The organism is gamma proteobacterium symbiont of Lampromicra miyakona (assembly GCF_059730895.1).
This window is the reverse complement of record NZ_AP035933.1, coordinates 514,565-625,183: the sequence shown is the minus strand read 5'-3', so window position 1 is coordinate 625,183 and position 110,619 is coordinate 514,565. Positions and strand designations below refer to the sequence as shown.

Genomic DNA, 110,619 nt, shown 5'->3' with positions numbered 1-110,619 from the left:
GGCGGCGGTGAGTAACAGCAGCAGCAGGAAAAACCCGGAACGACGCAGGGCAGAATCAGCAGATAAAGCGATATGGGACATGTTTGCGCACCATAGAAATGAGGCAGAAAGTCTCTGCATATGGTGCGTTGATTGACGTTAACGCGTACGCAGCAGCCTGGACCGCTGAACCGCTGGCTATACTAACCAGCTGTTAAATCGATGTAAAGCAGACCCACCCGGCCGCCATGCAGGATAATCTCCTTGCCGCTTAGCTTGTCTGACGGTGACAGCACGCGTCTGTGACCTGGCTGGTATTTACGCTGCCGGTGCGTTTTTTTGCCGGAGACTTGCGCCTTTCGCTATCCACGTCCACCTTTATACTCTCACTCTTCGCAAATGGACCAATGATGCTCTGGTTATGGAATGCGCTTATCCTGCTGGCTACCGTGATACTGATGGAGATCGTCGCGGCGCTGTCGCATAAATACATTATGCATGGCTGGGGATGGGGCTGGCATTTGTCGCATCATGAACCGCATGAGAGCAAATTTGAGCTCAACGACCTGTATGCCGTGGTGTTTGCACTGCTGTCGATTGGCCTGATATGGCTGGGTGTCAACGGTGCCTGGCCGCTGCAATGGATTGGCGCTGGCATGACGACTTATGGCGCGCTCTATTTTATGGTGCATGACGGCCTGGTCCATCAGCGCTGGCCGTTCCGCTACATTCCGCGCAAAGGCTATCTGAAGCGGTTGTATATGGCGCACCGCATGCATCATGCGGTGCGGGGACGGGAAGGCTGCGTTTCCTTTGGCTTTCTTTACGCCCCGCCGCTGCACAAACTGCAGGCGACGCTGCGCCAGCGCCATGGGCGTCGTGTCAACGCGGACGCTGCCACAGACCGGCAGGACGCGCCTGGGGATGAGCAAGGCGCGAAGTAAGCGCGACGCCGGCACCTTTCACCAGCAGCGCCAGCTTTTCGCCTTTACTGGTGCGCTGGCGCGCATCCCACGCCCGGGCACCGGCATGCTGCACTTTTACGCCAATTTCCCGGTAAACGCCGCGCGCGGTGGCGATCGCCCACGCCGAACGGAGCGGCAATCCGGGCAGCCCGCTGCGCGCTGACTGATAGTACGGCTCGGCCTCTTGCACCAGACGCGCTGCCAGCGGGGCCAGCGCTGCGCGATGTTGCGGATCGGCAAGCTGGGCGGCGCTCAGTCCGGCCTCATCCAGCCAGCTTTGTGGCAGATAGCAACGGCCATTCTCCGCGTCCTCAACGATATCCCGTGCGATATTGGTCAGCTGAAACGCCAGACCCAAATCACAGGCGTGATCGAGTACGCGCTCATCACGCACGCCCATCACGCGCGCCATCATTAACCCCACCACGCCGGCCACGTGATAGCAGTAACGCAGCGTGTCCCCGAAACACGCGTAACGTTCTTCACGCGCATCCATCGCAAACCCTTCCAGATGATCAAACGCCAGCTGCTGGGGAAGCTGATGTGTCAGCGCCACTTCCTGAAAGGCACGAAACGCCGGTTCATCCATGTGGGCACCGCTATAGGCGCGGCGGGTTTCGATTTGCAGGTGGCGCATCCGTGCCTGAGCATCCGCCACCGCGTGCTGCGTGCCGCCTTCGCCCAGCGTCTGACCATCTATCACGTCGTCACAGTGACGACACCAGGCGTACAGCATCAGCGTACTGCGGCGCGTTGGAGGATCAAACAGCCGGGTAGCGCTGGCGAAACTTTTGGAGCCCTGCGCCATGGTTTGCGTGACCTGCTCAATCAGCGGCGGTTGGTTCATCCGATCAGATCCTCCACCATCAGCTGGGCGGTCGCTTTCGCGGAGCCGATCACGCCTGGTACACCGGCACCGGGATGCGTGCCAGCCCCCACCAGATAAAGGTTACTAATGTCGGCATCGCGGTTATGCGGCCGGAACCAGGCGCTTTGCGTCAAAATGGGTTCGAGCGAAAACGCTGAGCCCTGATGCGCGTGCAGCGTGTCGCGAAAATCAAACGGCGTAAACATACGGTGTGTCACTAACTGCTGTCGCAGACCCGGCATATAGTGCTCCTCCAGATAAGCAAAAATGCGATCGCGCAAGCGCGGCCCTTCCTGTTGCCAGTCAATTGCGGCGGTACCGAGATGCGGCACCGGCGCCAGCACGTAAAAACTGCCGCAGCCCGCCGGTGCCAGCGACGGATCGCTGGAGCAGGGCGCGTGCAGATACAGCGAGAAATCTTCCGCCAGCTGGCTGCTATTGAAGATCTCATCGATCAATTCACGATAGCGCGGACCAAAGCACACCGTGTGGTGCGCCAGCTGCGGGTGGGCATGATTAAGACCAAAATAGAGTACAAACAGCGAGTTGCTCATCCGCTTGCGCTTCAGCGTTGCCGCGCGTTTACGCGCCGCAGGATGCTGGCTTAACAGGCGATCGTAGGTATGCACCACGTCAGCATTTGACGCAACGGCGGCGGCGGCAAAACGGCGCCCATCCTTCAGCTGGACACCGCTGATGCGGTTACCCTCGGTCTCCAGCTGGCTGACTTCGGCGTTGAGCAGCAGTTCACCGCCCAAATCGCGAAACAGCCGCGCCATGCCATCAACCAGCGCACCGGTACCGCCGCGCGGAAACCACACGCCCCATTCGCGCTCCAGTGCGTGAATTAAGGTATAGATCGAAGACGTTGCAAAAGGATTACCGCCGACCAGCAACGAGTGAAAGGAAAAAGCCTGGCGCAGATGATCGTCCTGAATAAATTTCGCCACCATGCTGTAGACACTGCGCCAGGCCTGCAGCCGACCCAGCTGTGGCCCGGCACGCAGCATGTCGCGGAAATGCAGAAAAGGTACGGTGCCCAGTTTCAGATAGCCCTCACGAAACACATCCTGTGAATAGGCCAGAAACTGGCGGTAACCGGCGACATCCTGGGGATTAAAAGTGGCAATCTGCTGCTCCAGCTGCGCCTGATTGTTGTCGTAGTCCAGCTGCCTGCCGTCTTCCCAGCACAGGCGATAAAACGGCGTCACCGGCATCAGGTCGACATAATCACTGAGTTGCTTGCCTGCCAGCGTAAACAGCGCCTCGATAGCGCTGGGATCGGTAATCACCGTCGGACCGGCATCAAAGGTAAAACCCTGATCCTGATAAACATAGGCGCGCCCGCCAGGTTTATCGCGCTGCTCCAGCAGCGTGACCGGCACGCCGGCCGCTTGCAGACGAATCGCCAGCGCCAGGCCACCGAAGCCTGCGCCAATCACATAGGTGCGTTTCATTATTTCTTCCCTGGTAACGGAGAGGTCATCATCAATGCGCGCAGCGCTTCGCCGAGAGGGACCGGCGGTTTGCCGCACAGAATGCGTGCTTTATCGCTGAGGCGAAGTTGCCCGGCGTAAAAGCGGCTAATCAATCCGGCGTCAAGCCGGTAAAAACGCTGCATCACGCGCCAGCGCTGTTCAGGCCGTCCGGCAAGAAACAACATGCGATTCAACAGACGGAAAAAGCGCTGCTCGCGCCAGTGCTGACGGGCAAAGGATTCGATGCAGTGGCTCAGCGTATGGGCATCGGCGGGCAGCGTGCTGGCAATCTTCTCCGCCAGCGCCACCGCGGCGGGCAGCGAGTAACCGGTGGTGGCGTGAAACAGTCCGGCGCGCAGCCCGCTGCACGGTTGTCCGTGCTGCTGTTGCCAGAACTGATCGATATCGCCGCTGAGCGTGATCGGCAGCGAGCCGTGCTCCTCGCGCAGCAGCTGGCTCAGATTCCAGCCGCGCTGGTGGGCATAGTCCGCAATGTGCCGGCGCGCCTGTGCGGCATCGAGCGTGGCATGGTTGATGTAGTGGGTATCTTCAATCAGTAAACGGCTGGCACTGAGCGGCAGGGTGTAAACAAAGCGATAACCCTGCTGTTGATCGACGCTGGCGTCCATCAATATTGGCTGCTGCAGGCCATGCGGCGCGGCCAGCTGCCACTCCTGACCGACAAATGCCTGATAGCCGAGCTGCAGATGCGGTGTCGGCTGCAGTCCGCGTCCGTCAATCACCGCCTGCGCCTGTAACATCCCGCCATCCGCCAGTCTGACCCCGGTGGGCGAGACCTCGCTGACCGGCGCTGCGGTGCGTAGCGCGGCACCGAGCACCTGCTGTAAGTGCCGGGCAAAAGCCTCCGAGGCAATCGAGCAATATTCTCCATCCAGCTGGCGACGCAGGGTGGGGAAGCGTACCTGATAACCGGGCCAGCGCGCCGAAAGCAGCGGCTCGAGCCAGCGGAACTGCGCTTCGCTGACGTCTTCGCGATGGAACGACCAGGTATGATTGCCGGCCGGCTGCGCCTGACTCTCCAGCAGCAAAACCTTAAGTGCGGGCTGCAGCTGGCGTAAACGCAGCGCAATCAGCCCGTTGGCCAGGCCGGCACCGACCAGAATGACATCGTAAGGTGCGCGCATCAGGTGGCCTCCGCCAGCACGATTTGCTGCTGACACAGCGCCTGCTCGACAATATCCGCCGCGCGCGTACAGCCACCGGCCCGCTGCAGCTGCGCCTGAATGGCTGACATGCGCAGACGATAGCGATCGTCACTCAGCAACTGTTGCAGGTGGTGCTCCAGCTGCGCGACGCGGCTGAAACGTGAGGCGCGCCGGCCGACGCCGTGCCACTCAATACGTGCCGCCACGCCGGGCTGATCGAAGGCGATCGGCAGCGCCAGCATCGGCGTGCCACACTCCAGCGCTTCCAGCGCACTGTTCAGACCGGCGTGAGTGATAAACAGTTGCGCATGCTGCAGCGCCGCCCGCTGATCCACAAAATCGGTCACCCACGCAGCACCGGCCAGTCTGAGCTGATTTGCCTGGCTGGCGGTCAACCCGCCACAGTGCGCCACCACCAGCGACAGCTGCTGATTGCGGCAGGCCTGGGCCAGGTGCAGAAACAGGCGAAAACGATGCCCCTGTAGCGTGCCTAGCGAGGCATACACCACCGGCTGGCGCAGCGCTGGCCAGGGAGCGGCGAGCGCGCCGCTAGCGACTGGAGTTCGCAGCGGACCCACGCTGTGATAGCAGGCTGGCAGTTGCTGACGCGGAAAATCAAAAGCGGGCACCAGCTGACTGATTTGCGCCAGCGGCGACAGACACTGATGTAAGCCATGGCGCTCGGGCAGGCCGAAGGCGCGCGCATGACGAGCGATGACAGCGCCATGACGACGCATGATGCGGTCGTAGATGTCACTGCTGGCCTGATAGCGCTGCAGCGCTTTCTCATCCTGAGCAAAGCGAAAGGGCATTACCGCCAGCGGAATGGCCGCTTCGCGATTGACCGGCAGCGCGCAGGCCACCGACACGAACGGCAGCTGTAACGCCTCTGCCACCAGACCGCCAGCCGCTTCCATTTGGTCGGCAATCACGCCATCGACCTGCAGCCGTTTCAGCACCGCGGGCAGTTCGCGGCACAGCATATCGGTGGTGCTGGCCAGATCGTGAATCACGCGAAAAAGCGACAGCCCGCCCGGTGCCGCCAGCCGCCTGAGTTCGCTGGAGAGCGATCCGGCAGGATGCGTGCGCTCGCCGACGGCCACAAAGGCAATGCGCTCGTCGCTCAGCAAGGTGCGTGCATCGCAATGCTGGATAAAGGTGATGCGGTGTCCGCGCGCCAGCAGCGTTTGCGCCAGCGCCTGCAATGCGTGAAAGTGGCTGTAGAGCGGTGGCGCAATAACGGCAAAATGCCCCATAGGTATGACCGGCTTCAGTTAAACATCGCCAGCTGTTGATTAAACAGGGCGTGCATATATTGACGGGTGGCGACACCGCGATGGCAGGCGCAGGCAAGGTGTGCATCGGCGCTGCTTAGATGGTCGCGCAGACGACGTTCAGCCCCTTCCGGGCCCAGCATCTGCACCAGAGTGGATTTGCCCTGATCCTGATGACAGTCCTTGCCGGTGTGCTTAGAGCCATCCGCCAGGTCGTCCAGTAACTGGAAAGCCTGACCTAAATCCTGCGCAAAATAGCTTAAACGCTGACGTACCTGCACTGACGCATCGGCCGCAATCGCCGCCATCTGCAGCGTGGCGCGAAACAGGACGCTGGTTTTCAGTTCATTGGTCAGGGTGATGGCTTCCGGACTGCGGCTGTGTGCGCCGTCATGCAGATCCTGGAACTGACCCTGAACCAGTCCCTGCAGGCCCACGGCAGAGGAGAGCTCGGCAATGGCTTCGGCTTTGTGCGTTGCCGGCAGACCCGGCGCGAGGGCAATCACCTCAAAGGCGCGGCTGAGTAGCGCGACCGCCGCCAGGATCGCCACGTTTTCCCCATATTCACAGTGGATTGCCGGGCGTCCACGTCGCATCCGGGCGTTATCCATTGATGGAATGTCGTCAAGGATCAGTGAGGCGGCGTGCACCATTTCGACCGCACAGGCAAGATCAAGGATGCCCTGCTGCGCCACGTCACAGCCCATATCGCGTGCTGCCAGCAGCAGCAAGAGCGGACGAATACGTTTACCCGGTGCCAGCGTGCCGGCACGCATCGCAGCCCGAACGCGATCGGCCTGCTGCCCGGCAGGCAATAAATGTTCAAGATGAGCCTGCAATGCGTGATGCAACTGAAGGAGATCGCTTTCCTGGCTTGCTGTGGTATCGACATGGGCGGTCATAGCGGCTTTCCATGGTTAGTTAAATTCTTGTGCTTTTTCAATTAACCGTAGACCCGGTAAGGGGAGTGCGCCAGCGAGCGAAGCGACTTTAACGCACCGTCACGCTTTTTTTATTTATTGAATAATCTGAGAAGTAATTCCTATGACCCTCAAGCCAGTTTTCACTGCGGTGACTGTTATGATGACGGGCAATCAGAGGAGACAGCTATGACGACGCAAAAAGTGGCGGTAATCGGTGCGGGTGTGATCGGCCTTGCCGTGGCGTGGGCGCTGGCGCGGCAGGGGGCGCAGGTGACCCTCTTTGACCGGCAACACATGGGCGCGGGCACCAGCAGCACCACATTTGCCTGGGTGAACTCCAACGGCAAACAGCCTGCCAGCTATCACCGCCTCAATGCGCTGGCGATGGAGGAGCATATCCGGCTGCAGCTGACGCAGACCAATGGCGTGCGCTGGCTGGAACCTTGTGGCACCTGGGAGTGGGCCGGCGCGGGTGAAGCCGAACAGCAACTGCAGCAGCGTGCCACCGCCTTGCAGGCCGCTGGCTATGCGGCACGGCAAAGGACGCTGGCCGAGCTGCAGCAGGAAATTCCTGAACTGCGCGCGTCTGCGGTACACGGCAGCATCTGGCATTTTCCAACGGAATCGGTGCTCTATCCAGCGCTGTATCTGGCACGGCTTTGGTCAGAGGCGCAGGCGCACGGCGTGGTACTGCATCAGCATCAGGCGATTCAGCACATTAGTGAAAATGCGGAAGGCGTGACGGTGCAGCTGGAGCAGGGTGAGCAGTGGCAGGGCGACCGGCTGGTGCTGGCGACCGGACGCTGGGCCAATCAGCTGCTGCATACGCTTGGTCTGGAACTGGCGCTGATTGACACCAGCAAGCCTGATGCGGTGGCCTGCAGCTTTCTGGCGCGCACTGCACCGCAGCCGTTATCGCTTGGCACCAACCTGATTTCTCCGCAGCTGAACGTGCGGCCGGACGGCGGCGGGCGGTTACTGTTACAGGCGCTGGATCTCGATCATCTGGCCGATCCGGGCGCGCCGCCGTCGACTCATGGTGCCATTGCCGATCAGTTTCGTGAGCGCTACCGTGCGCTGTTTGCCACGGCTGGTGCGTTGCAGATCGAGCAGATTGTCGTCGGGCAGCGGGCGCGTCCGGCTGATGGCTTGCCGGCACTGGGCTTTGTCACCCCGCATCAGCGCGTGTATGTCGCGGTGACGCACAGTGGCATCACGCTGTCACCGTTGATTGGCCGGCTGGTGGCGCAAGAGCTGATCGGCGATAGTCCCAGCGACCTGCTGAAAGAGTTCCGGCCACAACGGCTGATCGGCAAAACCGCCAGCGCGTTTGCACCGATTCAGCGAAACTTTCCGGCGGCACAGTGAGCGAAGCGATGGCGCAGACCACAGGGTAGCGGGTTGATTAATTTTTAACCTGAATTAAGGCGTAGGCTGATCGCGATCAAAAAAACATCTGCCGGGCTGCTCAACCATGAAAGGCGAAACATAAGCCAAATGGAGGTGAGTATGCGTACCACTCTGATGACGCTGCCGCAGATGGCGCATTACCTTGATATCCCCTGTACCACGCTGGCGCGTGCTATGTGTAATCGTGGCACGCTGGAAAAATTGCCGCTGCCGGCGGCGGTTGATGACAGCCTGCCGCTCTCCTCTCGCTGCTGGTCACGCGAAGAGGTCAGGCAGTTTCGCCATCGGCTACAGCGCCGCCGCCATCAGCGCTAAGCGAATCCAGCCGGTCGTCCTGACCGGCTGAATATCAGGCAGCGACACCATTTGGCCGTGCAGCGACATGACCGGCCCACAGACTGGCAACCCACTTCACGCCTTTCGCGGTGAATCGTGCCTGCGAAAAAGCATGCTGGTTTTCACCCATTCCGCTGCGCAGTGCAAAATAGCCAGCCTGCAGATGGTGCTGCTGTGGCGTCAGCGCACCTTTGTCACGGTACATAATGTTGCGCTCAAGCAGAAACTGCCGAAACTCCGGCTCTTTCACCTTGAGCATTTTGCACAGCTGGCGAAAACCCAGCGACTCATGCACATCAACAAAGCGATCAAAGAATTCTGCCTTTGGGGCCGTCAGCGCCAGTTGCTGTTCCGCCGCACGGCGTTGCTCAAACTGTTCTGCCCAGGCACGGGCCGCTTCCGCCGGATTGGTGAAGTCGGGCAGATGGGTGAATTTTTCCCGCTCCTGCCAGCGGTCCAGCAGTTCGGCGGTAAAGCCGGGGGAAAGACGAGCAACCGCCAGCAGCGAGTCACGTTTATTCAGCTGAAACTCCTGACGTGTCTCACCTTCATGCTCGTAATGATTCACCGTGACAGGCTGGGAAAGGCGCTGCGCGGTTTCCAGGCTTTTAATCAGGCGCTTCACTTCGCCATGCGTGATGCCGGTTATTCTGGCAATTTCACGGCTGCTCATCAGCAGAGTTGCGTTGAGAGCAGCAAGACTTTCCGTTGAGATCATCATCAGTATCACCTCTTACAAACGTGGAACAGTCCATCAGACTGCTGGATAAGTATACAATGTACTGTTTGCATATCCAGTATTATTTTTAGCCGTTGCTGTAAGAAATGCCTCTCTGCGAGATATCGCACAAAGCGCAACTGCGCCGGACCCCGCTCTGCACCCGATACCGATACGCTTGCCTATTCGACTATTACTACCAGGCTTAAGCGATTCAGGTTAAATAAAGACAACCTTTCGTTACGCTTATTTATGAGGAGCTGATTATGAAAGCGTTAACTTATCATGGCCCACATCGGGTGCGCGTTGAAACTGTTCCTGACCCGATTTTAGAGCAGCCGGACGACATTATTTTACGCGTCACCGCGACGGCAATTTGCGGCTCCGACTTACATCTTTATCGCGGGAAAATTCCCGGTACCGATCACGGTGATATATTTGGTCACGAATTTATGGGTGAAGTGGTCGAAGCGGGAAGTGAGGTTACCAACGTAAAAATTGGCGATCGCGTTGTGGTGCCCTTTGTTATTGCCTGTGGCGACTGTTTCTTTTGTCATCTGCATCAGTATGCGGCCTGTGAAAATACCAATAGCGGGCGCGGTGCTATTTTAAACAAGAAAAATATTACCCCGCCTGCAGCGTTATTTGGCTACAGCAAACTGTACGGCGGCGTGCCGGGCGGCCAGGCGGAATATGTACGGGTGCCAAAAGCCAATGTCGGGCCGTTTAAAGTGCCGCTGGCGCTACCGGATGAGAAAGTGCTGTTTCTCTCCGATATCCTGCCCACCGCCTGGCAGGCAGTGCAAAATGCCGGACTGGATAAAGGCTCCAGCGTCGCCATTTTTGGCGCCGGCCCGGTCGGGTTACTGAGCGCCGCCTGCGCGCGCCTGGTTGGGGCGGAAGAGATCTTTATGATTGACCACAACGCTTATCGACTGGAGTTTGCCCGCCAGCGTTATGGGGTTACGCCGATCAATTTTGACGAAATCGACGATCCTGCTGGCTGGATCATTGATCATACCCAGGGCCACCGGGGCGTTGATGCGGTAATCGATGCGGTAGGTTTTGAAGCCAAGGGCAGCCTGACGGAAACGGTGATGAGTAATCTGAAGCTGGAGGGCAGCAGCGGGAAGGCGCTGCGGCAGTGCATTGCGGCGGTGCGCCGTGGAGGTGTGGTCAGCGTGCCGGGCGTGTATGCCGGCTTTATCCACGGCTTCCTGTTTGGCGATGCATTCGATAAAGGACTGACGTTTAAAATGGGCCAGACGCATGTGCAGGCTTATTTACCGCGCCTGCTGTCGCTGATTGAGCAAGGGCTGCTGACGCCGGAAGAGATTGTGACGCACCATATGCCGCTGGAAGAGGCCGCGCGCGGCTATGAAATCTTTGAAAAACGCAAAGAGGATTGCCGCAAAGTGATTCTGGTGCCCGGTATGGCCAGTACCACACCGGCGGCCTGAGTGCTGACAGGCTGCCTGACGGCAGCCTGCTTCTGTGGCTTAACGCACGATATCTTCATCGCGGTCGTTGAGCTCGGGTAGTGCAATTTGCCGTGAGGGCGCGTTATCCAGCCGATCGCCATAATCAGCACTGACATCGGGCAGGCTGGTAAACTGGCCATCGACGAACAAAAAGCTCAGGTGTTTTTCCACCTCGGCCAGTAATTCGTCCACTTCCTGCTCCGTTTCTCCCCCGGCATCTTTACCATCCAGCTGCCAGCGATAACGATCGCCCACTCTTTCCGCACCGCCAATATCAACGATATGGCCGTCGATATTTTCCACCAGTAAACGCTGACGGGAAAAATAGAGTAAATAGGGCATCCGATCGCGATTGTTTTCTGACATAACATAACTCCTTCATGACGTTACCACGGTTAGCGCAGAAAATAATAGCGAAACGCAAATACTGCCCAATATACCGCGTTCAGACCTAAATAAGCCCAGCACCCCCAATAAGCCACAGGCTCGCGACGGGTGCGCAGTTTAGGTAAGAAAGCCAGTAAATAACCGGCTGCAGCAATAAGCGAAACGAAATAAAGTAGTTTCATGCGCTCTCCTGAATTTATTATCGTCTGATAAGCATAGTCAGGATAAATAAGGTTGGGGATAGCGCAGGACATTCTTATCGGTGGCGATGGCAAAGATAACGGACGTCAGCCAATCAGCGCTTTAGCTTTAGCGCGAATCTCACTCAGTTCCTCGGCGGTCACATGGCTTTTTTTCACCACTTTTCTGGCGCGCCAGTCGATGGAGGTGACCTGATCGGCCAGCGCCACACTATCACGGCTACCGACAAGGGAAACTTCGAAAGGATAGCCTTTGACCTGGGTGGTACACGGGACGCACAACAACATGCCGACCTTGTTGTTATAGGCAAAGGGACTCAGCACAACCGCAGGACGATGGCCGCCCTGTTCATGGCCAAGGGTGGGATCAAAATCCAGCCAGATGAGATCGCCTGCATCGGGAACAAAACGTGACACCATCAGATTCTTTCCTTGCCCACTGAAGGTCCAAAATCAATTTTATCATGGACGTTATCGTCGGTGATCTCGTCCAGCAGAGCGTCCAGTGAATACACCTTTTCCCTGAGCGGCACAAGGATCAGCTTGCCATCTTCAACGCTGAGTTCCAGTTTATCGTCCACGCTGAGCGACGCGGATTGCATCACGCTGGATGGGATGCGAATCGAGGGACTGTTGCCCCATTTCTTTAAGGTGACGGTCGTCATAACAGGCCTCCGAAGGATGTGTATACATTGTATAGCCGTGATGATGTCGATACAACGTATAAACACCTTCAGCCTGACATGCTAAGAAAGCGGCAGGATTCAGCGCGCCGTTAACTGCTGCAGCGCCGCTGCGCTGGCGGCATCATCCGGCACATACACCAGCAGGCGGTCGCCGTTGCGTGACGCCGACCACCAGTTGTTCTGGCGCAGGGTCATTTCGCCCACTTCGGCACGGTAAAAGCGTTTCACGCGGTTTTCTACCTTGCCCAGTTCGTAGCGCTGCCAGGTGTGCGCGAACTCATCGGAACTGTTCAGCAATCGCGCCAGGAAGCTCTCCCAGTGCGGATCGCCCAGATGCTCGCCCATCTGACCGCGAAACATCGCCACCATCTGTGGCATTACTTCGTCCCAGTCGGTCATCACGTTGCGCCAGCCGGCATGGTTGAACGCCAGCCAGATACAGTTGCGATCTTCCGGCGCGATCTGGGCTAAATCGACGCCCATCAGTGCACACCACGCCTGGTTATAGCCGAGGATATCGAAGCGCGGCGTTTCGATGATCGCCGGCAGCTGAATGGCATCCAGCATTTGCTGATTATGTCCGGCGAGTTTGCAGCAGGCAGCGGCGACGCGCGTCGATGGCAGGGTGTGTCCGGCCAGCGAGAAAAGATGCTGCGTCTCAACATCATTGCATTGCAGGGCGCTGGCGATGGCCGTCAGCGTTTTGGTGGAGGCTTTGATATCGCGCCCCTGTTCCAGCCAGGTGTACCAGGTGACGCCGACATCCGCCAGCTGCGCCACCTCTTCACGGCGTAAACCCGGCGTGCGGCGCTGACGCATACGCGGTAAACCGAGGCGGTTAGGATCAAGGCTCTCACGGCGCGTACGTAAAAAGGTACCGAGTAATTTACGGTTGTTCAGCTCAGCGGGGGTAAGGGTTTGCGCGGTGCTCATCAGCAGCTCTCCAGACGAGACGGGTAGAATTTATACCATGATAATCAAGAACTGGTACCCGTTTAATGGTTAGGTGATGCTATGCCGTAGTGAAACTAAAAACAAGGTTAACGCTATGCAGACATCGCAACTTCAACGTGCAGGACTGGTGGTCCTGCTGGCCGGGCAGCTATTGCCGATGATCGACTTTTCCATAGTCAACGTCGCGCTGGATGCGATGGCGCAATCGCTGCGTGCCTCGCCGATCGCGCTGGCGCTGATCGTGGCGGTGTACGGTATCGCTTTTGCTATTTGTCTGGCGATGGGCGGACGCCTGGGCGATAACTTTGGCCGCCGTCGCGTGTTTCTGGCTGGCGTCTGGATCTTTGGCATTGCGTCATTATTGTGCGGCATCGCTAACAGCGTCGGCATGCTGATGTTTGCGCGCGCGCTGCAGGGCGTCGGTGCCGCTTTTATGGTGCCGCAGATTCTCGCCACGCTGCACGTTACGCTGCAGGGCAGGGCACATGCGCGGGCGATTGGCCTGTACGGCGGTATCGGCGGGCTGGCTTTTATTATTGGCCAGGTGCTGGGCGGTTTTTTGATCAAAGCCGATATTGGCGGCTACGGCTGGCGCAGCGTGTTTCTCATCAACCTGCCGATCTGCCTGTTCGTCCTGCTAACCGCGCGCCGCTTCGTGCCGGAAACGCATAACCTCAAGCGCGTGCCGGTGGATGTGAGCGGTACGCTGCTGCTGGCTGGCGCGATTGGCTGTCTGATGCTGGCCCTGGCACTGGGGCCGCTGCTGCACTGGTCGTGGCCGTGCCTGTTACTGCTGGCGCTGTTTCCGTTGTTTCTGCATCGACTGCGCCACAGCGCGCTGCGACTGGAAGCCGCTGGCGGATCGCCGCTGCTGCCGCCCTCGCTGCTGCGTCTCTCCAGCGTGCGTTTTGGTCTGACGCTGGCGGTGCTGTTTTTCTCCTGCTGGAGCGGCTTTATGTTCGCGGTGGCGCTGACGCTGCAATCCGGCATCGGCATGACCGCTTTCCAGTCCGGCAACGCGTTTATTGCCCTGGGCGCGGCCTATTTTATCGGCTCAATGCGTACTACCCGCATGGTTGAGCGCTATGGTAAACGTGCCACGTTACTGTCTGGCTGTGCGATTCAGATGGTCGGCCTGGTGGCGCTGATCGCGACGCTGCAGCTGAAGTGGCCGCAGGTGGGCATTGCTACGTTGATTCCGGCCACCGCGCTGATTGGCTTTGGCCAGTCGTTTATTGTCAGCACCTTCTACCGGATTGGCATGAGTGGGGTGCCGCATCATCAGGCCGGCGCAGGCAGTGCGGTGCTGTCCACCGTGCAGCAATCGGCGCTGGGACTGGGACCGATGCTGCTCGGCGGCGTGTTCACCCAGATCAATCAGCATGGTAATCATCTGGCAGCCATCAGCGGTACGCTGGCGGTGGAGTTGCTGATGATGGCACTGCTGGTGGTGCTGACCAGCGTCAACCGTCGGACGTTCCAGCCGGTGACGGCTGAAGGTTGACGCCGGGGAAAAAGTCAGCCCGTCTGGTCACCGTAAACGCTGACCCTGCAAGGTAATAACAGGTCTTTGAGCCGGGTGCGCATTGATGCGCCCCGGCACCTGAAAACCGCACCGCGCTTACTTTTCCGCCAGGCGTAAACCACTTTCGGCATCGAACAGATGGATTTTTTGCGGATTGAAACCGATGCGCAGCGTCGCACCACTGCTGGCCGCATGCCGTCCGGCCATCTGCATGTGCAGCGCATGACCGTGCCAGTCAAGGTGCAGCAGGGTTGATTCCCCGGTAATCTCCACCACGTTCACCCTCGCAGGCGCGCCGTCCTGCACTTCGCACAGATCGTACGGGCGCACCCCCAGCGTCACGGCAGCGCCTTCACGTTCCCGTGCCACCGCCTGCCACTGCGCGGGCAGCGGCTGCCACCAGTCCTGACACTGCACGCCCGGCACGCCGTCATGCGTCAGCAATTGTGCCGGTAACAGGTTCATAGGCGGCGAACCAATAAAACGCGCCACAAAGGTATCTGCCGGACGATCGTAGATCGCCAGCGGTGCGCCCTGTTGCACGATGCGTCCCTCTTTCATCACCACAATCTGGTCGGCCAGCGTCATCGCTTCTACCTGATCGTGCGTGACATACACCATGGTGGTTTTGAAACGCTGATGCAGCGACTTGATCTCGGCGCGCAGCTCCATGCGCAGCTGGGCATCAAGGTTAGAGAGCGGTTCGTCAAACAGAAACACCTGCGGATTACGCACCATGGCGCGGCCCATCGCCACGCGCTGACGCTGCCCACCCGAGAGCGCGCGCGGGTAGCGCTGCAGCAGCTTATCTATGCCAAGAATCGCGGCGATGCGCGCGATTTTCTGCTGTTGCTCATCGCGACGTACCTTTTTCACCTGCATATGAAACGCCAGGTTTTCGGCCACCGTCAGATGCGGATAAAGCGCATAACTCTGAAACACCATCGCAATGTCGCGATCGGCGGGATCGCGATCGTTAATCTGCACTTTATCCATCAGAATCGCGCCGTCGGAGAGACTCTCCAGTCCGGCGAGCAGGCGCAGCAGCGTCGACTTGCCGCAGCCGGACGGGCCAACCAGCACGGTAAAGCTGCCGTCGGGAATGGTCAGGTCGAGCGGATGCAGCACCGACTGTTTACCGTAGCGCTTGGCCACTTTAACGAGTTCAACTCCGGCCATAATTTAAAACTCCTGTGCGCATAGTTGCAGTTGTTGCCAGTCGGGATAGCGACGTGGCTGCGTGCTGATTGCCAGTGAGGCCACCGCAATGCCCCATTGCAGCGCGGTGGCAAGATCCTGCTGATGCAGCAGCGCGGTGAGAAAGCCGGCGTTAAAGCTGTCGCCGGCACCGATGGTGTCGACCACCGCGACCGCGCGACCAGTCTGTTGCAGGCTGTGCTGACGTTGCCAGCAGCCCGCGCCCTGCGCACCGCATTTCACCACGCAGCCGCCGCGCCCGCTGAGCCGTTGCGCCAGCTGGTGCGCACCGGTGTGCAGATCATCTGCGCCACTCAGCCCGAGCGTTTCGACTTCATTGAGCAGCAGCCAGTCGCACTGCGGCAGCCAGCGGGCGATCTGCACGCGTACCTCATCGCTCCAGCCCTGCGGCGGCCAGCCGGTATCGACGGCGGTGATAAACCCGCGCTGATGCAGTTCGGCCAGCAACTGCGGATAGTCGTCATACAGTTGCAGGCAGAGAAACGTGCCGCACAACAGCACGATATCGCCGCTGCTGGCTTGCGCCGGGAGCTGGCTCAACACGTCCTGCGCGCTGAGCCGCACAATGTGACCGAGATTGCTGAGGAACGATCGCTCGTGATCGGAGTGCGTGACGCCAACGGTGAGCGAGGTTTCGCAGGGGTAGCGCGTCCAGTGCGCCGCGCTGTGCGGAAAATGGCTCGCCAGCCATGCGCTGAGGCCGTCATCACCCTGATTAGCGACGGCGCGATGGCGCACCTGCATCGCTTCCAGCGCCAGCGCGCAGTTGCCCGCCGAACCGCCAGGACGCAGCTCACTGTGCTGCAGCATCACTTCGGTGCCGCGCTGCGGCCAGCTGTCCAGCGTACCCATGATGACATCGACATTGATATTGCCCACCACGTAGAGCGTGGCGCGGGCTTCCTTGTTGCTCATCATCCTTTGCTCCCGCCACTGGCAAGGCCGCTGACCAGCGTTTTTTGCAGCCAGATAGCGATAAAGAGAGGAGGAACCGACGCCAGAATACCGACGGCGGCAATCAGCCCATCGTCGGTGGCGCGGCCTGCGGTAAAGCCGGCAATGGTGACCGGCAGGGTTTGCGCGGCGATGTTACTGGTGAACAGCAGGGCGTAGAAAAATTCATCCCACGCCAGCAGCCAGCCAAACAGCGCCGCCGCGCCCAGCACCGGTTTCGCCAGCGGCAGCGTAATGCGCAGCAGCACTTGCCAGACGCGCAGACCATCAAGACGCGCGGCCTGTTCGATATCCTGCGGCAGGGCATCAAACTGGTTTTTCAGCATCCAGGTGAGAAACGGCAAAATCAGCGAGCAGTACACGATGATCAAACCGGGTCGGGTGTTAAGCAAATCGAACTGCTGCAGCAGAAAGTAGAGCGGCAGCACAAACGCCACCGGCGGCACCATATAGATGGCCAGAGACGCGAACAGCCAGCCGTCACGGCCGCGATAGCGCGAGAAGCTGAACGCCGCCGGGATCGCCAGCAGCAGGCACACCAGCGTTGCGCCGGTTGCCACCAGCAGGCTATTACCCAGCGCATGCAGGAACAGCGCGCCGGGCTGGCCGGGTTCCAGCGAGATCAGCCTGCCGTAGCGGCTGAAATCCCACTGGCGCGGCAGCCACTCCAGCGGCACGCGTGTCAGATCGCTGGTGGCGCTGACGCTCATCAGAAACAGCCAGCCCATCGGAGCCACGACGGAGAGCGCCACCAGCAGCGCCGCCGCGTATTTAGCGCAGGTACGCAGTTTAACCTTCATAGGCACTTCCCCGACGGCGCTGCCGCCACAGTAATAGCATGTAAAGGGTGATCAGCACTGCGCACAGCAGCGTCATTAACATGGCATAAGCCGCACCGCTGCCGGCGCGCAGGTAGCTGAATGATTCCTGATAGACGTAAAAGCTCAGCGTTTTGGTGCTGTCGACCGGACCGCCGCGCGTCATTACATAGATGATGTCGAAGATCTTAAAGGCGTCGATGGTGCGTAACACCAGCGCCACGCTGAGCGAGCCAACAATCGCCGGAAAGGTGATGGCACGAAAACGCCGCCATGCCGATGCGCCATCCAGCCGCGCCGCTTCGTAGAGATCCTCCGGCACCGACTGCAGCGCCGCCAGCACCAGCAATGTCACCAGCGGATAGTTTTTCCAGATGTCGGCAAACATTACCGCGTTGAGCGCGGAAGCCGGCGACCCCAGCCAGCTGCGGTAGCCATCGATGATACCGAGTTGTGTCAGCAGGGCGTTGATACTGCCGTAGTCCGGATTGAAATTGAGGCGCCACATCATGGCGTTCACAATGGTTGGTAGCGCCCACGGCAGAATCACCAGCACGCGCAACACGTTACGTCCGGCGAATTTCTGGTTGAGCAGCAGCGCAACCAGCACGCCGATGACGCCTTCAATCGCTACTGACACCACGGTGAAGTAGAGCGTGCGCCACAGCGAGGTTTGAAAATCCGCATCGGTAATGGCATAGAGATAGTTTTCCAGGCCAATCCATTGCGGCGCTTCACCGCCGCTGCCAATCAGCGCGGCATCGGTAAAACTCAGCCAGATAGTGCGCAGCAGCGGCCAGGCGGTGAGCAACAGCATCACCAGTAGCATGGGTGCCAGCAGCACCCATGCCTGCCGTTGTTCGCGTTGACGCAAACTCAGCATACTGACCCCTTAACGCAGACGCGCCGCACTTTTGTCTACCGCCTGCATGGCCGCTTCCGGTGTCGCGCTGCCGACCAGAACCTGTTGCAGCTGCTGCTGCAGGGTGTTGGAGAGACGTGAGTAATCAGCGGTTTCCGGACGCGACAGCATGACATTCAGCGATTTGTCGGCAGCAGCGATCAGGCTCTCCTGATTCTTACTGACCGCGGGATCCTGATAGGAGCTTTTCCAGATCGGCAGACTGAGCGTGGCGTATTTATTCTGTACCGGCTGCGAAGTCATGTAACTGATGTACTGCCACGCTTGCTCCGGATGGCTGCTGCCTTTGGCAATGCCCAGACCCATCGAACCGTTGACCGCGCCGAAACGATTGGGCGCATCGCCGGGTGCGGGCATGATGCCAACCTGGCCGGCGACTTTACTCTGTTTGGCATCGTTGGCCATGTTGTACATGTAGGTCCAGTTGAGCGCGAAAGCCGCATCGCCGTTGGAAAAGGCTTTGCGCACGTCCTCTTCCAGATATTCGCGCGAAGCCGGGTTGGTCAGGCCCTCATCGAGCGAGTTTTTCATCAGCTTCACCGCCTGCAGCGAGGCTGGCGTAGAGAAATCGAGCTTGCCGTTGTTATAGAATTTGCCGCCGAAGCCGGAGACCAGCGTGGTGTAGTCACACACCAGCGCTTCCGCCTGTGACCAGCTCCATACCAGCGGATATTTAACGATATTTTTCTGCTTAATGATGCGCGCATCATCCATCACCTGCTGCCAGGTTTGCGGCAGATCTTTGATGCCGGCTTTTTCCAGCATCGCTTTGTTGTAGTAGAGATATTTGGTGTCGAGGATCCACGGCATGCCTAGTGTTTTGCCTTTGAACACCACGGTGTTCATTGCGCCGGGGAAGATTTTCTCTTTTTCATCTGCGCTGATACGGCTGCTGACATCCTGCAACAGGTCGAACTTGCTGAATTCCGCCGGCCAGATGGCATCAAACAGCACCACATCGTAACCATTGCCGCCCGCGCCGCGTGCCGCGACGATCTTATCGTGCAGCGCTTCGTAAGGAACAAACTCGAGATTGACCTGCACGTCCGGGTGCGCTGTCTGAAACGCCTGCGTCATGGCGCGGATATCGTTTTCACTGTAGGCCGCCTGCGTCATAAACAGGGCGTTGAGCGTAGTGGTAGCCGCTGCCGCGCTGCCCGCGCAGGCGAACAGTACGGCGGCAAAACAACCTTTCATCTGATTTTTCATTGCGTTCTCGCCTTCATGCAGTAGAGGGTGTTTAATTAAATCAATTTGATTGATTTAATATCGCGCACAGATTGCCAGCGCGCAGTGGCTGACAGCAGTGAGCTAAAGCAAGGGACGTGCCAGGGCAGAAAACAACGCTGCCATCCGACACTACTTTGCACAGATTTTTGCCGCTGTCAGGTAAACAGGTTGTAAAATGTGTGTCCGATCATAGATATTGAGGCGGCGGTCCGCAGCGGTGGTTAAAAGAGGGAAGCGAGCAGGATGAAAACGTCGGGAACCAATCTGGAACATGCGCGCGCGCACAATCGTCGGGTGATTATCGAAGCGATACGCCTGCACGGTGAGCTGACCCGTGCCGAGCTGGCGCGGCTGACGGCGCTGACACCGCAAACCGTCTCGAATATCGTCGCTGAACTGGAGCAGGCGGAACTGCTCACCAGCCGTCAGCCGCGCAAGCAGGGCCGCGGTCAGCCGGCGATTCCGGTGACGCTGAATCCAGCCAGTGCGTTTTCCATCGGCATCCATCTCGACCATCAGACGCTACTGATTGTGCTGGTGGACCTCACCGGTGAAATCCATTTTCGCCGCCTTATTATGGTGCAAAAACCGCAGCCGGATGCCACATTAGCGCGCATTGCCGGGGTGCTGGCGGAGATCAAACAGCAGACCGGGCCGCGCTGGCAAAAAGTGCTGGGTATTGGCGTGGTGATGCCGGGGCCGTTTGGTGTGGAGGGTATCTCGTCAATGGGGCCGACCACGCTGCACGGCTGGGAGGATGTTGATATCGCTGCGCGTCTTGCTGAGATGAGTGGACTGCCGGTGACGCTGGAGAATGATGCCACCGTCGCGGCGATTGGCGAACGCTTTCACGGCGTGGCGCGTCATCTTAATTCCTTTATTTATCTGTATATTGGTACGGGCCTGGGCGCGGGCATCATCATGGATGGCCATGTGTACAGCGGCCATGCGCACAACGCCGGTGAAGTGGGGCATGTGGTGGTGGAACCCGGTGGACGTGAGTGTTACTGCGGCAATCATGGCTGCCTGGAGCGTTATGTTTCGCTGCAGGCCGCTTACGAATTCTGCGGGCTCGACCCGATGAGCGCGCTGCCGGAAGATTTACTGCAGGTTGATCCGGCGCTGTTTGATCGCTGGATTGATACTGTGCTTACGCCGCTGCGCCAGGGTATAAACATGCTGGAATGTATCTTTGATGCCGAGAGCGTGATTATCGGCGGCATGATGCCAGCAGTGTTGCTGGATAAAATTATCCAGCGCCTGCCGCCGCTCTACCAATCGGTGCGCGGCCGCTATCTGACCGGCACGCGACTCAAGACCGGCATGACCGGCAGCGACACCGCCGCTCTCGGCGCAGCGGCTCTGCCAATTTTTGATGAGTTTAATCCGCAGTTCCAGGTGCTGATGAAGTGAAAAACGCGGCCAGCGTCCGCCGCTGGCACCCGTTATCATCCATATTGTCTGGTGCCAGCCAGGCTGTAAGTGCCTGCTGAACAACAGGCCATTCACCATCAATCATTGAGAGCCAGTCGGTATCGCGATTGCGCTGTTTACGCGTCATGGCCTGGCGAAAGCGTCCTTCAAAGGTGAAACCAATGCGCTCGGCAGCCCGGCGTGAAGCCAGGTTTAACGAATCACAGCGCCATGCAACGCGACGATAGCCCAGCGCAAATGCCTGGCGCAGCAACAGGAACAAGGCTTCCGTACCCATGACGTTACGCTGCATCAGCGGTGACCAGGTGACGTGACCGATTTCTATCGCGCCGTTCTGCATATCAATACTGGCAAAACAAACCACACCCACGGCACGCTGATGTCTGTCCATGACGGCATAACACACCAGCTGGCGATCGCTGATTTTATGCTCAATCCAGCTCTCCATCTCAATCAATGACTGTGGCCGGCTGGCGCCCAGCCAGGTCCAGTCGCGATCGTCTGGGGCGAGTGAAAATGCCGTAAACAGCGCCTGGCTGTGGCTCAACTGCAATGGCGCAAGCTGACAAAAGCGCCCTGACAGATTTTCTGCTGGCGGATAGCTGGCGGGTTGCCAGTCCGGTAAGGCAAAACCGATGGGCTGACCATAATGGTTATGACGTGTCACGTTGATTTCCTTCGCCGTGGCGTCTGGCCTGATGTCCGGTAAATGAAACCAGAATATCATCGGCACTTATACCAGCATTTTACCGCATCACCCAGTGTCCGGCGCTCACTTCCTGATAATGCCGTGTTTCCGGCACAAATCCATTGGCACGCACCGGGCTCTTCAGCTCGCTGACGTCCACGTGCCGTTTTAAATGGCGGCGCGCCGGATCGGGCACTGGCACCGACGCGAGCAGTTTTTGTGTGTAAGGGTGCTGCGGATTCTCAAAAATAGCCGCGCGCGGTCCAATCTCAACAATCTCTCCCAGCAGCATCACCGCCACACGATGGCTGATACGCTCTACTACCGCCATATCGTGTGAGATAAACAGATACGACAGATTCAGGCTGTGTTGCAGATCGAGCAGCAGATTGATGATCTGCGCTTTCACGGTGACATCAAGGGCGGACACCGACTCGTCGGCAATGATCATTTTCGGATCGAGCATCAGCGCACGGGCAATGCAGATGCGCTGACGCTGGCCGCCGGAAAATTCGTGTGGATAGCGTTTCAGCATGGTTGCGGGCAGGCCAACGCGCGTCATCAGTTCGGCCGCTTTGTTCTGTGCGGCGGCCTTACTGCCCAGCCGATGCTGTAAAAAAGGTTCGGTGAGGGCTTCAAGGACCGACATGCGCGGGTTAAGGCTGGCAAACGGATCCTGAAAAATCATCTGCATGGCGCAACGCAGCTTGCGCAGTTCTTGCCGGGAGAGGGTCAGCACGTCGCTGCCATCAAAAGCAATCTGCCCGGAGGTCGGCTGCACCAGCCGCGTCAGCGAACGGCCGGTGGTGGATTTACCACAGCCGGATTCGCCGACCAGCGACAATGTTTCACCCGGCAGCAAATCAAACGAGATATTCTCCACGGCGTGCACCGCACCGGTTTTACGGCTGAACAGCCCTTCATGAATGCTGAAGCGCGTGCTGAGGTTCTTCACCGACAGCAGCGGCGTTTGCCCTTGCGGCGCCTGCCGCGCCTGCGCCACCGGCGCTTCGCCGTTGTGCGCAAACTTACGCGGTCCATCGATGCCGCGCATGGCACCCAGCTGCGGCACGGTCGCAATCAGCGTGCGGGTATACTCTGCCGCCGGGGCTGAAAAAATCGCGGCGGTGCTGCCGGTTTCCACCATCGCGCCCTGATACATCACCAGCGTGCGATCGGCGACTTCTGCCACCACGCCCATATCGTGGGTGATGAACAGCACGGCGGTGCCTTCCTCCTCCTGCAGGGTCTTGATCAGGTCAAGGATTTGACCCTGAATCGTGACGTCGAGCGCCGTGGTCGGCTCGTCAGCAATTAGCAGTTTTGGACGCAGCGCCAGCGCCATGGCGATCATCACACGCTGACGCATGCCGCCGGAAAAGTGGTGCGGGTAGTCACTGAAGCGTTTGGCCGCGTTGGGAATACGCACTTTCTCCAGCAGCCGGATAGTCTCTTCGCGGGCTGCGCGTGCGCTGATTTTGCGGTGTGCGATCAGCGCCTCAGCAATCTGATGACCAATAGTGAACGACGGATTAAGGCTGGTCATCGGCTCCTGGAATATCATCGCGATGGCATTGCCGCGGATGTCGCGCATTGCACGTTCGCTCAGCGTGAGCAAGTCCACGCCGTTCAGCAGCACTTTGCCGCTGATACGTGCGTGACGGCTATTCACCAGGCGCATGATCGCCATCGAGGTAACGCTTTTGCCTGAGCCCGACTCACCGACGATCGCCAGCGTTTCACCGGCCCCGAGGGTAAAAGAGACGTTTTTCACCACCTCACGCCAGCGGTCATCGCTGCGAAACGCGACGGTGAGATTTTCGATGCTCAGCACCGGCGGGTTAGCGCGATTCATTGTGCCGCCACAAAGCGCGCCGAGCGGGTGCTGACCGGCACAAAGGTAAAATCGGTATCGAACGGATAAGCCGGCTGCAGCTTGCGCTTGCGCACCAGCCGTTCAACATACTGATCGACCACCCCTTCCGACAGCGCCATCAGGTTGGGATTGGCAATCGGCGCCAGCTCGGGCGACAGGTAACCGGATTTTACCACCACAATTTTTGCCTGGCGCGGATCGAGTCCGAGCAGGGCGAAATCCGCCAGGTTGTGATAAGGACGACGCCGATCGGCAACCACCACGGTAATGCCTGCAATCTTCAGCAGCGCCTGACGGGCAACCGAACGGGCATCATCACTCAGCAACAACACGTCAAACTCGCCGCTGACTTTGCCGCCGGCAGGATCCAGCGTGGCACCGATAGTCAGGGAGAGCCGGGCCCCGACGCCCGCGGCGAAGGCCGCCTCCGTGGCCGGTTTATCGGTAATGCCAGCAACGATGACATCCTGCGCATTTTGCCGCAGCAGCTCGGCCAGTACATCGGCCCGATCGCCCACGCCGCCGCCGGTCGGGTTATCACCGGAGTCGGCGAGAATCACCGGTCCTCCAGGGCTGGAAATCGCCATGCGTACGCACTCTTCAGTACTGCCGGTCACGCAGCCAAACACAAATTGCTCACGCGCCTGCCAGTAAGCCAGCGCCAGTTTGGCCGCCTGCTCAGACAGCACATCGGCATCGGTACCGGTCATGATGGCTGCCGCCGTGGCGCGTGGCTCATCCGCCCAGACATAGCCAACCATCAGCGAAGCATCCCAGATATGTTCAAGTGCGTTAATCCCGGGCAGGCTGGCGTAAAGGCTTTTGGCCGGTTCATCTTCCGTGCTGGTGCGCTCGCCTGGCAGCACCACGGGGATCGGTGCCCACACCACACCCGGTCGGATGCCGCTTTGCAGGCTATTGACCAGCATTGAGACGGAGCGGCGCATGGTCTCTTCCACATCGATATGCGGTGCCGTGCGGTAGGTTGAAAACATATCGATCGCGTCGATGATGCGCTGCGAGACATTGCCGTGCAGATCGTAGCTGACGCTAATCGGACAATCGGGCCCGACCAGCTCGCGCGTCGCGCTAATCCAGTCGCCTTCCGCGTCTTCCATCCCTTCGACATAAACCGCGCCGTGCATCGCCAGGTAAACGCCATCCACGGGCAAATACGCCTCGAGCCGACGGAGAAACTCCTGCTTGAAGGCATCATAGGTCACACGTGCCACCGGTCCACCGGCAATGGCGCGGGCGTGAAATGTCGGCAGAAATTCGGCCGCGTAATCCTGCAGAAAGGCGAAATAGGGATTGGTCGTCATCGCTTCACCCCGCACGATGCGGAAGTCGTCGGCGTAATTGAGCACCGGATTCCAGGTACTGCATTCAGTATGAATTCCACCATAGGCAATGCGCATAACAGACTCCGCTAGTCGGGTAAGTGAACGATAAAACGGTAAGCCGCCACACTGGCTGCGGCGCGGGCCCAGCTGAACTGATCAATCGCCATGCTGGCGATGGGCGTCTTGCCCATGATTGAAGGCAACACGTGACTATCTACCGCCTGCATCACCACGGTTCTGAGCAGGCCGTCGAACGCATCCGGCTGATGGGCGATGACAATCATCTCCGGATCGTTCATCTGAATGATATTGGCGATGGCGAGGCCAAGTGCGTCACCTGCCTGGTGCAGAATTGCGATCGCGGCGCTATTGCCTTTTACCGCCAGCGCTTCCAGTTCGGCAACGCTGGTGCAGGGCAGCTGTTTGTCACGCATGCTTTCACGCATCGCAGTGAGCGATGCCAGCGTATCAAGGCAGCCGCGTTTGCCGCAGCGGCACGGACGCCCGCCGGGCTCTACGGTACAGTGAGCAATTTCACCGGCCCCACCGTGCGCGCCGCGGTGCAGCTGCCCCTGAAAGAAGTGCGCGGAGCCAATGCCGTCGCCGTGGGAAATCAGGGTGAAATTCCGTGCCTTTTTCGCCACGCCGAAAATCTTTTCGCTGACCGCCAGAGCTTTGGCATCGTTTTCCAGTGACACCTCCAGACCGGTTTGCGCGTTAAGCAGTGCCGCCAGCGGGACGTTTTTCCAGCCCAGCAGGGCAGACTGAACGCACACCGCCTGGTTTTCATCCACAAAGCCGGAAAGCGTGACGCCCAGCCCGATAAGCTGGTCGGCGGAGATGCCTTTTTGTGCAAGCAGACCGGGGATGGCGGCGGCCAGCGCACCAGCCAGCAGCGCAGGATCGGGATTCAGCGGCATGTGGGTGCTGGCCAGGATGCGACCGTGCATATCCGTCAGCACCAGATACACATCGTCACCGAGCAATGACGCACCGAGAAAATAGGCGCTGTCGGCACGCATTTTTAATAATACCGAAGGACGACCCTGACCGTTACTTTCCGGAATGCTCTCTTCCAGTAATCCTGCACTGAGCATCTCTTTGATTAATGTGCTGATTGCGGCTTTACTCAGCTTCATTTTTTCCGCAATTGCCGTGCGGCTCATGCCATGCGAAGCAATTAATAAACGCAGAATTTGTTGCTGATGAGCATTAAGCATCAGAGTTCTCACGGCACAGGCTGTATTTGGCCGACAATAATCAGCCGTGAAAACAAATTCAAGCGTATTTAGTTTATTTTCTGAATGCAGATCGAATTATAAGTAAAATATATGAACTGACATCTTGGCTTTTGTTTGCAGAGTGTGCCTTATATAGCGTCGAGCCCGTTCTTCTGCTGCCGTTAACATGACCAAAGCGTATGGCAGGCGATGGCGTGCATTGACGGTCAGCTGCCTGCCGGGCAATGACTCTTCACTCTTTGTCACTGATTCACTGAGGCCTTCATGCAAAGCACACTCAAGCATTTCAGGGTACTGACACTTGCCGCGGGTATTCTGGCGTCGTTTTCCAGCGCATCGGTTTTGGCTGCTCAGCTGGTCATTATGCAAAACGAACCGCCGCGCAGCATGGACCCGGGCAATCAGACCGCGACCTTTACCGGCACGGTGCTGGACCCGATGTATGAAGGCCTGACGCGGCTCGGTGACGATGGCAAAATCATGCCGGCCCTGGCGCTCTCCTGGCATGCCGACGACAGCGGACTGCACTGGGAATTTACGCTGCGTCCCAACGTTAAATTCCACGATGGCACGCCATTTAATGCCGATGCGGTCGTTGAAAACTTTCAGCGTCATCTGGATACGAAGCGCGGTCTTGCCGGAAGTGGGAAAATTCGCACCTTTATTCAGGACGTGCAGAAAAAAGATGACTTAACCGTCACCTTTACACTGAAGAAAATTAATCCGGCGTTTTTAACTGTGCTGGCCTCCGGTCCGGGATTAATAGTGAGTCCACAAGCTGACAAAGCCGGCACTATCAATAATAAAGCCGACGGTACCGGACCCTATAAACTGGCGCAGTATAAATCCGGTGAATTTGTCCTGGAGCAGAAGAATCCGGACTATTGGGGCAAGTCTGCCGGGCCGGACGAAATAAAATGGACCTGGAGCAGTGAGCCGTCAGTCATGAATATGGCGCTGCAATCCGGTCAGGTCGATATTATTAACCCGGTGCCGCCGCAATTTGCCGGCATGTTAAAAAATAATCCCGGCGTGCAGTTAAAACAGTCGCCGGGCGCGGCGGTATTCTGGATCGATCTCAATACACAGAGTAAAGCCCTCAGCGATGTCAGAGTCCGCCAGGCGCTGAACTTCGCGACCGACCAGCAGGCGCTGGTAAAAGCGGTGATGTTTGGTTATGCGCAGCCGGCCAATTCCCCGCTGGCGCCGGTCGATGCCAACTACGACAAAGCGTTGCATGACTATCCGTACGATGTGCAGAAAGCCAAAGACCTGCTTAAGGCAGCGGGCTATGCCGACGGCTTCGCCATGTCGATTGCCGTGCAGGCACCCGACGCACGCACTGCGCAGGTTCTGCAGGGTATGTGGAGCAAAATTGGCGTCAAACTCAGCGTGCGCCAGATGGAGAGCGGCGTATGGGCCAAAGCGGCGTTTGCCGATGCCAAAGAGAAAGCCGCGCAGGGGACGGACGCGGTGCTGGCGTCCTGGTCCTCGGGGCTGTACGGCTCGGATCTGCAGTTGCGTCCGCTGTATCACAGCAGCAGCTTTGCGCCCGGCGGGGCTAACCTCGGCTTCTTCAGCGACAAACGTACCGATGAGCTAATCGATAGCGCCGCCTCCACGCTCGACGATGCCCAGCGCAAAGCGCTCTATTTCCAGGCACAGCAGCGGATCAGCGGACTCGCCCCGCAGGTGCTGCTCTACTATCAGGACGACCTGTATGCGACGCGCAAAAATATCAGTGGCGTGACAATGCAACCGGGCGGCCAGATTGTGGTCCGTGATGCCGTGAAGAAATAGTGCTGATGGCTGATTGATATGAAAGCGTATGTCGCAAAAAAGGTGCTCTCGCTGCCGTTAATTATTTTCGGTGTGTCGATCATCGTGTTTATCGCCATCCGCGCGCTGCCGGGCGATCCGGCACGCCTGATGGCCGGCCCGGAAGCGCCGCAGGAAGCGGTGGACAGTATGCGCGTGCGGCTCGGTCTGGATCAGCCTTTGCCGCTGCAATACGTCAGGTTTGCCGGTGAAGCGCTGCATGGCAATCTCGGGCTGTCGCTGCAGTCGCAGCGTCCGGTGATGACCGAAATCAGCGAACGCCTGCCGTACACGCTGTCGCTGGCTGCGCTGGCGTACCTGCTGGCAATTGCCATCGGCGTGCCGGCGGGCATGACCGGGGCCATTTACCGACAGCGCATTCCCGATCAGATCGTCATGGTACTGACCATTGCCGGTGCCTCGATTGCGAACTTCTGGCTGGCGTTGCTGGCGATGAACTACTTTGCGGTTCAGCTCGGCTGGCTGCCGCTACTCGGCGCTGATTCGTGGCGCAACTATGTGATGCCGACCGTGACGCTGGCGATTCTCCCGATGGCGATGATCGCGCGGATGACGCGCTCCAGCATGCTGGATGTGCTCAGTCAGGACTATATCCGTACCGCCAGAGCCAAAGGATTATCGTCGGCCAGCGTTAACTGGAAACACGCGCTGCGCAATGCGCTGATACCGATTGTCACCATCGTCGCCCTGAATTTTGGCAGCCTGATCGGAGGTGCAGTGGTGACAGAGTTGGTGTTTAACTGGCCGGGTATTGGCCGCCTGCTGGTGGATTCGGTGAAATACCGCGATTATCCGGTGATTCAGGGCGTAACGTTAGTGGCAGTAACCGGCGTGGTGTTGATGAATCTGGTCGGTGAGATAGTGATTGGCCTGCTCAACCCGAAAATAAGGTTCGACTGATGAACAGTTTCGACACGTCTCTCCAGCCGCCGCCCGCGCGCCGCCGCCAGATCGTGAGGTTTTTGCTTGGCAACCCTTCCATCACGACCGGAGGCGGGCTGGTACTGCTGGTGGTGCTGGCTGCCCTTTTCGCACCGCTGATTACTCACTGGGACCCCATCGAGCAGGATCTGTTGAACACGTTGCAGGCGCCTTCCGCTGCCCACTGGTTCGGCACCGATGATTACGGCCGCGATATTTTTGCCCGCGTCATCTATGGCGCGCGCATCACGCTGTTTGAAGTCAGCCTCAGCGTAGCCATCTCGATGGCGATCGGCATTCCTCTCGGCATCATCTCGGGGCTGGCCGGACGCAAAATTGATGCGCTGATCATGTGGCTGATGGATATTATTTTCGCCTTCCCCGGCATCGTACTGGCGATTCTGATTGTCAGCGTGCTCGGCGAGGGGCTGACAAACATGCTGATCGCCATTTCGTTGTTCTCGATCCCGGTGTATGCACGTCTGAGTCGCAACCTGACGCTGGGACTGAAAAATATGGAGTATATCGAAGCGGCGCATATGCTTGGCGTGCGTTACCCGCGCATTATCACGCACTATATTCTGCGCAACGCCATTGGCCCGCTGATTGTGCAGTCGACGCTAACGGCTGGCGCGGTGGTGCTTTCTGCCGCCAGTCTGTCGTTTCTCGGGCTCGGCGTGCAGCCGCCGATGCCGGAGTGGGGCACCATGATGAGCGATGGCCGCAACTTTCTCGGGCTAAATATTTACGTCTCCCTATTTCCCGGACTGGCGATTTTGATTACCGTGCTCGGTTTTAATGTGCTGGGCGACGGCCTGCGCGATGTAATGGATAAACGTTTATGACTCACCCGCACTCAACCGTGATCTGCCTCGATTTGGGCGGCTCCTTTATCAAGCTTGGCGTGATGGATGCACAGGATCGGCTAACGCTGCTCGATCAGCAAAAAATCCCGGCGACGGACTGGCAGGCATTTTGCGCCAGAGTCAGCGAGATGATCGCCGGGCAGCATAACCATTTCAGCAGCCAGGCGGCTGTCGCCATCTCCACGGCGGGCATTGTGGCACCGCAAACCGGCGAAATGTTTGCCAGCAACATCCCGGCTTTTCACCGGCGTAATCTGGCACGGGAACTGGGTGAGGTGCTGCAGCGGCCGGTGATCGCGCATAATGACGCCGACTGCTTTGCCCTCGCCGAGGCGCTGGCCGGCAGCGGCAAAGGGCACAAAGTGGTGTTTGGCGCGATTCTCGGTTCCGGTGTGGGCGGAGGTCTGGTGGCGGATGGGCGTATTATCACCGGACAAAACGGGCTGACCGGCGAATGGGGCCACGGGCCGATTACCCTCACGGAAGTGACGCTGGCGCATCGTCGCGTGCGCGTGCGGCGCCAGGCGTGTCCGTGCGGCCAGACAGGGTGTCTGGACACCTACGGCGGCGCGCGCGGACTGGAAACGCTGCATCAGGTGCTGCACGCTGAAAGCGCCAGCAGCGTGGAAATCATTGCCCGCTGGCAGCAGGCAGAAGCGCGGGCGCAGCAGACGATAGAAGCCTGGCTGCAACTGGTGAGTGAGCCGCTCGCCTACACCATTAACATTACCGGCGCGTCGCGGGTGGCGGTAGGCGGCGGACTGGCTTCGGTCACCCCGCTGATTACTGCGCTTAATGATGCGGTGCAGCGCTGCGTGTTGCGCAGCACAGCGCATGCGCTGGTGGTGCCGGGTGAGTTTGCCCACCAGGGCGGCATGGTGGGCGCGGCGCTGCTGGCGCGGCAGGCACTCAGCGCGTCCTGAGCTTTTGCCCTTTCGCCCGTTGCTGGTGCTTTTCGGTTACCGTGTTGCGCTCAAGACTTCGTTGAACCCGATTCAACCTTAAATGCGCTAAGCTTGACGCGCTAAAACCCGCAGCAAAGAGGCTGGTGAACAGACACTGTCGCCAGCCTCTTTGCTGTTTTTTTCACCTGCGGTACGGAAAAAAACATGTCATCAGTACAACCTCAACTCTCTCAGCTCCCGGACGAGGCCTCGCTGCCGCGTCACAGCGTGCCAAAAGCGCTGTTCGCGCTGGGCACCGGTGGATTTGCCATCGGCACCGGTGAATTTGTCATCATGGGCCTGCTGCCCGATGCGGCGAAAGGCCTGAACGTCACCATTCCTGAGGCCGGCCATCTCATCAGCATTTATGCCCTCGGCGTAGTGATTGGCGCGCCGCTGCTGGCTATTCTCGGCGCGCGGGCTTCACGGCGTAATTTCCTGATGACACTGATGGGCCTGTTTGCGCTGGGTAATCTGCTGAGCGCTGTCGTGCCGGGCTACCCTGCGATGCTGGTGGCCCGTTTTCTGGCGGGCTTTCCGCACGGCACCTTCTTTGGCGTTGCGGCGCTGGTAGCGGCAGGACTGGTGGAGCGTGCGCGGCGCGCGCAGGCGGTGTCGATGGTGTTGCTGGGATTAACCATCGCCAATCTGATTGGCGTACCTGCCGTTACCGCCATCGGCCAGTGGTTTGGCTGGCGTGATGCGTTTGCCATCGTCGGCGGACTGGCGCTGCTGACGCTGTTACTGGTGTGGCTTTGGGTTCCCAATGTGGCCGGTGACAAGCAGGCCAGTCCACTGCGCGAGCTCTCGGCGCTGACGCGCAAGCAGGTTTTGCTGACGCTGGCGATTGGCGCGATTGGCAGCGGCGGCATGTTCTCGGTATTCAGTTACGTTAAACCCACCATGATGGAACTGGCCCACCTGCCGGAGAATCTGGTACCGGCGATACTGGCGCTGTTTGGTCTTGGCATGATTATCGGCAACCTTGTCGGGGGACGTCTGGCCGATCGCGGGCTGGAGAAAACCATCCGCATTGTGCTGGTGTGGTCGCTGCTGGTATTGAGCGCGTTTGTCTTTGCCGCGCATTATGCGCTGGCGGGCGCGCTTAACGTGATGCTGGTCGGCACCATGGTGGCGCTGGGAAGCGTGCTACAGATCCGGCTGATGGACGTGGCCGGTGATGCACAAACCCTGGCGGCCGCACTTAATCATTCAGCGTTTAACATTGCCAATGCGCTGGGGGCGTGGCTCGGCGGCATCACCATTTCCGCCGGGCTGGGCTGGCAGTCCACCGGCTGGGTTGGGGCCATTCTGTCCGTGCTGGGGCTGATGATTCATGCCATTGCGGTGCGCGATGCGCGCCGGACGCCGGCGCTCGCCATAAAATAATTTTTACCGCGCGGGAATAAACGCCGCGCTGGTTCGTCTTATGCCCACTTTCCCTTACTGAGTTGGCTAAGATGAACTTTAAACCTACGGTCAGACATCTGCCGTTGTTACTGCTGGTGGTCATTATTCCCGGATTACTGCTGGTGCTGTTTCTTGCAGCAGGCGGCTGGCTGACGCCGCAGCGCCTCAGTGCGCAAAGTCTGGTGCAGTCGCTGCAGCAAAACAGCGGTGTGCATCCGGGATACCGGCGCAATCATGCCAAGGGCGTGTGCGTTACCGGCGATTTTACCTCCAGCGGCGACGCGGCGTTTCTGTCACGCGCCAGCGTTTTCCAGCCGGGTACGGTGCCGGTGATTGGCCGCTTTGCCATTGCCGGTGGTAATCCGCACGCGCCGGATTATGGCGTGCCGGTGCGCAGCCTGGCGCTGGAATTTCAGCTGGCGCACGGCGAGCAGTGGCGTACCGGCATGAACGCGCTGCCGTTTTTCCCGGTCAGTACGCCGCAGGCTTTTTACGATCAGCAGCAGGCCAGTCGACCGCTGCCGCAGACCGGCAAACCTGATGCGCAAAAGCTGATGGCGTTTACCGTTGCCCATCCCGAAGTTAAACCGTTCTTTGCCTGGGTAAAAACCCACGTACTGGCCGCCAGCTGGGCACAGGAGCAGTACAACAGTCTGAATGCCTTCCGCTTTACCAATGCGCAGGGGGAAACGCGCTTTGTGCGCTGGAGTCTGGTACCGCGTACGCCATGGCAGCCGATCAGCGCCGTTCAGCAGCAGCAGCCGGATTATCTGCAGAGCGACCTGCACGACCGGCTGGCGACCGCACCGCTGAAGTGGGATCTGGTGATCAGCGTGGCCCAGCCCGGCGATGCGGTGAACGATGCCAGCAAGGTGTGGCCAGCCGATCGGCAGCAGGTTGTCGCCGGTACGCTGACGCTGCGTGACAGCAGCCCGCAACAGGGCGGCAGCTGCAATGACATCAATTACGATCCGCTGATTCTGCCGCAGGGCATCAGCGGTTCGGACGATCCGCTGCTCAACGCGCGCTCCGCCGCTTACGCAAAATCTTTCAATCTGCGCACGGCTGAACTGGCGCGCCAGCAGGAGAAAAAATCATGAGTCATCAGACAACCCTGTTTCATCCGCTGCTGCGCATCGTACACTGGTTGATGGCGCTGGCCGTGCTGACCATGCTATTTATCGGCGTGGCGATGGTGGCAGATATCTCGGCTGCCCATTCACTGTTGCTGGCGATACATAAACCGCTCGGCGTGGTGATCGCGTTGCTGGTGGTCGTGCGTATCGGGCTGCGGCGTTACTATGGTGTGCCCGCCATGCCTGCGTCGGTGCCGGGCTGGCAGCAAACGGTGGCACATTTGACCCATCTGGCGCTCTATTTTCTGATGCTGGCGCAACCGCTGGTAGGCTGGGCAATGCTGTCGGCAGGCGGGTTTCCGGTGACAATTGGCGAGGGGCTGGTGCTGCCGCCGCTGCTGCCGGTTAGCGTGGAAAGTTATGCCGTGCTGCGCCCGTTACACTCGCTGCTGGCGTTTAGTCTGTTCGCGCTGATCCTGGCCCATCTGGCTGCCGCGCTGCTGCATGGTCTGATTTTACGTGATGGCGTGCTGAGTAGCATGACCGGCCTGCACCGGGTGCGAGAGCAAAAATAATGTCTGCATTGAGCGATGACGAAATCCGCGCATTACTGCCGCATTTGCAGCGTTTTGCGCTGGGGCTGACGCGTGAGCGCATGGCCGCTGAGGATCTGGTACAAAACACGCTGGTCAAAGCACTGGACGCGGCGCGCGATGACACGCGCAGTCTGCGTGCCTGGCTGTTTTCCATTCTCTGGCATCAGTTCATTGATGGCGAACGCCGCCGCAAGCGCTGGCAGGCGATTATGACGCTGTTCAGCCGCGCCGAGCCCTTTGCCGAGTCGGCTGAGCATCACGCCATCGCCGATGAGATGCTGGCGCTGTTCGCCCGTCTGCCGGCTGACAGTCGCGCATTGCTACTCCTGGTTAACGTTGAAGGCATGCGTTATCAGGAAGCGGCTGACACGCTGGACATTCCGCTGGGCACCGTGATGTCACGGTTGTCGCGGGCGCGAAAACAGTTGCAGCACATGACCGAAGGCCTGCCGGCCCCGGTGACGTTGAGGAGATTAAAATGAATATCCCGCCCGATGAGAACCAGCTGCACGCCTGGCTGGATGGTGAACTGGATAGTGCCAGCCATCAGGCCGTCAGCGACTGGCTGGCGCAGCATCCTGACATCGCCGCCCAGGTTGAGGGCTGGCGTCAGGACAAGCTGCGCTTGCAACAAAGCCTGCAGCGCAATATGGCGCGAACCACCTTTACGCCACTGCAGCCGGCACAGCTGCGCCAGCGGCGTGCGCGGCAGCGTTATCAGCGGCTGGCGCTGGCCTGCTCGCTGGTGCTGGCGTTGGGGATCGGCAGCCTGTCCGGCTGGCAGATGACTGAACGCTTACAGAATCACCCGTTACCGATGGAGGATGCGGTACAGGCTTACCGGTTATTCGGCGATGGCGCGCAGCAGGCGACGATGGACATTAACACCCATCAGACAACACAGCTGGCCAGCTGGCTGGGCCGCTATTTTATCAACGGTACGCTGCCGCCCAATCTGGAACGCTTTGGCTATCAGCTCATCGGCGCGCGCCTGATGGCGAATGAGCATGGCGCCTCGGCGCTGGTGCTGTATCAGACCGCCAGCGGTACGCGCGTTGGCTGGTACATCCGCCCGCAAACCGTGCGGCTGGAAAAGGGGTCGCGCCAGGCGGACAATCTGGTGGCGCAATACTGGAGCGATCGCCACTATAACTATGCGCTGGTGAGCCCGATGAGCGGTGAAGCCGCACCGGCACTGCGTGCTGCGATAGGCAGCGAAGTGGGCTGATTCATTTGCCTGCCAGCTTTGCCTGCAGGAACGTCATGAATACCCGATTGATCTCGCTGCGCTGGCGATGCTGCGGATAAAGCGCATTCAGGTGCAGCGAGGCCGGATGCCAGTCATCCAGTACCGTCACAAGCTCACCACGCGCCAGCGCCGGAGCCACGATAAACTCCGGCAGCAGGATCAGCCCCAGCCCGGCGACGGCCGCATCACGCAGCATTTCTCCGTTGTTGCTGACCATCGGTCCCTGGACCGCCAGTACTTTGCGCGTGTCGCCCTGAAACAGCTCCCAGCCGGTCTGGCTTTCACGTCCATAGCGCAGACAGAGATGCTGCAGCAGATCCTCCGGCTCACGCGGTGCGCCGGCGCCCTGCAGGTAGGCCGGGCTGGCGCAGATCACGCGGCGGAATTCCCCCAGCCGTTTGGCGATCAGGCTGGAGTCCGGCAGCGTGCCAATGCGGATCGCCATATCAAAACCTTCACCCACCATATCCACATGCCGATCGGCCAGTTCCACCTGGAACTGGATACCGGGATGCTGACTCAGGAACTCGGCGATATAAGGGGAAAGATGGCTGATGCCGAACGACATCGGCACGCTGAGACGGAAACTGCCGCGCAGCACCTGACGACGACCGGACACCGCCAGTTCGGCTTCCTGCACATCATCCAGAATGCGCTGCGCATGCTGGGCAAACAGCTGGCCGTTGTCGGTAACGGACAGTTTGCGCGTGTTGCGATTCAGCAAACGCGTACCGAGCGACTCTTCCAGCGCGGCGATGCGCCGGCTGACGTACTGCTTGGAGAGCATCAGCTGTTCAGCCGCAGCGGTAAAGTTGCCCGCTTTGATTACGGCGACGTAAATCCGGAGATCTTCAATCTGCATATTGTCCACTTATCTGTGACAGTCATTGTCATCCAGGCGCATTGTTGGGCAAATCAGTTTACGTATACTGGTCAGCAACGGGAAGGGCCTTCGCCCTCCAGCTAAAAAAATTTAAGGAGCAGACCATGATTGAACAACGACTGTCCGAACAACGTGGCTTAGGCGATCACGGCTGGCTGCATTCACGCCATACCTTTTCGTTTGCCAGCTACTGGGACCCACAACAGACCGGTTTCTCCGATCTGCTGGTGATTAACGATGATCAGGTAGCACCGGGTCGCGGTTTCGGTGCGCATCCGCACAACAACATGGAGATTATCTCCTACGTGCTGGAAGGCGCGCTGGAGCATAAAGATTCCATGGGTACCGGTTCGGTTATCGTGCCTGGTGACGTGCAGCTGATGAGCGCCGGCAGCGGCGTGACGCACAGCGAGTTTAACCACTCGAAACAGGATAATGTGCACTTCCTGCAGATCTGGATTGTGCCGGCAGAACGCGGTACCGAGCCAGGTTACCAGCAGGTGTCAGTGGCAGAGGCCGACAAACGCGGTCAGCTGCGCCTGATTGTTTCGCCACAAGGCGACAACGGCTCGCTGCGCGTACGTCAGGATATGCGTATTTACGCGGGACTGTTTGACGGTGCCGAGCAGCAGACGCTGGAACTGGCTAACGATCGCTATGCTTACATTCATGTGGCGCGCGGCAGCATTGAAGTGAATGGCGTGAGCTTTAAAGCCGGCGATGGCGCGCGCGTACGCAATGAGACGGCGCTGCAGTTCGCTAACGGTAACAACGCTGAAGTGCTGGTGTTTGATTTACGACCAGTAGAAGTTAATCATCCGCAGCGTTAATTCATTACGCGGTAAGTCAGCGAGGCATGGCGTGAACCTTCACGCCATGCCTTTTTATTTGGCTTAAGGTACGAATAATAACCAGCACCTGACAGGTCCGGCATAAAATAGGAATTTTTACCTTCCACAAAAATGCAAAGCCCCTTAAATTTGCCTCCAGGATAAGCACGCTACGCCAGGTATTTGGCGGCTAAACAATAAACAAAGTTAACACTATTACATTCCATTAGAATTAATGGTAATGAGGATTTTGATGGTTTTAAAACGCAGCTTTAATATCGCAGTGGTATTGGTTCTAGCCTTTTCTGTAACGGCTTGTGGCATGTCTCATCGTGGCCGCAACACCGCCATTGGCGCCGGTGTGGGTGCGGTGGGCGGCGCTGTTCTGACCGGTGGCAGCACCTTCGGTACCCTCGGCGGCGCGGCTATCGGCGGCCTGATTGGTCACGAAGTCAGCCGTTAATTTTACCGGTACTCAGGATTTCGCCAGCGGGAATGCTGGCGAAATCATTTCACTTCATAACCCGCCGTCAATAGCCCCGCGTTGAAATATTCATCGGCCAGAAATTTCTTTATTTAATCCGGCCATCAATTATTACCGCTACCGCTTAAAAAATATTAATCGATCTGTAGCTGATGAATCATCAGAGCGGCGCGTGCGGCTTCTTTGCCTTTTTTAATAAAATGTTCGGTATAAAACGCTTCAATCGCGTCGACCGGCTGAAAATTGTGCGGAGTGAGTGATACCGAAAACACCGGAACATTGGTGGCGAGCTGCACATTCATCAGGCCATCGACGACGGCCTGAGCGACAAAGTCATGGCGATAGATGCCACCGTCGACCACCAGCGCGGCGCAGACAATCGCATCAAATTTGCCGGTTTCGGCCAGGCGTTTGGCCAGCAGCGGCATTTCAAACGCGCCGGGTACGTCATAGCTTTTTAATGTATTCTCGACGCCTTGTTCTGCCAGTTCCTGCTCAAATCCCACCAGCGCGTTGTTCACGATCGCCTGATGCCATCCTGCTTTAATAAAAGCCACACGAAACTTATTCATAATGCTTCCATGATTAGCTGAAAAATTTATAAGTGAATAATAAAAAAGTCTTTTTTATCATCTGCCCGCTATCCGTCTGGTATACCATATGTTGCAATTTTGATCCACAACGCGGGCAGCGCGGTTAACGTGCTGCTTGACGCCAGCCAGCGCCTGCAATACAAATAGACGCGTCGGGGGAGTCTCGCCAGAGAGACTGAGAGGCTAATAGCGCACTGCGCGGCTTAGCGACCCTTTGAACCTGACCCAGTTGATACTGGCGTAGGAAGACTGACGGCTCATGTGCAAAGCCGTCTGGCGCAAAGGCGAGCCCGATCGCTGGCGTCGATTCCCTTCACCTGTATCTGCGGGTCTCAGTTATCACTGAGAGGCCGATGTGAATTTCCCAGATTATTTACCGGAACGTTGTTCATGAGCCGCTGGAGCGTGCTCGGTAGCGGCGTGTCCGGGCTTTGTGTTGCCACGCTGCTGGCTGAGCGCGGAGAAACCGTCGAGGTCATTGACGATGAAGCGCGTCAGCCTGCCTCGTGGTTTGCTGGTGGCATGCTGGCGCCGTGGTGTGAAGCTGAAAGCGCGCCAGCCGACGTAATTACCCTCGGCCAGCATGCTGCGGCATGGTGGCAAACGCGCGTCAGTAGCGTGGTGCAGCAGGGCACGTTAGTGCTGGCACCGCCGCGTGATAACCCGGAGTTAAACCGCTTCGCGCGCATGACGACGGCGCATCAATGGGTTGATCCTGCGTCGCTTGAACCGGCGCTGGAAAACCGGTTTGCGCGCGGACTGTTTTTCCCGCGCGAGGCACATCTCGATCCGCGCCGCGCGCTGTCTGAGCTGCGTGACAAACTGCTGCAGCGTGGCGTCCGCTTTGATGCGCGCCAGCCCTCGGGCCGGATCATTGACTGTCGCGGTATCCATGCCAGAGCGCAACTCTCCGGCCTGCGCGCGGTGCGCGGGGAAATGCTGATCCTGCAGAGTCATGAGGTGTCATTTTCCCGGCCGATTCGTCTGCTCCATCCGCGTTTTCCCTGTTATCTGGTGCCGCGTCGCGACGGCCACTTCATGCTCGGCGCCACCATGATCGAAAGCGACGATGCCAGCGCTATCAGCGCGCGCGCCATAATGGAACTGCTCAGCGCGGCCTACACCCTGCACCCGGCGCTGGCGGAAGCGCGCGTCATCGAAAGCGGCAGCGGTCTGCGTCCGGCATGGCCGGCTAATCTGCCGGAAATCCACTATCACAACGGTATTTTTTATCTTAACGGCATGTATCGTCACGGTTTTCTGCTGGCACCAATGATGGCAGAACAGCTGATGCAGCGCCTGTCCGGGGAGGTTAGCCATGAATATTCAGCTTAACGGCCGCACCATCAGCACTGAGGCCACCAGCCTCAGCGAATTGCTGATCGAACAGCAAATCGATGCGGTCTGTGTTGCCACCGCCTGCAATGGCGATTTTGTGCCGAAAAGTCAGTATGCCAGCCTGCAGTTGCAGGAAGGCTGGCAGCTGGAAGTCCTGTCACCGATGCAGGGAGGCTGAGCGATGTTTTACGATTTTACACCGCAGTCACGCTTGCTGCTCGGCACCGCAGGCTACCCTTCACCGGCGATTTTGCAGCAGGCGATCGCCGCATCCGGCAGTGAAATTATCACTGTCAGCCTGCGCCGCGAAGGCACGGCGGGCGCGGCTTTTCGCGAGCTGCTGACGGGCCTGAATGTGCGCGTGCTGCCCAATACCGCTGGCTGCCACACGGTCAAAGAGGCCGTCACCACCGCGCACATGGCGCGCGAGTTGTTTAACACGCCGTGGATCAAGCTGGAAGTGATTGGTCATGCCGACACGCTGCAGCCCGATCCGTTCGCGCTGGTCGAAGCGGCACGCATTCTGTGCGCCGACGGCTTCCAGGTGTTTCCCTACACCACGGAGGATCTGATTGTCGGTGAAAAACTGCTGGCCGCCGGCTGTGAACTGCTGATGCCGTGGGGCGCGCCCATCGGCTCCGGCCAGGGACTGCGAAATATTGACGGGCTGCGGGCGATGCGAGCCTGGTTCAGCGATATTCCACTGATCATTGATGCCGGCATCGGCGCACCGTCACAGGCAGCGCAGGCTATGGAGATGGGCTTCGATGCCATCCTGCTCAATACCGCCGTGGCGAAAGCGGGCGATCCGGTGGCGATGGCGCGCGCGTTCAGCCAGGCGATCGCCGCCGGGCAGGGCGCGCGCGATGCCGGGCTGATGGAGAAGCGTGATATGGCCGTGGCCTCAACGCCGATCTTCGGCCTCGCTAACCTGAACTAAGGAGCGCGCAATGGAACGCTACCAACGCCAGATGATGCTGCCGGAAATTGGCGTCGTCGGGCAGCAGAAACTGGCTCGCGCCCGCGTGCTGGTAGCCGGTGCCGGTGGGCTGGCCGCCACGCTGCTGCCTCAGCTGACGGGCGCGGGCGTCGGTCAGCTGTGTCTGTACGATGATGATCAGGTCGCGCTGCATAACCTGCATCGCCAGACGCTGTTCACCCTGCAGGATGTGGGTCGCAGCAAAGCTGTGGCGGCGCAGCAGGCTTTGCAGCAGCGCAATCCTGAGGTGCAAATCGAAGCGGTGCCCGAGGCGCTGAGCGCCAGCAATATCGCGCAGGCGCTGACGGGGTGCGATCTGGTGATTGATGCCGCCGATAACTTCGCGGTGACTTACCAACTGTCTGATGCCTGTTTCCAGGCAGGCATACCGCTGATCAGCGCCTCGGTGCTGGGTCGTCAGGGCTATGCTGGCGGTTTTTGCGGCGGCGCGCCGAGCTATCGTGCGCTGTTTCCGCAGCTGCCTGCTTCCGCGGCTAACTGTAACACCGCTGGCGTGATGGGCCCGGCCGTGGCGGCGCTGGGGGCGATGCAGGCGCAGATGGCGCTCAGCGTACTGCTCGGCCTGCAACCCTCACCGCTCGGCTGCATGGTTAACTGTGACTTCGTTAACTGGCATTTTCGTTCATTCCGCTTTGATGCGGCACAGGAACCGGCCAAGCCCGGCGTGCCGTTTATCGATGCTCACCTGTTACAGCCCGAAGATTGCATTGTGGAACTGCGCAGCTGTGAAGAGGCGCCCGCCAGCGTGGCCGATCGGGTTGAGCGCGTGCTGCCGCACGAACTGGACGCCTGGCAGCCACCGGCGGATCGCCGCATCGTACTGGTCTGCGCCAGCGGCATCCGGGCAGCGCAGGCGGCCAGCGCGCTGGCGCAGCGCGGCTTTAATCAGCTGGCGATTCTGGCGGCGCGGCGGCCATGACGCAGGACATCCGCTTTGACCAGGTGAGCTTTGCCTGGGGCGAAAAACAGCTGTGCGATCGGCTCAATCTGCAACTGCGTGGCGGTAAAACTACGGTGCTGCTGGGCTGCAGCGGCATTGGTAAAAGTACGCTGCTGCGTCTGGTGGCCGGCTTAGTGCAGCCGCAGCAGGGCAGCCTGAGCGGTATTGCGCAGCACGTGGCATGGATGGGGCAGCAGGATCTGCTCTATCCGTGGCTGACGGTGCTGGAGAATGTGATGCTGACGGCGCGTCTCAGCGGTGCGAAGCCGGACCGCGTGCGGGCGCACCATTTGCTGGCACAGGTGGGACTGGAAGACGAGGCGCAAGCCGCGCCCTCACAGCTCTCGGGTGGCATGCGGCAGCGGGTGGCGCTGGCGCGCACGCTGTATGCGCAGCGCGAGCTGGTGCTGATGGATGAGCCATTCGCCACGCTGGATGTCATGACCAAACACCAGTTGCAAACGCTGACCGCGACGCTGCTGCGTGGCAAAACGGTGCTGCTGGTGACCCACGATCCGCTGGAAGCCTGCCGTATGGCCGATGACATTCTGCTGTTGCACGGCCAGCCGCTGCAGGTGACGCACTGGCCTGTGCCGGCAGGTACGGTGCCGCGCGCGCTCAATGATGCCGGACTGCTGCAGGCGCAGGCCGAACTCTTTTCCCGACTGAATTCCTATGAAAAAGCTGAGTAGTGGTATCTACCTGATCGCGGTGGTGCTGGGCGTGTGGCTGCTGGCGCGCCACAACGGCGTACCGGCATTTCTGCTGCCGGCACCGCAGGCGGTGCTGGAGGCTCTGTGGCAAAAGCGGCAGCTGCTCGCGCATCACGCAATGTTCACGCTGGCGGAAATTGTGCTGGCGCTGCTGCTGGGCGTCGGCGGTGGCGTGGTGCTGGCGGTGCTGATGGCTTCCAGCCCGCTACTGCGTCGGGTGCTGTTTCCGCTGGTGACGGCCAGCCAGACCATCCCGGTATTTGCGCTGGCCCCGCTGCTGGTGCTGTGGCTGGGTTTTGGCATCGCGTCAAAAGTCGTGGTGGCGGCGCTGATTTTGTTTTTCCCGCTGTGCCTGTCGCTGTTCGACGGTTTATGCCGTACGCCTGCCGGCTGGCTGGAGCTGGCGCAAACGCTGTATCCCTCGCGCTGGCGAATTTTCTGGCGCGTGCGCTGGCCGGCTGCGCTGCCGCAGTTTTTCGCCGGCCTGCAAATGGCGGTGGTGCTGGCACCCATTGGGGTGGTGATCGGCGAGTGGGTCGGTGCCAGCGAAGGGTTGGGCTACCTGATGATGCAATCCAACGCGCGGCTGGAAACGGCCACCAGTTTTGCCGCACTGCTGCTGTTAATGAGCCTGGCGCTGCTGCTCTCAGCGGCCGTGGCGCTGGTGCGTAAAAAATTTCTCTGGCAATCATACTAAGGAACTTGAGTGAACAGACTTCTTCGTGCCATCGCTTCGTTACTGCTGCTGGCCACCATCAACGCGCAGGCAGCCGAAAAGGTGCGGCTGCTGCTCGACTGGTTCATTAACCCAAACCACGCGGCGATCTTTGCCGCTCAGTACAGCGGGGCGTTTAAACAGCAGGGGCTGGATGTCGAGATGATCGCACCGGCGGATTCCGCATCAGTGCCGCTGTTACTGGCGGCAGGCAAAGCGGATCTGGCGATTAGCTATCAGCCTCAACTCTATACGCTGGTGGACAAGCAAGTGCCGGTGATCCGGGTTGGTACCCTGATTAACCAGCCGCTGAACACCCTGACAGCCGTATCGGGCGATATCCACAGTATTAAAGACTTCGCCGGTAAATCGATTGGCTATGCGATTCCCGGCGCGGAAGATGTGGCTATCCGCAACATGCTGAAATCGCAGGGCGTCGACGTTAACAGCGTGAAACTGGTAAATCTGAATATGGACGCCGTCTCCGCGCTGCTGACGCATAAAATTGACGGCGCGCTGACCATCTTCCGTAACTACGAGCTGCTGGATTTGCAGGACAAAGGCGCAAAGCCGGTGTCGTTTAAACCGGAAGATTACGGCGTGCCGGCCTACGATGAGTTGATCATTCTGGCCAACAGCAACACAGCGGCAAACGATCCTCGCATCCCGGCATTTCTGCGTGGGCTGGATGCGGGCATCGCCTGGCTGCGCGCTCACCCGCAACAGGCGTGGCAGGCGTTCATTAAGCGTTACCCTGAACTGGATACGCCGCTCAATCATCAGGCCTGGCAGGCGACGCTGCCTTATTTTGCAACGCACAGTGCGGAATTTAATCAGGCGCGTTATCAGGCATTTGGTGAATATATGAAAGCCAACGGGCTAATCACCACCGTGGCGCCGCTGGCGCGCTATTCACTGTAATCCGTCCGCTTGCGCCGTTTTCCCAGGCCGGGAGAACGGCGCGCGTTGACATTGCGTGCGGCCGGGGGACAAACGGAGACCCGCATCCCCGGTTTTCGGAAAATACTGGATTTCTGTGACTGTTATCACTGCGCGGGTAACGCTAAAATAAATACTTCTCATTTAGCAGAAGGTTTTTCGTCACGATGTTTTCGCGTTTCACACTGGCCACGTTAACGGCCACACTCCTGCTCACCGGCTGCGCGCGTCATGCTGCCAGCGACAGCAGCGCTGATGCTGCCGCCGCAGAAGCCCCGGCTACCGCTTCCGCTCCGGTCGAAAACAACGACAGCGCTTCGCCGTTTGCCAGCGGACCGACCGTCATCAATGTCTCCCATCTGGTGACGCGCACCGACGATGGCTCATCCGTGTACGTGACGGTGGATGGGCAGGAAGCCGGACTGCTGCAAAAGGGCGAGAGTAAAGAGCTCCGCGTCCCGGCCGGTAAACACCAGATCGGCGGCTACGTGCAAACACTGTTTGGTTTTGGCAAAGTGACCATTCCTGCGGTCGATGTCACCACAGACACCAATGGCCCGAAAAACGTGGTCTATTCCGTTACGCGGCAAAAACCGCAGTTCAGCGAAAGCGCTGCCACGCCAAACAACTCCTGATTGACTGTGGTGTGGGCCAGATGTCGGCACCGTTGACCTCAGACTGGGGCAGGGCGTAATGCGCTCTGCCTGAACGGTCAGATAATTAAGTCGACATGCTGGCCACCCGGCATCTTTACACCCAGCGTCAGCTCTCCACCCAGCGCCTCAATGTAGCGCTTCAGCGTGGAAATTTTTAACTCTGCACCACGCGCTTCCATCGCCGCCACAGATGACTGGGCAATGTGCATGGCCTGCGCTTGCTGACGCTGAGTCCGCTGCATCTGCTCACGTAATTGATAAAGCTGGTATTCCAGACGCATCTGGCTGACGCGTTCATCGGCCTGATGCTGCTGTTCGGGCGTCAGCGCCGCCAGCATCTCATCCAAGGTTTTCATTATGAGTTTCCCCGATTGCGTTCAGATGATGATGGTATTCGGTTTCGGCAATGTGAAGCATCTGCTGATAGAAACGCTTCTGATTTTTACCCTGTTTGTTGCCGGCACACAGCACAATCGCATGGCGGCGCGGATCGAAAACAAAAAAGCTGCGGATGGGACGACCTTTACTTTGCACGCGAAGCACTTTCATATTGGGCACCCGCGATAACATCAGGGTATCAACGAAAGGGCGGCCAAGATGCGGACCGTCCTGCGCCAGAAGCTTCAGGGCGGCAAGCACGTCGAGACGCAACGCTTCATCCTGAGCCTGCAACCATTTCCAAAACCGATCTGTTGCTTCAACCTGCCACACGATGCCATCCTTGATAGTCTGTAGTCTATTTTATCGTCTGCAGTCTATCAAGGCTCGCGGATTAAAAAATCCGTGACGGGGAATTTATCTCATCTTTCGAGTCTGGCTCGCAAAAAACAGCGGTAAAGCGCAGCGCAATAAGCCATCAGTGCATCAACGCATACACGACATCAATCGCGTTGATGACCAGGAAGAACAGGATAATGTGGGTGAGGGCATTAACGGACATCGCTTTGGGTTGAGACATCATCAGTCCTGAATAATTAACGTGAATACAGTGAAGTAACATTAAATATTACCTGTTAAGAATAAGATTACTATGCTGTGCCACGGTTATCAGAGGTGCCGGACGGCTGCGTTTTCATGCGCGGGTTCAGAAGGCACAGCATTTCATTTGCTTGCGGCCGCGCGTCCTTAATTTTAAAGATAAATCGCAGAGGCATTCGCCTGATGGCTGGCCCGGATTGTATGGCTAATGGCGTCGAGGCGCAGCGGTGAGATTAAATCGCCGGTAAGATTTGCGCCGTCAGAGTGCGTAAATGTTCACGCAGTAATTGATGTAAAGCGCGAATCGCCGGCGAGAATTGTTTGCGATGCGGGCAGATTAAATGCAGCGGCGTGCTTTCGCCTGGCAGCTGCGGCAGCACCCGTTCCAGCCGGCCGTGTCTGATATCGTCGCAGACATCAAGCCAGGATTTATAAGCAATCCCCATCCCGGCAATCGCCCAGCGGCGCGCCACTTCAGCGTCGTCACACAGCAGCCGGCTTTTCACCGTGATTTGCCGCCGCATCCCTTCCTGCGGAAAGGTCCATTTATCATACACGTGGCCGCCCATGACAAACGGCAGACAGTGATGCTGTGCCAGATCCTCCAGTGTTTCCGGACGGCCATGTCGATCGAGATAATCGGGTGCGGCGACCATTACGCGGCGGTTCTCTTCCGCCAGCGGTAGCGCGACATAGCTGCTGTCCTCCAGCTTACCGTAGCGAATGGCGATATCCACCGGATCGCGGAACACGTCACTCACCTGATCGGAAAACGAGAGACGCAGCCCGAGCGCCGGATGCGCCCGGCAAAAGTCTGTCAGCAGCGGCAGAATAATATGGCGGCCGATGTCAGATGGCAGAGCGATTTTCAGCTCGCCGCTCAGGGCATCGTCGTGGCTTTGCAGGCTTTCCGCACCGGCGTGCATTAGCGCCAGCATCTCCTGCGCGAACGGCAGATACTTTTCGCCTTCCGCCGTTAAGCGCAGGCTGCGCGTCGATCGCGCAAACAGGCGGCGATCGAGATCGCGCTCCAGCCGCTGAATGGCGGCGCTGACCTGACCGGGCAGCAGGTTGGCTTCGCGCGCTGCGCGGGAAAAGCTGCCCAGCGCGGCAGAGCGCACAAACAGGGTGACATCTTCTAAACGAATCATCGACGTTCTCGCCATTATCGGGATTTTCACTCTACGAGTGAAAGTGTTGTCCTGCAACAGGCATTTTTCCCGGCGCGATGTCTGGCTATGCTGCTGTCAACACCCTGAAAATATTCACTCACCTGGAGCCTGTTGCATGAAAGCGATTGTTTATAGCCAAAACGGTTTACCGATTTCAGATGAAAATGCGTTGTATGAACTGGACGTGGCAAAACCGCACCCAGGCGCACGCGATCTGCTGGTAAAAATCAGCGCGATTGCGGTCAACCCGGTTGATACCAAAGTGCGTGCTGGCGCCCCGACAGACACGCCGCGCATTCTCGGCTGGGATGCGGTGGGCGTGGTCGAGGCGGTGGGCAGCGATGTCACGCTGTTTCAGCCCGGCGATGAAGTTTACTACGCTGGCGACATCACACGCGCTGGCAGCTATGCCGAGTACGGACTGGTGGATGAACGCATCGCCGGACTCAAGCCGCGCACGCTGAGCGACGCCGATGCCGCCGCGCTGCCGCTGACGTCTCTTACCGCGTGGGAACTGCTGTTTGATCGCCTGGAAATTGATGCTGCCGACGAAGGCACATTGCTGATCATCGGCGCGGGCGGCGGCGTGGGTTCGATGCTGACGCAGCTGGCGCGCAAACTGACCCGACTGACGGTCATTGGTACCGCCTCTCGCCCGGAAACTGCCGACTGGGTGCGCTCGCTGGGTGCCCATCATGTTATCGATCATCAGCGTCCGCTGGGTGAGCAGCTGGCAGCGATTGGCCATAAAGAGGTGCGCTACGTGGCCTCACTGACCCATACCGACAGCTACTATCCGCAGTTGATCGATGTGCTGGCTCCGCAGGGCAAACTGGCGCTGATTGACGATCCGGAAACCCTGGATGCGGTGCCGCTGAAGCGCAAAGCCATCTCGCTGCACTGGGAACTGATGTTTACCCGCTCGCTGTTCCATACCGCCGATATGCAGCGCCAGCATCAGATTCTGCAGCAGGTGAGTCAGCTGATTGACGATCAAACCCTGCAGACCACCGCTGGCGAGCATCACGGCAGCATCAGCGCGGCCAACCTGCGTAAAGCGCATGCGTTGATTGAGAGCGGTCGCGCACGCGGCAAGATTGTCCTCAGCGGCTTTTAAGTCATTAAAACACGTAAGGTTAACCGTCCGTCAGCCCGGGCGGTTATGGTAGCGACTTTGCTATTTATCTGCGCTCCGGCGCAATCTTCAATCAGGAGACTCTCATGACCCTTAATGATGCGGTTGCCCGCCGTCACACCGTAAAAGCTTTCTCTGCGGGCAAAACGCTGCCGCAGCAGGAGATCGACACGCTGCTTAACCTGCTGCGCAACAGCCCGTCATCGGTTAACTCGCAGCCGTGGCACTTTGTTGTCGCGTCGACTGCGGAAGGGCGGGAAAAGATGGCGCAATCCACCAGTGGCGCGTTCATTTACAACAATCCTAAAGTGCTGAACGCCTCACACGTGATTGCGCTGTGCATGCGCACCGATCTGGATGAAGCGCACCTGCAAAACGTGCTGGCGCAGGAAGAGAAAGACGGGCGTTTTGCCAAACCCGAAGCCAAAGCCGGGCAGGATAAGAGCCGCCGCAGCTACGTGGATATGCACCGTTATGAGCTGCGCGACGTGCCGCAGTGGATGGAGAAACAGGTCTATCTGGCGCTGGGCGGACTGTTACTGGGCGCCGCGATGCTCGGCATTGATGCCACCCCGATGGAAGGCTTTGATGCGCGCGCACTTGACCAGGCGCTGGGCCTGCGTGAACAGGGCTTTACCAGCGTGGTGCTGGTTTCGCTTGGCTATCGCAGTGAGGAAGATTTCAACGCCACGCTGCCGAAATCGCGACTGCCGCAGGACGAAATTTTCACCTTTATCTAAAGAGCTTAACCAGGTGCGTGTCTGCGCACCTGCGCTTAACGTGGGAACCGCAGGCAGAAGCGGGTAATGCCGTGTTCGCTGCTCACCGTGCAACTGCCCTGATGCAGTTGCATGATCCCGCGCACGATTGACAGACCCAGTCCGCTGCCGCCCTGCTGGCGTGACGCATCGGCGCGCCAGAAGCGGTCAAACAGGCGTGCCTGCTGCGCCTGACTTAGCGTCGGTCCCTGATTCTCCACCACCAAAAGCACGGCGTCTGGCTGCGGAATGCTGGAGACGTGAATGGTGCCGTCGCGCGTGCCGTAATGCAGCGCGTTAGCGATCAGATTCGCCAGCGCGCGCTGTAACAACTGTGGATCGGCGTGCAACTCGCCGTGAAGCGAGATGACAAGCTGCATGCCATGCTCTTCTGCCATACCCTCAAAATAGTCACTCAACCGCTCACCCAGCGGTGTCAGATCGATGCGTTGCCTGTCCAGCGCCTGGCTGGCGTCTGCGGCTTTGGCGAGAAACAGCATGTTATCAATCATCTTCGCCAGCCGCTCCAGCTCCGCATAATTGGAACCCAGCAGCGTTTGATACTCGCTGACGCTGCGCGGCTGGTTCAGTGCCACTTCCGTCTGACCAAGCAGCGTGCCAATCGGCGTGCGCAGATCATGTGCCATGTCCGCTGAGACCTGGCTAAGTTGCTGATAACCCTGCTCCAGCCGGCTCAGCATCTGATTGAGCGCCGCCAGCAGCGGTTGCAGCTCGCCTGGCGCGCTGGTCAGTTCAATGCGATGCGACAGCCGCCGCACGTCGATCACCCCGGCTTCCGCTGCCAGCCGGCGCAGCGGCGTCAGGCCGCGGCGCACCAGCAGCACACTGATCGCGGCGACCAGCAACGCCGCCAGCGCGGTGCACAGGATAATCTGGTGGCGATAGCCGGTGAGGGTTTGCGTGCGGTCGCTCATCAGGCGACCGGTGATGATTTCGATCTGGCCACTGCCATCGCGCGTTGGCGTTAACGCGGCGGCGGCAATAAACGGCGTGCCGTCCGCCGCCTGCTGATGGTGGACCGATTGCAGGGTTAACGGCTGATCGGCGGCGACCGGCGTAATGGCTGGCACCGGACGCCCGCCGGGATTGATCACGATCAGCGGCGGCTGGCCGGGAAAGCGCAGCACCAGCAACGATTCGGTATTGCCCAGCATGTTGGCGAACAGCCGCGGCTTTTGCTGAATCAGCGTCAGCGCATCTTCATCGCGCAGCAGCGTGCGCATTTGATCGATGCGCGTCAGCAGGGCTGCGTCATCGCGCACGCCGATCTGCTTTGCCAGTGCGTGATACAGCGCCATGCCGCTGAGTGTAAAAATGACCACCACCGTAGCACTGAGCAGTAGCGAAAGGCGGACGGCGAGCGAGCGGGGTTTCATGTTTCAGCTTCGCAGCGATAACCGACACCGTGCACGGTATGAATTAGTGGTCGGGTAAAAGGGCCGTCAATTTTCTGCCGCAGCCGTTTTACCGCCACATCCACTACGTTGGTGTCGCTGTCAAAATTCATATCCCAGACGCGCGACGCAATCACCGTGCGTGTCAGTACCTCGCCGGGATGCAGCAGAAACAGATGCAGCAGATTGAACTCTTTGTTGGTCAGGTCGATGCGCTGTCCGGCGCGCTCGACCCGGCGACGGGCAATATCCAGCTGCAGATCGGCCAGCGTCAGGATGTCGGGCAGCTTTTGCTGGCTACCGCGCCGCAATTGGGTGCGCACGCGCGCCAGCAGTTCGGCGAAGGAGAAGGGTTTGACCAGATAGTCATCGGCACCCAGTTCCAGCCCTTTGATGCGATCTTCCACCGTGCCTTTGGCAGTCAGGAAAATCACCGGCGTTTGTAATTGCTTATCCAGCTGCGCCATCACCTCCCAGCCATTGATGCCGGGCATCATCACATCCAGCAGAATCAGATCGTAATGGTGCTCCTGCGCATAAAACAGGCCATCCTGACCGTTTTCCGCCACGTCGACGATAAAACCGGCCTCGGTCAATCCTTTGCGCATGTAATCACGCGCCCCGGCTTCATCTTCTATCACCAATATTTTCATGCGATCTCCCGGCAGTGGCGGCCGCTTGCTGATGGCGGGCAGTATAACGCGGGTTAGCATAGAAAACCGAGGCTGACAGCGGCATGAGCCCCTGATGACAAAATCATGACAGAGCGTTAAGTAAAACTTAATGGCGCGACAAATTTCGCTAACCCATTAACATATATAAGAATTTGCTCTGCATTTTTGCGCGCTTTCGATGGTGGCGTCAGCGGCATCGTGTTATTACAAGGTTAAAACCTGTGAGATAGCCTGCCGGAGAGCATCATGAAAAAGCGTTGGTCTTTTGCCTTACTGTTGTCACTCAGCGCCCTCAGCCAACTGGCTGCGGCGCAGCAGACGCTGCGTTTTGGCGTCGATCCCACTTTTCCACCGTTCGAATCCAAAGCCAGCGATGGCTCGCTGCAGGGTTTTGATATTGATCTGGGCAATGCCATTTGTGCGCAGGCCAAAGTGAAATGTCAGTGGGTGCAGATTGGCTTTGACGGCAGCATTCCGGCGCTGCAGGCGAAGAAATTTGACGCCATTCTGTCGGCGATGTCGATGACGGAGAAGCGCCGCGAGCAGGTGGCGTTCAGCGATATGCTATACATCACGCCCAGCGCGCTGCTGACGCCTGCCAACAGCACGCTGACGGCGGATATCAGCACGCTGCGCGGGAAGAATATCGGCGTCGCGCAGGGCACCATCCAGGAAACCTACGCCAAAACGAAGTGGGCACCGCAGGGCGTCAACGTGGTCTCGTATCCGAATCAGATGGAGATCTATCCGGATCTGGTAGCGGGTCGACTCGATGCCAGCCTGGCGAATGCGGTTTCGGCCGAGCAGGGCTTTCTCAACACGCCGGAAGGCAAGGGTTATGTCAATAAAGCCACGCTGGTGGATAAAGCATTATTGGGGAACGGCGTAGGTATCGGGCTGCGTAAAGGCGATACGGCCAATCTTACTTTAATCAACAATGCGCTGGCTGCGCTGCACAGCAACGGCACTTACGACCGGCTGGCGCAGAAGTACTTTAAAGTTAAGGTTTATCCCTAATCGCAGGGCGATTTGCCTTCATTACGCACAGAAAAATCATGTCTTTACTCCCTGATTATACCCAGCAGCGGGCGCGATTCCTGGCCGCCGTCACGCGCCAGCACGGCGCGCTGACTGCCTATCGCCATCCGCTGACCGCGCCCGACGGGGCCGCGCTGTACACCGACGTTGCGGTGATCGGCGATCCGGCGGCTCCCAAACGCATGCTGATTCTCTCCGGCACACATGGTGTGGAGGGCTATTACGGTTCAGACAGCCAGATCGCCTGGCTTGATAGCTTCGATGTCGCCGCGTTACCGCCCGACTGCGCCCTTGTGCTGGTCCATCTGCTGAATCCATGGGGCGCTGCGCATCTGCGGCGCGTCAATGAAGACAATATCGATCTCAACCGGAATTTCATCGATTTCAGCCAGCCCGCACCCGCTAATCCGCACTATGCGCTATGGCACGATCTGTACCACGGCGACCGCGCACATGCCGATCGGCTGCTGGCGGAGACACTGCAGCAGTCAGGCTGGCCGGCGCTAAAACGGGTAGTGGAAGCGGGACAATATCAGGCAGCAGATGGCCTGTTTTATGGCGGGCAGCAGCCGGCCTGGTCGCACCGCACGCTGCACTCCATCGTCGAACAGCATCTGCGTCAGGCGCAGGTCATCCTGAGTTTCGACCTGCACACCGGTGCCGGCGCGTGGGGCCATCCGATGCTGCTGGCGATTGCTGAACAGCGCTATCCGGCGCATGACTGGGGCAAGTCGTTATACGATGAGTGGCTGACGCTGCTGTTTACCGGCGCCGGGCGCGACAGCGACACCGGGGTGACTGCCACGGCAACGGGCTATGTCTCGCAGTTTCTGCTGACGTCGCTGCCTGACACGCAGCTGCTGCCATTGGTGGTGGAGTGCGGCACTTATCCGGGTGAGGAGATGCACCGCCGGGTGCGCGACGATCACTGGCTGCATCTGCAGGGCGATCCGGCAAGCCACGCCGGACGCGCGCTGAAGCAGCAGCTGGTGGAGGGGTTCTGGCCCGCCGATGAAGACTGGCGCGCCTTAACTGCGTTTCGTACCCGGCAGATTTTCCTGCGCGGCTGGCGCGCGCTGGTGGCTTACAACCGGCCGTAAAAGGTCATGCGCGCGGTTTCGGACAGCGCGATACCGGGCTGAGTGTTGTAGGCCAGCACCGCCAGCATACGCGTGACATCGCCTTCGGTGGGCGTCACGCGGTGCAGCGAATTACGCCCGCGAAACAGCACCAGGTCACCGGCATCAATCTCCAGCGCCTCGACCGGCTGGCGCTGATCGAGCACGGCGGCGACGCCGTCGTAATTCATCTCGCCGGCATCGGCATCGCGCAAATCTTTCACATACTCAAATACACCGCCGCCGCGCGGTTTTTGCACCAGCAGCGTGATGGCGAAAGAGGAGTTGTCAAAATGCCAGCCGAGTTCCTGGCCGTCAGGCGCGTAATGCAGATTGATGGACGACAGCGGGTCGGCATACGGATACAGTGCGTCTTCGTCCAGCACATCACACAGAAAGCGTTTAAACAGTTCGTCATTGTACAGCTGACGCAGCGGCGATTCCGCTGCAATCACATCGTCGGTAATGCAGCCTTTGGTGCTGATTACGTCACGATTGCGCGGATGATCGGCACGGTACGCCTCGTCCGGCTTCAGCAGATAGACGTTGTGCTTGCTGACGGTGTGGTAAGCCAGATGGCGCTGGGCCAGCCCGTCAGCCACGATCGCCTGCAGCGCCGCCGGTTGCAAAAACTGACGCAGCACCAGCGCGCCGTGTTGCTCCAGCTGCTGGCGACAGTGCCGACGCCAGTCGGCGTCGGCCAGTGGGTGCAAATCAAATCGAATCAAAGCAGACATCGCGGTGGTTCTCTGAGTTGGCAGGAGTAGAGACTGTAACGGCCTGATATGTTGATGCCTAACGATAAATATTTAACGCCTTGCTAAGGAAACCTTAATGCCTGCACCCGTGTCGCGTTTGCCGAAAATCAGCGTGATTCAGTCGTTCAAAGTGGCGGCGGAACTTGGTAGCCTGGCGAAAGCCGCCGCACAGCTGGCGCTGACGCCGGCTGCCGTCAGCCAGCAAATTCGTCAGCTGGAAGCGCAGCTGGGCAGCGCACTGTTTGTGCGTACCCAGAGCGGCGTGATGCTGACGGAAACCGGCAAAGAGTATCTGCGCTACGTTAGTGAAGCGTTCGACATTCTGCATCTGGGGCAGCAAAATTTGCGCCATGCGGCCAGCATGCCAAAGCTGACGCTCTATTCATTGCCGGCGCTGGCATCGAAATGGCTGCTGCCGAATATCACCGCCTGGCGGGCTCACTGTCCGGGCTGCGATCTCAGCCTGCACGGCACTCATGCGCCGGTGGATTTCAGCGCCACACCGGCAGATTTTGTCATCTGCTTTGGTGAGGATCGCTACCCGCAACTCGACAAGCAACGGCTGTTCTGTGACGAGGTGCTGCCGGTCGCCAGTCCGGCGCTGATACAGCGTTACCCGGGCGAATCGTTGCTCAGCCAGGCGCCGTTGATCCATCTGGACTGGGGCAATGAGGGACGCTTTCTGCCCGACTGGCGCAGCTGGTTTCAGGCCAAAGGCAGTATGGAGCCGGCGGCCCAGCCAGCATTCAGTTTTAATCTCACTTCACTGGCGATCGACGCGGCGGTAGCAGGGGCCGGTGTGCTGCTGGGGCAGCGTCGCCTGATTGCCGGCGAACTGGCGCGCGGCGCGCTACAGGTGGTGGATCCGCTCAGCCTGCCGCTGAGCAAACCCTATTTCCTCGCCTGGCCACAGCGTTCCCGCAGTCAGCCCGGCAGCGAGGCGCTGATTAAGTGGCTGACGCAGCTGGCGAGTTAACAAACTGTTAACTGCCGCAGCGTTCTGCGACAGGGATTGCCCTATGCTGATGCGCTTTGTGCGCAGTTGCGAAGAAAGGGAGTTCAGGCACGATGATTGATACCTCATTCTGGCTGACCACGCTGGTGGTCAGCATCACAATTTTGCTGTGGGCGCTGGCGCGGTTGCCGGAATATCTTACCGCGCTGCTGTTTTTTGCGGCGGCGATGCTGCTGTCGATAGCGCCAGCCAGCAGCGTGTTCAGCGGTTTTGCCTCCTCAGCCTTCTGGCTGGTGCTGAGCGGTTTTGTGCTGGGCGCGGCGATCCGCAAAGTGGGCCTTGCCCAACGCTGGGCCAACTGGCTGGTGGTGCCGTTCAGCCAGAGCTGGCCGCGGATGGTGGCGGGCACGGTGCTGCTGAGTTATCTGCTGGCGCTGGTGATGCCGTCGAACATGGGACGTATCGCGCTGCTGATGCCGGTGGTGCTGGCGCTGGGCGAGCGGGCCGGTATCCGGCCGGGCAGTCGCGGCAGCATTGGGCTGGCGCTGGCGGTGGGCTTCGGCACCTTTCAACTCTCTGCCAGTATTCTGCCCGCCAACGTACCAAACCTGGTGCTGAGCGGCGCGGCGGAAAGCGCGTACCAGCTGCATTTGCAATGGCTGCCGTGGTGGCTGCTGCACATGCCGGTGGTGGGGCTGGGCAAAGGTATTCTGCTGGTTGCCTGCATTACGATGCTGTTCCGCGCTCAGCCGCAGCCGGTGGCAACGCGGGAAGCATTGCCGGCGCTCAGCGGGCGCGAATGGCGGCTGATTGCCCTACTGGCCGTCACGTTACTGCTGTGGATGACCGACAGCCTGCACGGCTTATCCGCTGCGTGGGTCGGGCTGGCCGCGGCGTGTCTGTGTTTGTTACCGCGTGTGGGCTTTCTTTCGGGCGACGATTTTGCCAGCGGCGTCAATTTCCGCACCTGCATCTATATCGCCGGCATTCTCGGCGTCGCCACGGTGGTGGTGGACTCTGGCCTGGGGCGGCTCATCGCCAATGCACTGCTTCACCTGCTGCCGCTGCATGACTCGCCGTCATTCAGTAATTTTGCCGTGCTCAATGCGCTGGTGACGCTGCTGAATTTTGTGCTCACCGCCAACGGCGTGCCGGCGATGGTTACGCCGATGGCGCAGGAGCTGGCTGCCGCTTCAGGCTTTCCGCTACTGAGCGTGGTGATGTTGCAGGTTTTTGCCTACGCCACCCCGCTGCTGCCATATCAGGCGTCGCCCATCGTGGTGGCAATGGGGCTGGGGAATGTGCCTGCCAGAGCCGGTTTGCAGCTGTGCCTGCTGGTGTTTGTGCTGAGCGCGCTGCTGCTGTTACCGCTGGATTATCTGTGGTTCCGGCTGCTAGGCTATGCCTGATACGCCGTCAGAGGTCACGAATTCGCTATGTCAGCTACTAACGATTGGGTAGATTTCCGTCGCGATGAGGAGACGGGCATCGAAAGTGTTAACGCGCACTTCTGCGGCCACGCTTACGATCCGCATGACCACGACGAATTGCTGGTCGGCGTGACGCAGCAGGGGCTGCAGCGCTTTAACTGTCACCGCGCGCTACACACCAGCACGCCGGGCCGCGCTATTCTGATTGAGCCGGGCGCGGTACACGATGGTCACGCGCCTGATGCCGCCGGTTTCACCTATGTGATGCTTTATCTGCCGCAACCCTGGGTGGCGGAGATGATGCAGCGCCGCGGGCTGGGCGATGTGGCGAATATTCAGGGGGCATTTCGCTCCACGCTCACCGATGATGCGCAGCTGGCCTCTGCGATTCAGCAGGCATGGTTTGCGGTGCATCAGCGGGAAGGGCGGCTGGCGCGCGATCAGAGCCTGGATCATCTGCTCACGCTGCTGTCCCGGCATCTGGAAAATAAACCCGGCGTGCAGCTCAGTGACGCCCAGCGGCAGATGCATCTGCTGCGTGATTATCTGCACGATTTTATGGCGCAGGATATCGGGCTGGACGATCTGTCGCGCTTGTCCGGCATCGATCGTTTCCGCCTGACGCGCCAGTTTAAGCAGACGTTTGGCCAGTCGCCGCACGCTTATCTGGTACGGCTGCGGCTGCGTAGCGCGCGTGCGCTGCTGGCACAGGGCGTTGAGCCAGTGCAGGTCGCAGCGCAGGTGGGCTTTGCCGACCAAAGCCACCTTGGCCGCTGGTTCCAGCGCGCTTATCGTCTGACACCCGCCGCCTATCAGCGCCAGTGCACAAACGTTCTATACCGCTCTCTGCCGGCTATCCGATGATAGGATTTTTAATCCTCACCGGAGAGTTCTGACAGATGTTTGATACCAAAATTGCCCTAATCGTACGTGATGATTTAGCCACCTGGCAGCACCTGAATGTGGTGGCTTTTCTGGCGACCGGCATTGCGGCGGCCGCGCCGGAGATGATGGGTGAACCCTACGTCGACGCGCTCGGTCGTCAGTACGGCAACATGGCCGGCCAGCCGATGCTGGTGTTTGCCGCCGATTTAGCCGGCCTGCAACGGGCGCATCGCCAGGGCGTAGAGCGTGAATTAACACTGATTCCTTACGTCGAAGCGATGTTTTCCACCGGCCACGATGCCGCCAACCGTGCGGTGTTTCTGGCCGAGGATGCCGATAATCTCAACCTGGTGGGCATCGCGCTGCGCGGCCCGAAAAAGGCGGTGGATAAAGCCATCAAAGGGCTGGCGCTGCATGGTTGAACGGCGGGTGCGCCTGTTCAATCTGTTCTGCCGCCATTAACAGCACATCTTCCCGGTCGCGCAGCGCCAGAAGCTCCAGGCCGATGGGTAACCCCTTCGTACTCAGGCCGACCGGAATGCTGATTGCCGGTGCGCCGGTGACGGCTGAGATCAGCGCGTTGCTGCCAGGCTGTAACTCGCCATGCTTCACTGGTGGATGGCGGACTACCGGATAAGCGAGCAGGTCGATCTGCTGCTGCTGAAAAAACTGCGCCAGCTGCTGATACAGCCTCTGCTGGCGCAGCTGCACCTCGCGATAGCCGTTACTCTGGATGCCGGGATGCTGCGCGCGGGTTTTGAAGGTGGCCTCCAGCTGGGGATGATAGCGCCCTGAGGCGGCAATCGCCGCCAGCGTGCGCAGCGGTGCCTGCGGTTTATCCGCCAGCCAGGCGGCCAGCGCGTCGGCAAATTCATAGGCAATAATATTGGCTTCGGTCGCCAGCGTCTCCAGCTGCGGCCAGCTCAGCATGCGCGGCTGAAACGGTGCGACAGCGGCCTGCACCGCCTGGTTGATCTCCGTTTCCTCTGCGGCAAATCCTTCCTGCCAGATGCCGATGCGCAACGGCCGGTCGGGACGGGAAAAATGCTGGCCCGTGAGTATTTCACTGATCAGCCGCAAATCAGCCGCGTAGCGCACCAGCGGTCCGGGGATATCCTGGGTAGGCGACAGCGGCACGATGCCAGCGCTGCTCAGTGCACCGCGCGTCATACGTAAGCCGAACAGGCCATTAAACGCGGCCGGAATGCGCACCGAACCGGCGGTATCACTGCCTATCGCCAGCGGCACGAAGCCTGCGGCCACCGCCACGGCTGAACCGCTGCTTGAACCTCCCGGAGAACGGCCTTGCTGCCAGGCATTATGGGTGAAGCCACTCAGCGACGACGCGCCGGTGATGCCTGCTGCCAGTTCATGCATGGTGGTTTTGCCGATGAGGATTGCGCCAGCCTGACGCAGAGCCGTAACCAGCGGTGCATCCTCGCTGGCAATCACATCGCGCAGCAGCGCCGAACCGGCACTGGTCGGCCAGCCTTTGACTTCAATGTTGTCTTTAATCAGCAGCGGAATACCGGCCAGTGGGCCAACTGGCGCATTCTGCTGCCGTGCGGCATCGCTGGCAGCGGCCGCAGCCAGCGCGTCATCGGCAAACAGCCAGCTGATGGCGTTGTAGCGCGGCTGATCCACGTCAGCAATGCGCTGCAGCGCAGACATGGTGAGCTGGCGTGCGCTCACCCGGCGCTGGGCCAGCGCCTGTTGCATATCCCCCAGCGACGCGGTGAGGTAATCAGCGTATTGCATGGTTCAGGCCTCCACAGGAATCCATTGCCGCTCTGGCGAAACCCGGCCGCACGAACTGCCGGCAAAATGTGAGCTGCACCAGAGTGCCTGATGGCGGATGCACCAGTCTATCAGTAACTGACGTGACTTTACGGCGCGTGGTAAATCCTCACAAAAAACTGAGTTCCATTGCGGATGTGCAAACTGAACTGGATGATGCATCACATCACCGCTAAATACCGCATGGGCACCGGCGCTTTGCAGCACAATTGAAGCGTGATCGACGCTGTGGCCTGGCGTCGGCATATAGCGCAGCACACCGGCAAACAACGGGGAGTGCTGCACATCAATGGTTTCCAGCTGTCCGCTCGCCAGCAGCGGCGCAAGGCTGTCGTGATACAGCGCCTGCATCGACGGCGTGCTACGGCACTGTGCCAGTTCACGCGCTGAACAGATGTAACGCGCATGATGAAACATCGGTTGCCAGCGGCCAGCGCGCCAGCAGGTATTCCAGCCGACGTGATCGTTGTGGATATGCGTCATCAGCACCAGCGTCACTTCATCAGGGTCAACGCCCGCTTCGGCCAGACGTTGCGGCCACGCGGTTTGCAGCTGATGAAACAACGGCTTGTTATCGCGGTTACGGCCATTGCCCGTTGCGGTATCAATCACGATGGTGTCGCGAGCGGTGCGCACCACCCAGCTATGGATGGATAGCTCTGCCGGCTGCTGTGCCAGCGTGTCGCTCATCGTCTCGCGGTGTGCCGGAAACAGCGCAGCGAAGGGGAGTGAGCTGGTCTGCTCGATCACTTTATCAATGCTGCATTCACCTATGTGCAGGGTCATATTGCCTCCTAAAGCGTGGTGCCTGTTACTGCAGGTCACTATACTGAGGGCTGTTTCATTATTTAAATCGATTAAAATCATGAAAAGCATCAATGAAAATGATTTCAGCAAAATCGACCTTAACTTATTGATTGTGCTGCTGGTCATTTATGACGTGCGCAGCGTAACTCAGGCGGCAAACCGGCTTTATCTGGGGCAGCCGGCGGTCAGCGCGGCATTAAAAAGACTGCGGGCAATGTTTGACGATGCGCTGTTCGTGCGTTCCTCGCAAGGCATGACGCCCACGCCGCGCGCAGAGCAGCTGGTGCGCCAGATCGCACCGCTGCTGCAGAGCGTCCATCGCGTTATTTTCACTGCCGATCGCTTTGATGCCGCGCACGATAGCCGCAGTTTTACGCTCGGCATGAGCGACTGGCTTGAGCACTGGCTGATGCCCGATTTACTGCTGCAGCTGGCCGCCTCGGCCCCGAATATTGATATCCGGGTGGTGGCTGCCGATCCGTGGCAGGCGATTCCGCTGATGGAGCAGCAGCAGGCTGACGTGGTGGTGACCGTCGGAGAGGAAACCAGCCGCGATCTCACGCGGGAGCACATTGCGCGCGCCGGATTCCGCACGGTATGGCATCGCGGACAAATTGACCTTGCACCACCGCTGACGCTGGCGCAGTTCGTGCAGTATCAGCATGCGCTGGTCTCCTATCGTGGCGTGAGTGAAAGTGCGCTGGACGCCGCGTTAGCCCGCGAGGGACTGACGCGCCGCGTGCGCTATGTCACGCCGCACTTCTCGGTGTTACCGCTAATGTTGCAGCGTCTGCCGCTGTTCGCGACCGTTCCACAGGGACTGGTGCAGGCATGGCAAGAGCGCTATGCGCTGAGTACGGCGGCGGTGCCGATCGGCATGCCGGATTATGCGCTTTCGCTGCTGTGGCATAACGCCCGGGCCGAAGACCCGGCGCACCGCTGGCTGCGCGCCACGCTGCGCCAGCTGATCGAACGCAAGCTGGCGTGAAATGCTTACCACGGCACTACGCGGCCGAGGTAATCGAGATAGTGCAGGCCGCCGCGTCCGGTCTGGCTTTCCACCGTGTTGAGCAGATTCGGGATGCTCTCCTCAATGCTCAGTCGCGCCCCGGCGCCACCCATGTCGGTGCGCACCCAGCCGGGGGCCAGCAGCAGTAGCGTGCGTGCATCGTCGTGACGCGCGGCGAAGCTGCGCATAAACATATTCAGCGCCGCTTTACTGCCGCGATACACCTCGTAGTTGCCATGGGTGTTGTTGGTGAGACTGCCCTGGCCGGAGGACATCACCGCCAGCGTGCCGCGCGCGCCGACGTTGTTTCTGAAGGTTTCCAGCACGCGCAGCGGGCTCAGCGCGTTGGTTACCATTACGCGAATAAACTCTTCCGTCGACACATCGGCAAGGGTTTCGCGATCGTCATTTTTCACGCCCGCGTTGACCAGCAGCAGATCAAACTGCTGGCCGCTTAGCCGCAGATGCAGAGCGTTGACCTCTGCTGGCACGGTGATGTCCACGCTCTCCACCGTCAGCTGCTGCGGGTAGCGCTGCGCCAGCTGTTGCAGCGCGTGAAGGGAGTGCTGGCGGCCGGTCGCCACCACCTGATAGCCACGCTGCAGCATATTCTCCGCCAGCGCGAAGCCGAGGCCGCGTGAAGCACCAATCAATAAAGCACGGGAAGCCTTGTTCATGACCCTCTCCTGGTTTTGGGGTGAGTGAAAAGTCTACCCTTGCATGACAACAGGCGGAACGCGCAGCATCTGCATAGATAACCTGCAGCAAACGCCTTGCCAGATGGCGCTCAATCAATAAGGATAATGCGATGAATAGCGTCGATTTGAATTTACTCCCTGCGCTGGACGCGCTGCTCAGTGAAGGCAGCGTAGTGGGCGCTGCGCGTCGTCTGGGGCTGAGCGAGTCAGCGATGAGCCGCACGCTGGGGCGACTGCGTGTCGCCACCGGCGATGCGCTGCTGGTGCGCGCCGGGCGTGTGATGGTGCTGACGCCACACGCCGAAGCGCTGCGCGGCCAGGTGCATGCCACTTTGCAGGACACGCAGGCGCTGCTGAGTCCACCCGCGCAACGCTTTGCTGCCGCCGAGCTGCAGCGCCACTTCACGCTGCGTACCAACGAAGGTTTTGTCGAAGCGTTTGGCAGCGCGCTGATCGCCGCAGTCCGCGCACAGGCGCCCGGCGTGCAGCTGCGCTTCATGCCGAAAGCAGAGAAAAATGATCGACCGCTGCGCAGCGGCGACGTTGATCTGGAGATTGGCGTACTGGGCAATATGGGACCGGAGATTCGGCTGCAGGCGCTGTTTCGCGATCGCTTCGTCGGCGTGGTGCGCGCCGGGCATCCGTTACTCGCGGACGTGACGTTGGCGCAGCTGGCCGCATATGGTCACATCGTGGCGTCAAGGCGCGGTGAGCTGGGCGGGCCGGTGCATGAGGCGCTGCTCGCCGCCGGTTTTACCCGCCAGGTGGCGGCCGTGGTACCCGCTTTTTCCACTGCCGTCGCGCTCACGCTGCACAGCGACTGGCTGGCGCTGGTGCCGCATACGCTGTGCCTGCACCATCCGCTAATCAAAGATAATCCGGCGTTTGCGATGTTTGAATTACCGTTTGCCACGCCAGAGGTGACGGTGTCACAGCTATGGCACCCGCGGCTGGAGCAGGATGCCGCACACCGCTGGTTGCGTGACACGGTACGGCAGGTATGCCGCGCTTAGATCAGCCGCCGCGCACCGATCCGCGCCATATCACATCAGCCTGATACAGTAGCGTGTCGTGCTGCTGCTCACTCTGCGGCGTAAAACCACTCTCCGCCTGCTCGGTCTGCGTCAGCCAGGCGATGGCGTCGCGGGCAAAGCGCTCCACCGGCTGGGCGAAGGTGGTGAGATTGTAAGAGGACCAGCCAGCCTGCGCGATGTTGTCGTAGCCGATCAGGCACAAATCCTCCGGCACGCGCAGCTGGAAACGGTGGCGCGCTTCATCCATGAAACCGCAGGCCATCAGATCGGTGACGCAGAACACCGCGTCCGGGCGCTGATGGCGCGTCAGCAGGCGATGCGCCAGAATCTGACCGCTCTCATACGAGGTGGTACCGAACCGCTCCACGCTGACCGTCAGTCCGGCGCGCTCCGCCACGGCGATAAACGCCGCTTCGCGTTTGATCAGGCTCGGCGTACCGGCCAGCGAATTGGCGAACGCCAGCTGACGGCAGCCGGCGCGCTGAAACGCCATCACCGCCGTTTCGGCCGCCGCCTGCGCGTCGAGGTTGATACTGAGCGAGCCCGGCAGCGCTTCGTCGCGGTTGATCAGGATGATGCGCTGACCGTGCTGATAACACTGGCGGGTGATGGTGCGATCCGGCATGCCGGAGAGGATGATGGAGGCGTCGGCGCGAAAATTGATCGCCTGCAGCAGCGCGGCGGAAACGCTGTTGTCGGAACGATCGGTATTAATCAGCATCGCCACTTTGCCCGCTTCCTGTAAAAACTGCGTCAGCCAGCGCACCAGCGTGGCGCGGTAAGGCGTGGCGATTTCAGAGACGATCAGGCAGACGATGCCGCTGCGGTTGCGCACCAGCCCGCGCGCCAGGTGGTTAACGTGATAGCCCAGCTCCTGCGCCGCTTTCATCACCCGGGCACGCGTGGCTGCAGAAACGCTGGCACCGGGCGTAAAGGCGCGCGACACCGCCGAGCGCGACACGCCCGCCCGATCCGCCACATCCTGTGCGCTCACCCCGGCTTTGTCATTCTGCATCTTCAACTCCTCACAATTACGGCTGAAAAGCAGTCTGCCGTAAATTGCAAAGCTGTGCAATTTGTCTGCGATCACATTTGTTGCATTTTTGTGACACAGCCTGTCAATTGCAGATTGCGCTATTTGACAGGCTATTTTCTGTTCATTACAAATTTGCACACACGTGCAAATAAAAACCTCTGTTAAGCACGGAACCCTGCCAACCAAGGAGAACATCATGCGCTACACCTCACTGGCCATCGCGCTGTCCCTCAGTTGCACCGCGCTGCCGTTTGCCGCGACGGCCGCTGGCAATCTCAATATGGTCTGCTCGGCGGACGTGGTGGTGTGCGAACACATGACGCGCATTTTCAGCCAGGCACATCCGGATATTAAAGTCAGCATGGTGCGCCTGTCAGCGGGTGAAGCCTATGCCCGCCTGCGCAGCGAAGCGCGTAACCCGCGCACCGACATCTGGTGGGCCGGTACCGGCGATCCGCATATGCAGGCGGCGGAAGAGGGGCTGACGCAGCCGTATAAATCGCCGCTGCTCGACCAGCAGCAGGACTGGGCGCAGAAGCAGGCGGAAAACTCAGGTTACCGTACGGTGGGAATTTATGCCGGTGCGCTCGGCTGGGGCTACAACACCAAACTGCTGGCGGATAAAAAGCTCAAAGCGCCAGCCTGCTGGGCTGATTTGCTCGATCCGGCTTTCAAAGGCGAAATTCAGATTGCCAATCCGAACTCGTCCGGCACCGCCTATAACACCCTGGCGACGCTGGTGCAGATCATGGGCGAGGACAAAGCGTTCGATTACCTGAAAAAGCTCAACGCCAACATTTCCCAGTACACCAAATCCGGCTCGGCACCGGTGAAGGCGGCGGCGCGCGGCGAAACCACCGTTGGCATCGTGTTTATGCACGACGCGGTGGCGATGGAAGTCGACGGCTTCCCGATCAAAACCGTCGCGCCCTGTGAAGGCACTGGCTATGAGATTGGCTCAATGTCGATCGTAAAAGGGGCACGCAATCTGGCCAATGCCAAAGTGTGGTACGACTGGGCGCTTAGCGCCGAAGCGCAGTCGCACATGAAAGAGGCCAAATCCTTCCAGCTGCCGTCAAACCGCAACGCAGAGATCTCCGAATACGCGCCGCGCTTCGAGAACATCAAACTGATCGATTATGACTTCAAAACCTACGGCGATTCCGCCAAACGTAAAGCGCTGCTGAGCCGCTGGGATAAAGAGATCGGCGCCAGCGCGCAGTAATGCCGCATCGCCGGACGCTGCCGCTGACGGCGGCTTGCCGGTTCCGACAGCGCTAAGGATGGCGCGATGATCCCGCATTGAGGTAACACATGAACGCAAATAATCGCCGTCTGACAGGCGCGCTGCTGCTGGGCGCCGTCGCGCTGTTGCTGCTGCCGTGGTACAGCCTGGAAGCAGGCTTTTTCGATAGCGGCTGGCTGCTTAACCTGTGGCGTGATGAAGCCAGCGCGCCGGCACTGTGGCAGATCGGCAGCCATCCGTGGCTGGCGATCGCCGTGGCGCTGCTGGCGCTGTGCGCCGCCTGCGGTTTACTGCCCGGCAGCGCACGCAGCCGGTTGCTGCTGCTGTTCAGCGCGCTGGGTGTGATCTTCCTGATTGTGGAAGGGCACGCGATTGGCTACAGCGGCTGGAGCTGGCTGTGGCTGGAAAACCGCTTCGGCGCGCTGCCGCAGGGACAGCCAGCGATGGGCGCTGGCGCGCTCTTGCTGCTGACCGTATTTTTGCTGCTGTTCTCGTTTGCGCTGGCCGAACGCGGCGTGCTGAAAGGCGATGCCTTTGTGGTGGCGTCGCTGGTGCTGCTGACTGCGCTGGTCAGCATCTTCGTACTCTATCCGGTGCTCAGTATGTTTGTGGTGTCGGTGCAGGACGTTGACGGCAGTTTCAAACCGGATGGTTTGATCAGCAATCTGCAGGACCCGTCGATCTGGAGCCTTGCTTGTTTGAAAGGCGGCACCTGCGGCACCGCGTGGCGTACACTGTGGCTGGCGCTGATGACCGCCAGCGGTTCGACGCTGCTGGGTCTGGCCTTTGCCCTGGCGGCAACGCGCACGCCGCTGCCCTGCAAGAAAGCGCTGCGCATGCTGACCATTCTGCCAATCATCACGCCACCGTTCGTGATTGGTCTGGCGCTGATTTTGCTGTTCGGTCGCTCGGGCGTGGTGACGGAGCATCTGGCGGCGCTGTTTGGCATCGAGCCCGGCCGCTGGCTGTATGGCCTGACCGGTATCTGGATTGCTCAGGTGCTGTCGTTCACGCCGATTGCCTTTCTGGTGCTGATTGGCGTGGTGGAGGGCGTCAGTCCGTCGCTGGAAGAGGCGTCGCAAACGCTGCGCGCTAACCGCTGGCGCACCTTCAGCCGCGTTTCGCTGCCACTGATGGCGCCGGGTCTGGCCAATGCCTTTTTAATCAGCTTCATCGAAAGCATGGCCGATTTTGGTAATCCGATGGTGCTGGGCGGCAGTCACGGCGTGCTCTCTACCGAAATTTTCTTCTCGGTGGTAGGCGCGCAAAACGATCCGAGTCGCGCCGCGGTGCTGGCGATGATTTTGCTGTGCTTCACGCTGGCCGCCTTTGTGCTGCAGCGGCTGTGGCTGGGTGGCAAAAACTTCGCCACGGTGACCGGCAAGGGCGACGGCGGCAAACATGGTCAGCTGCCGCGTCTGCTGCGCTACGGCGTGTACGGCATGGTGATTCCGTGGGGTCTGTTTACCCTGGTGATCTACGGCATGATTGTGGTCGGCGGCTTTGTGCAGTCGTGGGGCCTGAACGATGCGCTGACCATCGAACACTACGTGCGCGCTTTCCGCGTCAGCGTCAGTGACGGTCATCTGCTGTGGAGCGGCGTGGCGTGGAACTCGTTCTGGACCACGCTGGAAATAGCCCTGATTGCCGCACCGCTCACCGCCGTGGTGGGTCTACTGACCGCCTGGCTCATTGTGCGGCAGAAATTTGCCGGTCGCCAGACGTTTGAGTTCCTGCTGATGCTGAGCTTTGCCATTCCCGGCACGGTGATCGGCGTCAGTTATGTGATGGCCTATAACCTGCCGCCGCTGGAGATTACCGGCACGGCGATGATCCTGATTGCCTGCTTTGTGTTCCGCAATATGCCAGTCGGCGTGCGCGGCGGTATCGCGGCGATGAGCCAGCTGGATAAAAGCCTTGATGAAGCGTCACTGACGCTGGGTGCCAGCAGTTTCCGCACGCTGCGCAAAGTGGTGCTGCCGCTGCTGAAACCGGCGATCAGCGCGGCGCTGGTGTACGCCTTTGTCCGCGCCATTACCTCGATCAGCGCGGTGATCTTCCTTGTCAGCGCCCAGTACAACATGGCGACGTCCTACATCGTCGGGCTGGTAGAGAATGGCGAATACGGCGTCGCCATTGCTTATTCGACAGTACTGATTGTGGTGATGCTGCTGATCATTGGCGTGTTCCAGTGGCTGGTGGGCGAACGTCGCCTGCGCCGCGTGGCGCGCCCGGTGGACGTCGCCGCGCCACCTGCTTCCCCTTCGTTAACTCAGGAGAGTGCCGTATGACCGCGATTACTGCTGGTTCCGTGGTGTTTGAACACGTCGAAAAACGCTTTGCCGGTTTTACCGCGCTGCCGGATTTATCGCTGACGGTGGAGCCGGGTACGCTGGTGACGCTACTGGGGCCTTCCGGCTGCGGCAAAACCACCACGCTGCGCCTGCTGGCCGGTCTGGAGCATCCGACTTCGGGGCGTATTTTAATTGGTGGCAAAGACGTAACGCATCTGCCAGCCAACGAGCGCGACGTGGCGATGGTGTTTCAATCCTACGCGCTGTTTCCGCACATGAGTGCGCTCGACAACATCATGTACGGCCTGCAATCGTCCGGCATGAGCAAAAAGGAAGCGCAGGATCGTGCGCGCGAAGGGCTGAAACTGGTCGGGCTGGAGAGTCAGGGGCAGCGGCTGCCGTCCGAACTTTCCGGTGGGCAGCAGCAGCGCATTGCGGTGGCGCGCGCGCTGGTGCTGGAGCCGCAGGTACTGCTGCTGGATGAGCCGCTCTCCAATCTCGACGAGCGCCTGCGCCGCCGGGTGCGCACGGATATTCGTGATTTGCAGCAGCGGCTGGGCTTCACGGCGGTGTATGTCACGCACGACCAGGAAGAGGCGCTGGCGGTGTCGGATAAAATTATTGTCATGAAAGAGGGCGATATTGCTCAGCAGGGCGCGCCGGAAAGCCTGTATCACGCGCCCAATTCGGTGTTCATCGCTGACTTTATGGGCGAAGCCAATATTCTGCCGTGCGAAGTCGAACAGGTAGAAGGCAGCGAAGCGCTGGTGCGACTCGGCAGGCAGCGCTATCGCGTGCGCGGTAACGGCTTTGCGACCGGATCCGCGCAGCTGTCGGTCAGACCGCAGTTCATTACCCTGCACAGCGGTGCTGAAGGCGCACTGCGCGGCGAGGTGACGCATGCCACCTGGCTGGGCGATCACATCGAATACGAGGTCAACACGGAACTGGGCTCGCTGTTTATCGTCGATGCGCAGATGGAGCAGCAGCTGCCGCTGGCCGCACGGGTGGCGATTGATTTTAAACCTCAGGGTCTGGCCCTGATTGCCGGTTAATTTAAGGATAACGCATGAGTGATACGAAAAATGACGCGCTGCAATCGCGTCTGCTGCTGGCCGAACGCGTCGCGCGGGCGGGCGGGGAGAAGGCGCTGGCCTACTTCAATCAGCGTGACACGCTGGTGGTCGAAACCAAGCACGACCTGCAGGATGTGGTATCACGCGCTGACCGCGAGGTGGAACAGATGATCGACCAGCAGATTCGCGCCAGCTTTCCTGACGACGGTTTTCTTGGCGAGGAGTACGGCCTGCAGCCGGGCACGTCAGGCTATACCTGGGTGGTCGATCCGATTGACGGCACCAGCCCGTTCCTCAACGGTATGCCAAACTGGTGTGTTTCCGTTGCGGTGCTGCATGACGGCGTACCGGTGATTGGCGTGATCTTTGCGCCGACCTATCAGGAGTGCTACGTCGCCGCGCTCGGCCAGGGCGCAACGCTGAATGGCCGCCGTTTGCAGGTGGATCCGTCACGTACGCTGCAAAATCACGTTACCGGCTTTGGCGCTAATAGCTATGTCAGCCCGGAAGAGGTGGGCCGCCTGCTGGCGTCGCTGCTGGCAGCGGGGGGCAACTTTATCCGTATCGGATCTGGTGCGCTGATGCTGGCGTGGGTGGCAGCCGGACGCGTGGTGGGCTATTTCGAACCCTACATGCACGCGTGGGATTGCCTGGCCGGTTACTGTCTGGTGAAAGAGGCCGGCGGCTGGTATCACCCGTTTAATACTGAGGGCGACCGGCTATTGAAAGGCGCGCAGGTGCTGGCGGTGGCGCCGGGCGCGCAGGCGGAGCTGAGGCGGATTGCCGGCGTTTAAGTGGTGCATTTCGCTGCCGCGCGACGTTTTCCGGGTCGCCATCCATGGCGACCTTACAACGCTTGCGCTGTCGTAACTGGATAATCGCTGATTTTTAACGATTACGTGGTGACTTAAACCGCCACGAACTCGCGGTATCCCGACCAAATCACATACACCGCGAAATAACAGAAAATCAGCGCTGAGGCGAGATACGAATATTTCAGCAGGCGCTCGCCTAATAGCTTTCCGCCCATGCTGCCGATCAGGCAGATCACACAGGTCCACACCACCCCGGCGAGGAAAAAACCGCTGAGAAACCATGATGTTGCACCGGAATCGCTGTGGCCGATGCGGGCTATCAGCGCGCCGCCCACGCTGGCGAACCACAGAATCGCCGTCGGTGACGACATCGCCAGCACGATGCCGCGCCTAAATTCGCGCAGCAGTGAACGATAAGGCTGGGTTTCAGCCGTGGGAATGTCGATTTTTTTGGCCAGCGCGGCGTAAAGCATTTTAGCGGCAAACCACAGCAGCAAGATGCCGCCGCCAATCCATAGCAACCAGCGCACCGGCGTAAACTGCAGTACCACCGCCATGCCAGCCATCGCCAGCAAGGCGTAAATTAAATCGCCCACGCAGGTGCCCATGCCTAGCCAGAAACCGTGCAGATAACCGCGCTGCATCGCCAGCGTCAGCATGGCGATGTTGGCGAGTCCGATATCCAGACACAGCGATAAACTCAATAAAAAACCATTAGAAAACGGCAGCATAACGTCGTGACCATCCCTGAGTTCGGTAAAGGAAAGATTAAAGCATGTGTGCCGGGGCTTTTTACACTGCTTCCTGCCATCCATAACCAAACGCTATGACCTATTAGCAAAGGCACAATTAAATAAACCGATTTGTGAAGCCGATCGGCCTGCGCAGCTTTGCGCGCAGGGAATGCCACTATAGTCGTAAACGAGACGTTAACAACGTCCGTTTCAATACAAAAAAATCAACCTGGTTTGGGCGCAGGCCCGTGAAAATTCCGATTATGGTGGAAAGACAATGAGTGGATACCCAAAACCGGCAACTGGCGGTTTAGCAACTAACTTAACCGTGGCAATATCACTGGCTCTATTGACGCTGGCGGGGAGTGCTATGGCGCAGAATACGGAACATCATCAAACAGCATTAGTCGGCACCTGGACCAGTATTCCGGATGCCCCTGCGGTACAAAAGCCGGATCGACCCAGTGAAGGTTTGTATCGCATGCAGGTCAACAGCGACGGGACGCTCAAGCCGCTGGAGGTGATCAGGATGAAAAGCCCGTCGTGGATCGTTAAATCACGCGACGGGCGGTTTGCTTATACCACCAATGAGGAAAATGCCGGTGCCGTTACCGCGCTGGCTATCGATAAACAGGGCGCAGTGCGGGTGCTGAATCAGGTCGACAGCCACGGCGAGCAGCCAACGCACGCCACTCTCAGCCCGGACGGCAAATTCCTGTTTGTCGCCAACTATTCGGTGGCGAAAGGCGGAGCAGGGGTAACGGTGTTCCCGATTGCGTCGGACGGCAAGCTGGGCGAACAGGTGCAGCATTTCGCGTTCAGCGAAGGCAGCGGGGTGGTAAAAGATCGGCAGGATGGCGGCCATGCGCACTCCACCACCTTTACCCATGATGGCCGCTATCTGTATGCGGCCGATCTCGGTGACGACAAACTGCACGCCTATCGCTACCACGCGGATCAGCGAGAGCCGCTGCAGGCGGATATCAGCCGTGATGTAAGCTTTGCGCCAGGTGCGGGTCCGCGTCACATGGTGTTCTCCGCCGACGGTAAACACGCTTACGTGATCACTGAAATGGGCGGCGAAATCGTGGTGTTCCGCGTCACTGACGACCGGCTGGAACGGCAGGCACAGGTGGCGCTGAATACGCAAAACAGCAGCGCCGCCTATAAAAGCGGTGGCGGCATCATTCTCAGCCCGCAGGGTGAATTCCTGATTGCCGCTAACCGCGGATCTGACAATCATCTGCTGGTGTTTAAGATTGCCGCCGATGGCAGCCTGACAGATCCACAGCGCTATGCCGCCGACGGTATTGAGCCGCGCGCGCTGGCGTTTGATAACAGCGGTAAACACCTCTATGTCACTAACGTGTTTACCAACACCATTACGCTGTTTGATTTTGATGCGCACAGCGGCAAGCTGAGCGCGCGCGGTGTGGCGGCGAAGCTGGCAACGCCAACCGACATCAAATTCTTTAACTAACTGCCCTTTCACTCATCCGGTGCGCGTGACGGCGCACCGTCTTCCGCCATGGCCGACAGCGCGCTTTCCAGCGAGGCCGGAAACATCTGGCCGTGACTGAGCCCGGGAAACAGCTGGAAGCGAGCCGCCAGGCCGTTCTCCTGCATGCCGTCGAGGGTGGTGCGAATCCGGCTCAGCACATCGCTGACGCCGGGACGTGATTCGCCGTTGCCTTCCATCAGCACCAGCTGCTTCTGCTTAAACGATGCGGGCGTCACCGCCGCCATTTGCTGCAAAAGCGTTGCGTCGCCGCGCAGGGAAGGACTGGCGGCAAAATAGCGCTGGAAAAATCCGGAGGTTAAATAGCTGTCCAGCACAAACAGCCCGCCATAAGAGTGGCCCCACAGCGCACGCTGCTGAGGATTGATCGGCAGATGCTGTTCGGCACGCGGCGCGATAGTCTGTTCCAGCAGCTGGCGGAATGCGGCACTGCCGCCGGCTGGCCTGCCGCGACGATCCTGCACCTGCTGCGGCGGGGTGTAATCCAGCGTGCGCGCAGCGAGATCGAACGGCAGCGGGGTCTGATAGCCTACCGCCACCAGCACCGGCGGGTTGCCTGCCGCCAGCTTCTGCAATAGCGCTTCGCTGAGATGGTCCATCACCGCGTTGCCATCCAGCATATACAGCGCCGCGTAACCTGCGGCCGGTGCGGGTTTACGTGGCACCGCCGTCCACACCTTGTAGTGGCGCTGGCCGTCAGCGGAATCAAACGTGTTAACAGTGAAGCGATACCAGGCAGAGCCTTTGTCGGCAATGTTGGGTCCGAGCGGCGTCATATCAGGCCGGGCGAAACCGACAGCGGGGCTGAGCAGCAGGCTCAGCAGGGTGAACAGCGGAATGATAAAGCGATAAATCATGGCGCTTCCTTACTAGCTGGCGAGTCAATTACTTCCGTGTCACAGCGAAAGCGCCAGACAGATTAGTGATAATGATTATTAATTTCAACAACCATTTTGCACCGTCACGCGCCGTGCGGAAGTGTAAAGATTTCGTCAGGATCGCCGATAACGTAGCGGTATAATACCAGCAAGGATAGTCAGGATGATTAACGGTATCGGACCGGGTAGTTTCTCACAGCTCCATCTCAGCAGCGCCAGCGCACGCGTGACCAGCAGTACGGCAAGCAATGCGACCCGGCAAAATAGTCTGACGGCAGACGCCTCAGCGAAAGTCACCTTTAGCGAAGCCACCGACGCCATCTCTGCGGTGTACCAGATGACGCTGGCGCGCGTCACCGCCAGCACGCCTCTTTCGCCTGATATGCAGACGCAGGCGATGGGTGCGCTGCGCAGCTCGGGCGTCAGCATGAACGGCATTGGCAGCGCGCTGCTGAGCGCACTGACGCAGCAGCGTGACGATGTCACCATCAGCGTACCGGCCAGCGGCGGCGCGCAAACTGACACGCAGAGCGCGGTGGCGCTGGAGATTACCACTCAGTCCGGCGTGAGCCTGACTCTGCAGATGACGCGGCAGCAGGATGGCGTAGCGGTGGCACTGAAAACCACTCACGGTAAGCTGAGCGATGACGAAGCTGCGGCAATTGCCAAACTTTCCGGCGCGCTGGATAAAACCCTGAGCGGGCTGGATAACGGCAACGGTAAACTGGATGTCGGTGACCTGCTCAGTTTTGACAGTAACCAGCTGGCCAGCGTTGATCTGAAAACCGACCTGCGTCGCAGCGGCGAAGTAATGCAGTCGCTGAATCTGCATGCCGACCCGGGTTCACGCTGGCTGGGTTTCCATAATGCCGACGCCAGTTTCAAACTGACGACGGACATGCGCAGCCTGGCGCAGGCCAGCAACGCCGGTCAGCAGCAGAGCGCCCTGGCGCAGTGGAGCGCGAAATTTGATCAGGCCGCTTCGCGCGGTCACGGCGATCGCGCGGCGCTGGCACTGTTTAAGCAGGGTTTCGAGAGCTTAAACAGCACCAGCGCGGCGGCCGGCGTGGCGATGCGCACCCCGCAGGCGATCACCGTAGGCGCGCATGCGGCGCAGGCCGGTGCCATCAGCGGCCTGGCGGATTTCTCGGCCAGCTATCACCAGACGGCGCGCTCCAGCAATCCGCTGAAGCCGGAAGAAGAAGATACTTTCGCTCTGGATGTGGCGCAGCGCAGCAGCCAGCAGAAGAACGGCGATACGCAGCGCATGACGCAGGAAACCCTGTTTAAGCTGAACGCCAGTTTTCACACCGCGCTAAGCGCCAGTTCGCCGCTGGCGCTCAATGAAACCAAAGAGTCACAAAACTATCACTACCACCAGATTCACGATGAAACGCGCAGCACCACTGAGGTGACGCAGGATGCGCAGGGTAACCTCACCGCCCGTTTCGCCCGGCAGTTGACGCAGCAGGAAACGGTGAAGACTTATCAGCTGGCGAAGCTGATCGACAGCACCAGCACACCGCACAGTGAGAAGAGTGGATCGACGCGCCACTATTCTCCGGCGATGTATCTGGCGCAGGCGTAATACCCACTTTATTGCGCCAGCCCATGGCGCAATAAAACAATAATGTCATTTATCACTATCGATAGCGGAATTAATACTTAAGATAATTCTCCCGTGTCACTCAGCGTAATAACCCTGCATCTCCGCGCCCGCTAACGCCTTCTTATCTCTGATAAATTCTTTATTCTCTTTCTGCATGCCGTTTGCCGGATATAGCATAACCGCGCTCTTTACCGCTGTTATTCCCGCTGATTATCATCGCGCTCAATCTGTTATTAAGTTACGGCTCTCTGCCCTGGCAGAATGAGCCTGTGAATCACAGCAAAATAAAAAGTGAATCCAGCGATGACGCAAATCAGGGCTCAACAACTTCAGCGCGCGGCGGTGATTACGTCTGACGCGGCGGCAATCGACGCCGCCCGCCACCTGGCGGAACAGGCGAAAGCCGGGGCAGCCGAACGCGACCAACAGCGTATCTATCCGCGTGAACTGCTCGATCAGTTCACCCAGCTGGGGCTGGGCAGTATCAGCGTGCCGCGCCAGTTTGGCGGCGGCGGTTTGTCTTTTGCTACCGTGGCGGAGGTGTTCCGCCTGATCTCCGCCAGCGATCCGTCGCTTGGCCAGATTCCGCAAAACCACTTCGGGCTGATCCAGTTCATCCTGGGGGAAGGCAGCGCGCAACAGCAGCAGCGCCTGCTCAGCGCGGTGGTACAGGGCCAGCGGCTTGGCAACGGCGGTCCGGAAAAGAACAGCAAGCACACGCGTGATGTGCAGGCGCAGCTGGTGTCAGGCCCGGAGGGGTTACGGCTCAGCGGTGAAAAGTTCTATTCAACCGGTGCACTGTTTGCCGACATCCTGGTGACCACCGCGCAGCAGGAGGGCCAGCCGGTGATGGCGTTCATTCCGCTGCCGACGGCAGGGGTGGAGATTATCGATGACTGGTCGGGTATCGGTCAGCGCACCACCGCCAGCGGCACGGTGAAGCTCCAGCAGGTGGCGGTCGATGCCGGTTTGACCATCGCGCTACCGTCCCCCGATAAGCCAACGCTGCGCGGTGCCGTATCGCAGCTGATCCAGGCCGCGATTGACGCCGGGATCGCCCAGGGCGCACTGGATGAGGCGCTGGCGTTTATTCACAGCAGCTCGCGTCCGTGGGTGGACGCGGGCGTGAGCCGCAACGCAGACGATCCTTACATTCTCGCCGATGTCGGGCGTATCAGCACCGAACTGAGCGCCGCCAACGCGCTGCTGGTGCGGGCGGCGCGCGTACTGGACAGCATTGACCCGCACGCGCTTACCGCTGCGCACTGCGCGCGCGCCTCCATCGCGGTTGCAGAAGCCAAAGTGCTGACCACCGAAATTGCACTGAAAGCCAGCGAAAAGCTGCTGGAGTGGAGCGGCAGCCGCGGCACATTGCTGAAGCATGGGTTGGATCGCCACTGGCGCAACGCGCGCACCCATACGCTGCACGATCCGGTGCGCTGGAAAACGCACGCCATCGGCAACTATTACCTCAATGATGTTCTGCCCGCGCGTCATGCGTGGATTTAAGGAGCGATGATGACGCAGGTTTTCGCTAAACAGCCGGCAGCACGTATCCGCAGCGCGCAGCAGGCCCTGCAGGTGGCAGAAGAGCTGGCTGAACGCTTTCGCAGCGGCGCAGCGCAGCGCGACCGGCAGCGCGAGCTGCCACATGCTGAACTTCAGCACTATTTCCAGTCCGGCTTAGGCGCCATTACCGTGCCGCGTGCGTGGGGCGGCATTGAGATTTCCAGCGCAGAACTGGCGCAGATTTTTGTCATTCTCAGCGCTGCCGATGCCTCGATCGGTCAGGTGCCACAAAACCACTTCTACGCGCTGGAAGTGCTGCGCGTTAACGGCAGCGATGCCCAGCAGCAGCGGCTGTACAACGAAGTGCTGGCGGGCGTTCACTATGGCAACGCGCTGGCGGAGTTCGGCTCTGCGGCGGCGCATCAGCGCACCACCGCCTTCAGCCAGACCGCCAGCGGGCTGCGCCTCAACGGCGACAAATTTTACTGCACCGGGGCGCTGTTTGCCGACCGCATCCCGACGCTGGCCATCGCCGATGACGGCAAAGAACAGCTGGTGTTTGTGCCGCGCCATCAGCCGGGCGTGACGGTGATTGATGACTGGAGCGGTTTCGGCCAGCGCACCACCGGCAGCGGCAGCGTGCAGTTTCGTGATGTGGCGATCGCGCCGGACGATGTGGTGCCGTTTCACAGTGCGTTTGAGCGGCCGACCACCGTCGGACCGTTTGCCCAGATTATGCATGCGGCTATCGACCAGGGCATTGCCCGCGCGGCCTTCAACGACATGCTGGCTTTTGTGCAGCAACGTGCGCGGCCGTGGCCGGACAGCGGCGTCGAGCGAGCCTGTGACGATCCGCTGACGCTGGATCGCACCGGGCGGCTCGCCGCACGACTCAGCGCCGGTGATGCGTTGCTGGATGTCGCCGGGGAGGCGGTCGATATCGCCCAACGCAACCCGAGCGCTGAACACGTCGCGCTGGCATCGGTTGAAGTGGCGAAAGCCCGTGCCTGGACCACTGAGGTGGCGCTGGAAGCCGGCAATCTGCTGTTTGAGCTGGGCGGATCGCGCGCCAGCCTGCGCGAGCACAACCTCGATCGCCACTGGCGCAACGCGCGTACCCACACGCTGCATGACCCGGTACGCTGGAAATATCCGGTCATCGGCAACTATCTGCTTAACGGCGTGCTGCCACCGCGACGGGGAACGCTATGAGCCGCAAACAGATTCTGCTCAATGCATTTAACATGAACTGCGTGGGGCATATTCACCATGGCATGTGGACCCATCCGCAGGACCGCTCAGTGGAGTTCAATTCGCTGGCGTACTGGCTGGATTTAGCGCGTCTGCTGGAGCGCGGCCTGTTCGACGGACTGTTCATTGCCGATATTCTCGGCGTTTACGATGTGTATCAGCAGGGTATCGGCCTGACGGCGCGCGAGTCCATTCAGCTGCCGGTGAACGATCCGCTGATGCTGATTTCCGGCATGGCCAGTGTGACGCAGCATCTGGGCTTTGGCGTGACCGCCAATCTCAGCTACGAAGCCCCTTATCCTTTTGCCCGCCGCCTGTCGACGCTCGACCATCTGACCAACGGTCGCATCGGCTGGAATATCGTGACCGGCTATCTCGACAGCGCGGCGCGCGCCATGGGTCAGCAGCAACTGCTGGCGCACGATCGGCGCTACGACCAGGCCGATGAGTTTCTTGATGTCACTTATCAGCTGTGGGAAGGCAGCTGGCAGGACGATGCGTTGCTGGCCGACAAACAGCGCCGGCTGTATGCCGACGCGCAGAAGATTCACGCGATCAATCATCAGGGTGAATTTTATCAGGTGCAGGGCTATCACCTGAGCAGCCCTTCGCCGCAGCGCACGCCGTTGCTGTTTCAGGCAGGATCATCCGCGCGCGGCGTGGCGTTTGCTGCGCGGCACGCCGAGTGCAGTTTCGTGAATGCCAGCTCGCCGGCGGCGCTGCGCGAGCAGGCGCAGCGTCTGCGCCACGCGGCGGTGGCGGCGGGTCGTCAGGCGGACGACTTACGCATCTTTATGGGCGTCAGCGTGATCGTCGCCGCCAGCGAACGCGAAGCGCAGGAGAAGCACCGCAGCTATCTGGAATACGCCAGTGCTGAAGCCGGCATTGCGCACTTCTCCAGCTCAATTGGCGTCGATCTCGCTGCGTTTGGCCTCGATGAACCGATTCACAGCGGCGACACGCGCGCCATTGAATCGGTGAGCAAAGCCTATAACGGCTGGACGCGTCGCCAGCTGCTGGAGCAGCATGCGCTCGGTAGCCGCTATCCGGTGATTGTCGGCAACCCGTCTCAGGTCGCCGACCAGTTGATCCGCTGGATTGATGAAGGCGACATCGACGGCTTCAATCTGACGCGCATCCTGAATCCGCAAAGCTACCGCGATTTTATTGAGCTGGTGGTGCCGGAACTTCAGCAGCGCGGCCGCTTCAAAACCGCCTATCAGCCGGGATCGCTCCGGCAAAAAATTTTTCAGCAGCAGGATCGTCTGCCCGCGCGCCACCCGGCCGCGCGCTGGCGGCCTGCGGCTGACGTTCGTTAATTTAACCTCAGGAAATCAGGATGAAATTTGCCTCATTAGTGGCGCTGAGCGCCGCAATATTAACCGCCAGCGCGTTTGCCGCCGGTGACTACAGCGGTGCCCTCAAAGTCGGTACCACGGCGGCTTTCGCGCCGCCGCTGGAAACCGCCGTGGCTGAAGCGAAAAAGCAGGGACTGCAGGTGGAGCTGGTGGAGTTCACCGACTGGACTGCGCCGAACGTGAGTGTGGAAAATGGCGACATTGACGTCAACCTGTTCCAGCACAAGCCGTTTCTTGACAATGCCAACCGCGAGGGCGGTTTCCATCTGGTGCCGTATGCGCCCGCCATCATCAATAACATCGGACTCTATTCGAAGAAGCACACGGCAATCGATCAGATTCCGGACGGCGGCACGGTGGCGATTGCCAATGACCCGATTAACGGTGCGCGCGGATTGCTGCTGTTGCAAAAAGCGCAGCTGATTACGTTAAAACCGGGCAGCGGGCTGAAATCCACCGTGGATGATATCGCCAGCAATCCCAAACACCTGAAAATCATCGAAGTGGAAGCAGTGCAGTTGTCGCGCTCGCTGGATGAGGTCGACCTGGCGCAGGGATATCCGCACTATCTGCGTTTGTCTAAGAGCATCGACCCCAATAAGGCCCTGTTATTTGATGGCCTTGAGCATCCGGAATATGTGATTCAGTTCGTGATTCGCGACGGACATCAGGACGATCCGCGTCTCAAAAAGTTTGTTGATATCTATCAGCACTCGCCGGTGGTGCGCGCGAAGCTGGATGAGTTCTACGGCAAGCTGTATCAGCCGGGCTGGAGCCAGTAATCATGGTCAGCCTGACTCTTCCTGGCGAGCAGGCGGCGCTGCACACCACGACACCGGTGGCGGGCCGTGCGCATGTGCAGATCCGCGGGCTGAGCAAACGCTATGACGGCCAGTCGCAGGATGCGCTGAAGCACATCGACCTGCAGGTTAAACGCGGCGAGATTTTTGGCATCATTGGCCGCAGCGGTGCGGGCAAATCGACGCTGATCCGCTGTCTGAACCGGCTGGAAAATCCGACGCAGGGTGCGGTGGTGATTGACGGTATTGATCTCAGTTCACTGAGTGCCAGCCAGCTGGTGCAGTGGCGGCGCCGCACCGGCATGATTTTCCAGCACTTCAATTTACTGTCCGCTAAAACGGTGCGGCAAAACATTGAGCTGCCGATGAAGGTGGCTGGCATACCGGCGGCGCAACGGCGGCAAAAAGTGGATGAGCTGCTGGCGCTGGTTGGGCTGGAAGCGCGCCAGCATGCCTGGCCGGCGCAACTCTCCGGCGGGCAGAAGCAGCGCGTCGGCATTGCGCGCGCGCTGGTGCACGATCCGGAACTGCTGCTGTGCGACGAGGCAACCTCGGCGCTGGATCCGGAAACCACGCGCGCCATTCTCGCGCTGCTGAAAAAAATCAATCAGCAGCGTCATATCACTATTGTGCTGATCACCCATGAGATGGACGTGGTGCACGACCTGTGTCACCAGGTGGCGGTGATCGATCAGGGTGAAATCATTGAGCGCGGTCCGGTGTGGCAGGTGTACAGCGATCCGCAGCATGAGACGACGCGGCAGTTGCTTAATCCGCAATTCGGCGCGCTGCCGGAGGCCATCCAGCCGCTGCTGACGCCGCAACGTCAGGACGTGGACTCGCGTTTGCTGGTGCGGCTGCGCTACAGCGGGCAGGGCGCGCAGCCGGATCTGGCGGCGATCAGCGCACAGGTCAGCGGCGAGCTGACGCTACTGTATAGCGCGGTTGAATGGGTCGATCGCAAACCCACCGGCCAGCTGTTGCTGCTGCTGGATGCCCGGCACGACGCGCCGGCAGCCCTTACCGCGCTTCATCCGCTGGCGGACCAACTGGAGGTTGCAGGTTATGTCACTGGCTATTGATCGTTTATGGCAGGGGTTGCTGGATACGCTGCTGATGGTCGGCGTGTCGTCGTTGCTGGCACTGCTGATCGGTTTACCGATGGCGGTGATTCTGGTGGTGACCGGGCGCGGCGATCTGTTCCCCAATCCGCTGCTCAACCGGCTGCTGGGCTGGCTGGTGAACCTGTTCCGCTCGATTCCATTTTTGATTCTGATGGTGGCGCTGATCCCGTTTACCCGCTGGATTGTCGGCACCACCTACGGCGTCTGGGCGGCCGTGGTGCCGCTGACGCTGGCGGCGACGCCGTTTTTTGCCCGCATCGCGGAGGTGAGTCTGCGCGAAGTGGATAAAGGGCTGACGGAAGCGGCGCAGGCGATGGGCTTTCAGCGCTGGCATATTGTCTGGCACGTGCTGCTGCCGGAAGCGCGGCCTGGCATCGTCAGCGGTTTTACCATTACGCTGGTGACGATGATTAATGCCTCGGCGATGGCCGGTGCGATTGGCGCCGGCGGGCTGGGCGATCTGGCTTATCGTTACGGCTACCAGCGTTTCGATATGCAGGTCATGCTCACGGTGATCGTGGTGCTGGTGGCACTGGTCACGCTGCTGCAGCTGTGTGGCGACCGGCTGTCGCGCCGGCTGAACCATCGCTAAAAACGTTTCACCTGATCTGCAGGCCGTCAAGTGCCGCCAGCAGCGCGTCGACCTTCGGCAGTAGCTGTTTGCGCCGTGGCCAAATCACCGACAGCGGCAGACCGTCCGGCTGCTGCTGCGGCACAATCACTTCCAGCGCGCCGCTCGCCAGCGCGTCACGCACCAGCCATGACGGCATCTGCGCCACCCCAAGGCCAGCGCACAGCGCCTGCATTTGTGCATCCACCTCGCCCAGCGCCATGCGAGACGGCACCTGACGCCAGTGCGGATGTCCATCCTCCGTGGTGAACAGCCACGGCTTGGTGCTGCCGTCAACGCGCTCGTACAGAATCGCCCGATGCTGCAGCAACTCACTCTCGCTGGTCGGTCTGCCTGCGCGCGCCAGATAGTCCGGCGCGGCGCAAAACACCATACGCTCGCGGCCCATCGGCCGGTAGCCGAGCGAGGCGGGCAGATCGGGCGAACCGCCGATGCGCACCGCGACATCAATACCCTCATCAAACAGATCAATAAAGCGATCCGAGAAGGTCAGGCTGAGTTCCACATCCGGATGCTGCTGACAGAACGGAATCAGCAGCGGCATCACGCCGAGCCGGCCATAGGTATTCGGCACTGCCAGCCGCAATCGCCCGGAAGGAATGGTGCGCTGCGCCGCCAGTACCGCTTCGGCTTCCGCCAGCTCCTCCATAATGCGCAGGCAGGTCTGGTAATAGGCGCTGCCGGCGTCGGTGAGCGTCAGGCTGCGGGTGGTGCGCTCCAGCAAGCGTGAGCCGAGCCGCGCTTCCAGCCGCGTCACGCTTTTGCTGATGGCGGAACCGGTCAGGTGCAGACGCTCAGCGGCAGCGGCAAAACTGCCGCTTTCGACACTGGCGACAAAAGGAACGATGTCTTTCAGACGCTGATCGTGCATGTATTAGTGAATCCAGTTCATGAATGATGTGAATTAATGCCACGGCTAAGAATTTAATTCTCTATTACGCTAAGGATAACTGCAACAGAGGAGATTCGACATGCAAAAACAGGCGTTAATCGTGGGAATCAGCGGGGTTATCGGTCGTGCGCTGGCGGAAAGGCTGCAAAGCGAGGGCTGGCAGGTAACCGGTTTGTCGCGCGGACGCGGTGCCATTCCGGAAGGCTGCCGCAGTCTGACGGCCGATCTGACCGATGCAGAAGCGGTGCGCAATGCGCTGGCGCAGGAAAAACCGGATGCGCTGTTCTTTAGCGTCTGGTCACGCCAGGCGAATGAAAAAGAAAACATCCGCGTTAACGGCGGCATGGTGCATAACGTCATTGCCGCGCTCGGCGAGCGGCTGAACGGCGCACATGTGGCACTGGTGACCGGGCTGAAGCACTACCTCGGTCCGTTCGAAGCATATGGCAAAGGTGCGGTGCCGGTGACGCCGTTCCGCGAAGAGCAGGGACGTCAGCCAGTCGATAACTTTTACTATGCGCAGGAAGACGAAGTGTTTGCCGGCGCAGAGCAATATGGCTACAGCTGGAGCGTGCACCGTCCGCACACCATCATCGGTTATGCATTGGGTAACGCCATGAACATGGGGCAGACGCTGGCCGTTTACGCCACGCTGTGCCGTGAAAAAGGCTGGCCGTTCATCTTTCCCGGCTCGCCGCAGCAGTGGAACGGTCTGGCCGATGTCACCGAAGCCGGTTTACTGGCGGAACAGCTGCTGTGGGCGACCCGTGCTGAGGGGGCTGCCAATCAGGATTTCAACGCGGTGAACGGCGATGTGTTCCGCTGGAACTGGCTGTGGCCGCGTCTGGCAGACTATTTCGGTATTGAAGCTGCAGACTATCCGGCGCAGATGATGCCGCTGGAAGGACGCATGCAGGAAGCCGCAGCGGCCTGGCGTGAGATCGCTGTGCGCTATCAGCTGCGTGAAGCAGACATCGATAAACTGGCGTCGTGGTGGCACACCGATGCGGATTTGGGCCGGCCGATGGAGGCATTTACCGATATGAGCAAGAGCCGTAAAGCCGGCTTTACCGGCTATCGCGCCACGCTGGATTCCTTCACCCAGCTGTTCGACCGACTGCGTGCGGAGCGCATCATTCCCTGATCGCGTTACTGGCCGGCGTCGTCAGGCGATCTGCACCCAGCGCCGGCCAAGCAATACGGTCAGCACGATGATGCTTACAATGGCCGCCAGGTGCTGCAGCAAATCCAGCGCATGCAGGTGCACCGGATGACAGAACGCCAGCAGGCTCACCGCCATGCAGGCGACGCCCAGGCCCGCCATGGCCAGACTGCGGGCCGGATAGAGCGCCCGCGTCCGGCGCAGACTGATGATGGTCAGCAGCAGCATCGGCAGACTCACCACCAGCAGGAAAACAAAGCACGGCAGCGTGTCGTGCTGCTGCAGCGGCGTGGCCGTCTGCAGCAGATTGCTGGCGCTCAATCCCAGCCACAGCAGACCCGGCGGCAACAGCAGCTTTGCGCTGATGCCGCGCCGGCCGGCAATGCTGAGTTCAAAGGCGCTGCGCATCGCCAGCAGCCCGAGGATAAACGCAAGCATCAGTTGCAGCGCGGCCTGCATCGCGCCGGCCTGCGACCAGTCGGTCAGAGTGCGCGGCACCAGCAAACTGGCCGCGATGCCGGCCGGCAGCGCCAGCGCCAGCCAGCCCAGCACGCGTTTTCCGGTCGCCGGCGGGCGTTTCACCGGGCGCAGATCGCGCCCCAGTTTTTCAATCAGCAAATGATGGTCAGTCATGGTTTGCTCCAAAGCGGCGCAGATTGATGAGCGCGCGGTGCAACAGCGATTTCACCGCCGATACGCTCAGATTATGGTGTGCCGCCGCCTCGTTCAGGCTCATTTCATGCAAATGAACATGCTCAACGATTTCACGCTGACGCAGCGGCAGCTGGCTGAGATAGCCCGCCAGCTCCTGCCGGGTGTCCAGCTGCTGCTGTTCTGCCGTGCTGGCGGGATCGGCGGCCTGAGCGTCGTCAAGCGCGCAGTGCAGCTGGCGGCCGCGGCGGCGCAGGGCATCAATGGCGCGCGCCGAGACTATCGCCGTCAGCCAGGGCAGAAAAGGGTAAGCGGGATCGTAGGTATGGCGCACGCGATGCAGCGTGAGCAGCACATCCTGAATCACATCTTCCGTTAAGGCTTCATCGCTCAGCCTGCGCCGCACCTGCGCGCGTATCACCGGCACCAGCGCCCGCAGCAGCCGGGTATAGGCACACTGATCCCCGGCCTGCGCGCGTTCCATCAGTCCGGGCCAGTTTTCACGTGCGCTATCGCCTGTGTGCATACGCTGCCTTGTTGCCGTTACGTCTTCTTCGCTGCCGCCTGGTTTAACGCATCCACTACGATGCCGGGTGTCAGCACCTGCGGCAGTACTTTCGGTGGTCCGCCATCAGCCGGATACACCAGGTACATTGGTAAACCGCCCTGACCAAACTCACTCATCACGTCATCAACGTCCGGGTTAAATTTAGTCGAGTCTGCCACCATGTACAGCGTACCGGTTTTCGCCAGTGCGGTTTTCACCGCCTGGGTCGACAGCGAGGTCTTCTCGTTCACCTGACAGGTGATGCACCATGATGCGGTAAAATCGACAAAAATCGCTTTGCCATGCCCGCGCTGAGCGGCCACCGCCTGCGGCGTCCACGTCTGTTTGCTGACTTGCGCCTGTATATCGCCTTGCAGCGCCGCGCCTGGCTTGATCAGCCCCGGCAGCGGCGCGATCACCGCAATCAGCAATATCGCCGTGACGCTGAACAGCGCTTTGTGCCCTTTTCCGGCAAAGCGGCGCTGCTGCGCCATGCCATACAGCCAGCCGGCAAACGCCAGCACCACCGAGGCGGCCAGCACAACAGCCAGCGCGCTGCTGCCCGCCTGCTGGGCCAGAATCCACACCAGCCAGGCCCAGGCACCGAGCATGGGAAAGGCCAGCCCGCGCTTGAGGATATCCATCCAGACGCCAGGACGCGGTAAAAATCGTGCCAGCGGCGGGAACAGCGACAGCAGGGTAAACGGCGCGGCGAAGCCGAGCGCCAGCGCAAAGAAAATGACCAGCGCAACCGCAGGGGGCTGCACCAGCGCGTAGCCGATGGCGCTGGCCATAAAGGGCGCGGCACAGGGTGTGGCTACGATGATCGCCAGTGCTCCGGTCAGCGCGGAACGCAAAAAAGCGCCGCGCTGGATGTCGATGGCCCCGACGCGCTGCACCGTTAGTCCCACCTCAAAGACGCCAAGCAGGTTAAGCGCGGCAGCCAGGATCACCAGCGACAGCAGGGCGATCACCAGCGGTGACTGTAGCTGAAAGCCCCAGCCGACCGCGGCGCCACCCGCGCGTGCGGCCAGCAGAATGCCAGCCAGCGCCATCATGGTCACCAGCACGCCGAGCAGGAATCCGAGGCCTTCCCGGCGCGCGCTGGCAGCCTGGCTTTGATGGCGCAGCAGGCCAAGCGCTTTCAGCGAAATCACCGGAAAGACGCACGGCATGAGGTTGAGGATGATGCCGCCCAAAAAGGCGGCCAGCATCGCGGTTAACATGGCTGGCCTCTCACTTACTGCGCTTGCTGCGGATGCGCAGCGTCATACTCTTTCACCGCCGCCAGCGCTTTTTCGATATGGGTATCCGGGTTTCTGTCGGTATAACTCAGCAGAATATTGCCGTTGGGGGCAATCACATAAGAGGTGCGGTCAGACAGCGTTTTGCCTTTTATCTGCATCAGCGTTTTATATTCGGCGGCCACTTTGGCACCCGGATCGGCAGCTACGGCGAATTTGTCACGACACTCCAGCTTAGAAAAATCGCTGATCTGCTCGGTGTTACCGGCGGTGACGCCAATCACCGTGGCGCCCATTTTTTTGAAATCATCCGTGGCTTCGGCGAAGTCGTGCGCCTCAATGGTACAACCCGCGCTGAAGGCCGCCGGGAAGAAGTAGAGCACCACCGGCCCTTTTTGCAGCGCCTGCTGCAGCGAGAAGGTGAGCGGCTTACCGGCCAGCGCGCCCTGAAGTTCAAAGTCAGGTGCTTTGGCCCCGACGGGCAGCGCCGCGCCAGCAGCAAAGGCGGCGAGGCTCAGCGTGGTGCCGAGGGTGAGGGTAGCGATGAGATGCCTGATAGTTGTCATGATCTGCTCCTGCGGTGAAAGAGGTCCGGTTAGGGGGGTTCAGTCAGACAGTTCGCCGCAGTCGGTAAAAAGTTGCGCGAAGGGCAAAAAAAAGCAGGGCAGATCCCTTTTTCCCGTCTCGTTTATTTATTCTTTGCGTGAAATCCTTACAATAATCGCCTGATGTTTTTTTAGGTTTTAGATATGTCTTCAACGTCTTGCGATAAACAGAACAGTGAAACCCAGCAGCTGCTGGCCTCCCTTGAACAGCACATTGCCGAGCCGCCACCCCGGGTGCAGCCGGTGCCGGAAGATTTCTGGCAGCAGCTGGAGACGCTAACCCACGGCGACGACGCCTGACTCAGTTGCGCGGCTGTATACCGTGGCACACCATGCTCAGGGTGTGCTGCAGAATCATTTCGGTATCAAAGCCCGGCTCGTGGGCAAAGCGGGTAAAGGGCACCAGTACCATGCTGAGAATTGAGGTCATCAGCACATCGACATTCAGCTGGTTGTTCAGTAATCCCTGCTGCTGCCATTGAATCAGCAACGCGCGAATCCGTTCGCGTCCGGCATGACCGTGACGCTGTTTCAGCGTGCCGCCCAGCCCCTGACCACTGGCGACTTCCTGCAGCCACAGCGGTGCGAACCAGTCATGACTCAGCACGATATCCGCGAACTCTTTAATAAATCCGCTGATCGCAGCGACAGGTTCACTACTCTCTTCGACAAAATGCGCTTCCAGCCGTTGCCGTAACGGCACAAAGCGTTCCGCGACCACGGTATCCAGCAGTGACTCGCGCGACTGAAAATAGTAATTCAGCATGGCCGGGCTGACGCCAGCTTTACGGGCTATGGCGTTGAGCGAGGTTTCCGCGATGCCGTTTTGCGCATACAGCGCGAGCGTGATGTCCAGCAGATGCTCGCGCTGCTGGGCATTGATTGCGCCGCCGCGTGGACGTCCCGGCCGGCGGGGTTTATCAGAAGGCGCTGTCTCGCTCTCCATCACTTTTTGTGCGGTCATCTTTACGTACTCACGGGTTTCGTGTCAGACTTCGGTTAATATTAATTGTGCATTTAATTAATTTCAAACGGTGTCGTTATGAAACCTCAATCTATCACATCGCAGCGCGACAGTGGGGCAACCAGCCCGCCTTCCATTCGCCTGCTGATGGGCGCGCTGATGCTGGTGATGCTGCTTTCCGCGCTTGATCAGACCATTGTCTCAACCGCGCTGCCGACTATCGTCGGCGAACTGGGCGGACTGGATCGTCTGTCGTGGATCGTCACTGCTTACATGCTGGCCTCAACCCTGGTTGTGCCGCTGTACGGCAAATTTGGCGATCTGTTTGGCCGCCGAACGGTGCTGCAAATCTCGGTGGTGCTGTTTTTGCTGGGCTCGGCGCTGTGCGGGCTGGCGCAAAACATGCCGCAGCTGATTTTTACCCGTGCGCTGCAGGGACTGGGTGGCGGCGGATTAATGGTGGTGAGCATGGCGGCGGTCGCGGATGTCATTCCGCCCGCCGATCGCGGCCGGTACCAGGGCCTGTTTGGCGGCGTGTTTGGTCTGGCGACGGTGATTGGGCCGCTGCTGGGCGGTTTTATCGTGCAGCACATGTCCTGGCGCTGGATTTTCTACATTAATCTGCCGCTCGGCCTGCTGGCACTGCTGATCATTAATGCGGTGTTTAAAGCGGATAGCCGACGCAAACCCCATGAAATCGATTATCCGGGTGCGGTGTTTCTCAGCCTGGCGCTGGTGGGCGTAACGCTGTTTACCAGTGAAGGCGGCACGCTGCGCGAATGGTCAGATCCCCAGCTATGGTGCATTCTGGCCATGGGGCTGGTTGGCGTGTTGGGGTTTATCTATGAGGAGCGACGCGCATGGGAACCGATCATTCCACTCGATCTGTTCCGTAATCGCAGTTTTTCCCTCGCCAGTCTGATGGCGTTTATTATCGGCATGGCGCTGTTTGGCAGCGTGACGTTTTTGCCGCTTTATTTGCAGGTAGTAAAAAACGCCACGCCCACCGAGGCCGGACTACAGCTGTTACCGCTGATGGGCGGGCTGCTGGTCACCTCAATCATTAGTGGTCGCATGATTAGCCGCAGCAGGAAATACCGTTTGTTCCCCATCGCCGGGACGCTACTGGCCACAACCGGGATGGCGCTGATGACTACGCTGACGCTGGATGCGCCGCTCTGGCACATTTATCTGTTCTCCAGCGTGCTCGGCATGGGAATGGGCATGACTATGCAGGTGCTGGTGCTGGCGGTGCAAAATGCGGTGACGCCCGATCGCATCGGCGTAGCGACCTCATCGGTTACGCTGTTTCGCTCGGTGGGCGGTTCGATCGGCGTTGCGCTGTTTGGTGCCGTGTTCAGTCACGTGCTGAAATCCGGAGCGACCCGACTGATAGAGCAGGGTAACGTGCTGCCGCCTTCGCTGGATCCGGTCGCCGTGAACCATTTGCCTGCAGCGCTGCGTCAGGCTTATTTGCTGGTGTTCAGTGATGCGGTGCATGCCGCATTTCAGATGGCCGCCGGCGTTATGCTGCTGGCGTTTATACTGTCGCTGCTGCTGCCGGAGTCGCCGCTGCGCGATAACGTGCGCAAATAAGCTTTCCCGTTATTTCGCAGCAGGTCCGTCGGTCAGGCTGCGGAATAAAATTTAAACGCAATTTGCCGGATAAATATGCGCTGTCGGCGCAAAGCAGCAAAAGATATAGATTTTTATCCTAAATACATAGCGTTACCTTTCTGTAAACTTAGGTAAAATTAGTGAAGACAGCGAGAATTCGGGCGGAGACGCTTTATTTCTGCAACTTCTTTACGGTATAAATCTGCTATCCCTGTTATCCACTGTGAAACGTCACCCTATGATTGCTACTGCGGCCCGCAACCTTATTGCCTGCCTGATGTTATTAACCCTGGCTGGCTGCTCGTCTCACTCCTCGCCAGCACCGGAGCAGGAAAGTGTTGATACCTCGCAGGACGGTGGTAAACAGCCCGATTTAATTCCGGTAATAGCCGCTTTGCACGATCAAATGCATTCGTGGGAAGGCACCAAATATCAGTGGGGCGGAACGCAATTATCCGGCGTTGACTGTTCCGGATTTGTCTGGCGCACCTTAAAAGATCGTTTCAATATTCCCATGGATCGCGTCACAACGCGTGAATTGATCGCCATGGGTAAGCCGGTCGATCAGGCGCATTTACAGCCTGGCGACTTAGTGTTCTTCCGCATTAAGCATGAGCTGCATGTCGGCTTTTACGATACCGATCGCCAGTTCCTGCATGCCTCAGTCAGCCAGGGCGTGATGCGCTCGTCACTGAATAATCCGTACTGGAAATCGGTATATTTAGAAGCCAGACGACTTCCGCGCGAGCAAAATTCGCAGATCAGTTTCAATTATAAAAATAAAGTCTGAGGTCAGACTTCCCTCAACAAAATCGCGGCGCGAGGTTTTCGCGCCCGTACTCAGACCCATCCCGCCGTCAACCATTCGTCTCCTGTTTCAGTAGCAATTCGCCTTAAATATGATGGCTGCTTTAACGCTCTGTGCCGCTATATGGGCATTGAAATCTAATCAACCTATTGATTATAAATAAATAATTTAAGTATCATGCATTAACAATTAGTGCGATCATAGTATTCGCACTAATTATCAATTTTGTAATAGTAATCATGGTTATTATTATCCCCATCGAAGGCGCAGCGCCTTCTCATCAAACGCTAAGGAATATGACCATGAAAGCTATCAAAACACTGACCATTGCCGCCGCCGCCGCGCTTTCCCTGATGTCTGCTGCCAGCTTCGCGCAAACCGTTTCAGCCACCTCCACCACACTGGATGGTGCCGAAGCGAAAATTGCCGCTCAGGCTCAGCAGCAGGGTGCGCAATATAAAATTCTGGAAGCCAGCACCAACAACCTGGTGCATATGACCGCTGAACTCTACAAATAACGGATGGTTGCACAGGGATGTGCCAGAACGGGTCGCCTGACGGGCGGCCTTTTTTGTCGTGCAGTCAGGCTCGCAGCGTATCAAGCATTCTGGCGATATTGCTGAATTTGCAGCGCAGACTGTCTGGCAGGAGAACGCAATATGCTGAACAACGTGGATATCAACCGGCAGGCGCTGGCTTTTGCAGATGCATTGCGCACGCAACGCCCCGCTCACGTTCCGGTGATTCGTTTTGCCCACTGGCCGCAATTTATCGCGACGGTGCGCGCTGAGCTGGCGCAACCGGGCAACCAGAAATAATTAGCACGATCATGATAACCGCACTAATTATCAATTGCAGTATAGTAACCTGAGTTATTATTAGTTCCATCGAAGGCACACAGCCTTCAGCCACAACCATTAAGGAATAAGACCATGAAAACCATTAAAGCTATGTCAATCGCCGCTGTTGCCGCTCTTTCACTGATGTCAGCTGCCAGCTTTGCCCAGAGCGTAACCGTGACTTCCTCTACGCTGGACGGTGCAGAAGCTAAAATCGCCGCGCAGGCGCAGGAGCAGGGCGCTCAGTATAAAATTACTGAAGCCAACACCAACAACCGCGTGCACATGACGGCTGAACTGTATAACTAAGTTCAGACAGATGCACTGCGTTAAGGCCGCCTTCGGGCGGCTTTGCTGTTTCCGGAAGGCTTCAAACGAACAAAAGCAACAGGCTGGCGTTCGAAATTTGACCAATCCTGCTCAGCGGGCGCAACAGGCGGAGCCCAGGCGTTTATCCACAGGATAAGCCAGCCTCTTTGCACGTCAGTTGTGGATAACTGCTTTAATATCAAACCGTCAGGCGACAAACGCTGAGTTGATTTCCCGACTTACACGTCGGTTATTTTGTCAGAAATGAATCCGGTTGCGGCTAAATAAACGCGAAGCAGGAGAGTTTATTTCACCATTTCAAAACACATTAGGTTTGCGTAATCTGCACCGTTATTTTTTCGCGTCGTCGTCAAAATGGCGAGAGGGAATCAGATTTTTCTCTTTATTAACCGGCGTTCTTTTCGACCGGCCTTTGTCCAGCAGGCAGTCGCGGCAACAGGCTATTTGCGGATGGTGGATACGCGCTACCGTCAGCGCCTGATGCACAGTATACAAAGAGCCGATAAAGCGCTTCTCTTCCTCAAATTCCAGGACGTAACAGCCTTTTTTATGCAATACCCAGCCGGCGTCCGGATCGTGACATAAATAAAAATAGTGCGGTTCTAACATAACTTACTCTCGGGCGAGTGATAGCCATCGAATAGATAATCGGTGATGTGTCTAAATTAGAGACGCGTTCAGTCTACGCCGATGATGACCTGCGGGGCTAATTGATTTAATGACTTTCGGATTAGACCTGAAATGGCCGGACCAGCATGAATAATGTGCCGGTCCGGTTGCTGATTTTATTCGCTGGCGAGCGCGGCGACCGGATCCATTCGTGCGGCTTTGCGCGCGGGCAGATAACCAAATATCATGCCGATAATGGTTGAGCAGGCAAACGCTGCGCCAGCCGATTGCCACGAGTAGATGGCGGTCAGCACGCCGCCAGCCAGCAGTGAAATGACCGGACCTATCACCAGAGACAGCGCCACGCCGAGCGATCCGCCCACCAGGCACACCAGCACGGCTTCAATCATAAATTGCTGCATAATGTCGCCGCGTCGCGCACCCACCGCCATGCGCACACCAATCTCGTGGGTGCGTTCGGTCACCGACACCAGCATGATGTTCATTACGCCAATACTGCCGATCATGAGCGCAATCGAAGCCACCAGTAAAATCAGCAGCGTTAGCGTGGCCGCCGCACCTTCTATCGCTTTACGATACTTGTCCCGGTTGAACATCAGGAAATCTTTGGTGCCGTGGCGCGCCGTCAGCAACTGGGTGAGCGATTCCACCGCCGCACCGCTCACCACATCATCTTTGAGTTTAATACTGATACTGGTGAGCGCGGTCTGACCGCTGATGCGATACATCACCGTGCTCCACGGCAGCCAGACGCTGAGGCGGTTGGGCGACAGACCATCTTCATTATTGGCCACGCCAATAACCCGCACCGGCACCGATCCCAGCACAATCATTTTGCCAATCGGGCTCGGGCCCTGTTCGCCAAACAACTTATTGCGCGTGTTGATATCAATAATGATTTCCTGGCGCGCGTGCCGCTCATCGCTGAAGTTGCTGCCTTCCACCAGCTTAATGCCCTGAATGCGAAAATAGTCGACGCCCACGCCGGAAACTGAAGTTTTGGAGGCGTTGGCCAGGTAGCGAATGGGCTGCGTGGCGATGATCTCCGGACTGACGGCGGCGACAAACTGCTGGCGCGCAATCACATCGGCATCGGCCATCACCAGGGTTTGTACCGGATGTGCTTCATCCTCGACATAATCGCCGCCGGCATAGATAGAAACCACATTGGTACCCAGTCCGGAAATGCTCTCCAGCGTTTTTTCCCGCGCGCCCTGGCCCAGCGCCACCACGGTGACGACGGCGGCAATGCCAAAGATAATGCCGGTCATAGTCAGTGCTGTGCGCAGGCGGTGGGCGTTCATGGCATTCAGCGCCATGCGCAATGATTCGCGCAGCCGGTCAAGCAGGCCGCGGAATCTGCTCTGCCGCTTGCGTGGCGCTGGCGTAAAGTGCGTTTTTGCGGCCGTGGCAGCGCTGCCGCTGTCGGCAAAAATCTCGCCGTCCTGAATTTCAATGATGCGTTCCGCGTGCTGCGCCGCTTTCATATCGTGGGTAACGATAATCACCGTGTGACCTTCACGGTTCAGTTCGCTGAGGATGCGCAGCACTTCTTCACCGGAGTGCGAATCGAGCGCGCCGGTGGGCTCATCGGCGAGGATAATTTCGGCACCGTTGATCAGTGCACGCGCAATACTGACACGCTGCTGCTGGCCGCCTGACAGCTCGCCCGGCTTATGCTGTTCGCGCCCCTGTAATCCGAGCCGTGCCAGCAGCTGTGCGGCGCGCTGACGGCGTGCGGTGCCGGATAAGTTGGCATAAATCGCCGGTATTTCAACATTGCTCAGCGCGCTGAGATCCGGCATCAGGTGATAGCGCTGAAAGATGAAGCCGATGTGCTCGCGCCGCACTTGCGCCAGCGCATCGGGCGAGAGCGTGGCGGTATTTTTGCCGCCAATCAGGTAATCACCGCTGTCCGGCGCATCAAGGCAGCCAAGAATGTTCAGCAGCGTGGATTTGCCTGAGCCCGAGGGCCCGATGATCGCCACCATTTCGCCGCTGGCAATCTGCAGATTAATGTTTTTCAGCACCTGCAGGGATTGCGAACCATTGACGTAGCTGCGCTGAATGTTGTGCAGTTCGATGATATTCACATCACCACCTTGTCCGCGCCCGGCTGCTGCGTGGCAAGGATCACTTTTTCCCCTAAGCGCAGCCCGCTCAGTACCTGAATGTCAACGCTGTCGCTGATGCCGGTGGTGATGTAGCGCTTCTCTGGCTGATTATTTTGATCCGCGATTTCGACGTAAGTACGACCATCGCTGGCCTTTTTCGTGGCCTGTACCGGCACCAGCAGCGCGTTTTTCGCCTGGTCACGCAGCAGATTAACCTGCGCCGTCATGGAGATGCGCAGCGCATTATCCGGGTTCGGCACATCAAGCAGGGCGTTGTAATACACCGCCGCGTTCGTGCTGCTCACGGTATTGCTTTCGCTGTTTCCCATCAGCGCATCATCTTTCATCACCGACTCAGGAGCCAGTTCGATGCTGCGCAGCGTGGCGTTGTAGCGTTTATCCGGATTGGCGAAGGTGGTAAACCACGCCTGCTGGCCGGGCTGAATATTGGTAATGTCCGCCTCGGAGATTTGCACTTTGATGGTCATGGTGCCGAGCTGCGCCAGTTTGGCGATGGTCGGGGCGCTCTGTACGGCGTTTACGGTCTGGCCCTGCTTCGTGACGATCGCCACCACCGTGCCGTCAATGGGTGCCATGATGCGCGTGTAGCCGAGATCGAGCTGCTTTTTATCCACTTCGATCTGCGCCTGAATCACCCGCGCCTGCTGCGCCGTCAACTCTGCCTGGGCGATGCGCCACGCTTCGGCGGCGGTATCAAAATCCTGGCGGGAAACGGCGTTGGTTTTAATCATCTGCTGCAGGCGCTGAAACTGCGCCTGCTGGCGTACCAGCGTAGCCTGACGGGTCTGTAAATCCGCCTGCGCCACGCTCAGCGCCGCCTGTGCATTACGCAGATCGCTGCGCTGCGGCTGATCATCGATCTCCGCGATCAGCTGGCCCTTGCGCACGTTGTCGCCAGCTTTGATATACAGCTTTTTCACCTGACCGGAGACCTGTGCACCGACGTTAACGCGCTCAATCGCGTCCATTTTGCCGGTGGCGGCAATCACGTTTTCGATGTCGCCCTGGCGCACCGCGGCGGTCATCAGCGGATTGGGTTTACTGCGTGACGCCGAATACGCCCAGAGAACCAGAATAATCACCAGCGCGGTCAGCGCGGCAAACAACCATTTTTTCGTCATTGTGTGCATCATCGTCCCTTAAATTTAGCGAGAATAATAATCACTAAGCGGGACAAACTGGAGAAAAATTCTGCGGAATTTTGTCAGCCGCAGGGGAGTGCGCCATCCCTGGCGCAGGTTGTGGGTTTGCGATACCCCGTTAGTCAATCCGTTCAGAGCAGATTCAGCTGTTGCTTCAGCTGCGCAATCTCCCTGCGCCACTGCTGCTGCTGCGCCGGCTTCTGATGCTTTGCCTTACGCGCTTCGTCCTGCTGCAGCTTTTCTTCCAGCACCAGCAGCGCCTGCAACAGCGCATCTTCATCGCCCGGGCGGTCATCGACGGCGGCAGCGGCAAGCGGGTGATCGACTGGCACATTAGCGGTGGCCAGCCTGGCGGTCACCTGCGGCCAGTCATGCCACTCGCTCAGCTGCTGCTGTTCAATCAGCCAGAAGCGATTGCAGCTGCTGGCGATCAGGCTGCGGTCATGAGACACCAGCAGCACCGCGCCGGCGAACTGCTGCAGCGCCTGCGCCAGCTCCTCTTTGCCTGCCATATCCAGATGGTTGGTCGGTTCATCCAGCAGTAGTAGCGAGTAGCGCGCCAGCGTCAGGCCAACAAACAGCAGGCGCGAGCGCTCACCACCGCTGAGTGAGGCAACCTTCTGCTGATGGCGCAGCCAGGGAAAGCCTGCGCTAATCAGCGCCATTTTGCACTGCTCATCGCTCAGCGCAGCGAAACCGTGTAGCGCCGCGCTTAACGTCTGGTCGTCACGCAACTGTTGCAGGCTCTGGTCGTAATAGCCGACGCGGGCGCGCGGATGAAACAGCGGGCTGTCGCCTTGCTGCCAGCTGTGCCACAGCTGGCGCAGCAGTGAGGATTTGCCGCAGCCGTTGTGGCCGACAATCGCGATGCGATCGCCACTTTTCACCTGCAGCGCGGGCAGGGAAAAAAGGGTCGGCGCCCCGGCAGCAGGCTGAATCGACATCGGCGGCAGCGCCAGCACGCGATCCGCCTGCAGCGCTTCGCCCTGTAACTGCAGCTGCCACGGACTGCCGGCGCTGAGCGTGGTCTGCGCGGCTTTCAGCCAGTCGATGCGCTTCTCCATCTGTTTTGCTTTACGCGCCAGACCTTCGTTGTCATAGGTCCGCCCCCAGATCGCCAGCCGTTTTGCACTGCTCTCAACCCGGGCGATCTCCTGCTGCTGTGCCTGGTGGCGCTGCGCATCCGCCTCATCCTGCTGCGCCAGCGCCTCGCGGGCGGCCGTGCAGGGCAGACGGAAAACATGCAGCGTGCGATCGCGCAGAATTGCGCTGCAGTTGGTGACTCGGTCCAGCAGTGCGCTGTCGTGGGATACCAGTACAAAGCTGCCCTGCCAGCCGATCAGAAAATTCTCCAGCCACAGCAGGGTCGGCAGGTCGAGATGGTTACCCGGTTCGTCCAGCAACAGTAAATCGGGCTGCAGAATCAGCGCGCGCGCCAGCAACAGCCGCATATGCTGTCCGCCGCTCAGCGTCGCCGCGGTTTGTGACTGCTGCGCTGTGCTGAAACCCAGCGTATGCAGCAGCGCCTCGGCACGCCAGCGCTCGCTGCTGCGCTGTGCTGCGGGCAGCCGGGCGATCACGCCATCCAGCAATGAGGCCTCAAGTAACGTTTCCGGCAGGTGTTGTTCAATGCGCGCCAGCAGACAGTGGCTGGCTGGCGTGACGCTGCCGTGACTGGCGGCCAGTTCACCGCTGAGAATTTTCAGCAGGGTACTTTTACCGCTGCCGTTGTCGCCAATCAGGCCGATGCGGTCGCCTTTTTTCAGGCTGAAATCCAGGGAATGGAAAAGCGGGCCAAAGGCATTGTCGAAGCCGACGGCATGTGCGGAAAGGAGTGTGCTCATCTACTTACTCTCAAGTTGCAGGCGCAAAAAAGCCTTACGTCAGAATTTCGCTGACGACAACCCGGTAAGCCGGAGAGAAGGGATTAGATTGTCAGAACTTCGCTCAGGCGGATTATCGCAGCACGAGTGCGGTAAAACCTGAGCGGGTCCAGTCACCATAGAAGTGTGAGTAAACAAACAGTTCACACGACGGCATTGAGATCCTCCTTAGTTATCAGCAGGTGAATAAGTCAGCCGATAATAGTGGCGGTGTGCGGCTTTTTCCAGCGATTTGTATCGGCGCTGGTATAGTATGGCGTCAGAGCCTGATAGATATCACAGGAGATTGAATATGTTGATTTATGACGTTTTTGGCCGCCACATTGGTGTTCTGCGCAAGGATGATGGCTGGCAGGTATTTCGCGCCGACGTGACAGAAAGAAAATTCTCACGAATGTTTGATATTGCTATTCCAGATGATATGCCAGAAGACGAAATTGCAGGCTGGCTGGGTGATATCTTTCATGAAGCTGCAACTGAGCATCATCCTGATGTGAAACGCATCGAATAAAACCTGATTGTGTTGAGATGTTTGCCTTTGGCATAAAGCGGACGGTGCACAAGTCCATGTCCGTTATGAGCGAGGAGCAGACATATCATCCTCAAGATAGCTAGTAATTAGGGTTGTCCCATCCCCCGTTTGGGCTGATGCTTTCCTTAGCAGGATGTTTTATGTTGGTCACATTCATCCTGCAGGGTATAACCATGATAAAAGTTGTGAAATCTGATCCATTTTATTCAGAATTTCATTACCTAATCGAATTGCTATCAGCGGAAATTGCCGCTATTACAGGTGATAATGGCAAAAGCAATTTCACCGCTGAAGCCATGGGTGATGATAAAGCTTTGTGGGCTTTAGCAAAGAATTCATAAGGCAAAGCTGTAGGATGCGGTGCTATACGGCCATTAACGCAAGATATAGCCGAGCTTAAAAGAATGTTTTCAGACCGAAGTGCGCCAGGAGTTGGTAGTGCTTTACTTACTTTTCTTAAGACTCCGCAAAAGAGATGGGATATATCGAGCTTAGGCTGGAAACCAGACACATCAGCCATCGGGCTGTAAATTTCTACAAGAAAAATGGTTATATCTGTATTGAGAATTACGGCCCATATATTGGTAGGACAGAAGCGGTCTGTTTCTCAAAGGCATTGCGCTGATTGTATTAATCGGATCTGACGTCCGTTTCTAGCACTCATCAGCTCTAAGGTCCCCTCCGGCTCCCCAGTATACCGGGTCGTCAGCTCAACTGCGCTAACCGGTAAACCGGCAAGCTTCGCCGAAACGCCATAGAGGGCTTTTCGGGCCTGCGGTTGGGGTCTGATGGCAAATGTCATAAGTGTCTTCAAAAACAGATTGTTTTATTGCCTGCTGAGTGTCTTTAGATGAAGAGAAATCAGATAATGCCTGCCGTCAGGCATTATCTGGAGGGAAAGGGTAAATTAAGTACGTGTGAAGTATTTATCTACTATCGCTATTCCCATTGTTAATATTAGAACTTCGAGTTTTATCTATGCCCCAGACTGCTTTTGCGATCTCTTCAATTTTTGCAACAAATTTATCAACGTTAAATCCCGCGATAAAGGCTAAGGCAAAAAATCCCATTTCACTGGAGCCTACGTTGGTGCTCGATTCCAGAACGAGCAATCCTGCCTTGAGGAATAAATAACTGATAGCACCCGCGATGGTGCTTGTGACGGGACGGATGAAATACCACAAATGCCAATCAGGGTCCCAGTTTTTTCTGACACACTTGTTGAGATATATAGCACGGAAACAGTAGAGGCATCCTCCCGTATACGCTATCGCCCCGCACATTAAGGGAACTCGAAGAGGTGCGTAAGGTTCAGGTAGCCATCCTAATGACATAGCTCCGATAGCGTAGGTGGAAATGCTCAGTAGCGCGAAAAGATAAAGAATGATCACACTAATCATTAGGCCGTGATTACTTTTGACTTTGGTGACATCCAGATTCTCATTCATGCTCGATGTCTCCAGAAGAGATAAGCGGCTCTTCAATGCGCAGTAATACAATTTGCTGGCTCTCGTTTACTGGCTCACCATCTTCATTAAGGTTCAGGCGACGCTTAAGATAAAAGTACTGGGATTTCCTGATACGTATTTTCGCTTCACCCTTATCCATTTGATAATCGCTTTCAATTATCATTTTTTTATTCATAGAGAAGTCAGGGTTTGGCCCTATAACAACATCAATAAATGTCTCCCATTCTGTATCAACGGGCACCTCACTCGATGGAGATATTGATTCAGCGATGTCAAAAAAACGGCCTAAAACAAAATCTTTATACATCTCCGAACTAAAACAATAGGCGCGAACGTGCCAGCGGTGACCATCATGCGCAAAAGCCGTCGGAAATAGGGTTCGAATTGACGGCTCATCACGCATCGCACGATAGTCAACGACTAACGCACGCTGGTTTTTGATAGCCATAATTAACTCAATCAGAGTCTCTGGATGCACTTTACGGGTTGGCAAAGGAAGGCTCGTAACCGGGGGTACCCATCCGATGAAACTCTCAGATGGTGACAGGATTCCCGTCTCCAGGCCTATCAACTCGTTCAGGTAATGGTTGCTTTCAAACGTTGCAAAAACAGGTTTGAAACTGGCGTTAGCAATGTAGGACTTTTGGTTACGATCATAGTAAGCATTTTCAGGTGCTATCTCCTGATATTTTGCCAGGTCCAGTGAAGCCTGAGGGACAGAAATCCGGAAAAAGGCCGTAATATCAGCACGGTTCAGCCGCCCCTCCCACATTAAACGGAAATCAATGAACTCAAGCCTTCTGTCCTGGCCCCAGTTGCCTGTTCTGGTGGTATGTGTACTCATGACCTGTGATTCCTGATAACCAACATTATAAGAATAAAAATTATACGTATAATTACTAGACTAGTCGTATTTCTATATGTATCTTAGCAGTTGTTGCATTATTGCTCAATCAACTGATGACCAGAAGGATGAACCCGATGACCGCTAAGATAACGTTTTTTCAGGTTGGTAATGGCGATATGACTTTAGTGCGTCTCGCTGATGTTCGTGGCACTGCGATTCTGATTGATACTCACATTAGGGCATCGGCTGATGATCCTCAGGACGATACACCTGATGTTGCTAAGGCACTGCGAAACAAACTGAAATTTGATAATAAGCATCGGCCTTTTGTCGACGTCTTTATGCTCAGCCATCCCGACCATGATCATTGCGGCGGACTGAGTAAACACTTCTGGTTAGGCCATCCCGATGATTATCCTGATGATGATCTCCATCATTCTAAAAAGCGTATTATCATCAGGGAACTATGGTCTTCCCCCCTGATTTTTCGCCGTCGTTCCAAGAACCATGTGCTGTGCAAAGATGCACAGGCCTTTGATGCTGAAGCCCGCCGCCGCGTCCGCTACTGGCAAGCAAATCACTTCGCCTTTGACGGTAACCGCATCCTGATAATGGGTGAGGACGCTGATGGCAAGACCGATAATTTACAGGCTATTCTGGTTAAAGCAGGAGAGACGTTTTCACGTATTAATGGCGAGTACTCTTCATTTTTCTCAGGCATGCTTCTTGCTCCGGCTCCGCATGAGGATGATGAAAACCTTGAGGAAGCTCTGTCCAAAAACGAATCCAGCATTGTGATGAACATGAGGCTATTGCCACAAGCTGGGTCACTAAATGCCGTTCATTTACTGATGGGGGGGGATGCAGAAGTACTTATCTGGGAGCGTCTCTGGGAACGTTATAAAGATCAGCCCGAAGTACTTCAGTATGATCTCCTCCTTACTCCGCACCATTGCTCCTGGCATTCCTTGTCCTACCATAGCTGGTCCCAGTATGGGGAAAATGCTCGAGTTAATGAGGATGCCCGTAACGCCTTGGGGCAGGCCCGAGCCGGTGCAACCATCATCTCCAGCAGTAAACAAATCCTCGATGATGAAAACGACCCGCCCTGTATTCGTGCGAAAAGCGAGTACGATGAGATTGTAGATGATGTTGATGGCTGGTTTGGTTGCACGGGTGACCTTAAAGACAAGGAATTTATTGAGTTTGAGGTCACTCAAAGTGGAACAATTGCCCGTGTTGTGGCTGGTGTTGCTTCAGCAGCAGCTAGCACAGCAGCGGCTGCAGCACCGCGCGCCGGTCTGGGAGTTCAATGATCGAATATTATGAACCAGGAGTGCGCCTCGAACGATCGGGGCGTGACGGCCTTTACCCCAACACGACTTTAATACTGGATGCGTGTGAGGCGCATCCTTACATGCACTTCGTTGAACTGCGCGTGCTGGAACTGCATAACAAACGGTCTGAATTTGTTATTGTCGATGCCGGTGATGGGACCGTTGCAGTGAATAACCCTGCCGGGATCCGACGAAAAGAACGTCTGGCCATTGAAATCAACCCACATAATCGCATTCCTGTTCTGGTCCATACACTCCGCAAAGACTTTCCTGTCCTGTCTCATCAGCACGCATCTCTTAATGACAGGCCCAGAATGCTTTGTCTTTACGATACGGCCTGGAGTACGGTCGAGCGGAGTTGGACACCTCAGCGCTTCATCGAGAGAGTTTTCTGGTGGCTGAGAGAATCTGCGGAGCTTAAGCTTCACAGAGATGACCAGCCCCTGGAACAGCTGTTTTATCTGAGCCCGTATCAGCTTATTTTGCCGTCCAATTACGCGGAATACTTTAATTCTGACAAGCACAAACTCACCCTTGAGTGCATGAGTGAAGAGCTACCTGTCACGCTCAAGGCCGTGCCGGAGGTTAAGGGGAGTGGCGTTAAACCTTTTCGTTTGCTCCCGATAAGCGTCCCACCCGTAGAAGCACACAATGTTTCATCCTTCCCTCAGACGCTGGGAAAATTGCATGAGCGATTAAAGGCCTGGGGGAGTGACTTATTGCAAACGCTAGAAGACACCGTGTTTGAGTCACTCGTGGGCCCGATTAAAAAAGAAAGCGATCAGGGGGAAGGTATACTGATTTTACTGATGGTCCCTCGTATTAAAGATGGATGCGTGCAGAGAACAGATGTGCTCGGATATTACGTTAACGCTTCACGTTACGATCTGGCATGTGCACTGGACTTACTGGGGCCGAAAAATGCGCAAGGCTCCCAGCATCGTGTGAAACTTCTTCTGGCAGAGAGTCGGGGCACGGAATGGGAATCTATCCCGCTGATTCAGAGTGAAATTCGTTTTGGACTGAATGCGTCATACGCCAGAGATATGTCTGCCATCGATCCCTCGACTGCCTCATTGAAAGGGATTCTGGCGGGAGTTGGTGCTTTAGGCAGTTGCCTTGCAGATATATGGATACGCGAAGGATGGGGAACGTGGACGTTAATCGACCCAGATCAGCTACTACCCCATAATCTGTGTCGGCATACAGGTTTCGATGTTTTTTTGGGACGCCCTAAAACTGATGTTGTCAGAGCGCTGGCAGAATCAATTTATCCGCACGAGCCTGCACCCGTGGCAATAAACAAAAGTATTCTTGATGAGGATGATGCTATTTCCTCAGCGCTGAAAGACGCAAACATTGTTGTTGATGTGAGCACAACCTTTGAAGTGCCAAGAACTCTCGCGGTAAAAGAGGATATCCCCCGGACCGTTAGTCTGTTTCTTACGCCATCGGGATCGTCCAGCGTGATGATTATGGAGGATGAAGATCGTTTACAGCGAATCGATGCGCTGGAGGGTCAATATTATCGTGCCATTCTGAATGAGGACTGGGGTACCCATCATTTGCAACATCATTATGGCGATCGTTGGGTTGGCGGTGGCTGCAGGGATATCTCTGTGCGTATGTCGAATGAGTCTATACACGTTCATGCCGGTATTTTATCCCGACAATTACGTCAAACTGTGCTCAGGAAAGATGCCAGATTGTGCATATGGTCATCTGATGAAGATTCTGGTGCTGTTAGTGCACATGATATTTCTCTCTTTACCGTGATATCAGTTAGCCAAGGGAAGTGGACCGTGAAGGTTGATCAGGGTTTGGTAAATAAGCTCCGTGAAATCAGAAAGCTGGCGCTTCCAAACGAAACCGGTGGTGCCATTCTGGGAATTACAGACCTCAAAAATAGAAGCATTGTTATCGTTGATGTGATCCCGGCCCCATCCGACAGCGTTGCTTCGCCTACACATTTTGTTCGTGGGCAGATGGGGCAGGAGCAAGCGCTGGAAAAGGCACGACATCTCACGGCACATGTCGTGGACTATGTCGGCGAGTGGCATTCTCACCCTCAGGGATATTCTGCGCGCGCGAGCTGCGATGATGAAAAGCTCATTGAAACACTTCATATAAAAATGAGCGCAGAAGGATTGCCGGTAGTGATGATTATTGTGTCCGAGAACGACCTGAATATCATCGTAAAATAGTGATGTAAGCTTTACGCTGCGAATGTGTAATGCAATTAGCCCAAATATAGTTTGATTTCCCTGCTGACGGTTATCAACCCTGATAGCGGGCTGCTTTTTTAATTGAATAGTTCTCACTTTCCTGTGTGCTTAGTTTTATTGAGGATAAAAATGGATATTCTGCCAAAAATAACTGACATAAAGAATCTTAAGGATCTATGTAAGGTAATTGTCTTGCCAATGCTATGCGCCTGTTATGTAAGTTATGGCGACTTCTCACTGGATTTCGGAGACTTTGTCATTTCTCTCAGCTCTGGTGATACAGAAGGGATAAGAATGTTTAAGGTATTAGTTATACTATCAGGAAAAATACTTTATTCAGCAAGTATGTGTTTTTTAATTTATTTTTTCTTGGTTTATGCACATGTTTACAGCAAAGCTAAACTCATCCCTGTGTGCATTTTAATCCTAATGACTTTTGGTTTTCTTGGTGTATTTTCTGGTGATAAAGTGGAGTCAATATTACCTGTTGAAGGCATCTGGTATTACACGAGTTTCGTCACCGCTTTTTTCCTACTTGCGATGTTAGATCAGGTAACTGAATGAGACTTTTTGCCGCACGTTTCATCGTAAATCAGGGTTAAGGAGATGAAGGGCGGGGCCATCACTAAGATGAAAAAGGTTGGCCCGGCATACCAATTTGAACTACATACTCTGTCTTAACCTACCTCCTGGCTGCTGCGAGATACAGTAAATGCCCCATCTATTACTGTTCTTCTCTCTTCGATGTCAGCGACATCTTAATGGCCTCCCGACTCCCCAGTGTTGCCGGTCGTCAAGCCCCATTCAGCTAACCTGCAACTCCGGCTTGCTCCAGTGGGCCGGATAGCGTTCCGGGACATTCTGACCTGCCCCCAACATTAGATAGAACCTTCAGTTAGTAATGTCGGTTGATGATCCTGATTCCTTTGGCCACAGTAAACCGTTTTAGCAACTTCCGCTTTTGGCACGAAGCGGACAGCCCATCTCCCCAGATGTCCGCTATGAGCGAGTAGCTGACTTTGATAATTGATGTATATCCCAGGTAAAGCATGCTTAATGACTGAATTCGTCTTTTAACAATCCAAAAACCCAGTCATCCTGCCAGCGATCCTGAAGAAAGTAGTTTTTCCTTAATGTGCCCTCATGTTGAAATCCTACCTTAAGCAATGTCCTGCGTGAGGCTTCATTACCCGAGGTAACTGTCGCTGTTAGCTTGTGATATCCATGTGTGTTAAATGCAAAACGAGCAATATCTTTTAGAGACTCGCTGCCAAAACCTTTGCCATGAAATTCCGAAGCAAGTATGAACCCTACTTCCGCAATGCCCTCACTACGCTCAATAAAGCCAGTTACTCCAATGGGTAAATGTGTATTCTTTTGACTGATAACGAGACACAGCCAGTGTTCACTGCCTTTTTGCCACGGTTGCAAGCGCTTCTCAAAGGAGTGGGTTCTGATCTCCTCTTCCGTTCGTGAATCGCTAATGAAATGCATAACATGGCGGTCCTGATTTAATGCCAGATAAAATGGCCAGTCAGTGTGGCTGAGACAGCGATAATTAAGTCCGGCAGAGGGAACATAATGCATTGGCATTCTCCATATTTTTCTTTAAGCTCCGTGAGATTTAAAAATTTCATGAGCCGGATTTCAACAACCCTACCAACATTCGTAACGTCCACTTTTGGCACAGGGCTGCTGCTGTTGCAGCCCTCACGAATTAAACTTCAAAAGACTCAGCTATCTCCAGAGCATCATCCACTTCAATACCGAGATAACGGACTGTACTTTCGAGGTTTTTGTGACCTAACAGTAGCTGGATCACTCGAAGATTCTTCGTTTTTTTTATAGATCAGATATGGCTTGGTTCTTCGCACAGAATGCGTACTGTACAGAGTCTCGTCGAGACCCAGCTTATCAATCCATCCATGAAAAATACGGTTATATTGCCTGGTTGAGATATGTAGTGAAGAACCGATGCGGGACTGGAACAGATAGTCGCTACTACGTTGATGAGCCATTTTGATCCACGCTGCCACAGCCTCTCTGGTTCCCTTAGTCAGTTCAAACTGAGCGGGGCTTCCCGTTTTTTGCTGCAGCACTGTCGCTCTGCCCGAAACAGAGTGCCCATAGGCCACATCAGAAAGTTTTAGCTTAACCTGATCACAGCCCCGAAGTTTACTGTCCAGAGCCATGTTAAACAGAGATAAATCGCGTAATTTTCCTTCCAGCTCAAATCTGATAAGGATTCCCCAGATATGAGAGATCTGAAGAGGCCGTTTCTGGCCAATAATACGGCCCTTTTTCCAGGGGGATGTTGTCATGCTCAATCTCCTTAGGGTTAGTAGATGTGATTATGGTTGTCCCATATGAGCGAAAAGCGGACATGGCTCACTCACTTTTAAACTGTAATAACAAAACTACCATATCGCTTATATAATCTATAATCTATAAACTAGACGCTTCGTTGATTCCATGGATGTATATTAGGACTAAAGGCTGAGCGTAAGAATGTTGTTAAAGCGTTATCAGTTTCAATTGCGCATTTGCAAACTTGTACTTTATAGGTTCCGCTTAATACGTTCATGCGAATGTTCCCGGCGTCCGCCCCCCGATGCGCGACATCTCCTCGTGCAGTTACGAAGTCATTTATTGCTTTTACTCCGAGCGTCCAACTTGAAGCTAAATTCTGAATGCCTAAAATCTTGTGAAAACCTTCATTTATATTATTGCTTTTGGGGTGTTCAGTCCAGTAAACCATTCCCGGACAATCTCAATATAAATAACCTTCCAACCGTCACCAGCCATAGTTAAAGGTTTAAGTTGATGTTTAGAATTTTTTATATAATCTGATATTGTTTTTTACAATATCAGGCAAATCATCCGGTGAAACGCATCTATTAATCTAGTGTTTAACCGATTCGATCATAACTTCCTCAATGTATAATTCCCATGCGGCACAAAGCAATAAAATCCCAGCTCTTGTTAAATGTCCCAACCCCATATTTCCGGGGATGCCATTTTGTATGCTTGAATGTCTTTGAATAATTCTATCTATATCACGCATCATTACACCTTCAAATTTCCCTAATGCACTAGATGGCATTAATCCCTCCTTGATTGAAGTTAAACAATCAAAATCCAAGATTACCGTTCACAATTTTTATTATCGGCCTGTATATGAATTACTTTAGGAAGGGTTTTTGCTGTGATCAGCTTAAATTTAACCTTGATCAATTACCTCATTTCATAAGTTATAAATGTCCCATTTTTTTACAAGGTCGACATTCAGAGCCTGAATTATCGTCAGCCCTAGAATTTAAGCAGTAACAATGCAGCCACCTCGTAAATACCGCTTCTGTGGCATAAAGGCGCCAAATGACGCCTAAAAAAGGGGCCGAACGTCCGACGAATATGATACTGTCGTATAAATCCTTCTATATCTGACATTTCCCTCAAGTCACCCAGGCTTTCAGCAATGAAGTGGTTTACGTAAACCCTTATAACCCCTGAGAGCAGGCTTTACTTTTCCTGAGACATAAAATGCGTGACTTGCGTGTTCTAAGTGCGGCCTGCCTAATGCTAACACGTAGGGAGATTCAGCGATGGCCACAGAACTTAACAAGGTAACTCTCTGTTAACATTTCCTTAGTCTTCACAAAAAGGCTGTTCTTTCATGAATTCATCGAAGTTTAAAATTTTCACCTTTAATAAATCCTTTGGGAAACGTTGATAAACCCTGTCATTCGAAATAAATAAATCGACATGATGGCAGTACGCAATATGACAGATGTCGTGACTATCATTCTTACCGGGTTGATTACCTGTTTTCATTGCATCTAAAATATAAACAGTTAAGCACTTTAAATAATCATCTAATATTTTACTATGATAGTATGTATTGATGGATTTTAGATACTCAGGAGTGAAATTGCGTTCTGGATCTGATTCTGTTCCTGGTCTGAACTTTCTTATTCCAAACTCATTGAGAAATCCTATTATATTCATATCCATAAGCACTCTAATTTCTGCTTCTGTGTAAGGGTTGACTCGAAGCGAGTCTCTATCCTCCTTTTCTGTTGACATTGTTTCTTTTAAAACTGATATGGAATCCTCTACTAGCATATTGTCATAATTAGTTAGCGTCTCAATAGAATACACTTCCCCACCGAGATCGATTTTAATATTCTTTGCTTCAGATAGCGTATCTGTTCTAATAATTTCTTCCATTAACATCTTTGTGGCTGGTACGTCATAATCATTTAAACTAATTCCAAATGCCTTAGCCTGTAAAGTACCTACGGATTCCCATATGATTTTTACATCACGACTTAAAATGTTGATTAGAGAGGCTTTTCGTATATTGTACTCTTTTTCTGAGGTCATCCCTGCAATCAGTTCCATGATGCCAAGCTGTGAACATACAAGTTCAATGTTATTTTTTTTAGGGATTTTATTTAGCTGCCTTAGTATATTTGTATCCAGATATGCTTTCATTTTTTAATGCACCTTTATTTTATATAGTGATTAAATATCACTGATTGAATACTCGTACATTTATGAAAAGAACTCAAGAAGCACCTTTGCTCACTTATTGCTGAAGATCGCTTTTTGAACATTTATCGCCACATGCAACTATCATTCGAAAGGGCTTTGACCTTATCCCCGTTTATTAATACACAGCGATGTTAGTAATGTCCGCTTTTGGCACAAAGCGGACGTTCACAGCAATTCCAGCTGTCCAGTGGCATTTGACACTAACAGGCAGTATGCAGCCAGTGGATTGTTTGCCATGAATCGAAACGCTCTGGTTGAGCATACTTACCGGCGGCGGCGCATTAGAGAATAGGTTTGCTACTGGCCTTTGGCGGCGCCAGCCTGCTGCTGACGCTTAGAGAGTGACTTAAACCGTACATGACGGGGAAGTAACTGACACCCTGGCCCGAACATGCACTTAACCTGGCAACAGGCTAGCGAACTAAGCGCCGGCTATCGTCGGCTGACGTGCCTTCATCGAATCATGCTTGCCTGGATTGCACTCCTGAGTGGTGCCTGGGAGATAAAATTTTCCGTCCGCATCAGGATCGGTGCCGCCGGGACATCCCGGCCTGCCAGCAGAGCCATCAGTATTACCCCCATCTGAACCATTTCCACCGTCAGCGCCGGATTCTCCCGCATAGCCGCCGTTTCCTCCCTGACCTCCGGCTCCTCCCTGTCCAGCGCTGACAGAGCAGGCAAACAGTGCCAAAAAGCAGGCCAGAAAATACTTACTCATTGATTAGCCTCTCGATTCGTAACGGGCAGCTCAGGCTGCCGCTGCAGGTAATGCTCACGAAGAGATACACTAACATCCGTTTTATCTCTGCTGACTTAGCAGGTCATCAACACCCGTTTTTCAATAAAAAGTAAGGCCGTCAATTTACGCAATGCCTGCTGCTGACCTTACTCTGATTACTGCAAGCGTAATCACTGAAGCCCGCGCGGGCGTCACTGGCGCTGCACCCTCTTATCGTGGCTGGTTCACCCAAATCAGTTGATCGGTTGCGAAGCCCAGTCGCTGGGCATAGGCGAGATAACGCTGTTTGACTTCAGCCGGAATGGTGGGCTGACGCGACAGAATCCACAGATACCCCCGGTTCGGCCCGGCGACAAGTGCATACTGATAATCTTCATCCAGCGCGATCACGTTATAACCACCGTAAAAAGGTCCGAAGAACGAGACCTTCAGCGCGGCGACGTCAGGTTTACCGGTGAAGTAAGCTTTGCCTTCGCTCTCGCTCCACGCTTTTTTCTCCGGATCGTAACCGCGATTCAGCACGCTGATACCGCCGTCGCTGCGTTTGCCGTAGGTGGCGGTAACATGATCTTTACCGCGTTCGAAACGGTGATCGAGTCGGGCAATTTCATACCAGGTGCCAAGATAGCGATCGGCATTGAAGTGGGTGATGGGCTGCACGCCTTTAGGTGGCGTCGGGGATTTACAGGCGACCAGGGTAACAGACAGTGCCGTGATGGCGACTAACGGCCAGATTTTCATCGCAACTCCTTTATATCTCTCAAAATCCTGTCTGAAGTATAGATAAGGATAGCGAAACCGGCGCGGCGCAAAACCTTACGCCGCTGCCGGTCTGTCGATTAACGGCGTTTCTCAACCTCATCTTCTGGCGGAATCACCGGCTCATCGATAGCGATCGATTTGCCGGATTTCAGCAGCTGAATATCCAGAATCACGTAGGTCATGGTGGTGATAAACAGTGAGATCACACTGCCAATCACGCCGCTGGTGGTGAAGGTGAAGTAGTTGTACATCACCACCCAGGTGAGGCAGATAAACATCGCCAGCGCCACGGTAATCGCCGACTGCGAGTAATGCGTGGTGCGCGCCCCCATTTCATTAATCTGCAGACTCAGGTTGCAGCCGCTGTATTTTTCCAGCAGCACGATAGTGTGATCCCAGTTGTGCAGGCGGCGTGCGCTGCCGCGCGCGGCGAACAGAAACAGCAGCGACAGGAACAGACCAGAGAAGGCGATCAGGACCGGTACCGCTTCCAGCGCATAGGCAATGCTTTTATGGCTCGACGCTTGTGCGACCGCGCTCAAATCCAGCGTCAGCGAGCAGCCCAGTGCGCCATACAGGAACACAAACAGCAGCAGATAGAGCGCGTTGCGTTTCCAGTCGAGCTCTGCTTCATGATTTCTCTGTAACCGCGCATCCTGCAACGCCTGTTGCAGGCGCAGTTGTTCGTCAGACGTGGAATCGATACTGGCGATCTCCTCGCCCAGTAAGCGGTGAATAAAAGGCTGATCGGCCTGATCGAGGGTGATGCGCATAAATTTTCCGCTAGCAAAATATTCGTGGCGTCAGTGTAACGTAAAACGAAGCTCACCGGGCGTCCGGTGCAGCGGCTGCGCATTTTGCCGCCGTCAACACGCACCGGGTGAAGGGGGAGCGCAGCAATCCTTCGCATCCACCGATTGGCGATATCTGATTATTCGGGTAACGTGGAATTTCATACTAATACGTCAAAATTTTTCCCGTACCCTACGTAACAGGAGAGGTCAGTTATGTCCGTCCATTCGCCGCTCATCGGCATCGTCAGCGATGATGTCAGTCATCCGCACAGTATGCACATGCACAAAGAAGTCACGCGTCAGCTCAGTGCGCGTGATCGGCTGCCGGTGCTGCTGTGCGCCGCTACGCGCGAGGATTTTCAGGCCGCGCTGCGGAACGCGGCGTCGCTGCCACTGGGCGGACTGCTGTTCCTGAGCTCGCCGTTTCAGGATGCGCAGGAGATCGCCGCGCACCTGCTGCCGTCGCTGCGCGCGGTGCATTTGTGCCCGAACGACAGCGCGGGCGCTGATGTGGTGGTTGCCGATGCGTATCACGCCGGGCAGCAGCTTGGCGCACTGCTGCTGTCGCAGGGACACCAGCGTTTGGGCGCTATGCAGGTGCAGGCAAGTGACACGCCGCCGCGCCAGGTGCAGGGGTTTATTGCCAGCCTGCAGGCGGAAGATAAGACGCTGCACGCAGCACTGCACGCCGGTGCCCTTCACCGTGAGCAGGCTTATCAGGCGATGATGGCTTATCTGAAGAAAACCCGTGCGGCAGAACGCATCAATGCATTGATGTGCGAATACGACGAGCTGGCCTTTGGCGCACTGCAGGCCGTGCGCGACTTCGGTCAGGGCGCGCATATCGCCGTAGTGGGCTTTGATGATGCTGACGAGGCGCGCGGCTCCACATGGCACCTGAGCAGCTGGGCACCGCGCCGTGATTTACTGGTGACGGAAGCCCTGAACCGGCTGCTGGATCAGCGTCCGGACCACAGCCGCGCCTGGCAGCAGGGTGAGTTGCAGGTGCGCCATTCGCATCACGGCAAATATGTGCCTGGCGAAATGTCGCAGTGCGGCTGCGCCATCCGTCACTGATCGCTGCAAGCCTTTCCCCTTTGGCGCCGGGCTGATTTCCACACACTGGCGCTGATCTTTGCCGGATTTTTATATCCGCGCAGGTTTTCTTTACGCCTTTTTTATATTGCCGGCGGTTAAATCAGCGCAGCAGGCGGCACTGTGGCGCGCCTTAACCTCAAAGGGAAATATCATGCCCGGCACTATTCTGGTCACACATAATCAGCATCAGTCTTCCACGCTGGCAGCCATTTACGATCGCCTGATGGCGCGACGCGGTGGCCTCTGGGTCTGCTGGGATGGACAACGTACCGTCGCTGCGCAGGAAGCGGCGCGCACGCTTAGCTTTCAGCAGGGTAATGAATACGACAGGCTGCAGTTTGCGCTGACGCGCGCAGAATACGAAGAGGGCTATCACGGCTACGTACATCAGGGGTTGTGGCCGGTGTTTCACCAGCGTCCGGACCTGGCACGTTTCACCAGCGCCAGCTTCCAGGCCTATCGCCAGCTGAATGCGGCTTATGCTCACGCCATCGCTGAATATGCCATGCCGGACGATGTGATCTGGCTGCAGGATTATCACTTCATCCCAACGGTGAAAATGCTGCGTGATACCGGCTTAACTAACCGCATCGGTTTGTTTTTACATCAGCCGTTTCCGTCCGGTCAGCTGTTCGAAGCGATCCCTGACTGGCGCAGCCTGGCAGAATCGCTGCTGTGCTGTGACCTGATTGGCTTCCAGACCGCGCAGGATATGAATAACTTTCTGCTGTGGCTGGAGAGCGAGTTTCGCGCTGAACGCTTAGGCAGGAACCGTCTGCGCGTGCACGGTCACATTATCACCACTGGCGTGTTTCCGGTCGGGATCGATCTGGCTGAGGTTCAGGCATTACTCGAGAGTAACAGCTGCCAGTATATGGAGCAGCAGAGCCGCGAACATTTGCCGGCCAACACGGTGCTGAGCGGCGGTCATCTCGACGACAGCGCAGGTCTGCCGTATCGCATCAGCGCGCTGGAAGTGCTGCTACGCCATCACCCCGACTATGCGGGCAACATGATGTTATTGCAGCTGGCTTCTGCTGCCAGCGGTCACACGCACCGGCAGCAGGCAATCAGCCACAATCTGGAAAATCTGTGCGGTGAGGTTAATGGCGTGCACGGTATGCTCAACTGGTATCCGGTCAGCTATCTCAACCACGATTATCGCCGTGAGGAGCTGGCCGGGCTGTATCGCGCGTCGCGGGTGGC

111 protein-coding genes, 3 pseudogenes and 1 riboswitch (2 of these 115 only partly in view) are annotated in these 110,619 nt (G+C 57.7%); of the genes and pseudogenes, 61 read left to right on the top strand and 53 right to left on the bottom strand.

What is annotated here, in order from left to right:
- A protein-coding gene (locus AC6I8P_RS22425; RefSeq protein ID WP_498031246.1) for an MFS transporter crosses the window boundary here: on the bottom strand, positions 1-81 show its 5' portion. The gene continues 1,110 nt to the left of window position 1, outside the view; only the first 81 of its 1,191 coding nucleotides appear in the window; its start codon is at positions 79-81; the stop codon falls past the left edge of the window.
- Between the two features lie 308 nt (positions 82-389).
- On the opposite strand from AC6I8P_RS22425, the gene AC6I8P_RS22420 reads away from it, so the two are divergent.
- Positions 390-923 carry a sterol desaturase family protein gene (locus AC6I8P_RS22420; RefSeq protein WP_262264257.1) on the top strand — a complete coding sequence of 178 codons (534 nt, stop codon included), beginning with the start codon at positions 390-392 and terminating at the stop codon, positions 921-923.
- Here AC6I8P_RS22420 and crtB read toward each other — a convergent pair.
- From crtB to AC6I8P_RS22395, 5 genes are read right to left on the bottom strand one after another with little or no spacing between them, the layout of a single operon-like run.
- Positions 862-1,791 carry a 15-cis-phytoene synthase CrtB gene (crtB, locus tag AC6I8P_RS22415; protein WP_498031245.1) on the bottom strand — a complete coding sequence of 310 codons (930 nt, stop codon included), beginning with the start codon at positions 1,789-1,791 and terminating at the stop codon, positions 862-864. The genes AC6I8P_RS22420 and crtB overlap by 62 nt on opposite strands.
- Positions 1,788-3,269: a phytoene desaturase gene (locus tag AC6I8P_RS22410; RefSeq protein WP_498031244.1), complete on the bottom strand. Its 1,482-nt coding sequence runs from the start codon at positions 3,267-3,269 to the stop codon at positions 1,788-1,790. Before AC6I8P_RS22410 ends, crtB begins: the two co-directional genes overlap by 4 nt.
- Positions 3,269-4,435, bottom strand: coding sequence for a lycopene beta-cyclase CrtY (crtY, locus tag AC6I8P_RS22405; RefSeq protein WP_125310191.1), 1,167 nt, complete (start codon positions 4,433-4,435; stop codon positions 3,269-3,271). Before crtY ends, AC6I8P_RS22410 begins: the two co-directional genes overlap by 1 nt.
- Complete coding sequence (locus AC6I8P_RS22400) at positions 4,435-5,712, bottom strand: glycosyltransferase (protein WP_498031243.1); 1,278 nt, start codon at positions 5,710-5,712, stop codon at positions 4,435-4,437. The genes crtY and AC6I8P_RS22400 overlap by 1 nt, the downstream gene beginning before the upstream one ends.
- 14 nt (positions 5,713-5,726) lie before the next feature.
- Positions 5,727-6,632, bottom strand: coding sequence for a polyprenyl synthetase family protein (locus tag AC6I8P_RS22395; RefSeq protein ID WP_022547229.1), 906 nt, complete (start codon positions 6,630-6,632; stop codon positions 5,727-5,729).
- 117 nt (positions 6,633-6,749) lie between these two features.
- Between AC6I8P_RS22395 and AC6I8P_RS22390 the strand changes: the two genes are divergently transcribed.
- Together AC6I8P_RS22390 and AC6I8P_RS22385 are read left to right on the top strand one after the other, a co-directional pair.
- On the top strand, positions 6,750-8,021 hold the full coding sequence (locus tag AC6I8P_RS22390; RefSeq protein WP_498031242.1) for an NAD(P)/FAD-dependent oxidoreductase: 1,272 nt from the start codon (positions 6,750-6,752) through the stop codon (positions 8,019-8,021).
- A gap of 141 nt (positions 8,022-8,162) precedes the next feature.
- Positions 8,163-8,378 carry a hypothetical protein gene (locus AC6I8P_RS22385; protein WP_021508891.1) on the top strand — a complete coding sequence of 72 codons (216 nt, stop codon included), beginning with the start codon at positions 8,163-8,165 and terminating at the stop codon, positions 8,376-8,378.
- Between the two features lie 34 nt (positions 8,379-8,412).
- Here the strand turns inward: AC6I8P_RS22385 and AC6I8P_RS22380 are convergent, their stop codons facing one another.
- On the bottom strand, positions 8,413-9,120 hold the full coding sequence (locus AC6I8P_RS22380; protein ID WP_021508892.1) for a phage antirepressor KilAC domain-containing protein: 708 nt from the start codon (positions 9,118-9,120) through the stop codon (positions 8,413-8,415).
- 263 nt (positions 9,121-9,383) lie between these two features.
- Here AC6I8P_RS22380 and AC6I8P_RS22375 point away from each other — a divergent pair, with 263 nt between their 5' ends.
- A complete protein-coding gene (locus AC6I8P_RS22375; protein ID WP_058781047.1) occupies positions 9,384-10,577 on the top strand; it encodes a zinc-dependent alcohol dehydrogenase in 1,194 nt (397 codons plus the stop codon).
- 39 nt (positions 10,578-10,616) lie between these two features.
- On the opposite strand, the gene AC6I8P_RS22370 is transcribed toward AC6I8P_RS22375, so the two are convergent.
- The 5 genes from AC6I8P_RS22370 to AC6I8P_RS22350 form a co-directional block, all read right to left on the bottom strand.
- Positions 10,617-10,964 (bottom strand): hypothetical protein, encoded by a 348-nt coding sequence (locus AC6I8P_RS22370; protein WP_021508894.1) that lies wholly within the window; start codon positions 10,962-10,964, stop codon positions 10,617-10,619.
- 29 nt (positions 10,965-10,993) lie between these two features.
- A complete protein-coding gene (locus AC6I8P_RS22365; protein ID WP_021508895.1) occupies positions 10,994-11,167 on the bottom strand; it encodes a hypothetical protein in 174 nt (57 codons plus the stop codon).
- A 105-nt stretch (positions 11,168-11,272) separates the two neighbouring features.
- Positions 11,273-11,605: an endoribonuclease MazF gene (gene mazF, locus AC6I8P_RS22360; protein WP_166710532.1), complete on the bottom strand. Its 333-nt coding sequence runs from the start codon at positions 11,603-11,605 to the stop codon at positions 11,273-11,275.
- Positions 11,605-11,850 (bottom strand): AbrB/MazE/SpoVT family DNA-binding domain-containing protein, encoded by a 246-nt coding sequence (locus AC6I8P_RS22355; RefSeq protein ID WP_058770344.1) that lies wholly within the window; start codon positions 11,848-11,850, stop codon positions 11,605-11,607. The genes mazF and AC6I8P_RS22355 overlap by 1 nt, the downstream gene beginning before the upstream one ends.
- Before the next feature lie 99 nt (positions 11,851-11,949).
- Positions 11,950-12,804 (bottom strand): helix-turn-helix transcriptional regulator, encoded by an 855-nt coding sequence (locus AC6I8P_RS22350; protein ID WP_058770343.1) that lies wholly within the window; start codon positions 12,802-12,804, stop codon positions 11,950-11,952.
- A 115-nt stretch (positions 12,805-12,919) separates the two neighbouring features.
- On the opposite strand from AC6I8P_RS22350, the gene AC6I8P_RS22345 reads away from it, so the two are divergent.
- Positions 12,920-14,329: an MFS transporter gene (locus AC6I8P_RS22345; RefSeq protein ID WP_058758997.1), complete on the top strand. Its 1,410-nt coding sequence runs from the start codon at positions 12,920-12,922 to the stop codon at positions 14,327-14,329.
- Between the two features lie 117 nt (positions 14,330-14,446).
- Here AC6I8P_RS22345 and AC6I8P_RS22340 read toward each other — a convergent pair whose 3' ends face one another.
- From AC6I8P_RS22340 to AC6I8P_RS22320, 5 genes are read right to left on the bottom strand one after another with little or no spacing between them, the layout of a single operon-like run.
- Positions 14,447-15,529, bottom strand: coding sequence for an ABC transporter ATP-binding protein (locus AC6I8P_RS22340; protein WP_481658266.1), 1,083 nt, complete (start codon positions 15,527-15,529; stop codon positions 14,447-14,449).
- A gap of 3 nt (positions 15,530-15,532) precedes the next feature.
- A complete protein-coding gene (locus AC6I8P_RS22335; protein WP_481658302.1) occupies positions 15,533-16,483 on the bottom strand; it encodes a carbohydrate kinase family protein in 951 nt (316 codons plus the stop codon).
- Positions 16,483-17,322, bottom strand: a complete 840-nt coding sequence (locus AC6I8P_RS22330) for a carbohydrate ABC transporter permease (protein ID WP_021508900.1) — start codon at positions 17,320-17,322, stop codon at positions 16,483-16,485. Before AC6I8P_RS22330 ends, AC6I8P_RS22335 begins: the two co-directional genes overlap by 1 nt.
- On the bottom strand, positions 17,312-18,223 hold the full coding sequence (locus tag AC6I8P_RS22325) for a carbohydrate ABC transporter permease (protein WP_021508901.1): 912 nt from the start codon (positions 18,221-18,223) through the stop codon (positions 17,312-17,314). The genes AC6I8P_RS22330 and AC6I8P_RS22325 overlap by 11 nt, the downstream gene beginning before the upstream one ends.
- A 9-nt stretch (positions 18,224-18,232) precedes the next feature.
- Positions 18,233-19,471, bottom strand: a complete 1,239-nt coding sequence (locus tag AC6I8P_RS22320; RefSeq protein WP_150360091.1) for an extracellular solute-binding protein — start codon at positions 19,469-19,471, stop codon at positions 18,233-18,235.
- 264 nt (positions 19,472-19,735) lie between these two features.
- Here AC6I8P_RS22320 and AC6I8P_RS22315 point away from each other — a divergent pair, with 264 nt between their 5' ends.
- Complete coding sequence (locus AC6I8P_RS22315) at positions 19,736-20,905, top strand: ROK family transcriptional regulator (protein ID WP_058759002.1); 1,170 nt, start codon at positions 19,736-19,738, stop codon at positions 20,903-20,905.
- Here AC6I8P_RS22315 and AC6I8P_RS22310 read toward each other — a convergent pair.
- The 4 genes from AC6I8P_RS22310 to AC6I8P_RS22295 form a co-directional block, all read right to left on the bottom strand.
- Complete coding sequence (locus AC6I8P_RS22310) at positions 20,874-21,593, bottom strand: GNAT family N-acetyltransferase (RefSeq protein ID WP_498031241.1); 720 nt, start codon at positions 21,591-21,593, stop codon at positions 20,874-20,876. The two genes, AC6I8P_RS22315 and AC6I8P_RS22310, sit on opposite strands and share 32 nt — an antisense overlap.
- 79 nt (positions 21,594-21,672) lie before the next feature.
- Positions 21,673-23,469, bottom strand: coding sequence for an ABC transporter ATP-binding protein (locus AC6I8P_RS22305; protein ID WP_481658264.1), 1,797 nt, complete (start codon positions 23,467-23,469; stop codon positions 21,673-21,675).
- Positions 23,466-24,908, bottom strand: coding sequence for a M81 family metallopeptidase (locus AC6I8P_RS22300; RefSeq protein ID WP_150058885.1), 1,443 nt, complete (start codon positions 24,906-24,908; stop codon positions 23,466-23,468). The genes AC6I8P_RS22305 and AC6I8P_RS22300 overlap by 4 nt, the downstream gene beginning before the upstream one ends.
- 11 nt (positions 24,909-24,919) lie before the next feature.
- Positions 24,920-26,053, bottom strand: coding sequence for an ROK family transcriptional regulator (locus AC6I8P_RS22295; protein ID WP_059009283.1), 1,134 nt, complete (start codon positions 26,051-26,053; stop codon positions 24,920-24,922).
- 285 nt (positions 26,054-26,338) lie between these two features.
- On the opposite strand from AC6I8P_RS22295, the gene AC6I8P_RS22290 reads away from it, so the two are divergent.
- From AC6I8P_RS22290 to AC6I8P_RS22250, 9 genes are all read left to right on the top strand, one after another.
- A complete protein-coding gene (locus tag AC6I8P_RS22290; protein ID WP_481658263.1) occupies positions 26,339-27,874 on the top strand; it encodes an ABC transporter substrate-binding protein in 1,536 nt (511 codons plus the stop codon).
- Between the two features lie 18 nt (positions 27,875-27,892).
- On the top strand, positions 27,893-28,813 hold the full coding sequence (locus tag AC6I8P_RS22285) for an ABC transporter permease (protein ID WP_481658262.1): 921 nt from the start codon (positions 27,893-27,895) through the stop codon (positions 28,811-28,813).
- Complete coding sequence (locus AC6I8P_RS22280; protein ID WP_058776091.1) at positions 28,813-29,679, top strand: ABC transporter permease; 867 nt, start codon at positions 28,813-28,815, stop codon at positions 29,677-29,679. The genes AC6I8P_RS22285 and AC6I8P_RS22280 overlap by 1 nt, the downstream gene beginning before the upstream one ends.
- Positions 29,676-30,623: an ROK family protein gene (locus AC6I8P_RS22275; RefSeq protein WP_104093417.1), complete on the top strand. Its 948-nt coding sequence runs from the start codon at positions 29,676-29,678 to the stop codon at positions 30,621-30,623. Before AC6I8P_RS22280 ends, AC6I8P_RS22275 begins: the two co-directional genes overlap by 4 nt.
- A gap of 186 nt (positions 30,624-30,809) precedes the next feature.
- Positions 30,810-32,033 carry an MFS transporter gene (locus AC6I8P_RS22270; protein ID WP_104093416.1) on the top strand — a complete coding sequence of 408 codons (1,224 nt, stop codon included), beginning with the start codon at positions 30,810-30,812 and terminating at the stop codon, positions 32,031-32,033.
- A gap of 71 nt (positions 32,034-32,104) precedes the next feature.
- Positions 32,105-33,154 carry a catalase family peroxidase gene (locus AC6I8P_RS22265; protein WP_498031240.1) on the top strand — a complete coding sequence of 350 codons (1,050 nt, stop codon included), beginning with the start codon at positions 32,105-32,107 and terminating at the stop codon, positions 33,152-33,154.
- The gene (locus AC6I8P_RS22260) at positions 33,151-33,705 is read left to right on the top strand and encodes a cytochrome b (protein ID WP_104093414.1); all 555 of its coding nucleotides are present in this window, start codon (positions 33,151-33,153) and stop codon (positions 33,703-33,705) included. The genes AC6I8P_RS22265 and AC6I8P_RS22260 overlap by 4 nt, the downstream gene beginning before the upstream one ends.
- The gene (locus AC6I8P_RS22255) at positions 33,705-34,208 is read left to right on the top strand and encodes a sigma-70 family RNA polymerase sigma factor (RefSeq protein WP_058781060.1); all 504 of its coding nucleotides are present in this window, start codon (positions 33,705-33,707) and stop codon (positions 34,206-34,208) included. The genes AC6I8P_RS22260 and AC6I8P_RS22255 overlap by 1 nt, the downstream gene beginning before the upstream one ends.
- Complete coding sequence (locus tag AC6I8P_RS22250; protein ID WP_481658261.1) at positions 34,205-34,954, top strand: anti-sigma factor family protein; 750 nt, start codon at positions 34,205-34,207, stop codon at positions 34,952-34,954. Before AC6I8P_RS22255 ends, AC6I8P_RS22250 begins: the two co-directional genes overlap by 4 nt.
- A 1-nt stretch (position 34,955) precedes the next feature.
- Here AC6I8P_RS22250 and AC6I8P_RS22245 read toward each other — a convergent pair whose 3' ends face one another.
- Positions 34,956-35,837: a LysR family transcriptional regulator gene (locus AC6I8P_RS22245; protein WP_104093412.1), complete on the bottom strand. Its 882-nt coding sequence runs from the start codon at positions 35,835-35,837 to the stop codon at positions 34,956-34,958.
- Between the two features lie 125 nt (positions 35,838-35,962).
- On the opposite strand from AC6I8P_RS22245, the gene AC6I8P_RS22240 reads away from it, so the two are divergent.
- Complete coding sequence (locus AC6I8P_RS22240; protein ID WP_021508917.1) at positions 35,963-36,688, top strand: pirin family protein; 726 nt, start codon at positions 35,963-35,965, stop codon at positions 36,686-36,688.
- A 253-nt stretch (positions 36,689-36,941) separates the two neighbouring features.
- A complete protein-coding gene (locus tag AC6I8P_RS22235) occupies positions 36,942-37,151 on the top strand; it encodes a YMGG-like glycine zipper-containing protein (protein ID WP_031279978.1) in 210 nt (69 codons plus the stop codon).
- Between the two features lie 155 nt (positions 37,152-37,306).
- Here AC6I8P_RS22235 and AC6I8P_RS22230 read toward each other — a convergent pair whose 3' ends face one another.
- Positions 37,307-37,744, bottom strand: a complete 438-nt coding sequence (locus AC6I8P_RS22230; protein WP_088517394.1) for a 6,7-dimethyl-8-ribityllumazine synthase — start codon at positions 37,742-37,744, stop codon at positions 37,307-37,309.
- A 165-nt stretch (positions 37,745-37,909) separates the two neighbouring features.
- A riboswitch (TPP riboswitch) is annotated at positions 37,910-38,029 on the top strand.
- A gap of 126 nt (positions 38,030-38,155) precedes the next feature.
- Between AC6I8P_RS22230 and AC6I8P_RS22225 the strand changes: the two genes are divergently transcribed.
- The 8 genes and pseudogenes from AC6I8P_RS22225 to AC6I8P_RS22190 all read left to right on the top strand — a co-directional run bounded on the left by AC6I8P_RS22225 (position 38,156) and on the right by AC6I8P_RS22190 (position 44,045).
- Positions 38,156-39,100 carry an FAD-dependent oxidoreductase gene (locus tag AC6I8P_RS22225; protein ID WP_264444161.1) on the top strand — a complete coding sequence of 315 codons (945 nt, stop codon included), beginning with the start codon at positions 38,156-38,158 and terminating at the stop codon, positions 39,098-39,100.
- Complete coding sequence (thiS, locus tag AC6I8P_RS22220; protein WP_150360083.1) at positions 39,084-39,281, top strand: sulfur carrier protein ThiS; 198 nt, start codon at positions 39,084-39,086, stop codon at positions 39,279-39,281. Before AC6I8P_RS22225 ends, thiS begins: the two co-directional genes overlap by 17 nt.
- A gap of 3 nt (positions 39,282-39,284) precedes the next feature.
- Positions 39,285-40,043: a thiazole synthase gene (locus tag AC6I8P_RS22215; protein WP_010615680.1), complete on the top strand. Its 759-nt coding sequence runs from the start codon at positions 39,285-39,287 to the stop codon at positions 40,041-40,043.
- A 10-nt stretch (positions 40,044-40,053) separates the two neighbouring features.
- Positions 40,054-41,022, top strand: a complete 969-nt coding sequence (locus tag AC6I8P_RS22210) for a HesA/MoeB/ThiF family protein (protein ID WP_481658259.1) — start codon at positions 40,054-40,056, stop codon at positions 41,020-41,022.
- A gap of 77 nt (positions 41,023-41,099) precedes the next feature.
- Positions 41,100-41,735 (top strand): annotated as a pseudogene (locus tag AC6I8P_RS22205) (ABC transporter ATP-binding protein); the annotation flags it as partial.
- Positions 41,719-42,453, top strand: coding sequence for an ABC transporter permease (locus AC6I8P_RS22200; RefSeq protein WP_058776076.1), 735 nt, complete (start codon positions 41,719-41,721; stop codon positions 42,451-42,453). The pseudogene AC6I8P_RS22205 and the gene AC6I8P_RS22200, both read left to right, overlap by 17 nt.
- 9 nt (positions 42,454-42,462) lie before the next feature.
- Positions 42,463-43,392 carry an ABC transporter substrate-binding protein gene (locus tag AC6I8P_RS22195; RefSeq protein WP_059009262.1) on the top strand — a complete coding sequence of 310 codons (930 nt, stop codon included), beginning with the start codon at positions 42,463-42,465 and terminating at the stop codon, positions 43,390-43,392.
- Positions 43,393-43,577: 185 nt separating this feature from the next.
- On the top strand, positions 43,578-44,045 hold the full coding sequence (locus AC6I8P_RS22190; protein WP_058759022.1) for a hypothetical protein: 468 nt from the start codon (positions 43,578-43,580) through the stop codon (positions 44,043-44,045).
- 77 nt (positions 44,046-44,122) lie between these two features.
- Here the strand turns inward: AC6I8P_RS22190 and AC6I8P_RS22185 are convergent, their stop codons facing one another.
- The 3 genes from AC6I8P_RS22185 to AC6I8P_RS22175 all read right to left on the bottom strand — a co-directional run bounded on the left by AC6I8P_RS22185 (position 44,123) and on the right by AC6I8P_RS22175 (position 46,195).
- Entirely contained in the window at positions 44,123-44,422 is a 300-nt protein-coding gene (locus AC6I8P_RS22185) for a helix-turn-helix domain-containing protein (RefSeq protein WP_421039576.1), read from the bottom strand.
- Positions 44,406-44,777 carry a type II toxin-antitoxin system RelE/ParE family toxin gene (locus tag AC6I8P_RS22180; protein ID WP_459747731.1) on the bottom strand — a complete coding sequence of 124 codons (372 nt, stop codon included), beginning with the start codon at positions 44,775-44,777 and terminating at the stop codon, positions 44,406-44,408. Before AC6I8P_RS22180 ends, AC6I8P_RS22185 begins: the two co-directional genes overlap by 17 nt.
- Before the next feature lie 500 nt (positions 44,778-45,277).
- Entirely contained in the window at positions 45,278-46,195 is a 918-nt protein-coding gene (locus tag AC6I8P_RS22175) for a LysR family transcriptional regulator (RefSeq protein ID WP_498031239.1), read from the bottom strand.
- A 136-nt stretch (positions 46,196-46,331) separates the two neighbouring features.
- On the opposite strand from AC6I8P_RS22175, the gene AC6I8P_RS22170 reads away from it, so the two are divergent.
- Together AC6I8P_RS22170 and nfsB are read left to right on the top strand one after the other, a co-directional pair.
- On the top strand, positions 46,332-47,333 hold the full coding sequence (locus tag AC6I8P_RS22170; protein WP_459747729.1) for a zinc-binding alcohol dehydrogenase family protein: 1,002 nt from the start codon (positions 46,332-46,334) through the stop codon (positions 47,331-47,333).
- A gap of 104 nt (positions 47,334-47,437) precedes the next feature.
- Complete coding sequence (gene nfsB / locus AC6I8P_RS22165; RefSeq protein ID WP_058770319.1) at positions 47,438-48,091, top strand: oxygen-insensitive NAD(P)H nitroreductase; 654 nt, start codon at positions 47,438-47,440, stop codon at positions 48,089-48,091.
- 35 nt (positions 48,092-48,126) lie between these two features.
- On the opposite strand, the gene AC6I8P_RS22160 is transcribed toward nfsB, so the two are convergent.
- Together AC6I8P_RS22160 and AC6I8P_RS22155 are read right to left on the bottom strand one after the other, a co-directional pair.
- Positions 48,127-49,506, bottom strand: a complete 1,380-nt coding sequence (locus AC6I8P_RS22160; RefSeq protein WP_288444960.1) for a heavy metal sensor histidine kinase — start codon at positions 49,504-49,506, stop codon at positions 48,127-48,129.
- Positions 49,503-50,177: a heavy metal response regulator transcription factor gene (locus AC6I8P_RS22155; RefSeq protein ID WP_021508934.1), complete on the bottom strand. Its 675-nt coding sequence runs from the start codon at positions 50,175-50,177 to the stop codon at positions 49,503-49,505. The genes AC6I8P_RS22160 and AC6I8P_RS22155 overlap by 4 nt, the downstream gene beginning before the upstream one ends.
- 267 nt (positions 50,178-50,444) lie before the next feature.
- Between AC6I8P_RS22155 and AC6I8P_RS22150 the strand changes: the two genes are divergently transcribed.
- Together AC6I8P_RS22150 and AC6I8P_RS22145 are read left to right on the top strand one after the other, a co-directional pair.
- A complete protein-coding gene (locus AC6I8P_RS22150) occupies positions 50,445-51,215 on the top strand; it encodes a transporter substrate-binding domain-containing protein (protein WP_021508935.1) in 771 nt (256 codons plus the stop codon).
- Positions 51,216-51,253: 38 nt separating this feature from the next.
- On the top strand, positions 51,254-52,336 hold the full coding sequence (locus AC6I8P_RS22145) for a DUF2817 domain-containing protein (RefSeq protein ID WP_125310237.1): 1,083 nt from the start codon (positions 51,254-51,256) through the stop codon (positions 52,334-52,336).
- Here AC6I8P_RS22145 and AC6I8P_RS22140 read toward each other — a convergent pair.
- Positions 52,321-53,091, bottom strand: a complete 771-nt coding sequence (locus AC6I8P_RS22140; RefSeq protein WP_088517383.1) for a HalD/BesD family halogenase — start codon at positions 53,089-53,091, stop codon at positions 52,321-52,323. The two genes, AC6I8P_RS22145 and AC6I8P_RS22140, sit on opposite strands and share 16 nt — an antisense overlap.
- Before the next feature lie 97 nt (positions 53,092-53,188).
- On the opposite strand from AC6I8P_RS22140, the gene AC6I8P_RS22135 reads away from it, so the two are divergent.
- The 4 genes from AC6I8P_RS22135 (at position 53,189) to AC6I8P_RS22120 (ending at position 56,804) form a co-directional block, all read left to right on the top strand.
- Positions 53,189-54,088, top strand: coding sequence for a LysR substrate-binding domain-containing protein (locus AC6I8P_RS22135; protein WP_498031238.1), 900 nt, complete (start codon positions 53,189-53,191; stop codon positions 54,086-54,088).
- A gap of 92 nt (positions 54,089-54,180) precedes the next feature.
- A complete protein-coding gene (locus tag AC6I8P_RS22130) occupies positions 54,181-55,476 on the top strand; it encodes an SLC13 family permease (RefSeq protein WP_459747722.1) in 1,296 nt (431 codons plus the stop codon).
- A gap of 27 nt (positions 55,477-55,503) precedes the next feature.
- Positions 55,504-56,361, top strand: coding sequence for an AraC family transcriptional regulator (locus AC6I8P_RS22125; RefSeq protein WP_058781077.1), 858 nt, complete (start codon positions 55,504-55,506; stop codon positions 56,359-56,361).
- A gap of 35 nt (positions 56,362-56,396) precedes the next feature.
- Positions 56,397-56,804, top strand: a complete 408-nt coding sequence (locus AC6I8P_RS22120; RefSeq protein WP_498031237.1) for a DUF2000 family protein — start codon at positions 56,397-56,399, stop codon at positions 56,802-56,804.
- Here AC6I8P_RS22120 and AC6I8P_RS22115 read toward each other — a convergent pair.
- Complete coding sequence (locus AC6I8P_RS22115; protein WP_459747718.1) at positions 56,779-58,140, bottom strand: amidase; 1,362 nt, start codon at positions 58,138-58,140, stop codon at positions 56,779-56,781. The genes AC6I8P_RS22120 and AC6I8P_RS22115 overlap by 26 nt on opposite strands.
- A 3-nt stretch (positions 58,141-58,143) precedes the next feature.
- Positions 58,144-58,965, bottom strand: coding sequence for an MBL fold metallo-hydrolase (locus AC6I8P_RS22110; protein WP_498031236.1), 822 nt, complete (start codon positions 58,963-58,965; stop codon positions 58,144-58,146).
- Between the two features lie 79 nt (positions 58,966-59,044).
- On the opposite strand from AC6I8P_RS22110, the gene AC6I8P_RS22105 reads away from it, so the two are divergent.
- Positions 59,045-59,974, top strand: coding sequence for a LysR family transcriptional regulator (locus AC6I8P_RS22105; protein ID WP_498031235.1), 930 nt, complete (start codon positions 59,045-59,047; stop codon positions 59,972-59,974).
- A 5-nt stretch (positions 59,975-59,979) separates the two neighbouring features.
- Here AC6I8P_RS22105 and AC6I8P_RS22100 read toward each other — a convergent pair whose 3' ends face one another.
- Complete coding sequence (locus AC6I8P_RS22100) at positions 59,980-60,672, bottom strand: SDR family NAD(P)-dependent oxidoreductase (protein ID WP_498031234.1); 693 nt, start codon at positions 60,670-60,672, stop codon at positions 59,980-59,982.
- Positions 60,673-60,803: 131 nt separating this feature from the next.
- On the opposite strand from AC6I8P_RS22100, the gene AC6I8P_RS22095 reads away from it, so the two are divergent.
- Entirely contained in the window at positions 60,804-61,706 is a 903-nt protein-coding gene (locus tag AC6I8P_RS22095) for a LysR family transcriptional regulator (protein ID WP_141495872.1), read from the top strand.
- Position 61,707: 1 nt separating this feature from the next.
- Here the strand turns inward: AC6I8P_RS22095 and AC6I8P_RS22090 are convergent, their stop codons facing one another.
- Positions 61,708-62,742 carry a LacI family DNA-binding transcriptional regulator gene (locus tag AC6I8P_RS22090; protein ID WP_141495873.1) on the bottom strand — a complete coding sequence of 345 codons (1,035 nt, stop codon included), beginning with the start codon at positions 62,740-62,742 and terminating at the stop codon, positions 61,708-61,710.
- 217 nt (positions 62,743-62,959) lie between these two features.
- Here AC6I8P_RS22090 and AC6I8P_RS22085 point away from each other — a divergent pair, with 217 nt between their 5' ends.
- The 4 genes from AC6I8P_RS22085 (at position 62,960) to AC6I8P_RS22070 (ending at position 68,173) form a co-directional block, all read left to right on the top strand.
- A complete protein-coding gene (locus AC6I8P_RS22085; protein WP_021508948.1) occupies positions 62,960-63,988 on the top strand; it encodes an ABC transporter substrate-binding protein in 1,029 nt (342 codons plus the stop codon).
- 89 nt (positions 63,989-64,077) lie between these two features.
- Positions 64,078-66,300 carry an ABC transporter permease gene (locus tag AC6I8P_RS22080; protein ID WP_021508949.1) on the top strand — a complete coding sequence of 741 codons (2,223 nt, stop codon included), beginning with the start codon at positions 64,078-64,080 and terminating at the stop codon, positions 66,298-66,300.
- Positions 66,297-67,358, top strand: a complete 1,062-nt coding sequence (locus AC6I8P_RS22075; protein ID WP_498031233.1) for an ABC transporter ATP-binding protein — start codon at positions 66,297-66,299, stop codon at positions 67,356-67,358. The genes AC6I8P_RS22080 and AC6I8P_RS22075 overlap by 4 nt, the downstream gene beginning before the upstream one ends.
- 14 nt (positions 67,359-67,372) lie before the next feature.
- Positions 67,373-68,173: an inositol monophosphatase family protein gene (locus tag AC6I8P_RS22070; RefSeq protein WP_021508951.1), complete on the top strand. Its 801-nt coding sequence runs from the start codon at positions 67,373-67,375 to the stop codon at positions 68,171-68,173.
- 113 nt (positions 68,174-68,286) lie between these two features.
- Here AC6I8P_RS22070 and AC6I8P_RS22065 read toward each other — a convergent pair whose 3' ends face one another.
- The gene (locus AC6I8P_RS22065) at positions 68,287-68,925 is read right to left on the bottom strand and encodes a LysE family translocator (RefSeq protein ID WP_125310852.1); all 639 of its coding nucleotides are present in this window, start codon (positions 68,923-68,925) and stop codon (positions 68,287-68,289) included.
- A 280-nt stretch (positions 68,926-69,205) separates the two neighbouring features.
- On the opposite strand from AC6I8P_RS22065, the gene AC6I8P_RS22060 reads away from it, so the two are divergent.
- A complete protein-coding gene (locus AC6I8P_RS22060) occupies positions 69,206-70,408 on the top strand; it encodes a lactonase family protein (protein ID WP_498031232.1) in 1,203 nt (400 codons plus the stop codon).
- An 8-nt stretch (positions 70,409-70,416) separates the two neighbouring features.
- On the opposite strand, the gene AC6I8P_RS22055 is transcribed toward AC6I8P_RS22060, so the two are convergent.
- Entirely contained in the window at positions 70,417-71,304 is an 888-nt protein-coding gene (locus tag AC6I8P_RS22055) for an alpha/beta hydrolase (RefSeq protein ID WP_498031231.1), read from the bottom strand.
- A gap of 184 nt (positions 71,305-71,488) precedes the next feature.
- Here AC6I8P_RS22055 and AC6I8P_RS22050 point away from each other — a divergent pair, with 184 nt between their 5' ends.
- From AC6I8P_RS22050 to AC6I8P_RS22020, 7 genes are all read left to right on the top strand, one after another.
- Positions 71,489-72,913: a hypothetical protein gene (locus tag AC6I8P_RS22050; RefSeq protein WP_477529884.1), complete on the top strand. Its 1,425-nt coding sequence runs from the start codon at positions 71,489-71,491 to the stop codon at positions 72,911-72,913.
- 324 nt (positions 72,914-73,237) lie between these two features.
- Positions 73,238-74,443 (top strand): SfnB family sulfur acquisition oxidoreductase, encoded by a 1,206-nt coding sequence (locus AC6I8P_RS22045; RefSeq protein ID WP_498031230.1) that lies wholly within the window; start codon positions 73,238-73,240, stop codon positions 74,441-74,443.
- Positions 74,444-74,452: 9 nt separating this feature from the next.
- Positions 74,453-75,655: an SfnB family sulfur acquisition oxidoreductase gene (locus tag AC6I8P_RS22040; RefSeq protein WP_282954574.1), complete on the top strand. Its 1,203-nt coding sequence runs from the start codon at positions 74,453-74,455 to the stop codon at positions 75,653-75,655.
- Positions 75,652-77,013, top strand: coding sequence for an LLM class flavin-dependent oxidoreductase (locus AC6I8P_RS22035; protein ID WP_021508959.1), 1,362 nt, complete (start codon positions 75,652-75,654; stop codon positions 77,011-77,013). Before AC6I8P_RS22040 ends, AC6I8P_RS22035 begins: the two co-directional genes overlap by 4 nt.
- A gap of 20 nt (positions 77,014-77,033) precedes the next feature.
- Positions 77,034-77,834 (top strand): MetQ/NlpA family ABC transporter substrate-binding protein, encoded by an 801-nt coding sequence (locus tag AC6I8P_RS22030; protein WP_152390923.1) that lies wholly within the window; start codon positions 77,034-77,036, stop codon positions 77,832-77,834.
- 2 nt (positions 77,835-77,836) lie between these two features.
- Positions 77,837-78,934, top strand: a complete 1,098-nt coding sequence (locus AC6I8P_RS22025) for a methionine ABC transporter ATP-binding protein (protein WP_058776052.1) — start codon at positions 77,837-77,839, stop codon at positions 78,932-78,934.
- Complete coding sequence (locus AC6I8P_RS22020; RefSeq protein WP_021508962.1) at positions 78,918-79,568, top strand: methionine ABC transporter permease; 651 nt, start codon at positions 78,918-78,920, stop codon at positions 79,566-79,568. The genes AC6I8P_RS22025 and AC6I8P_RS22020 overlap by 17 nt, the downstream gene beginning before the upstream one ends.
- Positions 79,569-79,575: 7 nt before the next feature.
- On the opposite strand, the gene AC6I8P_RS22015 is transcribed toward AC6I8P_RS22020, so the two are convergent.
- Positions 79,576-80,478 carry a LysR family transcriptional regulator gene (locus AC6I8P_RS22015; RefSeq protein ID WP_498031229.1) on the bottom strand — a complete coding sequence of 301 codons (903 nt, stop codon included), beginning with the start codon at positions 80,476-80,478 and terminating at the stop codon, positions 79,576-79,578.
- 100 nt (positions 80,479-80,578) lie between these two features.
- Here AC6I8P_RS22015 and AC6I8P_RS22010 point away from each other — a divergent pair, with 100 nt between their 5' ends.
- Complete coding sequence (locus AC6I8P_RS22010; RefSeq protein WP_498031228.1) at positions 80,579-81,643, top strand: SDR family oxidoreductase; 1,065 nt, start codon at positions 80,579-80,581, stop codon at positions 81,641-81,643.
- Between the two features lie 21 nt (positions 81,644-81,664).
- On the opposite strand, the gene AC6I8P_RS22005 is transcribed toward AC6I8P_RS22010, so the two are convergent.
- From AC6I8P_RS22005 to AC6I8P_RS21990, 4 genes are read right to left on the bottom strand one after another with little or no spacing between them, the layout of a single operon-like run.
- Entirely contained in the window at positions 81,665-82,294 is a 630-nt protein-coding gene (locus AC6I8P_RS22005; protein WP_498031227.1) for an NrsF family protein, read from the bottom strand.
- Complete coding sequence (locus AC6I8P_RS22000) at positions 82,287-82,838, bottom strand: sigma-70 family RNA polymerase sigma factor (protein ID WP_021508966.1); 552 nt, start codon at positions 82,836-82,838, stop codon at positions 82,287-82,289. Before AC6I8P_RS22000 ends, AC6I8P_RS22005 begins: the two co-directional genes overlap by 8 nt.
- A gap of 17 nt (positions 82,839-82,855) precedes the next feature.
- On the bottom strand, positions 82,856-84,085 hold the full coding sequence (locus AC6I8P_RS21995) for a protein-disulfide reductase DsbD family protein (RefSeq protein WP_058776050.1): 1,230 nt from the start codon (positions 84,083-84,085) through the stop codon (positions 82,856-82,858).
- A 14-nt stretch (positions 84,086-84,099) separates the two neighbouring features.
- Positions 84,100-84,669 carry a peroxiredoxin gene (locus AC6I8P_RS21990; protein WP_058776049.1) on the bottom strand — a complete coding sequence of 190 codons (570 nt, stop codon included), beginning with the start codon at positions 84,667-84,669 and terminating at the stop codon, positions 84,100-84,102.
- Between the two features lie 183 nt (positions 84,670-84,852).
- Here AC6I8P_RS21990 and AC6I8P_RS21985 point away from each other — a divergent pair, with 183 nt between their 5' ends.
- Complete coding sequence (locus tag AC6I8P_RS21985; protein ID WP_021508969.1) at positions 84,853-85,008, top strand: hypothetical protein; 156 nt, start codon at positions 84,853-84,855, stop codon at positions 85,006-85,008.
- A gap of 1 nt (position 85,009) precedes the next feature.
- On the opposite strand, the gene AC6I8P_RS21980 is transcribed toward AC6I8P_RS21985, so the two are convergent.
- A complete protein-coding gene (locus tag AC6I8P_RS21980) occupies positions 85,010-85,672 on the bottom strand; it encodes a TetR/AcrR family transcriptional regulator (protein ID WP_058776048.1) in 663 nt (220 codons plus the stop codon).
- Between the two features lie 78 nt (positions 85,673-85,750).
- On the opposite strand from AC6I8P_RS21980, the gene AC6I8P_RS21975 reads away from it, so the two are divergent.
- The 5 genes from AC6I8P_RS21975 to AC6I8P_RS21955 all read left to right on the top strand — a co-directional run bounded on the left by AC6I8P_RS21975 (position 85,751) and on the right by AC6I8P_RS21955 (position 89,245).
- Complete coding sequence (locus AC6I8P_RS21975) at positions 85,751-87,268, top strand: MDR family MFS transporter (RefSeq protein WP_498031226.1); 1,518 nt, start codon at positions 85,751-85,753, stop codon at positions 87,266-87,268.
- A 259-nt stretch (positions 87,269-87,527) separates the two neighbouring features.
- A complete protein-coding gene (locus AC6I8P_RS21970) occupies positions 87,528-88,079 on the top strand; it encodes a C40 family peptidase (RefSeq protein WP_021508972.1) in 552 nt (183 codons plus the stop codon).
- Positions 88,080-88,399: 320 nt separating this feature from the next.
- Positions 88,400-88,615 carry a YdgH/BhsA/McbA-like domain containing protein gene (locus AC6I8P_RS21965; RefSeq protein ID WP_059009207.1) on the top strand — a complete coding sequence of 72 codons (216 nt, stop codon included), beginning with the start codon at positions 88,400-88,402 and terminating at the stop codon, positions 88,613-88,615.
- A gap of 141 nt (positions 88,616-88,756) precedes the next feature.
- Positions 88,757-88,915, top strand: a complete 159-nt coding sequence (locus AC6I8P_RS21960) for a hypothetical protein (RefSeq protein ID WP_338671194.1) — start codon at positions 88,757-88,759, stop codon at positions 88,913-88,915.
- Positions 88,916-89,029: 114 nt separating this feature from the next.
- Positions 89,030-89,245, top strand: a complete 216-nt coding sequence (locus tag AC6I8P_RS21955) for a YdgH/BhsA/McbA-like domain containing protein (protein WP_058770290.1) — start codon at positions 89,030-89,032, stop codon at positions 89,243-89,245.
- 351 nt (positions 89,246-89,596) lie between these two features.
- Here AC6I8P_RS21955 and AC6I8P_RS21950 read toward each other — a convergent pair whose 3' ends face one another.
- The 4 genes from AC6I8P_RS21950 to AC6I8P_RS21935 form a co-directional block, all read right to left on the bottom strand.
- The gene (locus AC6I8P_RS21950; RefSeq protein WP_058770289.1) at positions 89,597-89,875 is read right to left on the bottom strand and encodes a hypothetical protein; all 279 of its coding nucleotides are present in this window, start codon (positions 89,873-89,875) and stop codon (positions 89,597-89,599) included.
- A gap of 176 nt (positions 89,876-90,051) precedes the next feature.
- A complete protein-coding gene (locus AC6I8P_RS21945; RefSeq protein ID WP_498031225.1) occupies positions 90,052-91,989 on the bottom strand; it encodes a MacB family efflux pump subunit in 1,938 nt (645 codons plus the stop codon).
- Positions 91,986-93,161, bottom strand: a complete 1,176-nt coding sequence (locus AC6I8P_RS21940) for an efflux RND transporter periplasmic adaptor subunit (protein WP_498031352.1) — start codon at positions 93,159-93,161, stop codon at positions 91,986-91,988. Before AC6I8P_RS21940 ends, AC6I8P_RS21945 begins: the two co-directional genes overlap by 4 nt.
- A gap of 143 nt (positions 93,162-93,304) precedes the next feature.
- Entirely contained in the window at positions 93,305-95,017 is a 1,713-nt protein-coding gene (locus tag AC6I8P_RS21935) for an ABC-F family ATP-binding cassette domain-containing protein (protein WP_498031224.1), read from the bottom strand.
- 331 nt (positions 95,018-95,348) lie between these two features.
- Here AC6I8P_RS21935 and AC6I8P_RS21930 point away from each other — a divergent pair, with 331 nt between their 5' ends.
- The gene (locus AC6I8P_RS21930) at positions 95,349-95,567 is read left to right on the top strand and encodes a DUF7661 family protein (protein WP_021508980.1); all 219 of its coding nucleotides are present in this window, start codon (positions 95,349-95,351) and stop codon (positions 95,565-95,567) included.
- 161 nt (positions 95,568-95,728) lie between these two features.
- Positions 95,729-96,213: pseudogene (locus AC6I8P_RS21925) on the top strand (GNAT family N-acetyltransferase).
- A 301-nt stretch (positions 96,214-96,514) separates the two neighbouring features.
- On the opposite strand, the gene AC6I8P_RS21920 reads toward AC6I8P_RS21925, so the two are convergent.
- The gene (locus tag AC6I8P_RS21920; protein ID WP_498031223.1) at positions 96,515-97,036 is read right to left on the bottom strand and encodes a hypothetical protein; all 522 of its coding nucleotides are present in this window, start codon (positions 97,034-97,036) and stop codon (positions 96,515-96,517) included.
- A complete protein-coding gene (locus tag AC6I8P_RS21915; RefSeq protein ID WP_498031222.1) occupies positions 97,029-97,901 on the bottom strand; it encodes a BrxR family helix-turn-helix transcriptional regulator in 873 nt (290 codons plus the stop codon). Before AC6I8P_RS21915 ends, AC6I8P_RS21920 begins: the two co-directional genes overlap by 8 nt.
- A gap of 137 nt (positions 97,902-98,038) precedes the next feature.
- On the opposite strand from AC6I8P_RS21915, the gene mblB reads away from it, so the two are divergent.
- The 3 genes from mblB (at position 98,039) to AC6I8P_RS21900 (ending at position 102,030) form a co-directional block, all read left to right on the top strand.
- Positions 98,039-99,220, top strand: coding sequence for an anti-phage 6A-MBL system MBL-fold protein (mblB, locus tag AC6I8P_RS21910; protein ID WP_498031221.1), 1,182 nt, complete (start codon positions 98,039-98,041; stop codon positions 99,218-99,220).
- A complete protein-coding gene (gene cap2-3 / locus AC6I8P_RS21905; RefSeq protein ID WP_498031220.1) occupies positions 99,217-101,445 on the top strand; it encodes an anti-phage 6A-MBL system cap2_3 protein in 2,229 nt (742 codons plus the stop codon). Before mblB ends, cap2-3 begins: the two co-directional genes overlap by 4 nt.
- 150 nt (positions 101,446-101,595) lie before the next feature.
- The gene (locus tag AC6I8P_RS21900) at positions 101,596-102,030 is read left to right on the top strand and encodes a hypothetical protein (protein ID WP_498031219.1); all 435 of its coding nucleotides are present in this window, start codon (positions 101,596-101,598) and stop codon (positions 102,028-102,030) included.
- Between the two features lie 489 nt (positions 102,031-102,519).
- On the opposite strand, the gene AC6I8P_RS21895 is transcribed toward AC6I8P_RS21900, so the two are convergent.
- The 6 genes and pseudogenes from AC6I8P_RS21895 to AC6I8P_RS21870 all read right to left on the bottom strand — a co-directional run bounded on the left by AC6I8P_RS21895 (position 102,520) and on the right by AC6I8P_RS21870 (position 108,294).
- Positions 102,520-103,053 carry a GNAT family N-acetyltransferase gene (locus tag AC6I8P_RS21895; RefSeq protein WP_498031218.1) on the bottom strand — a complete coding sequence of 178 codons (534 nt, stop codon included), beginning with the start codon at positions 103,051-103,053 and terminating at the stop codon, positions 102,520-102,522.
- A gap of 130 nt (positions 103,054-103,183) precedes the next feature.
- A pseudogene (locus AC6I8P_RS21890) lies at positions 103,184-103,787 on the bottom strand (tyrosine-type recombinase/integrase).
- 581 nt (positions 103,788-104,368) lie between these two features.
- Positions 104,369-104,569 carry a hypothetical protein gene (locus AC6I8P_RS21885; protein WP_498028864.1) on the bottom strand — a complete coding sequence of 67 codons (201 nt, stop codon included), beginning with the start codon at positions 104,567-104,569 and terminating at the stop codon, positions 104,369-104,371.
- Between the two features lie 542 nt (positions 104,570-105,111).
- Positions 105,112-105,960, bottom strand: coding sequence for a hypothetical protein (locus AC6I8P_RS21880; protein ID WP_498028863.1), 849 nt, complete (start codon positions 105,958-105,960; stop codon positions 105,112-105,114).
- Between the two features lie 1,009 nt (positions 105,961-106,969).
- The gene (gene blc / locus AC6I8P_RS21875; protein ID WP_498031217.1) at positions 106,970-107,500 is read right to left on the bottom strand and encodes an outer membrane lipoprotein Blc; all 531 of its coding nucleotides are present in this window, start codon (positions 107,498-107,500) and stop codon (positions 106,970-106,972) included.
- A gap of 98 nt (positions 107,501-107,598) precedes the next feature.
- Complete coding sequence (locus tag AC6I8P_RS21870; RefSeq protein WP_058775966.1) at positions 107,599-108,294, bottom strand: RipA family octameric membrane protein; 696 nt, start codon at positions 108,292-108,294, stop codon at positions 107,599-107,601.
- A gap of 234 nt (positions 108,295-108,528) precedes the next feature.
- Between AC6I8P_RS21870 and AC6I8P_RS21865 the strand changes: the two genes are divergently transcribed.
- On the top strand, positions 108,529-109,392 hold the full coding sequence (locus tag AC6I8P_RS21865) for a substrate-binding domain-containing protein (RefSeq protein WP_394516534.1): 864 nt from the start codon (positions 108,529-108,531) through the stop codon (positions 109,390-109,392).
- Between the two features lie 172 nt (positions 109,393-109,564).
- Positions 109,565-110,619, top strand: partial view of an alpha,alpha-trehalose-phosphate synthase (UDP-forming) gene (locus AC6I8P_RS21860; RefSeq protein WP_498031216.1) — the 5' portion only. Its footprint extends 373 nt past the window's final position; only the first 1,055 of its 1,428 coding nucleotides appear in the window; its start codon is at positions 109,565-109,567; its stop codon lies off the right edge, out of view.

Excerpts from the sequence above, each read along its gene's own strand:
- AC6I8P_RS22420 (WP_262264257.1), top strand. The coding sequence starts at position 390 with ATGCTCTGGTTATGGAATGCGCTTATCCTGCTGGCTACCGTGATACTG.
- crtB (WP_498031245.1), bottom strand. The coding sequence starts at position 1,791 with ATGAACCAACCGCCGCTGATTGAGCAGGTCACGCAAACCATGGCGCAG.
- AC6I8P_RS22410 (WP_498031244.1), bottom strand. The coding sequence starts at position 3,269 with ATGAAACGCACCTATGTGATTGGCGCAGGCTTCGGTGGCCTGGCGCTG.
- crtY (WP_125310191.1), bottom strand. The coding sequence starts at position 4,435 with ATGCGCGCACCTTACGATGTCATTCTGGTCGGTGCCGGCCTGGCCAAC.
- AC6I8P_RS22400 (WP_498031243.1), bottom strand. The coding sequence starts at position 5,712 with ATGGGGCATTTTGCCGTTATTGCGCCACCGCTCTACAGCCACTTTCAC.
- AC6I8P_RS22395 (WP_022547229.1), bottom strand. The coding sequence starts at position 6,632 with ATGACCGCCCATGTCGATACCACAGCAAGCCAGGAAAGCGATCTCCTT.
- AC6I8P_RS22385 (WP_021508891.1), top strand. The coding sequence starts at position 8,163 with ATGCGTACCACTCTGATGACGCTGCCGCAGATGGCGCATTACCTTGAT.
- AC6I8P_RS22380 (WP_021508892.1), bottom strand. The coding sequence starts at position 9,120 with ATGATGATCTCAACGGAAAGTCTTGCTGCTCTCAACGCAACTCTGCTG.
- AC6I8P_RS22375 (WP_058781047.1), top strand. The coding sequence starts at position 9,384 with ATGAAAGCGTTAACTTATCATGGCCCACATCGGGTGCGCGTTGAAACT.
- AC6I8P_RS22370 (WP_021508894.1), bottom strand. The coding sequence starts at position 10,964 with ATGTCAGAAAACAATCGCGATCGGATGCCCTATTTACTCTATTTTTCC.
- AC6I8P_RS22365 (WP_021508895.1), bottom strand. The coding sequence starts at position 11,167 with ATGAAACTACTTTATTTCGTTTCGCTTATTGCTGCAGCCGGTTATTTA.
- mazF (WP_166710532.1), bottom strand. The coding sequence starts at position 11,605 with ATGGTGTCACGTTTTGTTCCCGATGCAGGCGATCTCATCTGGCTGGAT.
- AC6I8P_RS22355 (WP_058770344.1), bottom strand. The coding sequence starts at position 11,850 with ATGACGACCGTCACCTTAAAGAAATGGGGCAACAGTCCCTCGATTCGC.
- AC6I8P_RS22350 (WP_058770343.1), bottom strand. The coding sequence starts at position 12,804 with ATGAGCACCGCGCAAACCCTTACCCCCGCTGAGCTGAACAACCGTAAA.
- AC6I8P_RS22345 (WP_058758997.1), top strand. The coding sequence starts at position 12,920 with ATGCAGACATCGCAACTTCAACGTGCAGGACTGGTGGTCCTGCTGGCC.
- AC6I8P_RS22340 (WP_481658266.1), bottom strand. The coding sequence starts at position 15,529 with ATGGCCGGAGTTGAACTCGTTAAAGTGGCCAAGCGCTACGGTAAACAG.
- AC6I8P_RS22335 (WP_481658302.1), bottom strand. The coding sequence starts at position 16,483 with ATGAGCAACAAGGAAGCCCGCGCCACGCTCTACGTGGTGGGCAATATC.
- AC6I8P_RS22330 (WP_021508900.1), bottom strand. The coding sequence starts at position 17,322 with ATGAAGGTTAAACTGCGTACCTGCGCTAAATACGCGGCGGCGCTGCTG.
- AC6I8P_RS22325 (WP_021508901.1), bottom strand. The coding sequence starts at position 18,223 with ATGCTGAGTTTGCGTCAACGCGAACAACGGCAGGCATGGGTGCTGCTG.
- AC6I8P_RS22320 (WP_150360091.1), bottom strand. The coding sequence starts at position 19,471 with ATGAAAAATCAGATGAAAGGTTGTTTTGCCGCCGTACTGTTCGCCTGC.
- AC6I8P_RS22315 (WP_058759002.1), top strand. The coding sequence starts at position 19,736 with ATGAAAACGTCGGGAACCAATCTGGAACATGCGCGCGCGCACAATCGT.
- AC6I8P_RS22305 (WP_481658264.1), bottom strand. The coding sequence starts at position 23,469 with ATGAATCGCGCTAACCCGCCGGTGCTGAGCATCGAAAATCTCACCGTC.
- AC6I8P_RS22300 (WP_150058885.1), bottom strand. The coding sequence starts at position 24,908 with ATGCGCATTGCCTATGGTGGAATTCATACTGAATGCAGTACCTGGAAT.
- AC6I8P_RS22295 (WP_059009283.1), bottom strand. The coding sequence starts at position 26,053 with ATGCTTAATGCTCATCAGCAACAAATTCTGCGTTTATTAATTGCTTCG.
- AC6I8P_RS22290 (WP_481658263.1), top strand. The coding sequence starts at position 26,339 with ATGCAAAGCACACTCAAGCATTTCAGGGTACTGACACTTGCCGCGGGT.
- AC6I8P_RS22285 (WP_481658262.1), top strand. The coding sequence starts at position 27,893 with ATGAAAGCGTATGTCGCAAAAAAGGTGCTCTCGCTGCCGTTAATTATT.
- AC6I8P_RS22280 (WP_058776091.1), top strand. The coding sequence starts at position 28,813 with ATGAACAGTTTCGACACGTCTCTCCAGCCGCCGCCCGCGCGCCGCCGC.
- AC6I8P_RS22275 (WP_104093417.1), top strand. The coding sequence starts at position 29,676 with ATGACTCACCCGCACTCAACCGTGATCTGCCTCGATTTGGGCGGCTCC.
- AC6I8P_RS22270 (WP_104093416.1), top strand. The coding sequence starts at position 30,810 with ATGTCATCAGTACAACCTCAACTCTCTCAGCTCCCGGACGAGGCCTCG.
- AC6I8P_RS22265 (WP_498031240.1), top strand. The coding sequence starts at position 32,105 with ATGAACTTTAAACCTACGGTCAGACATCTGCCGTTGTTACTGCTGGTG.
- AC6I8P_RS22260 (WP_104093414.1), top strand. The coding sequence starts at position 33,151 with ATGAGTCATCAGACAACCCTGTTTCATCCGCTGCTGCGCATCGTACAC.
- AC6I8P_RS22255 (WP_058781060.1), top strand. The coding sequence starts at position 33,705 with ATGTCTGCATTGAGCGATGACGAAATCCGCGCATTACTGCCGCATTTG.
- AC6I8P_RS22250 (WP_481658261.1), top strand. The coding sequence starts at position 34,205 with ATGAATATCCCGCCCGATGAGAACCAGCTGCACGCCTGGCTGGATGGT.
- AC6I8P_RS22245 (WP_104093412.1), bottom strand. The coding sequence starts at position 35,837 with ATGCAGATTGAAGATCTCCGGATTTACGTCGCCGTAATCAAAGCGGGC.
- AC6I8P_RS22240 (WP_021508917.1), top strand. The coding sequence starts at position 35,963 with ATGATTGAACAACGACTGTCCGAACAACGTGGCTTAGGCGATCACGGC.
- AC6I8P_RS22235 (WP_031279978.1), top strand. The coding sequence starts at position 36,942 with ATGGTTTTAAAACGCAGCTTTAATATCGCAGTGGTATTGGTTCTAGCC.
- AC6I8P_RS22230 (WP_088517394.1), bottom strand. The coding sequence starts at position 37,744 with ATGAATAAGTTTCGTGTGGCTTTTATTAAAGCAGGATGGCATCAGGCG.
- AC6I8P_RS22225 (WP_264444161.1), top strand. The coding sequence starts at position 38,156 with ATGAGCCGCTGGAGCGTGCTCGGTAGCGGCGTGTCCGGGCTTTGTGTT.
- thiS (WP_150360083.1), top strand. The coding sequence starts at position 39,084 with ATGAATATTCAGCTTAACGGCCGCACCATCAGCACTGAGGCCACCAGC.
- AC6I8P_RS22215 (WP_010615680.1), top strand. The coding sequence starts at position 39,285 with ATGTTTTACGATTTTACACCGCAGTCACGCTTGCTGCTCGGCACCGCA.
- AC6I8P_RS22210 (WP_481658259.1), top strand. The coding sequence starts at position 40,054 with ATGGAACGCTACCAACGCCAGATGATGCTGCCGGAAATTGGCGTCGTC.
- AC6I8P_RS22200 (WP_058776076.1), top strand. The coding sequence starts at position 41,719 with ATGAAAAAGCTGAGTAGTGGTATCTACCTGATCGCGGTGGTGCTGGGC.
- AC6I8P_RS22190 (WP_058759022.1), top strand. The coding sequence starts at position 43,578 with ATGTTTTCGCGTTTCACACTGGCCACGTTAACGGCCACACTCCTGCTC.
- AC6I8P_RS22185 (WP_421039576.1), bottom strand. The coding sequence starts at position 44,422 with ATGAAAACCTTGGATGAGATGCTGGCGGCGCTGACGCCCGAACAGCAG.
- AC6I8P_RS22175 (WP_498031239.1), bottom strand. The coding sequence starts at position 46,195 with ATGATTCGTTTAGAAGATGTCACCCTGTTTGTGCGCTCTGCCGCGCTG.
- AC6I8P_RS22170 (WP_459747729.1), top strand. The coding sequence starts at position 46,332 with ATGAAAGCGATTGTTTATAGCCAAAACGGTTTACCGATTTCAGATGAA.
- nfsB (WP_058770319.1), top strand. The coding sequence starts at position 47,438 with ATGACCCTTAATGATGCGGTTGCCCGCCGTCACACCGTAAAAGCTTTC.
- AC6I8P_RS22160 (WP_288444960.1), bottom strand. The coding sequence starts at position 49,506 with ATGAAACCCCGCTCGCTCGCCGTCCGCCTTTCGCTACTGCTCAGTGCT.
- AC6I8P_RS22155 (WP_021508934.1), bottom strand. The coding sequence starts at position 50,177 with ATGAAAATATTGGTGATAGAAGATGAAGCCGGGGCGCGTGATTACATG.
- AC6I8P_RS22150 (WP_021508935.1), top strand. The coding sequence starts at position 50,445 with ATGAAAAAGCGTTGGTCTTTTGCCTTACTGTTGTCACTCAGCGCCCTC.
- AC6I8P_RS22145 (WP_125310237.1), top strand. The coding sequence starts at position 51,254 with ATGTCTTTACTCCCTGATTATACCCAGCAGCGGGCGCGATTCCTGGCC.
- AC6I8P_RS22140 (WP_088517383.1), bottom strand. The coding sequence starts at position 53,091 with ATGTCTGCTTTGATTCGATTTGATTTGCACCCACTGGCCGACGCCGAC.
- AC6I8P_RS22135 (WP_498031238.1), top strand. The coding sequence starts at position 53,189 with ATGCCTGCACCCGTGTCGCGTTTGCCGAAAATCAGCGTGATTCAGTCG.
- AC6I8P_RS22130 (WP_459747722.1), top strand. The coding sequence starts at position 54,181 with ATGATTGATACCTCATTCTGGCTGACCACGCTGGTGGTCAGCATCACA.
- AC6I8P_RS22125 (WP_058781077.1), top strand. The coding sequence starts at position 55,504 with ATGTCAGCTACTAACGATTGGGTAGATTTCCGTCGCGATGAGGAGACG.
- AC6I8P_RS22120 (WP_498031237.1), top strand. The coding sequence starts at position 56,397 with ATGTTTGATACCAAAATTGCCCTAATCGTACGTGATGATTTAGCCACC.
- AC6I8P_RS22115 (WP_459747718.1), bottom strand. The coding sequence starts at position 58,140 with ATGCAATACGCTGATTACCTCACCGCGTCGCTGGGGGATATGCAACAG.
- AC6I8P_RS22110 (WP_498031236.1), bottom strand. The coding sequence starts at position 58,965 with ATGACCCTGCACATAGGTGAATGCAGCATTGATAAAGTGATCGAGCAG.
- AC6I8P_RS22105 (WP_498031235.1), top strand. The coding sequence starts at position 59,045 with ATGAAAAGCATCAATGAAAATGATTTCAGCAAAATCGACCTTAACTTA.
- AC6I8P_RS22100 (WP_498031234.1), bottom strand. The coding sequence starts at position 60,672 with ATGAACAAGGCTTCCCGTGCTTTATTGATTGGTGCTTCACGCGGCCTC.
- AC6I8P_RS22095 (WP_141495872.1), top strand. The coding sequence starts at position 60,804 with ATGAATAGCGTCGATTTGAATTTACTCCCTGCGCTGGACGCGCTGCTC.
- AC6I8P_RS22090 (WP_141495873.1), bottom strand. The coding sequence starts at position 62,742 with ATGCAGAATGACAAAGCCGGGGTGAGCGCACAGGATGTGGCGGATCGG.
- AC6I8P_RS22085 (WP_021508948.1), top strand. The coding sequence starts at position 62,960 with ATGCGCTACACCTCACTGGCCATCGCGCTGTCCCTCAGTTGCACCGCG.
- AC6I8P_RS22080 (WP_021508949.1), top strand. The coding sequence starts at position 64,078 with ATGAACGCAAATAATCGCCGTCTGACAGGCGCGCTGCTGCTGGGCGCC.
- AC6I8P_RS22075 (WP_498031233.1), top strand. The coding sequence starts at position 66,297 with ATGACCGCGATTACTGCTGGTTCCGTGGTGTTTGAACACGTCGAAAAA.
- AC6I8P_RS22070 (WP_021508951.1), top strand. The coding sequence starts at position 67,373 with ATGAGTGATACGAAAAATGACGCGCTGCAATCGCGTCTGCTGCTGGCC.
- AC6I8P_RS22065 (WP_125310852.1), bottom strand. The coding sequence starts at position 68,925 with ATGCTGCCGTTTTCTAATGGTTTTTTATTGAGTTTATCGCTGTGTCTG.
- AC6I8P_RS22060 (WP_498031232.1), top strand. The coding sequence starts at position 69,206 with ATGAGTGGATACCCAAAACCGGCAACTGGCGGTTTAGCAACTAACTTA.
- AC6I8P_RS22055 (WP_498031231.1), bottom strand. The coding sequence starts at position 71,304 with ATGATTTATCGCTTTATCATTCCGCTGTTCACCCTGCTGAGCCTGCTG.
- AC6I8P_RS22050 (WP_477529884.1), top strand. The coding sequence starts at position 71,489 with ATGATTAACGGTATCGGACCGGGTAGTTTCTCACAGCTCCATCTCAGC.
- AC6I8P_RS22045 (WP_498031230.1), top strand. The coding sequence starts at position 73,238 with ATGACGCAAATCAGGGCTCAACAACTTCAGCGCGCGGCGGTGATTACG.
- AC6I8P_RS22040 (WP_282954574.1), top strand. The coding sequence starts at position 74,453 with ATGACGCAGGTTTTCGCTAAACAGCCGGCAGCACGTATCCGCAGCGCG.
- AC6I8P_RS22035 (WP_021508959.1), top strand. The coding sequence starts at position 75,652 with ATGAGCCGCAAACAGATTCTGCTCAATGCATTTAACATGAACTGCGTG.
- AC6I8P_RS22030 (WP_152390923.1), top strand. The coding sequence starts at position 77,034 with ATGAAATTTGCCTCATTAGTGGCGCTGAGCGCCGCAATATTAACCGCC.
- AC6I8P_RS22025 (WP_058776052.1), top strand. The coding sequence starts at position 77,837 with ATGGTCAGCCTGACTCTTCCTGGCGAGCAGGCGGCGCTGCACACCACG.
- AC6I8P_RS22020 (WP_021508962.1), top strand. The coding sequence starts at position 78,918 with ATGTCACTGGCTATTGATCGTTTATGGCAGGGGTTGCTGGATACGCTG.
- AC6I8P_RS22015 (WP_498031229.1), bottom strand. The coding sequence starts at position 80,478 with ATGCACGATCAGCGTCTGAAAGACATCGTTCCTTTTGTCGCCAGTGTC.
- AC6I8P_RS22010 (WP_498031228.1), top strand. The coding sequence starts at position 80,579 with ATGCAAAAACAGGCGTTAATCGTGGGAATCAGCGGGGTTATCGGTCGT.
- AC6I8P_RS22005 (WP_498031227.1), bottom strand. The coding sequence starts at position 82,294 with ATGACTGACCATCATTTGCTGATTGAAAAACTGGGGCGCGATCTGCGC.
- AC6I8P_RS22000 (WP_021508966.1), bottom strand. The coding sequence starts at position 82,838 with ATGCACACAGGCGATAGCGCACGTGAAAACTGGCCCGGACTGATGGAA.
- AC6I8P_RS21995 (WP_058776050.1), bottom strand. The coding sequence starts at position 84,085 with ATGTTAACCGCGATGCTGGCCGCCTTTTTGGGCGGCATCATCCTCAAC.
- AC6I8P_RS21990 (WP_058776049.1), bottom strand. The coding sequence starts at position 84,669 with ATGACAACTATCAGGCATCTCATCGCTACCCTCACCCTCGGCACCACG.
- AC6I8P_RS21985 (WP_021508969.1), top strand. The coding sequence starts at position 84,853 with ATGTCTTCAACGTCTTGCGATAAACAGAACAGTGAAACCCAGCAGCTG.
- AC6I8P_RS21980 (WP_058776048.1), bottom strand. The coding sequence starts at position 85,672 with ATGACCGCACAAAAAGTGATGGAGAGCGAGACAGCGCCTTCTGATAAA.
- AC6I8P_RS21975 (WP_498031226.1), top strand. The coding sequence starts at position 85,751 with ATGAAACCTCAATCTATCACATCGCAGCGCGACAGTGGGGCAACCAGC.
- AC6I8P_RS21970 (WP_021508972.1), top strand. The coding sequence starts at position 87,528 with ATGATTGCTACTGCGGCCCGCAACCTTATTGCCTGCCTGATGTTATTA.
- AC6I8P_RS21965 (WP_059009207.1), top strand. The coding sequence starts at position 88,400 with ATGAAAGCTATCAAAACACTGACCATTGCCGCCGCCGCCGCGCTTTCC.
- AC6I8P_RS21960 (WP_338671194.1), top strand. The coding sequence starts at position 88,757 with ATGCTGAACAACGTGGATATCAACCGGCAGGCGCTGGCTTTTGCAGAT.
- AC6I8P_RS21955 (WP_058770290.1), top strand. The coding sequence starts at position 89,030 with ATGAAAACCATTAAAGCTATGTCAATCGCCGCTGTTGCCGCTCTTTCA.
- AC6I8P_RS21950 (WP_058770289.1), bottom strand. The coding sequence starts at position 89,875 with ATGTTAGAACCGCACTATTTTTATTTATGTCACGATCCGGACGCCGGC.
- AC6I8P_RS21940 (WP_498031352.1), bottom strand. The coding sequence starts at position 93,161 with ATGCACACAATGACGAAAAAATGGTTGTTTGCCGCGCTGACCGCGCTG.
- AC6I8P_RS21935 (WP_498031224.1), bottom strand. The coding sequence starts at position 95,017 with ATGAGCACACTCCTTTCCGCACATGCCGTCGGCTTCGACAATGCCTTT.
- AC6I8P_RS21930 (WP_021508980.1), top strand. The coding sequence starts at position 95,349 with ATGTTGATTTATGACGTTTTTGGCCGCCACATTGGTGTTCTGCGCAAG.
- AC6I8P_RS21920 (WP_498031223.1), bottom strand. The coding sequence starts at position 97,036 with ATGAATGAGAATCTGGATGTCACCAAAGTCAAAAGTAATCACGGCCTA.
- AC6I8P_RS21915 (WP_498031222.1), bottom strand. The coding sequence starts at position 97,901 with ATGAGTACACATACCACCAGAACAGGCAACTGGGGCCAGGACAGAAGG.
- mblB (WP_498031221.1), top strand. The coding sequence starts at position 98,039 with ATGACCGCTAAGATAACGTTTTTTCAGGTTGGTAATGGCGATATGACT.
- cap2-3 (WP_498031220.1), top strand. The coding sequence starts at position 99,217 with ATGATCGAATATTATGAACCAGGAGTGCGCCTCGAACGATCGGGGCGT.
- AC6I8P_RS21900 (WP_498031219.1), top strand. The coding sequence starts at position 101,596 with ATGGATATTCTGCCAAAAATAACTGACATAAAGAATCTTAAGGATCTA.
- AC6I8P_RS21895 (WP_498031218.1), bottom strand. The coding sequence starts at position 103,053 with ATGCATTATGTTCCCTCTGCCGGACTTAATTATCGCTGTCTCAGCCAC.
- AC6I8P_RS21885 (WP_498028864.1), bottom strand. The coding sequence starts at position 104,569 with ATGCCATCTAGTGCATTAGGGAAATTTGAAGGTGTAATGATGCGTGAT.
- AC6I8P_RS21880 (WP_498028863.1), bottom strand. The coding sequence starts at position 105,960 with ATGAAAGCATATCTGGATACAAATATACTAAGGCAGCTAAATAAAATC.
- blc (WP_498031217.1), bottom strand. The coding sequence starts at position 107,500 with ATGAAAATCTGGCCGTTAGTCGCCATCACGGCACTGTCTGTTACCCTG.
- AC6I8P_RS21870 (WP_058775966.1), bottom strand. The coding sequence starts at position 108,294 with ATGCGCATCACCCTCGATCAGGCCGATCAGCCTTTTATTCACCGCTTA.
- AC6I8P_RS21865 (WP_394516534.1), top strand. The coding sequence starts at position 108,529 with ATGTCCGTCCATTCGCCGCTCATCGGCATCGTCAGCGATGATGTCAGT.